Here is a 115,343-nt window from a genome sequence, read left to right as displayed (position 1 = left end):
AGACATTAAAACGGGTAGCTGATCGTGAACGTGCTCCTATGTATACTGTAGGTGACGTAACGGGTGATCACCGCTTTACATTTCAGTCGAAAACTAGGGGTGAAAAACCCATGGATTATGCGTTGGAAGACTTCTTCGGATCCTCTCCAAAAACCTATATGAAGGACAATACGGTAATCCGGAATTACACAGATTTGGAATACACCACGGATAGTATCCCTACCTACTTAAAGCAGGTTTTACAATTGGAAGCTGTTGCATCCAAAGATTGGTTGACCAATAAAGTGGACCGCTGCGTAGGTGGCCGTGTTGCAAAACAACAATGTGTCGGCCCGTTGCAACTGCCATTGAACAATGTCGGTGTAATGGCATTGGATTTCAAAGGGAAAGAAGGTATAGCGACGACAGTAGGACACTCACCGGTGGCAGCCATCGTAGATTCTGCGGCAGCAAGTAAAACGGCTATCGCAGAAGCTTTATCCAACTTAGTCTTCGCTCCGATCAAAAATGGTTTAGCCGGTGTATCGCTTTCTGCCAACTGGATGTGGGCTTGTAACAACGAGGGGGAAGACGCGCGCCTGTACAAAGCCGTTAAAGCCTGCTCGGATTTTGCCATTGAATTAGGGATCAATATTCCTACGGGAAAAGATTCACTTTCGATGAAGCAAAAATATCCTAGCGGCGAACATGTAATCGCTCCGGGAACATTAATCATCTCCGCTGCAGGTAACTGTATAGATATTAATAAGGTCGTAGAACCTGTCTTGAATAAAAATTCGGGTTCGATTTATTACATCAATTTATCAAAAGATAGTTTCAAGTTAGGTGGCTCGTCCTTTGCCCAAATCTTAAATAAGATCGGAAAAGAAGTACCAACTATTCAGGATGGCGCTTACTTCAAAACAGCGTTTAATACCATCCAGGATTTAATCAACCAAAACCTGATCGAAGCAGGTCATGATGTAGGTTCTGGTGGTCTGATTACCACGTTGCTTGAAATGACCTTTGCAGATGTGAATGTAGCAGCCAATTACGACTTATCGGGATTGAACGAAGTCGATACGGTAAAAGCCTTATTCAACGAGAATATCGCTGTTGTACTACAAGCGAAAGAAGATACTGCGTTCGAAAAAGTCTTAACAACGGTTAACATTGACTTTACAAAAATCGGTCAGGCTATCGAAGGTACTGAAATCACGTTAAAAAATAACACGGACAGCTTTACATTCAATGTTGTTGAAACACGTGACATTTGGTATAAAACATCCTTCCTCCTGGATCAAAAGCAATCTAAGAATGGTATGGCAGCGGAACGTTACAACAATTACAAAAATCAACCGCTGAAATATACATTCCCCAATCATTTTACCGGCATAAAACCTGTCATTGACGAGACAAAACCTCGCCCTAAAGCAGCTATTATACGGGAAAAAGGTTCAAATTCGGAACGTGAAATGGCAAACGCCATGTACTTGGCAGGATTTGATGTAAAGGATGTACATATGACAGATTTAATTTCCGGTCGTGAGACATTGGAAGACATCCAATTCATTGGTTCTGTAGGTGGTTTCTCCAATTCAGACGTTTTGGGTTCGGCCAAAGGTTGGGCGGGTGCTTTCCTATATAATAACAAAGCAAAAACGGCATTGGATAACTTCTTCAAACGCCCGGATACACTTTCCGTGGGGATCTGTAATGGTTGTCAATTATTCATGGAATTGGAATTGATTAATCCGGATCACGATGTACATGGAAAAATGCTTCACAATACATCTCAAAAGCACGAATCAAGCTTTTCTTCGGTTACTATTCAAGAAAACAACTCCGTGATGCTATCGACTTTAGCAGGTGCTACACTCGGCGTTTGGATTTCGCACGGTGAAGGAAAGTTCAACCTACCGAAAGAGGAATCGCAATACCATATCGTAGCGAAATACGCTTACGATCAGTATCCACACAATCCGAATGGTTCAGATTACAACACAGCGATGTTATGCGATGCCACAGGCCGTCACTTAGTAACAATGCCTCACATCGAACGTTCTACATTTCAATGGAACTGGGCAAACTATCCACAAGGCCGACAAGATGAAGTCACTCCTTGGTTAGAGGCATTCGTCAATGCCAGAAAATGGATTGAAAATCAAGGCAAGTAAGACGCTAGATTCATAAAACAAAAAATCCCGGGATTATCGTCCCGGGATTTTTTTTATGATTTAATAACGATTAATGCTTCACCGCCATTTCATCTACGTAGTCTTCATTTTCTTCGTAATCGGCAACTATAAGTTCTTCATAGTTCGTTTTTTCCTTCTTACCAAAGCGTCTTCCTAGACTGTCAAAAATAGAATATACGACAGGGACAACAACGAGTGTCAACAAAAGTGAGGACAACAGTCCACCGATAATAACAATAGCCAAACCTCTGTTCGTATCTGCGATACCACCTGTAGCCATAGCAATAGGAATCATTCCGAATACCATGGCAATGGTTGTCATTAAGATCGGACGAAGACGGGCATGGTTAGCTGCCACCAGAGCATCGTGTGTATTGTCACCTGCATCTTTTCGGTGGTTAGCAAAGTCTACCAGTAAAATCGCATTCTTCGCCACCAAACCAATCAACATGATGATACCCAATATGGTAAAGATGTTCAACGACTGGTTCGTCAAAGCCAATAATAATAAAGCACCGATAAAAGACAGCGGTATGGAAAACAATACAACAAACGGGGTTACAAAGTTATCATATAAAGATACCATAACCAAGTACACCAAAATAATGGACGCCAACAGGGCAATACCCAACGTACCAAATCCTTCAGATTGATTTTCCATATTACCTCCCCATACGTACGAAACACCGGGCTTACGTTCTAACTCCTTAAATTTCTCTTCCCATTCCTGCGCTACAGTACCAGCAGGACGACCAATCACTTGGCCCTGTACGGATACCGAAGGCGATTTGTCACGACGCTCCAATAAAGTAGGACCTGATCCATAACCTATCTCCGCAAATTGTTCCAATGAAATGGTGGCACCGTGATTGTTAACAAATTTAAGCGTCCTCACATCATCTATCCCTGTACGACCTTTATCGTCAAATTGAATGTTGATATCATACTCGTTATCTCCCGCGCGGAATTTATTATCTGTATTTCCCGAAAAAGCAGTCTGCATCGTCATACCTACGGTCGCCACATTCAGGCCTAAGGAAGTCATCTTCTCGCGGTCTACTTTCACATTAATTTCCGGGTTACCATCTTCCGAAGACAATTTCACCTGAGAAGAACCTGGTACATCTCTTAGTAGATCCGCTGCTTTGTTTGCAAATTCCAATGCATCCTCCGGCGACGCCCCGATAATGGTCAACTTTATCGGAGCTTCCTCCGCTCCCATCAAACCCATATTCACCGTTTTGACTTTCGCTCCGATCAATTCATTCTCTAATTCACGCTTTAATTTTGCAGAATACACTTTCGAATTTTCTATTCCAATGTATTCGTCCTTCATGATTACATGAATTTCGGATTTATACCGAGAACCTGCTATTCCCGAAAAACCGCCGTCGCTGGACTGTCCCACCGAGGTAATTAAACGTTTGATCTCCGGCTTAGCTGCAATAAAATGCTCTGCCCGCTGGGTTAGTAAGTTTGTCGTTTCTAACGAGGCATCTTTTTCTAACTCAAACTGCACGAGAAATTCGCCTTTATCATTCGCCGGAAAGAAGTCAGATCCAATATACCCCATTCCAACTAACATAATCGAACCAAAAAATAAAACAACCGCCAAAAGAAGGGTTAATACCTTATTCACTCTCTTGCGGAGAGACCATTTCAATACATTAGATACCCAATTGGTAAATTTCGTTAGTCCTCGTTCAAAGCCCACAATTATCCCACCAAAGAAAGACTTTGGATTAACGTGCTCTAACCTTCCAAACCGAGAATACAACCAGGGAACAACAGTAAAAGAAACCAATAACGACAACAGCGTTGAAATAATAACGGTCACACAGAATTGAGCCAAGATATTAGCTACCAAACCTGTTGACATGGCTATTGGTAAGAATACGACCACAATAACCAAGGTAATAGCAGAGACTGTAAAACCGATCTCTTTAGCGCCGTCATAAGCTGCACGCACCCTATTCTTACCCATTTCCATGTGTCTATGTATATTCTCAATAACCACAATGGCATCATCCACCAAAATACCTACTACTAGGGAAAGCCCTAGCAAAGACATCAAGTTGAGCGTATAGCCCATCAAAAACATTCCGATAAAAGTTGCAATCAATGACAACGGTATTGCTACCATCGTAAACGCTGCATTGCGTAAGCTATGGAGAAAGAAAAGCATGATAAAGCCTACAAGAACGATGGCCAGTACCAAATCCTTCATCACATGGTTAGCCGCATTCAAGGTGTATTCACTTGAATCATTTGCCACCAAAACTTTGATATTATTATCCTTGTAATCGTTTTCTACTTCTGAAATTGTATTTTTTACTGATTCAGAAACCGCCACGGCATTGGCATCGGATTGCTTAAACACCTGTAATAGTATCGTATTTTGGCGATCCAAACGCGCAATTTTTTCAATCTCTGCAATACCGTCTTGTATATCCGCCACATCACGTAAAAACACAGTTGCTCCTGTAGAAGTAGTTAGTGGTAAATTCCTTAATTCATCAATGGACTCCACTTTACCAGCCAGACGAATAGTCGTGCGCTTTTCGCGGGAAGACACACTTCCCGTCGGGAAATCCAAATTGGATGACGCGATTACCTGCTGTATCTGGGTAATGGATAATCCGTAGCCTTCTAACCGCTCAGGATCTACCTTTACCTGAATCTCCCGTTCTTCTCCCCCGATCATATCAACCTTAGCAACCCCATTTACACGGGCAAAAACAGGTTGTATTTTCGTATCCAATAGGTCGTATAGTTCTTTTTCACTCAAGTTAGACGTTACCGCTAAACTCATAATCGCTATATCATCTAACGAAAACTTGTTTAATGTTGGAGGGTCAACATCGTCTGGTAAATCATTCGAAATAGAGTTGATTTTACGTTGCGCATCCGTCAACAAGAAATTTACATCTGCCCCATCATTAAGAGTAACCATAACGATAGATACGTTCTCTAAAGAGGTCGATTCTATTTTCTTTACCATCTCCAAAGAGGAGACGGCATCTTCTATTTTTTTGGTAACAGTGTTCTCTATTTCTGTAGGTGAGGCTCCCGGATATACCGTCTGGATGGTAATCACGTTGATATCAAACTTGGGAATCAATTCATACCCCAACTGGCTGTAAGAGAATAAACCGCCAAGTGTCAAAATGATAAACATCACAATGATCAAACTCGGTCGTTTTATTGATATTTCTGCAATTTTCATCTGTATAGTTGTTTTTTAAAGCGATGAAGCCCTGCCTGCCGCAGGCAGGTGTCATGTATTCCGCTTTAGTTCCTTATTATTTACTTAATAACCGTAATAGGGGTTTGATCAAACAAATTAATTTGTCCGGATACGATCACCTGATCACCGTCATTAACTCCGCTTATTACCTCAATAAAATCACCAAAATTACGACCTGAAACCACTTGCTTAGCTATCGCCTTGTCTCCTTTGGCCACAAACACCTTATTATCACTCACGCTACCCACGAATGCTGTACGCGGTATAACAAGAACATCAACGGTGTCCTCATTACCAAAGCTTGCTGTTCCATACATTCCGGCACGTAAATCATTATTGGCATTATTCGCAATTTCAATTTCAACAGGAAAATTTAAGCTTCCATCGGACTTAGGGGCAATGAATGTAATCTTACCGGTAAATTTTTTATCTGCATATACACTAGCTGTCACATTCACCGTTTGCCCCACTTTTAATGTAGCAACATTCTTTTCGTCGACATTTACACGTAATTTCAGTGTACTTACATTAACGATATCGAATGCAGGAGCACCTACATTTAGATAAGTTCCCGGCTCAATTTTCCGAGAATTGACGATACCAGAAACAGAAGTCTTGATCGTGACATCCCCGGCGGTCAATTTTGCAGATTGAAGATTATTCTTTGCATTTTCGAATTGTAGCTTTACCTGATCCAATTGCTGTTTGGTCACACCACCTGTTGCATATGCACTTTCAAAACGTTGCACATCAGCTTGTGCATTGTTAAAGACAGCCTGCGCATTGGCTACCGATACATTTAATTTATCCCCTTCTACAATAGCCAGTGTTTGGCCTGCGCTGACGCGTGAACCCTCATCCACCAATACACGTACTACCCGACCTGCTGCTTCCGCAGACACAGTTACTTCCTGCTTAGGTATAAAAGTTCCATTGGCTAAATAAGCTAAATCTACCGACTGCCTACGCGCAGTATCAACACGTACCGCGACAGTAGCATTTGTAACAGCTGCTTCTTGCGTCTCCTGCTCATTTTTAGCTTTGTTTTTATTCAATATGTAAAAAATTCCTGCTAACACGGCAGCGATAATAATTACAGTAATAATTGCACGTTTCATATATTGTATTCAGTTAATTATTCGTTTACTAATGATTTTAAATTTCCTTTTGCTTTTATTAGCTGAATTTCAGCAACCTTGAAATTCAACAATGAGGTATTCAAATTACTTTGTGCATCAGCAAGTGCCTTTTCTGCATCAAGTAATTCTGTTAGGGTAGCTAAACCATTTCCATAGTTGTTTTGCGTATCGTTCAATACTTCTGTTGCTAAAGTGACATTCGAACGATTAGTATTGACAATCAATAACGAGTTTCTAATCTGTGATTTCGCGTTTTCGTTGGCTAATGATAATCCAAGCTTTGTATCCTCTAAAGTAACTTGTGCTTGTCGGATTTGTATATCAGCTTGTCTAATCTTTGCCTTTGTAGCTCCTCCTGTAAAAATTGGAACAGATAGATTCAAGCCTATACCAGAGGTCTTTGGCCACATAAAATCTCCCCCGATAGGAAATCCCTGTCCGAATCCATTCCAACCAAAATCAGCGCCTAATGAAAGTTTTGGATATAAATCTGCAACCTTAGCCGTTTTGTTCAATTCGTATAATTCAATTTGCTTTCTATTCAGGATAACTTCTGTTCTATTGTCGATATCCATATCTTCCAAAGCGATGGACGCGTTAATATCAAATGTTTCCTCGGGCAATTGGATATCGTTCTCTATCGGCATACCAATTGCAAACTTCAACGCATTTTCTTTTAATTGCTGCGCGTTCAAGATCTGTTGCTTTTGAGATTCTAAGTTATTAATTGCTACAACCAAACGATCCAAATCGATCTTTCTTTGCAAACCGGCTTGTACGAGGCCTTCTACCACATTTTTTGTCTTTGTGGTATTATCTAGGTTTGTTTGAATGGTCTCCAACTGCAACTGCGTTTGAAAAATATCATAATAAGAATTAGAAACTTTCTCTATAAGTTGTTCTTCCGTTAATTGCGCATTTATTTGATAAAATTCCCGTGTAGTTTTTGCGGCCTTTAAACCCGTAAAAATCGATTGGTTAAACAGTTGTTGATTTAAAGAAACCATTGCGGCTGAATTCCAGGGCTGTCCCATTTTAGCAGTAATAATCTCTCCACCTAAATCAATTGCCATTTCGGGAATTATTGCATTATATTTTAAAGATCCCGAAGCATTAATCTGTGGAAGGGCACTTCCTCTGACCTCATCAATTTGATATTGCGCATTTTCCAATTCCAAAGCCGATTTCTTTGCTTCGGCTTTATTCTTCAATGCATATTTTATGGCCTCCTGAAGCGTTAAGACTTCCTGCGCATACAAATAATTACCAGCAAAAATACTGGATAACATTACAGCGATTAATTTTATTCTTTTCATTATAACTGTTTACTAACTATTTTTCCTTCAAAAATAAACTCCGTAGCCCTTTTTTGGCTTTCTAAAATTTTATCTACTTTATTGACATTTGGAAGACCAGTGACGATATCAGCGATATTGTGCATAATCCCAAGTCCGCGGACAATTTCCACAAAACACAAACTGGCACAATCAATATCTGCAATTTTCACTTCCCCTGATTCTATTGCTTTCGCTAGCAACCGTTTGACATTCGAAACGTCTCGTTTATGAAATTCAATCAAGACATTCGTCAATTCCAGCCCCTTTATCCACTCTAAGTTTTCGCTGAGATGCAGTACGTAATACTTCCGAACATAACTCGAACGCAATTCCAACAAAGCAAACAATGTGTCCATCAAATTATGATCATATCCATCTATGATAGCGACTTCTCGTTGATTCGCTTCCTGCGCTATAGCATACAAAACATCTTTGATCAAAGCATTTTTGTCCGGATAGTAATAATATAAATTTGCCTTCGTAATCCGCAAATCCTCCGCAATTTCATTCATTGTAGTCTTATTAAAACCATAATGTGAAAAACGCTTTGTCGCAACCTCAACAATCTCCTCTTTACGATTATCCATTTATCAATCTCTCCTTTTTTATTCCTGACTTTTTACAGAAATTGTTCAAAAGTATGAAACGAATGATACATATAAAGAAAGATTAATTAAAAAAAACATTGCAATGACAATATGACTATTGAAATTCAGCGTATAATATAACGAACGATTACAGACTAACGCTTCACGGATAAGAGGTTTATTTTAAGACAATTCACTCAATAAGCTTTTGAAATTTCCGTCTATCTAATTTATAAAGCCGGGCAGCTCGATAGGAAACTCCAGTCTGAAATTCATCCAATTCCTTTAAATATCCTAGATTATTCATTTTCTTTCGAAAGTTACGCTTGTCTAAGGTTTCTCCTAGAAGTGCTTCATAGACTTGCTGAAGTTGTGTTAGCGTAAATTTTTCGGGCAACAATTCAAAGGGAGCTAAAGAATAGGATAAGCGTTTCTTTAATTTTTCTACACTCAATTGAATAATTTCCCGATGGTCAAAAGCTAAATCTGGCAAATTATTAATAGGGTACCATTTGGCTTGCTTCATATAAGATGTAACAGGCTTTACCTTATTTTTAACATTTTCATAGCGTACCAAAGCCACATAGGCAACTGTTAGAATCCTTCCCTCCGGATGTCTTTTTACACCGGCGAACGCCGCCAATTGCTCTAGATAAATATCTTTAAGTCCGGTATTTTCATAGGAAATACGTTTTACCGCATCCTCCATCTCCTCGTCTTTCTCAATAAAAAACCCAGGTAGTGCCCACCACCCTTTATACGGGTATTCATTCCTCTCCGTCAATAATATTTTTAATTGAGCTTCATGAAAAGTATATATTACGCAGTCAACTGTAAAATGTGATAACAAAACCTTAAAAATTAAGTATTAACAAATCGATAAGTAACTAGAACTATAGGCAATAATGCCTAAAAAATGTATAATAAACAAAAAAAATCACAGAAAAATTTAATAGTGTAAAAAATACACACTATATTCGTATAAGCTAAACTAAATTATAGTGAAAGAAATTAATAGAATAGGTGTTTTTACATCTGGAGGGGATGCGCCTGGAATGAACGCAGCAATCAGATCAGTTGTAAGAACAGCCTTATATGAAAACAAAAAAGTAACAGGCATTTATCACGGATACCAAGGGATGATAGATGGAGAGTTCATAGATATGACGAGCAGGTCTGTCAGCTCTATTATAAATAAAGGCGGAACCGTATTAAAGTCAGCACGTTGTTTGGATTTTAAAACCAAAGAAGGAAGAGCAAAAGCATATGGAAATATAAAAAGAGAAGGTATAGACGCCTTAGTCGCAATCGGAGGAGACGGAACATTTACCGGAGCACAGATATTATCACAGGAATACGATATTCCGGTAATGTGCATACCTGGAACAATCGATAATGATCTTTACGGCTCGGATTATACGCTGGGATATGATACCGCTAATAATACCGTGATTGATGCCATAGATAAAATCAGAGACACGGCTGCTTCACACAATAGGGTGTTTTTTGTAGAGGTAATGGGACGTGATTCAGGATGCATTGCGCTGCAGGCTGGAGTAGGCGGAGGTGCCGAAGCTATACTTTTGCCCGAAAAAGAAACTGCAATTGTTGAGTTGATAGACCTTTTAGAACATGCAGAAGAACGTAACAAAAGTTCCATGATCGTTATTATTGCTGAGGGTGATAAAAATGGAGGTGTATATAATGTTGCAAAGCATGTTAAAGAAAAATTTGAGCATTTTGATATAAAAGTTAGTATCTTAGGGCATCTTCAACGTGGTGGGGCGCCAAGTAGTTTTGACCGTGTGTTAGCTACACGAATGGGCTACACTGCTGTCAGAGAGCTATTAAAAGGCAATTCAGGCGCGACCGTTGGTATTAGAGGGATAGATATGATTACCACTCCACTGGATGAAGCTTTAAATAATCGGGAATTCAAATTGAATGAAGAATTATTAGAAATCGCGAAAGTGATGTCTTTTTAAGGTAAACATTATGATTTTAGTTATTTTCACAGGATCAAGATATGCAGATTGGAGACTAATAGATAAAGGAAGAGTACTCCATGGATTTCGAACAGCTGGAATCAACTCATACATCCAAGATGAAAATTTTGTAAATCAGCTTCTTAATAAGAATACACAATTGCTGTACAACGCTGAAAAAATTCGAAAAATCTTCTTTTTTGGTGCTGGCGCTTCTTCCAAAGACCGCCAAGATAAAACCGCAAAGATATTTGAAACATTTTTCACCCATGCGAAGGTAAAAGTAGACCATGATCTAGCAGCTTCTGCCCTATCTACCTTTGGCGATGAAAAAGGCATTATCGGAATAATTGGTAGCGGGTCTAATGCAGCTTTCTATACTGGAAAAAAAATTATAGAGAACAATTATGGACTTGGCTATATTTTGGCAGACGAAGGGTCAACAAACTGGTTAGCGCGCCAGGTACTAAAGGACTTTCTAACCGACTCCCTTCCAAATGGAATACGTGAAAGGCTATTAATAAAACATACCATGGATCGAAAAATTATATTGGAAAAAATGTATAACAGTCCAAACCCCAATATATTTTTAACATCTTTTGCTGATTTTATATTGGAAAACAAAAAGGATCCTTATATCGCGTCAATTGTAAAAAGGGGTTTGGAAATTTTTGTTAAAACATACCTCATCCCCCTTTCTGATCAGTATCCCGATCAAACCATTCATTTTACAGGATCAGTCGCGAATAACTATTCAGATTGGTTGCGGGAGATCGGAGCAGAATATCATTTAAACATAGGAACAATATTAAAAGATCCTATACAAAACTTAGTAAAATATTACATTAATAAAAACTGATAAAAATGAAAATTGGAATTAACGGATTTGGCCGTATTGGCCGTTTAGCGTTTAGAGCTGCAGTAAAACGTGCTGATATCGAAGTGGTAGGTATTAATGACTTAGTAGAGCCAGATTATATGGCTTATATGTTAAAATACGACTCGACACACGGCCAATTTGATGGTACCGTAGAAGTAAAAGATGGCAATCTTGTTGTCAACGGAAAAACAATCCGTGTAACAGCAGAAAAAGATCCAGCTAATTTGAAATGGAATGAGGTTGGTGCTGAAGTAATCATCGAATCTACTGGTTTCTTCCTGACGCAAGAATTGGCTCAAAAACACATCGATGCAGGTGCTAAAAAAGTTGTTATGTCTGCGCCAGCAAAAGATGATACGCCTACTTTTGTAATGGGTGTAAACCACAAAGAACTGAAAGCTGATCAAAATATTGTTTCAAATGCTTCTTGTACTACAAACTGTTTAGCGCCTATCGCTAAGGTATTAAATGATAAATTTGGTATCGTAGAAGGTTTAATGACAACTGTACACGCTGTAACAGCAACTCAAAAAACTGTGGATGGCCCATCTGTAAAAGATTGGAGAGGAGGTCGTGGAGCTTACCAAAATATCATCCCATCTTCTACAGGTGCTGCAAAAGCTGTAGGTTTGGTCCTTCCTGAATTGAAAGGCAAATTAACGGGTATGTCTTTACGTGTTCCTACTGCCGACGTTTCAGTTGTTGACTTAACAGTACGTTTAAATAAAGGTGCTTCTTACGAAGATATTAAAGCTGCGATGAAAGAAGCTTCAGAAGGTGACTTGAAAGGTATCTTAGGCTATACAGAAGATGAGGTAGTCTCCTCAGATTTCTTGGGAGATGCACGTACATCTATTTTCGATGCTAAAGCAGGTATTTCATTGAATGATAACTTCGTGAAAGTCGTTTCTTGGTATGACAACGAATGGGGTTATTCAAACAAAATCATTGACTTGGTGCAAGAGATCGGGAAATTATAATTCGATTTCTACAATCATAAAAAAATGGAGCTAACGTGTTGGCTCCATTTTTTTTAGTAGTTTATTTTTCTCGTCATGAGTACAGATCCCCTTCTGATAACGGATTTTTCATTTATTTTATGCCCTTTGAAAATGTAAAAATATGTGCCGTCAGAAAGATTGGATGCATCCCAATCATTTTGATAGCTTGAACTATTATACACGGATTTCCCAAACCGATCTATAATCTCTAATTCTATCCTGTCAAACAAGTAAGCACCAATAACAACAAATGTATCATTTTTATTATCCCCATTAGGCGTAATCGTATTCGGCAAAAAGAATCCTGTAGTTTCAACAATTATTTTGGCCGTATTGGACCAGTTCTCATTCTTATCCTGAATTTGATAGGTCCATTCGTCAAATCCGGTAAAATTCTCATTCGGCACGTAGATAATATCTCCGTTGCCTACCAATGTAATCGTTCCATATTTGGGATAAGATAAAATACTGACCGTTTCACTATTTAAAAAGCTTCCTTCAACATAATCATTGGTATAGGGTTTGATAGTCGTCCGATAATTATAGCCGATTTTCGTCTGATCATCCACTGCCACTGGAACAGTTTGTTGAATAAAGACTGTTACCATGGCTTCATTACTCCAGAGACCGCTTTTATCTTTGACCGAATAAGAAAATGTATCTTCCCCATACACAAGATTACTATGGGGAAGATACCGAATCACATCTCCTTCCACGGAAATATCACCGAAGCTAGGATATCCCGTTATACGTATCGAATGGATATCAATGGTACTAGATCCAATCTCATCATTATCCAACACGTTAATCCACGCATTACTCCCCTGGAAAAATACAATCGAATCTGCAATTGCTTTAGGTGGTTTAGCCACAGTCGTTATGGTAGGAAGATCGTCTTCTAACCCATTTCCCGAAACATCGGAAATTTCAAATCGATATTTTTCATCTACCCCAAATACCGTAGCTGTATTTTCCACATACCCCCGATCAATATCTGATTGCTTAACAATATACGTTCCTGTATACGTGGTATTTTCATTCTTTAATAAAGATGGATAAATTAATACATCAGTCTCTTGTAGATTCTGATCACGCAACCGTAGATCCATTACAGCCAGATAACCAGAATGAACAACTTCAAATTCATAAATAATCTGATCCCCTAAGGTAAATTGATTATGCTCGCCGGTTCCCTGATTGACAACAGATTTCCTTAATTGCAAAACAGGCTTGGTATCGATATCAATAACCGTATGTTCAATATTCTCAAAGGCTGTACCCGAAATATCAGTCACATCGAATTTTCTAGGATTTTTACCCTTTACCAAAGCAGAATTACTGACTTGTCGCTTTGTAACATCATCGCCTGTAATCTTATATCGAGCTGAAAACACAACTTCTTCTCCTTCATCTAGAAATGTCTTTGGTGGCACTAGACTGGTATTCCCCAGAAGTGGATCCTGCACAAAGATGTCCGTTACTGGCACCATTCCTGAATTACGTATAGTAAAGCTATACTCCAGCTCCTCATCTACTTCCTGAAAACCAGAATGATCTGAATCGATATGTTTTACTGTTTTCAAGAGCTGCAACTGCCCTCTTTCATGATAAGGTTCTAGCAAAAACACGTCAGTATTCCACATCATGTTATTACAATTACCCATACACTCTTCGAAAACAGTACCTGGGGATGTTGCATCTGTATTATTGGAAGTTGCATCTGGATCTGTAAAATCTCGTGGCCGGACCACCCCTGCCAAAGCATCTACAATACCATACGTTGCGTCAGGCACGTCATTCGCTTTTGCTTTTAGGATGAAAATCAAACTACACCCATTGGGCAGATTTATCGTTCCGTCTACACTATTTACTACCGTGTTTAAAGAATGTACTGTACCACAAGAACTCGAATGGCTGACAGTATTAATCGAGAAACCCTCCGGCAAACTAAAAGAAAACGTACTATTGCTTGCGTCTGAAGGGCCATCATTCAGCACGACAACAGTATACGTAATTATTTCGTCCAATTCGATCTCCGTTTTATCGGGTTCGATGGATACAATTTTGAGATCTGCAATTTCAACTGTTGTTGCTTTTACCACGCTTTCTTGTACCTGAACAGTATACGACCACGTGTCCATTCCTTTATTATTTCCAAAACTGGCTGCTCCATAGTCATTATTCACGTTGTTCACACTTTGATTCGTTATCGTTGAATGCTGATACGAACCCCATTTATGTCCGTTTTCATAACTACTTATTCCATCTAGATTTATAAGTGGATCAGACTGCTCAGAGGGTACTCCCGGAGAAATTGCGCTATCGTCCCAATACATAATGGCAGCGCCGTTTACACTGCCATCCGGATTAATTCGTTGTACAAAAATACCTTTAGGATTAATTTCCATATCAAAATATGGAAAGTGTATTTCGCCCTCTACTAAACCGATCAATATCTCAATAGGATAGTCTCTACCGGCGGGCAAAAGATTACCATGTCCGTCCTTTCCATCCCAGATATATTGATTATTCCCTACTGTTGCTTGCACCAATATATCTCGTTGTTCAAAAGTATATGACGGGTCTTTTGATTTGATGGTGATTTTATATCTGCCAGCATAATTTGTTTCAAAGCCGATTTTACTGCCTTTTAAATTAACATAGTTAGGAGTTCCTTCGCTACCTATCAAACTTATGTTTTTGATTTCGGCTACTTGAATGGGATTCAACAACCAAGTAGATCCACTTGGAATCATACCCGTGCTCATCCGCGGTAAATGAGAATCCGGCATAGTATATAGCATCTTATGCGTGATATACGTATTGTCTACATCTGCAAATAATGGATTATGGATGTACGCGTTATACCCATCATTGGAACTTTTATAACTTGGATTTCCGTCCAAGTCTAGAAACCCGGTATTATTTACAAAATATGAAAACTGGATACCGTGACTCCCATTTCCGTCCACCTTATACACATATCCATCCTTGGTCAACACATAATTCACACCATAAAAAGCGCCTTCTTCATTATTTAGAGATTCGTAATTCAAATATAAATTAAGTACATTGGTATATACCCTACCCGCAACCCATTCTGTATTTGTTGTATTTCTCACTGAAATATCCCAAGCTGCTACCAAGTACCCTGCATCAGGCTGATCCCAATTTCCGTCAGCTGGGTTTTGTGGAGGGTTCGATACATTTTGTGATGCAATTTCACCAATAGGTGGTATAAATTCTACCATCCAGATCCCTTCTTCATCTGCTGAAATCTCAAAAGGAGTGTATCCTATTCCCGGGCCGGCCAACTCCGCAGCTCTTTGACTATAAAAACCGGTAGCTCGAATACGTCCAATATCTGTATCATCTGTAATCGTGACATTACCAAAAGGAGAAGTAACCCGAATCCGCCCATTTCCTACATTTTGTGCACTTGAAGCTACCGCTAAAGTCTCCCCTATACGCACGTAAGCAAAATGTGTCCCCAAATTAGAAAACGAAGTATATCCGAAAGGCAAACAATTTAAAAAAGCCCTATTTCCTCGTACACCAGCCGGATACAGCTCTTTTGAACCGTCCGCTAGGATCGTGGTGCAGTTAACCATAAGCAGAACAAAAAATACTAATCTAGCTATAACATGCATAAATAAGTGTTAATAATCAGGGCAATAAACAAACTTAGACAAAGTTAATTATACATGCAAGTTTCCCAGGTTAAACATCCGTATTAAGTTTATCTTCACTAATCTGTTCTTAGCAAACAGGACCCAGTGAAGAGCAATAGGTTTGTAAATCCAAAGCATTTTTTCTAAGTTTGCAACCTAATTACTATTTGCAATGTCACATCAAGTACCAGAGGATGGCACTCAGCTTCCTTTAATGGAAGAGTTTTATACCATACAGGGTGAAGGATACCATACCGGAAAAGCTGCTTATTTTATCCGTTTGGGAGGCTGTGATGTAGGTTGTCATTGGTGTGATGTGAAGGAAAGCTGGAATGCGGAATTGCATCCCCTTACTTCCGCCGACCAAATAGTTGAAAATGCAAAACGGTACCCTTCCAAAACAGTGGTCATAACAGGTGGAGAACCATTAATATACAACCTGGATTACCTGACCAGAAAGCTAAAAGAAGCGGGAATAAAAACATTTATAGAGACTTCTGGAGCTTATCCTTTAAGTGGATTTTGGGATTGGATATGTCTTTCTCCCAAGAAATTTAAAGGTCCTCGCCCCGATGTATTAAATGCAGCGGGAGAACTGAAAATTATTGTTTTTAACAAAAGTGATTTCGAATGGGCAGAAGAGCATGCCAAATTTGTAGGCGACCAGTGCAGATTATATCTCCAGCCCGAGTGGTCTAAAGCTTCAGAAATGACTCCCCTGATCATTGATTACGTAAAAAATAACCCTAAATGGGAAATTTCATTACAAACCCACAAGTATCTGAATATTCCTTAGCTGGGTTTGTGAATACAACGCATTTTATCTAAGTTTATACCATAAGGCAGTTGGTATATGAAACTTTTATTTGCGGTCATTAGTTTTTATTTTCTCTTTGGCATCGAAGCCCATCTGATATACGCTCAACTTCCCTCCTCGAATAAAAAAGCACAACAGGCTTATGAAACCGCTAATAAAAATCTTCGTTTACAGCAGACAGATTTAGCTATTTCCCACTTGGAGAAAGCGGTAGAATTAGATCCTAACTTCGCAACTGCATATCAGCAACTAGCTGATATACATCGACAGACAGAGAATTACATACAAGCCATACCATATTATAAAAGTGTGTTGAAACTCGACCCTAACCTGACTCCCCTAACTAAATACGGATTAGGAGAATCTTTGCTTAACGAAGGGAAATATCATGAGGCCATTGCCTATTTACAAGATTATGCAAAAAATAATCTGTCTGAAAAAAGCAGGATGCAAATAGACAAATACATAGCCGATTGTCTTTTTGCAATCAATCATACTGATCGAGGTATAGTTCATTTACAAAAACTCCCCACAGCAATAAATACTTCAGATGATGAGTACTTTCCCAAATTGACAGCCGATAATAAGACGATTGTATTCACACGCAAAGTAAATAACCAAGAAAATTTCTTCGAAAGTGAACTCGGTTCAAACAATTGGTCAGAAGCGAGGAAACTGACCGGAAAGATTAATTCAGAAGCATTTAATGAGGGTGCACATTGCATCTCACCGGATGGAAAGTACCTATTTTTTACCGGCTGTAATAGACCTAATGGAATGGGAAGCTGTGACATCTATGTTTCCAAAAAAGAAAATGGAGAATGGGGTACACCTCATAATTTAGGTGCGCCAATTAACACAAAAGGCTGGGAGTCACAGCCTGCAATATCTGCCGACGGCAAAACTTTGTATTTTGTCAGCAATCGTACCGGAGGAATCGGAGGTTATGACATATGGAAAAGCACATTAAACGAATCTGGAAAATGGGGAAATCCAGAAAATCTGGGAAAAGAAATCAACACGCCTTTTGACGAGAGTGCTCCCTACATCCATGCGGATAATAAAACCTTATATTTTGCGTCAAATGGGTGGCCCGGTTTCGGAAGATTAGATTTGTTTCTAAGTCATGTAGATACAGCAGGCAACTGGTCGCACCCTGAAAACTTAGGCAAACCCATAAACAACCACTATAATCAAACTGCAATTCACGTCAGTATGAATGGCAAATTAGGTTATTTAGCTTCCCAGGACTCGAGCAGACAACTGGATATTTATGCCTTTCAACTATCACAATTAATCATGCCCGATCCTGTGGCCTATATCCAGGGGCAAGTTCTTGACGCAGAAGATAACCAGCCATTGGCGGCAAAGATCAGCGTGACAAATACAGACAATCAACAGGTAGTATATGAAGATATTGCCGATTATGTGGATGGAAAATTCATTGCCACGCTCCCCATAGGTTTTAATTATGCTGTTCATGTTCAACACCAAGGATACCTGTTTGATTCGAAACAATATGCACTGGATGACCTCAAGTTTACGAACGAAAAATTTGAAACAAATATCCTGCTCCAACCTATAAAAATCGGTGGTACAATAACGCTAAATAACATTTACTTTGATATCAATAAATACGAATTGTTATCTACTTCAAAAAGTGATCTAATGCTATTACTTGCTTTTCTAAAACTAAATCCAGACATTATAATAGAAGTCAGCGGACATACCGATAATACCGGCAAAAAAGAACTTAATCAAAAATTGTCCGAAAATCGAGCAATAGCGGTAGCGAATTATCTTTTTGCAAATGGCATTGCAAAAAACCGAATTACAACTCTAGGTTTAGGAGACCAGAAACCCATCGCTACCAATGAAACAAATGAAGGGAAACAACTAAATAGACGAACAGAAATTAAGATTTTAAAATAGGACGAGGGTTTAGAGTTTGATCATTTCACCCGATTTTACCGATTCATCACAGGCAAAAGCAATTTTCAAACTATTCAGGGCATCTTCCATGGATTTGGAAAGATCTAAATCTTCCTTAATGGCTTGTAGAAAGAAACGCTGTTCACGGTTGCACAATTCCTGGTGATCTGGCTCATCCAATAAATCTATCCATTCATCGGTTTTTAAAAACTCATTTTTCTCATTTATAGCAGCATGGTGGATGCATATCGATTCCGTTTGTGTATGAGCGGTTATTGAATCCGAATTACCTTGCTTGCTCGCATTATTGGCAACAATAGATACAGATCCCTTAGGCCCAAAGACATCTTTGATAAAAAAAGCGGTTTCACTAACCATTGGGCCCCAACCCGCTTCATACCAACCCACGCTTCCATCATCAAAACGAATCTGCAGCTGTCCGTAATTGTAATTATCTGTTGGAATATCATTCGTGAGTCGGGCGCCAATCGCCGAAACCTGTATAGGTTTGGCATCTGTCATCTGGCACATTACATCGATGTAATGTACACCACAATCTACTATCGGGCTCAAACTTTCCATCAAATTGCGATGTACATCCCACATGTAGCCATGACTCTGCTGATTGAGGTTCATACGGAATACCAAAGGTGTGCCTAATTTTCTTCCTTCGGTAATAAAGCGGATCCAAGAGGGATGATGTCGAAGAATATAACCTACTACCAGTTTCCTGTTCGCCCTATTTGCTGCATTAATAACGCGCTGCGCGCCTAACACAGTATGCGCCAGCGGCTTCTCAATAAACACATGTGCTCCTACCTCCAGCGATTGAATAGCATATCGTTCGTGCGTATCGGGGTAGGTAGATATACAAACCGCATCAGGTTTGGTAATACGTAAAGCGTCCTCAAAATCATCAAACAACGGATAGTTTGCATTTAGTTTTTTATTTAGTGCAATTTTGCTATTCCCCCGTGATACCAAACCAACTATTTCGAATTCTTCAAAATCATGGTAGGCTTTAGCATGTGATGCCCCCATATTACCACAGCCAACCACCAAAATTTGTATTTTATCCATATTTGTCACTTCTAGACCTAAAAATGCAACTTTATAAGGTATTTTACAAACAAACTCGTATAAAATTGCGGGAAACCGAGGACGAATGAATTTTATTATATAAATTCACACGGTTTTTAGAATAGATTATGCAAAACGATATTTCCGCCGCCGAGCCTTTAATTACGAATACCGCTGTGATCGTGGGTATATTGATGTCGATACTGGGATTAGTATTTTACACGTCAAGTTTATCGAACAAATATATCCGAGGCTTCTACAATATTATCCCTCCTCTATTGTTATGCTATTTTCTTCCGGGAATTTTGAATTCCTTTCATATTTTTGATGGTGAAAATTCCGCACTCACACGTATTGGAAGCCGCTACTTTTTACCGAGTTGCCTAATTTTATTTATCATCAATCTGGACTTAAAGGAAATGTGGACATTACGTAAGCGTGCAGGACTAATGTTCATAACAGGAACAGTCGGTATTGTAGTCGGTGGTCCACTGGCTGTATGGCTCACAGCACTTGTCGCACCTGAAGTAGTAGGAGGAGCTGGACCCCATGAGGTGTGGCGTGGATTAGGATCTTTAGCAGGGTCGTGGATTGGCGGAAGTGCTAATCAAGTTGCGTTACGGGAAATTCTCCAGCCCTCTCCAAAACTATTTTCCTCCATTATCGCAGTTGACGTTTTCGTCGCCTACATCTGGATGGCATTTTTACTATATGGTGCAAGTAAATCCAAACAGTTTGACAAATTTTTCAAGGCCGATTCAAAAGATGTCGATATGTTAATGATCAAAATGGATGAAAAATCAAAAGCAAATAACCGCATGCCGGAGACAAAAGACTTTGTCATTATGTTAGCTTTAGCATTCGGGGGAACTGGTTTAGCTACTCTTCTTGCGGAACCTATTGCGGAGTACATAACCGAATATTATCCTAATTTGGAGAAATTTTCGTTAACCAATAGTTTTTTCTGGCTGGTTCTTTTTGCAACTATTATTGGTATTTCGCTGTCATTTACTCCTGCTAAAAAATTGGAAAATGCCGGAGCATCTAAAATAGGCACGGTGTTATTATATATGCTAATCGTGACTATAGGCATGCAAATGGATATACTTGCTATTTTAGATAATCCCGGACTATTTATCGTGGGTGTTATCTGGATGTCGTTTCATGCCTTATTACTCTTAGTCGTTGGCAAAGTATTTAAGATTCCTTTCTTTTATTACGCTGTTGGAAGTATGGCAAATGTTGGCGGTGTCGCATCAGCAACGGTAACATCAGCGGCATTCCATCCGTCATTGATATCTGTCGGAGTTATTTTATCCGTATTTAGTTATGCTGTAGGCACATATGCAGGCTGGATTACCGCACTACTCATGCAGTGGGTATCTCCGATATAAAAATATAAAAACTCTCAGTTATGTTTCCCCTTTGCTATGAAATATTGTTCATCATGGTTTTATTCGTTAAATTTGGAAAAACGAATTTAAATGGAGAATAACACATATTATGAAGGGCAGGTGATTTGGGCTCAGATCGATGCAAACCGTCATTTGCGACACTCTGCTTATGCCGATTTTTGTGCGCAGGCCAGAAGCAATATGCTGAATAAAATGGGGTTATCATTAAATGAATTTGCAAAACGCAAAATAGGCCCCATTTTATTTCGGGAAGAATTGATTTATTTGCGTGAAGTAAAGTTAGACGAACATATTTCTGTAAAAATTGAGATGACAAAGTTTAACAAAAAAAATGCACGCTTCTCCTTCCGTCATGAAGTCTATAAGGAAGATGGCGTGAAAGCAGCAGTTGTGAATGTGGATGGCGCATGGTTAGATCTGGAACACCGTAAACTAGTGAATATACCCGAGGAATGGCATCATATGCTCGAAAAACTTCCTATGGCGGAAGACTATGTTGAAGTGATTTAAATAATCCTGTCAACTTTTGATTTGACAGGATTAAAAGAAACTAACGATATGAGATTAAAGATTATTCTACCGTTACATTAAAAACAAATGTCGCCTGTACGGTCTTACCCGACTCGTATTCATACACAAGAGCTTGGCTCACCTTAAACGTATCCCCTACTTTTGTTTGGTTAGGATACTGTCCCACTAAAAACATCATTGATGCAGGGTTAAATTCCGAATAAACTCGAGCATCAGATCCCCAGCCAATTACATTGCCATTTGCACCAAACCAATGACCTAGACCATTTGCTGTTGTATTTGGGTTTAAAGAACCATTACTTTCCACCGCATAAAACTTTATCGTACTGCCAATAGCATCACCAATAGCCGAAGGCTGTAACACAAACGCTGTGGCCAATGCAGTCCGATCTATAGAGATGTTCTTTCCACTATAAGCGGTAGCATCAAATGGTATATCCACATCAAAATTAAAGGTGATGTCCTGAGGTTGATCATCTTCATCAAAAGTCACGTAACCGGTAACATTTGTTCCGGAAACCTTGATTTCATAGGGCCACTGTTCATCATTACCTTCATTTTCATCCCATGCATGAACCGCGTAAGACGTAGGCGCCCCACTTACGATGAAAAATAGCTTTTGACATAGATCGGGAACGGTAAAAGATATATTGCGCTCTCTACTATCGTACATTGGGCTATAAACACGCTCTCCGGAACTTAACAAAGCGACCAGACCATAACGCCAACCTGCCCTAGACGGATCTAAAATAGCATTAAAACCACTTTCGTTAACCAATCCTTTAAAATCAATTGAAATAGATCCCCCTACTACAGGTACATCTAATGCGACAACATTATATCCCCCAGTACCCGGACAATGGTCATAATGAACACGGAGAGCTCCATCTGTTTGTACATCAAACTTATAGGTATGCTGTCCAATATATTCTTTTCCCCGGTTACGTAGTGCATCTAAATCCCAGGTAGCATATTTAGCAGCCATATCGTACATCTCATCGTTTAGCTGTTGGGCATTAATACCTGTCAACCGCATATAGGCTTGCAACGGATCCTCTGGAGAAGTTGCTTCTCTCCATATACGGCCTATTATATCCAGACCATGTTTGTCCGCCCAATAATAATGTACAAAATAATTGGCATATCGATACCATTCATGAAATTGATGACGATGATAGTTTTCTGTATACACAGGGAAATGATGCGTCTCAAATATTTCTGCAGGATAGCTTTGCATAGCTTGCCATTGGGCGGTTTGTTCCCAGAAAGCATTTCCTCCATTTCCTCCGAAGCCATACCTAAACCCGTGATTAGCTCCAAGGTCACAGCGGACCTGATATTGAAAGCTATGCCCTATTTCATGGGCGATGGTAGCCCCAACTGGCTTACAGGTGCTTGGGCTAACCCATAATGCACCAATCACGTCATCATAGCCACCACCGTAAGCCATCCAGTCGGTTGTATAGTGCAGAAAAATCATCATTTTGTATTGATCCAGGTTGGATTTATCAACACCTCGTTCTGCAAATTTTAAAGTCTCAACATTCAATTTGTAAAATTCCTCAGCCTTAGCTAGCAAATCATTTATATCTACACGATACGCCTCAGGTACCGAAGCAGCGTTTGGATCGTTCGTTCCATAGCCACTCCCCCAGTACACAACAAAATGCTTTGAATGCCGACTTCTTTTATTTGACCATGTACTTGAACTATTTTCAAAATCCATCCCCTCAAACTCTTTGGGTTTATAGATTTGTAAAGTATCATCCTCCTCCTCTACCAGCTCTGTATCATCTTCTTCTGTAGGCAATTCGCTCTTCTTCTCACAGGACAAGAAAAGCAATGTAAGAAACAGAACTGTAGTGATGTAATGAAACAATAAAACTCTTAAATATCTGTACCACATAGTTTAAACTATTTATAAAGGTTTACGTATAACATTTTTCAGATGATATGTCACATTATAAGTTCCTCCGAGATAATACTTCAATGTACTTACTGGATTGACATTTCTACCAATATCGGTTGCCGATCCAACAACTCGGTAATAGGTAATCCCATCTGCCCAAGTTCCCCCCGCTACATTGATCTGCTTCAAAACAGGATAATCAAGTCCTGTCAAAGGAAACTCGTAAGATATAGCGTCATCGGTAACCTCCTCCTCAAAATAAGGTGACCAATGGGCAAATGTCGGTCGATCACCACGTTTGATAATTTCACCAGCTTTAGGGTTAAATGTATTACCATTTTTATCTACCCAATGGAAAATGATCCTATTCTCACTAGTAGCTTCGCGCTTCACCTCAATTTCGAAATATTGAGTTGCATCGACAAAGTTATCTTCAACACCAAAATCTGATGTTGTCATAGCTTGATAATTGATGGAATGTGTTGTCGCCGGAATTAGTTGTATGTCCAAGGCATTATTAATTACCCTTGTTCCTCGACTATTCGTCACCTCTACATCTATGGTATATAATCCTGTCTCAATATTTGTAGTAGCTCTTGTCAGCCCGACACGCCCTCCTATTTCATTGACCATAATAGCAGGCATTTTATCAATGGCAATTTTTTCCATAAGACGTTCCAGGGTATTATCCTCACTGGTAATCTCTGCGATATAAGTAGGCACTTCATAATCAGCTAAGAATTCACTAGCTTCCCGACCTGTGTTCTTATCTCTAATAGAAAGTAGTTTTACCTTAACCGGAGCTGTGCTTCCATCCAAGACCAGCGCACCCGTATAGTTAACTTGCCCTTGGACAGCTTCCAGCGTACGTAAGTTATACGAAATATAGTCACTGATATATCCGTCTTCCACTTTAGCACACGCACTTAATACGAATGTCGTCAATATCAATCCCAATTTATTTATATAGTTTCTTTTCATGATTAACAATATTATGATATACTAAAACTCTGAACAAAATCACAACCCCTATTCTATAGTAACATTCAACCTGAAAGTAACCTGTGTCTCATCTCCATTATCATCTTTATACACCAGAGACTGGCGAATGACATATTTATTTCCTTGTACCGCTTGACCAGGATACTGTCCAATATTAAATACAAAAGCAGAGGCATTATACTCTGAGAACAATACAGCTGTAGCTCCCCAAGTGGTTATGTTTCCCTCAGCATCAAACCAATGCCCCGGATGGTTGGCCGTACTATTTGGATCTAGTGTACCATCACTATTGGCTCCATAGAAAACAATCTGACTTCCAAAAAATGTACTGACCTCATTGACCGTTAACCCAAATGCTGCAGCAAGTGCATCCCGGTCAATCTCAACGGATCCACCTGTATAACCTCCAGCATTATACGCGAATTCGATATCATAGTCAAATACAGTTCCCCAATCAGGTTCTACATATTCCTTAGGCTCATTAAAATCTGATATAAATAAATGGTTATTAGCCAATACATTGATTATAGTGCCAGTTGCTGTTTCAATGCCTTGAGTCTGACAGCGTATACGGAGATCTGCAAAATCTCCTTCGGGAGTGATAACGGTACCATCATCAGCAACCTGATCTATTTCGCCCCTGATCTTCACATAAAACAAGTAGTATATGGGCTGAAAAGACCATTGTCCTGCCGGTTGTAACTGTTTGTGGTAAACAAAACCAGATAAATTACCGGCATTAGCAATACTGGTATACGTTGTATTCGCTACCGACAGATCATAATGCCCCTCCGGGTATATATAAGCCTTTAAGGAGTCTATATGGATCGTTTCCAGCATCTGTTCGAGAGAGAACGTTGCATTTTCATCTATAGCTTTTAACTCATTCCATTTCGCCTGATAATACCTACGTATAGAATAGTTGGTTGGCGCAAAAAGTGTAGATGCATTATTAATTTCCTCTTTTAAACCAAAATGATCGATAATATGTACCAATGTATCGAATAATCCTTGAGGATGTTGTGCTAAATAATCATAGGTACTCACATCAACTTTTGCATTGTGCAGACCACCATCGACCAGATAGTCCTGTTTGTTACAGCTCATCAACCCTAAGAGCGTGATCCCTGCAATCCACAATGTTATAATGGTGAATAATTTGTTCATTTTCTTTCCTTTTAAATTCATAATTACATATTCACTGTACTCCAAAATGAGGTCTGTCTCAAGCGTCTATTGACATTCAGCAAGCTAGGGTCAAACGGCCAATAGTATTTTCCCGCATTAAATTGAGTGGCGGTCATTTTACTACCAAAAAGAAGCTTCCCTTTAAATCGGCCTAATCGAATTAGATCATAAAACCTATGCCCCTCGAGAAATAATTCACGTCCACGCTCTGCAATAATTTCTTCGAAAAGATCTCCATTTAGATCCCAGTCTCCTATACCAGCCTGATTACGAACCTCATTCAATACGCTTGTAGCAGCCACTTCTCTTCCCGTTGCCGCCAAGGCTTCAGCATACAATAATTTAATATCAGAATAACGAAATATAATAATGTTGTTTTTAAAAACAGCTATAGCATTCGCTGTTTCATCCGTATAGGTTACATTCGAATATTTTGTACACACTGCGGAAGTTTCACTGGCTTGAAGGTCAAAAGCATTAGTCAGCCTCAAGTCATCCGTCGGGTATAAACTTCCTATATGCGTTGGCGAGATAATTAGTCCTGGATTTCCTGTTCTACCTCTTAAATAAGGCTCTACTAGTGTATTCATACCAATTCCACTTACCGTTCCTTCGTTAGTTGCATTTTGTGATATTTCAAAAATCCCTTCATTAGATTGTCCAACAAAAATCGACTTATAACTTTCTCCTCTTCCGACATACGCCAACCCTCCGTAAGTCAATACAGAGTCAGCTGCTTCAGCACATAATGTGTAGTCCTGGTTCCATGCATGAATATGGGCTTCAAGGGCAAACAAAGCAGTCTTATTAGCGCGTATTGCCCGGGTGGATGAAGATCCACGATCCCAAGACAATAAAGATTTTGCGGACGCTATATCTTGTAAGCATTGATCCAATATTTCTTCTGCCTTAACAGCATCAATATCTTGAGCTTCATCTACCTGTATTGTTTCCGTTACCAAAGGAACTCCTCCCCATACCCTAGACATATAGAAGTACACAAAAGCTCTACAGAAATAAGCTTCACCGATAAGACGATTTCGCGCCTGTTCACTTGCAAAAGCTGAAGCAGACATATCCGGCACGTACTTCAATACCCTATTAGCCTGGTCAATTGCTCGATAAAAAATATCATAACGCCTTAATCGTAATAAAGGATTACCTGTATCCGAGCTAGGTACCGCAAAAGACCAATTCATGTCAATAACATGATTAAACATCCACGGTGCTCCACCTGATGTTGTAAACTCATCTGAAGGGAAATCACCATAGGCATAGAAGGTCATACCCCCCGAATAGTTAAACGCCTGTCGTATCAAGGCATAAATGGCCGCCACCCCAGAATTGGCATCATCATCCGTTTGCCAAAAATTCTCATCTGTAGGATAGCTCATTGGCTTGAGATCCAAAAAATCATTACAAGAACTTATCCCCAAAACTACCATGGAAACAAGTATTATATATATCTTCCTAATCATGACTTTAATGTTTAAAAGAGTAAATCAATACCCACTGTAAATTTCTTTGGTATGGGATAACCGTTACCTGTTGAATAACCATTGGGTTCCACAGCTTCAGGATCCGGTGTATCTGACCACGATTTGATGTAGAGGTTGTCCACCATTCCAAATACCCTCATTGTCCTGAATTTTAGCTTACTGGTCAAACTTTGTGGCAAAGAGTAACCAAACTGAATATTTTTAAGCCGAACAAAACTGGCATTTTCCACAAAATAGTTTTGAGCAATATGCCAATTATCAACAGTATTGGAAAATAGATTGGGATAACGAGCCTGATCGCCTGGACGTAACCAGAAGTCGGAAACGTTGAAGTCACCCGCGATAGCAGAGTTACTTCCCCATGTACTAAATAATGAGGCCGATCCTGCATCTTGTAGTCTATCGGAAAGATATCCGTTCCAAAGACTACGACCCTGAATAAATGTAATAAGCACCTGCAGGGTAAATCCCTTATATGAAAAGAAATTTGTAAAACCACCCGTGACTTTCGGATTTGGATCACCCATAGAAACTTTATCCTGATAATCGATAATATAATCGTCGTTTATATCTTGGGGTGCGGGATCTCCTGCTTTATAATATTGTCCCGTCAATCCATTTCGCAAGCGGTTTCCTGTCAAAGGATCAATGGGTACGTCTGCATCTGTAGCAAAGACACCATCTACTTTCCATACTTGGAACGGAAATAGAGGTTGACCTACATTCAACGTCCGTTCCATCCATGGGGGGCCTGTTCGAAACTCACGCCCCCCATTAGGAAGTTTGGTAACCATGTTCTTATTGAAAGCGATATTGAAATTGGTATTCCATTGAAACGCGGATTCTGGTCGCAGATTAAATGTATTAATTGTTAATTCTACTCCTGAGTTCCGTATATCGACAAAGTTATTAGTCAGTGCGGAGAAACCAGTGGTCAATGGTGCTTGTGACTCAAAAACCATCGCTTGGGAATTTCTGACATAATAATCTGCAGTTACATTAATACGATCTTTTATAAAATTAGCATCAAAACCAATATTAAACTGTGGTGTACGTTCCCATTTTATGCTGGACGCAGATGCCGCCCCCCCATAGTTTGGATAGGTAACACCCACTCCATTATAGGTATTAATAGCCACATTATCTCCATTGTCCAGTCTGGCTCCCTCATAATTTCCATTAAAACCTAAAGTCATATACTGCGCATAATAACTTCCAGGATCAAGACCGGTCAAACCATAACTAGAACGGAACTTCAGAAATGACACTACACTTTTCAAAGGCTCAAAAAAACGTTCTTCTGTTAGAATCCAACCAGCCGATATAGCCGGAAAAATACCCCATCTGTTGTCTCTGCTGTAGCGCGACGATGCATCCTGACGATAGCTTCCTGAAACAAGATACTTACCCTTATAATCATAACTCAGACGACCGAAGACCGATACCCGTGCCCTTTCTTGTAAATCACTCCATCCGTAAAGATCAGATCCGGAGGAGATTCCCGAAATGGACTTTACTACGGAACTGTTGTCACTATAACCAGATAGATAACGATTGTTGGTATTATTTTGTTCCATACCATACCCTAGAACTCCCGAAATATTATGAATTTCTTTTAACGTCTTATTATAATTAAAGAAGCTTTCCAACTCCCATCGCTGATTTTGATAAACCCAACTCCTTGCCCAATTCCTACGATTACTTGTGATCAAGGCTGGTTGAAAAAGATCACGTGTGTTATTATTAATGTTGTAAGAGAATTGTGTACGAAAAGATAGCTCTGGTACAAATACCTTTTTGAGGGTCACGGCCGTATTACCATTAATACTTGTTGTACGATCATTATCCATCAGATCGTCGTACCGTCCAGTATACACTCCTTCTTCGACATCGGTAATTTGCCAAAATGAAGATGGAAATCCCCAGGTCGTAAACGGATATTTACTTCCATACACCCCCTCCCCGGAACCGTGTTTGGCTCGCGTAATACCGGCGAATAGATTGGTTTCTATTTCCACATTATCCGTAGGTCTCACTTGTAAAAGCAAGCGGGGAGTAATATTATCATTTTCATACCCAATCATAACACCCTCTTCGTAATATCGCTGTGCAGAAAAACGATACGTAAAGCGATCAGACGAGGAGCCTACACTAGCATTAATGTTGTTGATCTGTGCCGATCTCAAGAACAGTCCCTGCCAATCTGTATTATTATTAAAGGCGGGATTTAGGCTATCAGTCAACATCATACTTATCTGGTTATTTGCAAACCATTGATCTTGTCCTCCAACATACAGCATATTCATTTTCAATCGACGCTCAGCAGCTCCTACCTGTATGGGTTTCATCGCTGGCATATCAGCGATCCCAGCATAGGCGGACACACGAACCTCTGGCTTACCTGTAGACGGTCTTTTTGTCTTGACAATAATAACACCATTAGCCGCACGGGCTCCATAGATGGCAGAAGCAGATGCATCTTTTAAGATATCAACAGACTCAATATCGTTCGGATTTATAGATTGTAGAGGGTTGGCTCCGTATGCTGAACCAAAATCATTCACATCATAAATAATATTATCAATTACATACAATGGAGCAGAGATCACATTATTAGCAAGCCCAAGGTTACTACTACCGCGGATATTCACAATATTGTTTGTGCCTGGTTCTCCAGACGTGCTCATCACCGCTAGACCTGCCACACGTCCCTGTAACATTGCGTCAAAAGTAGCATAAGGCGTATTTTCAAAGTCTTTCCCTTTTACTGTAGAAATAGCACCAGTGGTTTTCCGTCGCTGTATATTCTGATATCCGATAATAACAACTTCATCCATATCAGAAGAATTTTCATCTAGAATAACGCTAACCTCGTTACTGCTAGAAATTGCGATCTCCTTGGTTATATACCCTACAGAAGTAAAAACAAGACTTTTCCCAAGTCCCGAAATACTAATCGTAAAATGTCCCCCTTCTTTTGTCGAAGTGACACCGGTTCCTCCTTTCTCTTTTATGGTCACTCCTGATAAAGGATTTCCTTGTGAACTGCTGACCTTTCCCGTAATTACAACAGACTGAGCAATCAAGTCATGTTGACAGAATACTAAAAAAATCAAAAAAACGTTCAAGATTTTAAGTAGATACATTTTTTTCATGCGTTAATTATGTTTGTTAAAATTTAGGTTAATTGCATCTAGTTATATTGTTGCTCTTTTGAACTTCAATAAGCAGAATAAAAATCACATCTGACGTACAACAATGAATAAACTAATATCCAAAATGTATTTATAGCATACTATGTTTTCATTATATCAATAATTTAAAAGTTAAAAAAATCTATCTATATGATTCAACCTCAGACTAGAACTGTAGTCATGCTCCTCAGAAACAGATAAGTTTATCAATTAGTTATATAGCAAATGTAACATCAAAATGACATAGTTTATCACCCGATATTCGCCTATTAAAACCACTTTTTAACCTACTTCAGGCCTTAAAAAAAGTGTGATTAGCTCCAACCAGTACGGCAACAAAAAAGCCTACCGGATATACATCCAGCAGGCCCACATTTATTATGAACCAAAACACTATTTACACAACCTATAGCCGGTCAAAAACTACCTTTTGGCCACTAACACATCCAGATGAACAATAGTCCCGTTCAGGCTAAACTGATATCCCCATTGTTCGTCATTCACATCATCTCCATCCAACAAGTGAATACTATGCTGTTTTGGTGCACCGCTAACTACCAACCACAAGTGTTCTGTCTGATCGGGAACGGGAAAAACAAGATCACCTCGCGCGTCCTTTCCTGTCGCGCCATATACACGCTCGCCATTCTTCTTCATGGCTACAAACCCGTATCTCCACCCTGCATTTTCAACAGCGGTATGACGGTATCCCTCCTGACCGGCTATGCCGGTAAAATGAAGCTTTACGGATGTACCCTTTGGTGGAACGACAAGCTTAATTCCGTTATAACCATAGTTTTGCGGAGCCACTGCAGAATCAATTTGGTAGTACTTATCGGCAGTTACAATCAATTTCGTGGTGTGTTGGTTAGCATAAGGAGCAGCATATATTTGGACACGAGGCAGATCCCAGGTCATAAACCGGCGATACCCGTCAAATAACTCGTCATTGAAGGTATCCTGGTTCATGCCATGCAATCGTTGATATGTAAGCACCGCATCTTCACCTGCCCGGGCCTCACGCCATAGCCTGCCGTGAAAATCAGCCCCGTGTAACATGGACCAATATTCAAATACATAAGGCGAATGGTACATATTTGTTTCATGGAGAAAAGCATAATGCGTTTTATCCATAAAGCTTTTCAGATGGTAGTTTTCAAAGGTCATCCAACCCGGATAAACCTGCCACAACAGGTATTGGGCTCCCATTTCAAAAATAGCATGCCCTCTGCTCCCCGCTACGCTCGATGAATATGCCCAGGCACCATCACTTTTGGCCAAATATTGAAAACAATGTGCCATCTCATGTGCAACTGCTCCGTAAGGCGGATGCTGCAACCGTAATGAAGAAGCCCATAAGATACCTACGCTATCCGCTGCCCCTCCGCCAAAAGCCGTTCCCTCGTCTCCTCCGATCACAAAGAACAATAGTTTATACTTATCGGTCAACGACTTTCCACGTTGCACCATTTTTACCGTATCCCGGTAATGCGTATAAAATCGTTCACATTGTGCAAGGATAGCTATGGGGTCGAATCGCTTTGTACTATTTACATGATTTTTGGGATCGTCACCATATTCTTTAGCCCAAAATATAGCAATGTTTTCAGATTCAACTTTACGCGAATAACTGTATTCACTGTCTTCACTCCGGTAATCGTTCGCCTCGGGCACCCGCCATATCTTTGAAGGCAGATATAATTCCTTAACATGCTGCTGCGCGATTGCACCAAGCTGTACGAAAAACAAGACCAATACCCCTATTAACTTTATCAGACAAATTTGCTGATTTACATATTTACCCATTTTTACTCCCGCTAAATTCATATCGTGTATCTGCTATCTAACATAAACCCTTACCTCGCCGAACTCTCCAAACCCTTCCTGATTGTTTGTCGCGATCTGGTACAAGCCAACTTTAAGTGTACGCCCGTCCAGATCGTCCCTTACAAAAGGAGTGTTCGGTAGATCTGTCCACGTCTTACCGTCTCTGGAAGACCGCAGATAGAAATATTTCCCTGACCGCTGTATCTGAATGAACGAATCGAATGCCAGCCCTGTGCCGTTATTTCCTTCCCGATGAATGCGGGGACCAATGCTTCGCGCTAAATTGCCTAGGTTCCAACCGGTCAAAATTGTATTGTTTATGTAGGATGACGGGTTATCTACATCCTGAATCATAATGCCGGCTTCGCTGGATGAGCGGGTCTGGCTAGACAATCCTGCTACATCATTGAGCTTGACCTCTATCGTAAAATCACCTTTTAGTTCCTTGTAGATAAAAGGAGCTATGAGGTCAGTACTGCCCCACTTGGTATGTTTTGATACTATACGCCAGATTTGTTGATCCAGACTAATAGCTGTCTGCGTACTATCCAGGTATGAACTGACCTGATAACCATCCCAAAACGGGATTTCCCCATCAGACAGCGTAAATGTTTCTTTCACGTCCACAGGTGGTAAAAGAGCGGGTTTTACTACGGACACAGTAGCTGTCAGCATCTTGCTGACATTACCAAACTCGTCTTTGGCATGGACCTGAATAGATGGACCAATATCCTTTTTATCAAAAAGATAATACGACTGTTTCATCCAGCCGGAGCTGATCTCGCCGCAAGAGAACAAATACAACACCCCCTTCTTCTCTTCATCGACCTGCACAAAAACATCTTTACCATTGATATAATGTGGTGCAATAAGCAACGACGGCGTATAAACTGCCAAGCTACTCGTTGATTTTTCCTCCCAAATACGATAACGTGCCGTAGCTCGATCTGCTGAAAAACTTCCTTCATAAGCATTGAAAAAATGAAAAGATGCTTTAAAGTAGATCGACTGATCTTTTATCACAAGTAGCTTTTTCAAATCCTTTAAATTACCCAATTCGCCATTTACATAACATGTAGCCTTACCTTGATGACGAACAAGCAAGTAATGGTTCCATTTTTTCCCATCAAAAAGATCGAAGTCCAGCGTATAGTCCTCTTTACCTAATATATCTTGTAATAGAGGGTCTTGAAGTCTTTCTATTTTCAAAGCGGTGCGCTGATCAGCAACTTTCACCACAGCGTCATCGATAGGAATAACTGCCGCATTAAGTGATCCGTGATTTTGTAAATGAGTAACCGGCCCCAGATCCAAGTCATCCGTTTGTATCGATAAATACCCGGCCGTCTCGGACTCCGTCGCATAGCGATCTTTTATCACCTCTACGGGTACATTTTCATTATAAACCTTTAAGTCTGCCAAATAACCACTAAAGTTATTATCCAATAAATCTGACGCACCGACAATAAACGCGTCACCACCGCGGACATACAGCATACGGTTTTGTTCGCTTTGCATGACACCGTCCACATAAATGCGTTCTATATAGCCATCGAAGGCAATGACCACATAATGCCATTTATCTGCTACCGGAACGGTTTTGTAACCCAAATCCGGCCAAGAACCATGGACAACAGCACCTCTTTGCGGATCACTGCCTACACCAAATACCGCCTTGGTCATATCTTGGTTTCCTTTGGACCAAGCCAGCACCTGCTCAAATCGTTCCACAGTAGGATTGTTGACCCACATGGCTACCGTGTATGAACTGTTGCCTTCAAGGGACTGCGGTACACCAAAGGTAGAGCGAAATGCAACGGAACCGTCGAAGAAAAAAGCTTGCTTACCTTGGTACTGCTTAACCAGCACCTGTTGTTCGCTCTTCAGCACCTCACCGAGCAAACCCTTATTTTGAATCGTCGATAGTCGCTGTCCCTCCCGATAATCCGAAGCCTGCAAATGGATCAAATTACCTAAAACCTGCTTTGTTGACGGTATAGACTGTGGTGCTGACCAGATTGTCTCTTTCTTTAATCGATCATTGTAAACACTGATATTCCAGACACCACGAGGTAACCCGGGCAGTTGGGTATTCCATATTTTCAAACATACATAGCGTGCCTTTGCTTTACCGTGCTCCAGTACCGGACTAGCCCAACGATTGTTTACCGATTGATCAGCAAATGTTGTCCAATACTCACCATCTTCCGATGTTTCGAGCGTATACTGATAAGCATAGGTAGGGTATTCAAACTGAATTTCCACCGTCTGTACATCCTGAACAACGCCCAGATCGACACGCAACCAAGCGGGTTGCTGGTTTTCTTTTGCTCTCCATAGCGTTCCATTATTATCGTCAGCAGCAAAAGAAGGTCTGAAATCTTCGTTATAATAAGAAGAAGCTTCTACTGGTTTGCCAACGGCTTTATCTTCTGGATAAGAAGTCGTTTTCAACAGATCTTTTACACCTTGATGCGTTGGAACAACATTTTTAATCTCACCATCTGCTGTAAAAAATAATTCATCAATGGCGAGCTGCCGATGGAATCCTCCTCCCGAATGGGGATTATTGTGCCTATGATAGACAATAAAATAACGTCCATCAACTTCTAAAATACTATGATGCCCAGGTCCGTGAATCGTACCATCGGCATTGGTGACCAAAATAGGATTGTGATCCGGATATTCGAACGGCCCCATGGGGCCTACCTTGCTTCTGGCATACTGTACCCGATAAGAATGATCCTCACAATGACCGGATGAGTACATGAAATAATAAATTCCGTTGCGTTTGAATACGTAAGGAGCCTCAAAGAAATCTTTCGCTACGGTATTGGGTATTAATTCGATTTTTTCAAAGCTCTTCATATCTTTATTCAGCAATCCTACCGCACATCCGTGATCCGGATAGATACCCCAAGTCCCCCAGTACATATACATTTTGCCGTCGTCATCGGTAAATGTCTGTGCATCTAAGGTAATGACTCCCGGAATCATATAATTGGGAATAATAGACTGGTCGTTGGGCGCCAGCGGTTCCCATGGCCCTATCGGGCTATCGGAGACCGCTCCGAAAATTTCTACGGGCTGGCTATAATATAAATAATATCGTCCGTCATAGCCTTTGGTCATATCCGGAGCCCAATACCAGTGTGTATTCGGCCAGTTCATGGGTTGGATAGTCCAGTTTACAAAATCTTCAGATGTCCATACCTGCGATGGTCCTGCCCCCCAACCATTGCCATCGGTAGTAGCATAGATATAATAGGTATCGCCGATCTTCTTTATGGTTGGGTCAGCAAAGTAGCCTGGCAGGATAGGATTTAAGAGACCAGGTTGCTGGTATTCCTTTAATTGCTGTGCATGGGCCAAATTGACGCAGTTACACAGTAATAAGATTAAGGCTTTAAAAATCTGCTTCATAAAGAATCTACTTTTTATTTCAAGGTAACATCCAAATAAACCGAATGACGTCCGTAGGTGTCGTAAAAAGGTTTAAAATCAACACCATCAATGGTAAATTTTAATTGTTCAGGATCACCTTGAATCGACTTGCTGATATCTTTGGCATCTAAGGTAATTTTACGCCAATCTTTCCTTGCCTCCGGCTCTTGGGCAGCCAACAATATTGGCCCATAGAACAAACTGGCTACATTTTGCTGATCCATTACCGGGTCGAGATGAAATTGGAAAGGCATCTGCAATTCTATGACATCACCATTCTTCCAATTGCGGTTCAATTTCAAGTAACTTCCCGGTTCGGCTATTACTTTCTGATTCTTTCCATTAATTTTCACAAAGAATCCTTTAGTTGCCCAACTAGGCACGCGCACATGTACATCAAATTTTCCACGCCCTTTGATCGTTAGCTTCGTATGGTCTTGCTTCGGAAAACTTGTAGTCTGCTCTACGATCACATTACGCTCTGACCAATTCAGGGTAGACGGCACATACAGGTTGACATAGAGTGCTTTGTTATCTTTGCTTTTAAAGTAAATCGAATTTTGCAGCTTGGTACTACTCTCAATTGCTGTTCCATTGCAACAGGTAAAACCAGTCATATCCGGATTACCAAATTGTTTCATCGAACCGGGTCTTAAGGGTACATGATAGGTATTTGCAGGACTATCTTCGGCTACTGAAGCTAAAATATGATTATACAAACCCCGTTCATAATAATCCATATATTCGGCACGTTGATCGAAAAGAAATAGGTTACTGGTCAGTTTAAGCATATTGTAGGTGGCACAGGTTTCGTTTTGTCCGCCAGCGGAAAAACCATTTTCGTACAATGTAGCAGGCTCTGCTGTAAAAACTTCAGCATTGGCCGGATTGCGTGCCCCCGCAACTCCACCGATACTATACATATAATCATTGACGGCTTTGTGCCAGAAATTGTCGGCCACCTTATAGTATTCCGGCAGATTGGATACATCATACATTACTATACTACCTACAATCTGCGGGATATGTTGATTGGCATGCAAACCTCTAAAAGTATCAACATTTTTAGCCAATCCATTGGAATGCTGGGCATCACCAAAGAACATATCGATATTATCAAAAAGTTGGGCTGTCTTCAGGTAGTGATCTTTCTTGGTAATACGGTATAGATGAGCCATCGTTTCGTTCATACCTCCGAACTCGCCGGCAATGTACGTGTTCCATATTGCGATCAAGGTTTCCTTTGGTAGCTGACTCAAACGGGCATGAACCCAGTCACCCATCCCCACAGCTACTGCAAGTGCTTTTTCGTTACCACTTACCTCATAAATATCAATCAAGCCTGCCAGAATTTTATGCAACGTATAGTAAGGTGCCCACACCTGATTTTTCTGACCTCCGTACTTTGCTCCTTTTTCCAACATGATAAACTGATCCGGCGGATAAGCGCTGATATAGCCTACCCCCCAATTCCAGTAGTCTGTACGAATGCTATCTGCACTGAGATTCGAATCATAATCCGTTTTCCCCGGACCTATTGGCACAGCTGTGGGATCGGACACCGATTGCCCACCTGCAGAGATGGGTTTGCCGGACAATTGGGCCAATTCGTATAATGTATTAACCATATAGTCCATTTTCGCGGCAAAGTTGTCTTGAAGTATCTTATCGTATCCCGTACTAGCATACCCTTGCGCGATTGCCGTGAGATAATGTCCGGTAGCATGTCCGCGCAACTTGGTATCCTGGCTGTCCCACACACCTAAAGGCTTCGCGTCCGCTGGCTGAGACTGGCCAAAAACATCGCGGAACATGTACAAAAAAGAATTGGGATCGGTTTTCGCCAACGTGTTAATAAACTTATCCCGGTTTTCCATAAATTTGGTTTCTTGATCGCGGGAATCGGCATCCAACGAAACCTGACTTAAATGAAATTCCTGTAGTTTAACATTTGGTGCACTTGATTTACCAGACCTTTTTACTGTGACAATGGCTTTGGGTTGTAAGTCTGTACCTGCCACACGACCGGTTATGGTATAGTGACCTGCTGACAGCACAGTGCTATTGTCTGTGGGTGCCGGCCACAATACGCGTACTTTTGGTCCTTCCACCCCCTCTTTATAGGTTCCGTTTACGAAACTTGGCAATCTGGGCAACTCCCCTATTTCTGTCTCGACTTCCACATCAGACACCCCCACTAGGTAAGCATTGTACAACTGTGCCTGTGTGAGCGGAAAGCTGGGTAAATCTTCTTCTGTAGGCTTCACGTTAACCCTACGAAGGTTTCCACCTACTTGAGCATTGCTTAAAATACCGGAAATTTGATTCTGCGTCAATGGAATACGATATATGCGAAAATCACGCAGCAAAGCATCCAGATTGGGATCTCCTGCCAACAAGGACTTCCCGATATAAAGTTTATTTTGTTCTGTTGCGGAATGCCCGAACACTGCTGTCAATTCTTGAGGAATATCCTCGGCTTCGCCGACAGGTTTACCATCCACGTATATCCTGATCGCCTTGGCTGGGATATCGACTACAACAGTAAGGTAAACCCACTTATTAAGTTCGATAGCAGACGATACGGCTCCTTTTACATCATTTTTCTCAGCAATGATCGAGGCCTGATAACCCTTCTGACTGGTGGTTCCGACAGGAGCCGCAAAAAACCGGGTGTCTATATTTTTACCAAAATCAAAAAAATGCTGACCTGTCTTATCCGAACGCAGGTATATCCATCCAGATATACTGAGTGATTCCATATCTGTCAACGCATCTCCCGGTATGGTTACAAAATCATCATGAGCGCCCGAAAGTGACAATACTTTCCCAAACCGACTATCATCCACAAATTTAGCGGCTGTAGCATGTTTAGCATGGAGGTTATTCCGAGACCAGTCTTTGAGGTCTCCGTTCAACATATAGCGGGCGATCATTCCGGTTTCACCTATACCATCTAATATCTGATCCCCGCTTTGTGCCCGAACGTTGAGAGCACCACCAGTAAAAAACACAACAGACAGGATAATATTTATAAGTACTTTGCACATTTTCATATGTAAATATTTATTCATTTAATAATTTCATTTTATGGCATTCATGAGCGCTCCGAGGTTATTTCGTGAGCTCGCAAGCTCGGTTATTTTCATTCGTGTTTGTGTTTATTGATTCTTGCTTATTTTTAGTGGAACCAATGAACTTCCTATAGTTGGTTTCCAATCATGGACATTTCATATATTCTTATTCAAGAACTAAATTAGCGACATTTATCTTCGCATATAGCACGGATATTGCCTAATCTCAACTAATTATTGCTCTCTATATCGATGACAATACAACTCTTCCGGGCGATCAATCCAATTTTAAGGGACTGTAACTTACCTTTGCAGGGCTGCAATTCAATTTTACAGAGCTGTAACTTACCTTTGCAAGGCTGTTTACCTGAACGCCGAAATAGAGTTGTTAAGTTTAAAAATCGGCCTCAATATGTAATAAACAAACTTTTTTTTAGCCGACAACCCTTCTCCGTACGTCCAAAAAAGGGGTAAAATCCCGCCAAAAAATTTTTAAGACTTTACGAATTTTGGCGGAATTCCCCCCCCTTCACGTCATCGTCATTGTTGTATTTAAAAGAGTCCCTTCTTCCTTGACGTTCCAGGCACATGCTGGAGATGACCAAGGATATTAATTTTCATAAAATTATACGCCATCTCCCCTGTCCCCTCTTCACCCTAGTACTGATTCCAAGCAGGGGGTTCTACACCCAGCAAGTGTTTCACAAAGAAATCCCGACGTTTCTTTTCACCGTAGTCGCCCCCTGACGAATGTCCCATCCCAGGTACCATGATAAATTCGTGATCCTTTCCGTTTTTGATCAATTGATTAACCAATTGGTATGTTGACGAAGGATCTACGTTATCATCAAGTTCTCCTACGATCAACATCAACTTACCTTCAAGGCGGGAGGCATTTTCTACATTTGAACATTCTTCGTAGTGTTTACCAACAGTCCCCATCCATTGCTCATTCCACCAGATCTTATCCATACGATTGTCATGGCAACCACAAGATGAAACACCTACCTTATAGAATTCGGGGTGAAAAAGCAATGCTCCAGTAGAAGACTGTCCTCCTGCCGAAGTGCCATATATCCCAACACGATCGATGTCCATATAGGGATACGCTTGAGCTGCTGCTTTCATCCAGGCTATTCTATCGGGGAAACCTGCATCTTTCAGATTTTTCCAGGCCACATCATGAAAATCTTTTGAGCGGTTAGAGGTTCCCATTCCGTCGATCTGTACCACAACAAAACCAAGCTCTGCCAATTCGTACATACCTGAAGGGTTTGCATAAAAAGATTTTGGGACAAACGAACTGTGCGGGCCGGCATAGATATATTCGATAACCGGGTACTTCTTGTTGGAATCAAAATTCTTAGGACGGACGATGATACCCCAGATATCCGTTTTACCATCTCTACCAGTCGAAGCAAATACTTCTGGTGCTTTCCAACCTGTAGCCTCTAAATCGGTAATATCTGCTTGCTCCAGATCCATAATCGTACGGCCATCTGTCGTACGTAAAACTGCTTGAGGAGCTTGATCTACACGTGAAAATACATCTACAAAAAGTGTATGATTTTTATTGAACGTAGCTTGATGATTGGCAGTCTCGGGAGTCAACTCCTTCAGTCCCTTTCCATCAAACCCTATGGTATAATAACGGATCAAATAGGGATCTTCTCCTTTTTTCATACCACTGGCTTCAAAAATTACCTTTCGATTGTCTTCGTCGGCATGGATGACCTTACGTACGACCCAATTTCCTTTTGTGACCTGATTTTTCAAAGCACCGTTGCTGGCATCAAAAAGATACAGATGGTTCCAACCATCGCGTTCGGACGCCCAGATGATTTCCGATGTATTGTCCATATCCTTTCTATACTTTTTTCCGCTGTAGTCAATAAAACTGGGGCTCACTTCAGAAATTAGGGGTTTAGTCTGTCCATTGACGGCACTAAGCTCCAAAATATCGTAACGTTGGTGCCCACGTTGATTATATTCAAAGGTGATGGCAGAGTTATCCGGACGCCAGGCGATATTCGATAACGAAAATTGATCCGAAACCTGTGTCGGATCGATCCGAAAAATCTGTCCATCCTCCACATCAATAACGGCGGGATAGTACTGCGGCAGGGCATCTCCCGGTTTTACATAATCCCTTGTCTGTAGCTTAGGTTGCAATTGATCTGTTGGAGAAGACTCCAACAGTGTCAATTGTCTAATTTCCGCTTTACGGATTTTAGATACTACTATTTTTCTGGAATCACCCGACCATTGGATACGGGCTGTATAATATTCTCCCGGACTTCCGTCAAAGGTCAATTGCTTTTCACTCTTGGGATCCCCTGCCTTAGCAGTATACACGTTACTATTTTTAATGTACGCTGTATGGAGTTTGTCCGGCGATTCAACAGGATCTCCTTTGCTATCATCACCGCGCACACCCCAATATCCTCCTCTACGCTCAAAATTTTGACCGCTCGCCTCACCAATTTTGGTAAGCTTGTTTTCTATCGTGTTCCACTTCCACTTGCTGTTTCGTTCAATGAACTCCAATTCATTTGCACGCATCACTTTTAAACCGCGATCCGGAATGGTTTGGAGCGTTACCTCCTGAGCTAGGAGAGTAGACATTTGCTTAGCGATCTCTACCACATCGACCGCGGTCTTCTTCTTGGCAACGGCATCGATCAGATACAAAATATCCTTATGCTCTTTGGACGAGATGCGATACGAAAAGCTATTTCCATCTTCGGACCATACAATATGCTGTGGCACGTGATATACCTGATTGAACGTGCTACGAATTTCCTTTGCCCGCTTATAATCTTCTATGGTTCCTTGTGCCATGCCCGACAACTGGAAAAGCATCAATAGAACACCTGTAAATTTTAATTTCATCTATTTTCTTTTTAATGGCTGATGAGCGCTATGTTGTAATTGTTTGTTCTTATAATTTCTAAAGAAGACCTTATTCCTGCATATTTCTTCGTTTCACGAAATAATACAACGGAATCCCCATCAGGGTAATAATAATGCCGGGCCAGGTAAACTGTGGTTTGTAGATGACCAGTAAAACGATAAACAATACGGCCGTCAAAATATATAGAGCCGGTATAATCGGGTACCCGAAAGCTTTATACGGACGGGGCACATCTGGACGCTTTACCCGAAGAATAAATATACCAACGACACACAGTACATAGAATATAACCACAACACAAGTAATCATATCGAGCAAATCGCCATAACGCCCCGTTAAGCACCAAAGCGAGGCTATTATTCCCTGAAGCCACAATGCGTATCCTGGCACTGCATTCTTATTCAGGCTTGCTGTTTTCTTAAAAAACAACCCGTCTTGTGCCATCGAATAATAAATCCGAGCCCCGGCTAATATCAATCCATTATTACATCCAAAGGTGCTGACCATAATCATGATGGCTAAAATACTAATCCCGACCGGACCAAAAATTTCCTGTGCCGCTACCATAGCTACACGATCTTTGGGCGCACTTGCCATCTCCTGCATGCTCAGCACACCGGTATACATCAAGTTGGTCAACAAGTAAATCACCGTAACGATAATTGTTCCCAACGCCAGACTTAATCCAATATTTCGTTGTGGATTTTTGATCTCTCCGGCTACCGCGGAAGATGCATGCCACGAGTCACTGCTAAATAGCGCACCTACCAGAGCTGCCGACACAGCACCCATAGCGCCCAGAAAATAATAGTTATCCGTGCTACCATCTGCATTTAACCGGTGAAGATTCCATCTGTTTTCCACAGCCCAATTCTGCTCCCAGATCGCACCGTCAAAAGCGTAAAAACCAAATAGTACCAGTAGCACTAAACTCAAAATCTTGATTAACGTCAGCGTGGTCTGCAATGTTTTACCATTTTGAACACCTCGTGTATTGATAAAGGTCAATAACAGAATGACGGCAATGGCCAACACTTGTGCAGAAGAAATATGATAATCCCCAACGGTCAATAAAAATACGTCTTCATCCAATACGGGAAATAAATAAGCAGTAAATTTAGAAAACGCAACCCCTACCGCTGCAATAGTAGCTGTCTGGATAACAGCAAAGAAAGTCCATCCGAACGTAAAACTGACCAACGGGCCATAAGCTTCCTTAAGGTAAATATATTGACCTCCGGCTCTCGGGAACATAGCACTTAGTTCGCCATAGCTCAAAGCTGCTGCCAAGGTCATAAATCCACTAATAAGCCACACGATCATCAACCATCCGGCTGACCCCGTATTACGGGCGATATCAGAAGATACGATAAATATCCCGGATCCGATCATACTGCCTGCCACCAACATCGTAGCATCAAGCAAGCCCAGCGATTTTTTAAACTCTTGATTATTAATTTTATTCATAATTTAGAGGATCTGACTTAGTTAAAGTTGTAAAATTTCCATTTTGACTGATGATTTGGTTCCAATTTTTGATTGGTCAGGATCGCTCTCAGCATTTCCATCGGCATGTAATTTTCTTTAATCACACGGTCATGAAAATCTTCGTAGGTCATCTTCCCACTACCCACCAATTCGTCACTGATACTCAACAATTGTAAACCTCCAATCATATACGCCAATTGGTACAATGGATCATAAGAGCCTTCGAACGAACGCTTCACTTCACCGTGTGCATTTGCGGGCTCATGACCTACCTGATCGACCAAATAATCTATACACTGCTGGGGTGTCCATTCCCCGGAATGGAACTTGATACTGAATATAATCCGTGCACAACGGTGCATACGCCAGAATAGAACACCAATACGTTCTTCCGGTGTCTTTGCAAAGCCCATCCTGTATAACAACAACTCCCAGTACAGTGTCCATCCTTCGGTCCAAAACGGTGTGTTGAAATTTTGTTCGCGGTACGGCTTATAGCGTTGATTCATAAAATATTGCAAATGATGCCCAGGATTTAGTTCGTGCTGCACCGTTCCCAACGAAAAGTGAGGATTGTTGCCGCGCATACTCATCATCTTTTGATCGTAGGTCATTGTATTTGTCGGATACGAAATACTGATCTCTCGCCCGCCGGTAAAGAAAGGATTCACCAACTGTCGCTCCGGTGTCATCATGACCATGCCCCAAGTCTCATCTGCTAGAGATGGGATATTCATCAACTTATTGGTTTTGATAAAAGATTGTGCACGATCATAGAGTTCATTAATCAAGTCTGGTTGTCCTCCTTCGGGAACATAACTATTTTTCACTTTCTCCTGGGCAGCCTTCCAATCATCCCCAAACCCCATCTCACGAGAGGCCTTCAATAATTCGGAAACGCACCATTGCCATTCTTTATCGGCTATTTTCAACAGTTCATCTGTGTTGTACGCGATCATTTCATCACGCAGCATACTGTTCATAGCAGTCTTACCAATCGGTTGCCCTCCTATATTACTACCATCATCAAACACTTTCCAGTCGCCTTTCGCTTCAATAGCCGCTTTATATAGCACAAGATTATCTTGTAGGGTCTCATACGATTTGGGTACCCACCAAGTAAACATTGGATCGTAACCATTGTAAAAATCAAAGGAACTCGTTAATCGCTTTTGAAGTGATGCAACCAAATCAGCCAAATATTTAACATCATTTGGTTCCATCGCTGGCTTTCCTTCTAAACCTGCTATTTCACGTTTGATTAAAGCACTGGCCTGCTCAAATGAAGTGGCTACCTCTTTCCCTACTACGGCATGACCTCTTCGACGTGTCTGCTCGAGCTTCAGAATAATTTCGGCAAAGGGTAGATAAGACTCCAGTCTATTGTAGGTCGCTAAACTCCTTTTAAGCTCTTCTTGGTGCTTTTTTATTTTTCGATTCAACAAGATGAAGTCAACTTGTCCATTTGTATGGAGTTTTCCATAATCAAACTCTTCTAATTTGGAAATGTAGTCTTCGTCAACGGCTAAAAGCCGGTCTATCTGCTCCGGTGATGGTGCTGCATTTTCTCGAAAGTTCCACCCCTTGGGCATAGGACCATAAAAATAATTAACAGCTTTCAAATCGCTATCATACCTGATAATATAAGGCTCGATAGGCGTCGTGTGTTCGTATAAGTCCATGTTCTGTGCGTTGGAAATTGAAGTCACCAAACAAAGTGTTCCGATCCTAATAAATGTCTTTACTTTTTGATGTTTCCTGTTCTTCATAATTTGGTTTCCTTTTGCTTATTGAAAACGGTCGGGGCTGTATTGCGAGATATTGACCGATATTTTTTGTTCGTTTGCGATCTCTGCGACAGTATGTCCCACGATAGGACCTAAGCTCAATCCCATCATGCCAGTACCTCCAGCGATAATTAAGTTATCTAGTTTTTTTGTTGCTCCCAAATAAGGCAGTCCATCCGGAGAACAAGGTCTGTAGCCATACCATATATTTTTGACCTTGGGAATATCCATCTTGAAATCAGGGAGATAATCCGGAACAGCACGAACAATACCTTCCACACGGTTTATGTTCACTTTATTGTTGAATGGAGCTAATTCCATCGTACCTCCGAAGCGGATCTGTCCGTTCATCGGCGTGACCGCAACACGCGCTTCCAGCAATAACGCCGAGTGAATCAAACCTCTGCTGTCATCAACAGGTGTGTGCATGAACGAATAGCCCTTACCCGGCATCAATGAAACACGCAGCCCTGCTTTCTTTGCCAACTGCGGCAACCAAGAACCACCTGTCATGACAAATTTATCAGCAGCGAACTTCTTATCATTGGCGACAAGTGCTTTCACCTGATGATTCGCAACTTCTATCTCGGACACCGTATGTCGGGTATGAATCACCACGCCTTTGTTTTGTAGATACTGAATGAGATTGGCCATCAATTTTTGCGGATACAGGTGTCCGTCACATTTGTAATGAACGGCACCCAAAACATCCAGCTCGGCATTGGGTTCCAAAGCTTGGGTAGCCTGTTGATCCAACACATCCACATCCAGCCCTAGACCCCGCGCGGTATGCGCCAACTCGGCTTCCTCATGACCCAATTTCTCCGTTTTGAATAACATTAAAATACCTTTTTGAGTCAGTTCGAAATCAAAACCATCTAATGTGGCCCACTGGTTAAATAATTTACTACTTGCGAGATGCAAATCACGCAAGTTTGCAGCGGATCGATCTACATGAGCCTGATTGGAATGCTTTAAGAATTTCAATCCCCAAGAGATACTGGCCAACGTAGGCTTGACGTAAAATGGGCTTTTACTATCAAACATCCAGCGGATACCTTGTGTCACCACTCCTGGTGCTGCCAATGGTGTAAAGTGACTGGGAACAATCATGCCGGCATTGCCGTATGAACAGCTATTTCCTAAATCATTTTGCTCCAATACCTCTACTTGCCAGCCATCATTTACTAGGTAAAATGCCGAACTCAGTCCTGCGATACCTGCACCGATGATTATAATTTTTCCTTTATTCTGTATTGACACGTTATCTTCTATTTAAATTACATCACCTGAAACCCTAACCAATAGGGATCGTCATCGTCTATAATGATATGATTATACCCTGTAATCCTTGCCCAGCCTTCGACAGATGGAATGATAGCAGGTATACCATCTACCTCGCCTGCTGCAGATTCTACTCGGCCGATAAACTGTGACCCGATGTAGCTCTCGTGGATAAACTCCTCACCTTCTTTTAATTTTCCTTTTGCATACCATTGCGCCATACGTGCCGAGGTTCCTGTGCCACATGGTGAACGATCGAGTGCATTCTCGCCCACCAATACCGCATTTCTACCAGTAGAATCTGATTTCGTCGGCTTCCCGGTCCACTGAATATGGCTTAAACCATAGATATTTTCGTCCTCCGGATGCAAGAACTCATATTTATCATTCAGGAGTCCACGAATTATTTTACCATAATGAATCAGCTGGCTCGCTGAAAATGAACGGATATCTTCAAAGTTTTTTTGCGGATCGATAATGGCGTAAAAATTCCCCCCATAAGCGACATCGACAATCATTTCGCCAAGATCCGGACAGCTTACCGTCAACCCCTCTTGATATAAAAAGGATTTTACATTCGTCAATTTCACGGTTTTGACCTTCTTATCTTCTTGAACATAATCAATCAAAATCAATCCTGCAGGAGTTTCCAACCGAAGTTTACCAGGTACTTTTGGTATGACCAAGCCCTCTTCAATGGCAATGGTCGCCGTGCCTATGGTGCCATGACCACACATCGGAAGACATCCGCTTGTTTCGATATATAGTACACCGGTATCATTGTTGGGATCTGTAGCCGGGTAAAGAATACTACCGCTCATCATATCATGACCTCGAGGTTCGAACATCAACCCTTTTCGAATCCAGTCGTACTCGGCCATAAAATGCAGACGACGCTCCATCATGCTATTACCCTTCAATACCGGACCTCCTCCTGCCACCAACCTTACGGGGCATCCGCAAGTGTGCGAGTCAATACAAAAAAATGTTTTCTTCATTTATCAATTTGATGTACAAAATAGATTTAAATACGTGTCGTCGTAGAGACACCATCCACCATACGTGTTATTCCGAGTTTATTGTCATTTTTCAATTCTGCGGGCAAGAACTCATCCGGCCAGTTTTGGAATGCCAAAGGACGTACAAAACGTTTTACCGCATCAGGACCTACTGAAGTAAATCTCGGATCGGTACACGATGGAAAAGGGCCACCGTGTTGCATGGCATACACCACTTCAACACCGGTAGGCATACCGTTGAACAACAGACGTCCTGCTTTATCTTTGACAACATTGAAAATATCCTCATGGGCTCGAACATCTTCTTTTGTTGCGGCCAAGGTAATCGTCAATTGTCCTTTCAACTGTTGCGCGATTACCAATACTTCCTCATAGTCTTCTGCTTCTACCACTACGCCAAACGGCCCGAAAACCTCTTCACTCAACATCGGATTAGCGATAAAGCTTTTTGCCGAGGTCATGACAACTTTAGGTCGTCCTTGACCTTCGGTTGATTCCGTCGCTGATTCTGAAAGAACGGCAACTCCCCCTTGTGTACTTAATGCAGTTTTATTTTTCTCAAAAGCCGTGTAAATACCCGGGTTCAACATCGTTGCTGGTACAATACTGAAAATTTCTATTTCCAGTGCCTTTTTGAAACGATCCAGACCATCGCCTTTGACGCCGATAAAAACACCTGGATTCGTACAGAATTGCCCTACACCCATTGTCAACGAAGTGGCGTATTCCTTCGCCAAAGTTTCCGCTCTCTCATTTAAGACATTTGTAAACGCAAATACCGGATTAACACTTCCCATTTCTGCAAAGACCGGAATAGGCTCTTCACGTTGATTGGCAATATCAAATAAGGCCTTTCCTCCCCTGTATGAACCGGTAAAACCTACCGCCTTCACTGCCGGATGCGCGGTTAGGTAGGCCCCGACCATGATATCCGTACCCTCTACGTTATTACCCAGAAAATGAGCAAATACACCTTCGGGCCACCCAAAATCTTTCACAGTCGCTGTGATCGCGTCTGCCATAATAGTAGAGGTTTTAGGATGAGCAGGGTGTCCTTTAACGATGACCGAACATCCGGCACCTATTGCGCTGGCGGTATCGCCTCCTGCTGTCGAAAAAGCAAAAGGAAAATTACTGGCACCAAAAACCACAACGGGTCCAATACCTGTACTCAATTTACGTATATCACTTTTACCTTTTTCAGGATCGGCCAGATCAATACGGGCTTCGGTATAGATCCCAGAAGCTACCGCATTGGCATAAGATCGCCACTGTCCTATAGTACGCGCTTTTTCGCCCGTAAGACGAGGCAAAGGCAGTGCCGTTTCGCAATGTGCGGTATCCAATAGCTCTTGTCCCAATAATTCAATCTTGTCCGCCACAGCGTGCATAAAAGCGGCGCGTTCGGCGATGGTCGTCGATTTTAAAAATTGAAATGCTTCACTAGCTAAGTTGACCAATCCTTCTAAATATACTTTTGGTTGATTCATTATTATTTCGTGTTTATTTAAAACGAACTATAGGCGACAGGTATCCACCAATCGCCTACAGCACCGTAAATTATAGACCATCGAGATCTTAACTTAATTTCGGGCGAGTGGCGATACCATCAGCAATTATTTTGTTGATACGATCAGCCTCTTCACCGATCAAGGGTAGTCGCGGTGCACGCACGTGCGGTGTACTGATCCCTTCAGCGGTAGCTGCCAATTTGATATATTGAATTAATTTAGGATGAATATCTAATTCCAGTAATGGCATGAACCAACGGTAAATTTCGACTGCTTTATCAATGTCTCCCGATTTGGAATAATTATATAATGCGACGGTTTCATTTGGGAATGCATCTACTAAACCTGCCACTAAGCCATCAGCACCTAAGAACAATGTTTCTAAACAGATGGTATCTACACCACCTAAAACTTTATAACGATCTCCGAAGCGATTTTTCATACGGGTTACGTTTGCCAGGTCGCGAGTCGATTCTTTTACAGCCTGAATGGTAGGACATGATTCCATTTCTTCGAACATATCTAAAGACACCAATGTACCATAGTCGACCGGGTTATTGTAAATCAGAATAGGCAGATCCGTAGCCACAGCAACCGATTTAAAGTATTCCACAACCTCGCGATCGTCTGCCCTGTATCGCATAGGAGGCAGTAGCATCAAACCATCGGCACCGAGCTCTTTTGCTTTCAAGGCAAAACTAACCGCATTTCTAGTTGTATTCTCCGCAATATTCAAAATTACAGGAACCCTGCCGCCGACTAACTCTACTGCATAAGACAACAACTCAAACTTCTCTTCTGTTTCCAATACAGCTGCGTCTCCTAATGAACCTGCTATGATAATACCATGAATTCCGGCAGCTATCTGTGCTTCGGTATTTTTGGCAAACATGTCATAATCAATATCACCATTCGCTGTAAAAGGGGTCAAAACAGCAGGATAAATTCCATTCCAGTCTAGTTTTTTCATATTTATCGTCAATTGTATTTTATAATTTCAAATATAAATACAATCAAAACCACCTTCTAACCACCTTTTAATAAGTAACAACAGGATTTTAACCTATTGAGGAGTATGAACACCACAAAATCGCCACACCTATTGATATAGCAATGTAATATATTTGTTCACATATTCTTTAGGCGATTCGCCGATTACATTGCGAAACACCCGGTTAAAGTTAGTTATACTGTTGAAACCACATAAGTAAGCCACTGTAGATATGCAATCATACGTACCTGTCCCCAACAAACGACAAGCTTCCCGTACACGTATGTCATTTAAATAGGATACAAAGGTTTTACCTGTACTTTTTTTAAAGAATCTACAAAATGCCTGGGGTGTAAGATGTGCTTGTTCAGCAACTTCGCTTAGTGCGATATTGTCCTTAAAATGTTCATCGATATACCGGCATAGCTTATTGATACGAATAGTGGTAGTCGGTTCATTCTCTACGAAGGAAGCGCCAGAAAGTGGCTTCAATTGACTCGACACACTATTCAAAGCCTTTAGCAAATAGAAAAAATTTATTAACTGATCCATATGATCGGATTTTTTTAAAATCTCAATCCGTCTACGCACTTGGCTCAAATACGTATTTGGCACACGGAATCCCCTCTGATTGTTACTGATAAAATCTAACAACACCCCTAACTCCGGCAGATCAAGCATACCTGCTAGACGCCCCTTTACATTAAAGAAAACGGACACTGACCGAGCGAAACCACCAACTTGCTCATTTTTAAAAACGTGAGGCTGATTAGAGCCTAACAAAAAAATATCGTCTTTTTTAAAATTGTGCAAACTGTCCTCAACCAGCAACTGACCGGTACCCTCTACGATCCAGATCAATTGATATTCCTCATGTCTATGCATATGAGGGTAAAATCGCTCCAGAATGTCTTCCTGTACAAACAGCGTCCTATCTTTAGGAACGGGTACATTATAATGAATTGGCTTCATAGTGTCGTAAATTAGGTTTTACACAAACAGATTAAAATCTACGTCCAATATAATAATTAAATCGCGTCATACGCAAGACAAAATCAAAACATGCTAAAAAATGCACGTCTCTTGTTAAAATTGGGTAAATAAACTTTATGTAATAAAAGCATCTTTGTAAAATAACAACCAGTTGTTCTTTATTCTTTTTCGCGCTACGGAACAACGAATGGTCTGATTGGAAGTCTGTCCAATTAGGGAAAAGTATGTAAATTAAACTATAACTAATCCAAGAAAAATTGTAACAGTTATGAATAGACTAAACAAAATATCTATTATTTTACTCAGTGCCATCCTGTGTTGGAGTTCTCACGTTGCAGCTCAACAAAATGAGCATCCGGTATGGACTGCGACAAAGAAGCAACCTGCAACCTTAGGCATCGATAAAGGAAAAAAATCCTTTAATCTGAATAGCCTAAAAATTGAACTACTAAACAGTTCACAAACGTTGGCATCACTTAAGCCGCTTGACGGAGACGATACATTCGACTATACCGTTACCGAACTATTAGACAAAAGAGACCGAAATAAATTTTTCCATTTTGGAGACATCAATATACACATCAGGCCGACTTCATCCGAGAAATGGACACTCTACTCTTCTGCGGAAAATCGTAAAGATGTAACCGCGATTACCTCTAACGGAAATACACTTTACTCGGCAGATATCACGTCCACCATGAATGGAGCTCCTTTGCAAGTCTTACGCTCCTGGGAGAATGAGAATGGAGACTTAATCCTGAAATTTCAATTGGTAAACACCACCAATGAAGTTTACGAAATTGGTTCATTGGGTATCCCTTTACCCTTCAACAATAATATGGACTGGAAAAACCTGGAACAGGCACACGCGCAAAACGTCTTTTATGACCCTTACATCGGTAAGGATGCCGGATACTTGCAAGTCAACCACCTGCACGGCAAAGGATCCAGTTTACTCGTACTACCGGAAAAAAACAGTGGTTTTGAAGCCTATAATCCGCTCCTGACGGACCCTACTCCAAAGAGTATCACGTTTGAAGGGTTTCACGAATGGATGGTACACAGTAAGGCCTATGCAGAGACGGATTGGAAGGGTGTAGAACAATGGAATACACCAACCTCCACAATACTAAAGCCCGGAGAAACCAAAACTTATGCATTACGTTTTGTATTAGCGCCCGGTATCAAAGAAATTGAGAACACTTTACAGGCCCACAACAGACCCGTAGCTATTGGTGCTCCCGGATATTTAGTACCATTGGATGCTCCGGCAAAACTATTTTTAAAACACACACAGAAAATAGCAAAAATATCCGTTTATCCTGACGGAGCCCTCACCATCAACAAGGACAAAAGCACCAAAAACAAATGGTCTGCTTTTGAAGTAACAGGCAACAAATGGGGACGTGCTCGCCTTACGCTAACCTACAAGGATGGTAGTGAACAGACCATTCACTATAAAGTAATCCAACCGGAAAAAGATGTGGTCAATAGCCTCGGTAATTTTTTAACCACAGTGCAGTGGTTCGACGACAAAAACGATCCCTTTCTTCGCGCACCATCCGTAATCACCTACGATTATGAGACTAAACAACACCTTACCCAATCGCAGAACGCCTGGTTTTCAGGGTTGAGCGACGAAGCCGGAGCCGCCAGTTGGTTGGCCGCCATGATGAAACAAATCGTTCAACCCAACAGAAATGAAATAGACAAAATGAAGCGCTTTGTCCACGAGACCATGTATGGAAAAATCCAAAAGACAGAAGGTGATACGAAATATGGTGTTGTTAAAAGTCTATTCTATTACGAACCCGATTCTATGCCTAAGGGAACGTATAGTGATAGCATCAATTATAAAACCTGGGCAGCATGGCCTAAAAAAGAGGCCGATAATATGGGTCGTTCTTATAATTACCCTCATGTCGCAGCAGCACACTGGGTAATGTATAGACTAGCTAGAAACTACAATCAACTGGTACAGGAAGAAAGCTGGCAAACTTACTTGGACAGGGCATTCCGAACGACCATAGCTATGATAGAAAAAGCGCCATATTACGCACAGTTCGGACAAATGGAGGGAAGTATATTTCTCCTTATTTTACAAGATCTAAAAAGGGAAGGTTTGACAGATGCGGCATCACAGTTAGAGGCAGCAATGTTAAAACGTGCACAACACTGGAAGGCTTTGAAATATCCATTTGGTAGCGAAATGCCATGGGACTCGACAGGACAGGAAGAGGTATATATGTGGTCGAGATACTTTGGGATTGATGAAAAAGCGGAAGTGACCTTAAATGCGATACTTGCCTATGATCCGACGGTCCCACATTGGGGTTACAATGGCAGCGCGCGCCGTTATTGGGATTTCGTATACGGCGGTAAACTGTCACGTATAGAAAGACAGCTTCACCATTATGGTTCTGCTCTCAATGCGATCCCCGTCCTGACTGCCTACCGCGACACACCGACAGATTTTCATCTATTGCGCGTGGGGCACGCCGGCACATTGGGTGCTTTAGCCAATGTTACTGAAGAGGGATTTGCTCCGGGTGCCTTCCATTCCTTCCCTTCGACATTGGCCAATGATGGTATATCTGGCGACTATGGCTGCGGATTCTATGGTTATGCGGTAAATTCGGGTACCTATATCATCAAACATCCCGAGTTTGATTGGTTGGCTTTTAGCGGAAACCTCAAAAAGGTTAAAAATAAAATCGAGGTGGAAGTAAAAACAGCTTCCCGTGGGCGTATATTCCTAGCAGAAGAAAATCTGTACACTACTTTAGACGCGGGAGAAATCGCATATTTTTCTTATGACACCAAATCTAGAACGGTAGAGTTGACCCTGAGTGACCAACAAGCAAAAATTGCTCCTTACACACTGATCAATCTCAATGCGGAAAGTGGGTACACCATAGAAGGATTTGAAAAAGATCAACTGGGACGGTACAAAATTCCGAGCTCTACCTTAAAAGTAAAACTGAATAAAAAAATATAATCGATTATCATCAATTGGTTTAATGTGGAGTTGGTTTTCAACTTCGCATTTTTTTATTTAGCTTCAATCAGAAAATAAAATATAAAAAAATGTTTCCGTCACAAACTTATACCGAACGTCGAAATATACTGAGCAGCTCGATAGCCAATGGCATGGTCCTATTCTTGGGAAATATCGACAATCCAATCAATTTTGAGCACAACACCTATCCATTCAGACAAGACAGTACTTTTTTGTACTACATCGGCATTCAGACGCCGCGATTGGCTGCTATAATTGACATCGATGAGCGCAAGACCATCTTATTTGGCAATGAAATGACTATCGACGACGTTGTATGGATGGGCAGACTGGCTACCCTGCGCGAAAAGGCCGAGTTATCCGATATTACCGAAATTCAGCCTTTTGAAAAACTGTATGATTACATCCGAAAATCAAACCGCAGCATACATTATTTACCCCCTTATCAATCGCATAACAAAATATTGCTACAAGACCTCTTTGGTATTTCTATACAACAATTGGCTCCATCTACCGTATTGCTACGTGCAATTGCAAAACAAAGAAATATCAAGCAGGATTTTGAACTTCAAGAGATTGAAAAAGCAGTAAATGTAGCTGTGGACATGCACAGAATGGCGATAGAAATCACAAAGCCAGGCTTCAAAGAGTATGAGATCACAAATGCTATCCAATATTATGCACAAAATCACGAAACTATTTTCTCCTATCCACCGATCGTAACCAAACGTGGTGCAATATTGCACAATCATTATCAGCAAAACACCTTACAAATCGGGGATATGGTACTCAACGATTCGGGTGTTGAAACCTCACTTGGCTATTGTTCAGATTTAACACGGACTTACCCTGTCGATCAGCGATTTACACCCCTTCAGGAGGACATTTACGCTATCGTATTAAATGCGTTAAAAAAAGGAGAAAGTTTACTCCAACCCGGTAAAAAGTTTATAGACATCTATTACGAGACCTGTGAAGAATTGGTGGGCGGGCTGATACAACTCGGATTTATGAAAGGAAATCCAAAAGAAGCTGTTGCCAACAATGCACATACGTTATTCTTCCAGTGTGGCTTAGGTCATATGATGGGACTGGATGTGCACGACATGGAAGACTTAGGCGAGCAATATGTAGGGTATACAGACGACGAACCAAAGAATACAACGTTATTTGGATTAAAATCACTGCGCCTAGGCAAAGCACTTGAACCAGGCAATGTACTTACGGTAGAACCCGGTATCTATATCATACCCGAACTCATTGATCAATGTAAAGCCAATAAAATGTTTACAGATTTTGTGAACTATGACAAATTAATGCGGCACCAAAATTTCGGAGGGATACGGATTGAAGACAACTACGTAGTCACTCCTACTGGATACCGCAGAATAGGTAACTACCTGGAACGAGAAGTACAAGAAATTTACACCCTTAGACAAAAATCCCTTTAAGAAAATGATAAAAGTCCCCTTACTTACACTTATAATATATCTTTTCATCTTTCCCTTTTCAACAATAGCACAGTTGCAATGGACCGAAGATGGAAACGGCATATATCAATTCTCTGAAAACAATGGCATTCAGGTATATGATGTCCGTTCAAACACGATAACAGATACTTTTTTGCCTGCTGCATTATTAATTCCCCAAGGCGCTACCAAACCTTTGGCTGTACAGAGTTTTCAGATTTCGTCCAATGGAAAAAAACTGTTGCTATTCACCAACACACAACGTGTGTGGCGAGAGAATACGCGAGGCGATTATTGGGTATTCGACAGAGATGACAACAAATTAACCCAATTAGGAAAAGGACTTCCTAGGGCTTCTCTGATGTTTGCTAAATTTTCTCCCGACGGCACAAAGGTAGCCTATGTTTCCAAAAACAACATCTACATAGAAGATATGTTCTCATGGCAATACGAACAGGTCACGGATGATGGCACCGATCGTCTTATCAATGGTACCTTTGACTGGGCTTACGAAGAGGAATTTGGTACAAAGGATGGTTTTCGCTGGTCTCCCGATGGGCACAAAATTGCATATTGGAAACAAGACGCCCGCAATACGCGTAATTTTTTGATGATCAACAATACAGACAGCCTTTATTCGTACACCATTCCCGTAGAGTATCCGAAAGTGGGTCTTGATCCTTCGGGAACTACTATATGGCTTTACGATATAAAACAGAAACACGCGGTAAAAGCACAGGTCAATGGAGATGAAGTTCAACATTATATTCCGCGAATGGAATGGGTATTAGATTCCGAATCGATTATTCTCCAACAATTAAATCGAAAACAAAATAGCAGCAAGATTATCCTTGCAGACGCGAGGACGGGCAAAAGCCGTACGATCCATACCGAAGAAGATTCAACTTGGATTGATATCAAGGCGAGATGGAACAATGGAGATCCCAGCGGATGGGATTGGATTGATGATGGAAAAGCTTTTATATGGGTTTCTGAGAAAGGAGGATATAGGCAACTATACAAAATAAATCTGCAGGGCAAAGAAACACTCCTCAGCAAAGATGCATTCGATATTATTCAAATAGATCTTTTAGATCTTAAAAATAGAACAATTTACTTTTCAGCATCGCCAAATCAGGCTACGCAGAAGTACTTATATCGGATGGATCTAAATGGCGGAAAAGCCATCCGGATTACGCCAACATCCTTTACCGGAACAACGAGTTACGAAATTTCTCCAAATGGAAAAATTGCGCAATTTCAAATCAGCGGCACCGCTTATATGGCGTCAGGCGCTGTGGTTTCCTTACCTGAACACAACGAAATCGTACCTTCGCAAAGATCTTTCTCTGCAGACTCTTCGGTACCAAAAGCTGAATTTTTCAGTGTAACCACATGTGACGGCATAGAACTGGACGGATGGGTAATGAAACCGAAGAATTTTGATCCAACAAAAAAATACCCTATTGTATTCTTTGTATACGGTGAGCCAGCCATGCAGACCGTCACCGACAATTTCTATACCGGCAAGAATCGCCTATATAATGGAAGTATGGCTGACGATGGTTACCTATATGTATCGTTGGAAAATAGAGGTACACCTGCTCCCAAAGGACGCGAATGGCGTAAGTCTATTTACAGAAAGGTCGGCATCATCAATATCCGAGATCAGGCTATGGGTGCCAAGGAAGTATTCAAATGGGACTATGTAGACACCACCCGTGTTGCTGTATGGGGATGGAGCGGAGGAGGAGCATCTACGCTTAATCTCTTGGGTCAGTATCCTGAAATTTATCAAACAGGTATATCCATTGCTCCAGTCACCAACCAACTACTTTATGACAATATCTATCAAGAGCGTTATATGGGGTTACCTCAAGAGAATAAAGCGGATTTCATAAACGGGTCTGCCCTTACCTATGCAAAAAATATCCAAGGAAATCTATTATTGATCCACGGTACAGGAGATGATAACGTACATTACCAAAACGCAGAAGTATATATTAATGAGCTCATCAAATACAACATCCCGTTCCAAATGATGGCCTATCCTAATCGGAGCCATTCCATTAGTGAAGGAGAAGGTACCAGCGCGCACTTAAGTAACCTATTTACGACTTTCTTAAAACAACACTGCCCTCCAGGCGCTAGATAAAAAACCATGAAAAGATTATTATATCTTACCCTATCACTATGGATCTGCTACCTAGCTCCTGGTCAAGCGCAGTTTATGAAAGCCAAAGAAATCTTCAGCCGGGCCGATTCCCTTCGTGGTGAATTAACACCACTACGTACCTGCTATGATATTCAATATTACCACTTAGATGTAGAGGTCGATATCGACAATAAATTCATTTCGGGTTCGAATTTATTCCGGTTTCGGGCAGTAGATGATTTTACTAAACTTCAGTTTGATTTGTTCGACAACTTGTCCGTTGATAAAGTAGAATACGCGGGGAAAGTACTCCCTTTTAGCAGAGCATTCAATGCTGTATTTATAGAATTTCCAAGTACCATAGAAAAAGGTAAAGTAGACTCCTTTACCGTTTACTATTCCGGAAATCCCATTCAAGCCACGAGGGCACCCTGGGATGGTGGCTTTGACTGGAAAAAAGACAGCAACGGCAAACCTTTCGTTGCTACGGCTTGCCAAGGCTTGGGAGCGAGCGTATGGTGGCCCAACAAGGATCATCAATCGGATGAAGTAGATAGCATGTTGATCTCGGTATCGGTGCCAAAAGATCTTATCAATGTTTCAAATGGACGGTTGGTTGGCGTTGAAAACAGCTCCGATGGTTACAAAACGTACCACTGGAAAGTAATCAACCCCATCAACAATTATAATGTTGCATTAAACATTGGCGATTATATACATTTCAGCGAAGTCTACACAGGTGAAAAGGGAAGTTTGGATGTAGATTATTACATATTACGAGAAAATAATCAACAGGAAAAGGTAAGTCATTTGAAAAAGAATGTACGGGAAACCTTAAAAGCATTTGAACATTGGTTCGGCTCTTATCCCTTTTACGAAGATGGATATAAGATTGTCGAAACAGCCCATTTGGGAATGGAGCATCAGAGTGCGATAGCGTATGGCAACAAATATCAAAATGGATATCTGGGACGCGACGGTTCAAATACGGGCTGGGGTAAAAAATGGGATTTTATTGTCGTACATGAATCAGGACATGAATGGTTTGGCAATAATATTACGGCGGCCGATTTAGCGGATATGTGGATTCACGAAAGTTTCACAAATTATTCTGAAGCACTATTTATTGATTATTTCTATGGAAAAGAAGCTAGTCAAGCCTATGTTCATGGGAATAGACCTGGAATACTAAATGATAAACCACTTCAGGGACCATACAAGGTTAACAAGGAAGGCTCTGGAGATATGTATATCAAAGGAGGTGTATTGCATAATATGGTTCGTACGATCATCGATAATGACGATAAATGGAGAAGTATCCTGAGAGGTTTAAATGAAAAATTTTACCATAGCCAAGTCGATTATCACGATATAGTAACCTATATCTCCAAAGAAGCGGGTATTGATTTTTCTAGTATATTCGAGCAGTATGTTAAAAACACAAGTATCCCTACGTTAGAGATTACTTTTGACAATTCTGGTCAACCATTTGGAAGATGGGTCAGCGAGGTTGAAGGATTTAATATGTCGATTCACATCGGGACAAAAGGGAATAAAAAACAGCTTATAAACCTTACGAATTCGTTTAAACGTGTAACCATTCCAGGACTGACAAAAGAAAATTTAGAAATAGACACCTATAATTATTATATCGGCGTTTTAGTGCAATAAATGACCAATAAAAGCGTTTTCCAATATAGTCTGCAACCCCCAACATAATTACATAAATTATGTTGCTTTTTTGTGGAGATACGTTATCATAAACGATTTTTTTTCATTAGGTTTGCATTTAATTATAATATAGAACAATTCTTACCAAATGGGATTATTTAATTGGTTTACGCAAGAAGTTGCAATCGACTTAGGGACAGCGAATACCTTGATTATTCATAATGATAAAGTAGTAGTGGATGAACCATCTATCGTTGCTTTTGACCGCACGACCAACAAAGTGATTGCGATCGGAAGACAAGCCATGCAAATGGAGGGTAAAACACACGACAATATAAAAACCGTAAGACCATTGCGCGATGGTGTGATTGCTGATTTTACGGCGGCAGAACATCTAATCCGGGGCATGGTAAAATTAGTAAATGGTGGTAAATCTTGGTTTTTCCCATCCCTCCGTATGGTGGTATGTATTCCTTCTGGGATTACGGAAGTAGAAAAACGTGCCGTACGTGATTCAGCCGAAATTGCCGGCGCAAAAGAGGTCTACCTCATTCATGAACCCATGGCTGCTGCTGTCGGCATAGGTATCGATGTAGAAGAACCCGTTGGTAACATGATTATTGATATAGGTGGCGGAACAACAGAGATAGCCGTTATCGCGTTATCCGGAATTGTTTGTGATCAATCTATTCGCGTAGCCGGAGACAATTTTGATTCAGATATCGTTCAATATATTCGTCGTCAGCATAATATCATGATTGGTGATCGCACAGCAGAGAAAATCAAAATCGAAGTAGGGGCTGCTCTTCCGGAATTACAAGATCCACCTGAAGATTTTGCTGTTCAGGGTCGTGACTTGATGACCGGTATTCCGAAACAAATAACAGTATCATATACGGAAATTGCGCACTGTTTGGACAAATCCATTTCTAAAATTGAAGAAGCAATTTTGAAAGCTTTAGAAATAACCCCGCCGGAACTCTCAGCCGACATCTACCAAACCGGTATCTATCTGACTGGAGGAGGTGCTTTGCTACGAGGACTAGACAAGCGTATACAAGCCAAAACTAAATTACCTGTCCATGTTGCCGAAGATCCTCTACGCGCCGTAGTACGAGGTACTGGTATTGCTTTAAAAAACATCGGACGATTCAAATTTTTAATGCAATAATATATGAAAGAGACTTGCATGCGTTACAGCTCCCAACAAGACGGTTAAAAAAATAATTCATGCAAGCTTTCTCGCCATTTAATGGCAGTTTATTCGGATGATATATATATCGGCGCGATATAGAAAAGCATTACTTCTTCTATATCGCGTACTTATTAAATAACGCAATGAAGTAGTAAAGAAACATGAAAAACCTATGGCTCTTCCTAGTTAGATATAATGCCTTTTTTTGGTTCATATTGTTTTTTGTGCTTTCCATTCTCTTAATAGTTCGAAATAACAATTTTCAACGCACTTCTTTCGTGAACTCGTCTAGTGTCGTAGTGGGATCTTTTTATGAAAAAGTGAATTCATGGAAAAGTTACCTCGCATTATCTTCTACCAACGAACAATTAGCTTTAGAAAACGCCAAGTTACGCCAACGGTTAGAGAATTATATCGGTAAAGACACGCTAGATGGTGTTAAATTAGTTGATTCTATAGATATCGACAGATATGAATTTATCGTCGCCTCCGTCGTGAATAACAGTATTCATCAGAAAAGTAATTTTTTGACCTTGAACAAAGGCAGTAAGGACGGCGTCGAACTCGGGATGGGTGTCATCACCTCTAACGGAGTTGTCGGATCTGTGTTAAATGTATCGGCCCATTTTAGCACCGTAAAATCTCTACTGCATCCAGATACAAAAATATCGGTCACCTTAGATAGTACCGCAGACGCTTTCGGATCTTTAGTTTGGGGTAATAATACAAACTCACGCTATGCAATGATTCGAGACATCCCGAATCACATCAAAGTTTACACAGGTCAAGCCGTGTTCACCTCTGGTTATTCTACATTGTTTCCCAAAGGCATCAAAGTAGGTCATATTATTGAATCTGGCATTACATCTGGCGAGAGCTTTAAAGACATACGCATTTTACTGACCACCAATTTTTCTAACTTAAGTCATGTGTATATTGTAAAAGACAGGTTAGCTATGGAAAAAATAGGACTCGAAGCCACAAATAAAGACAATGGGTAGAATTATAATCAACAATATAATACGTTTTGTAGTTTTGATAGTGCTTCAAGTCGCATTATTTAAGAACATAGGTTACTATAATTTAGCTACTCCTTTCCCTTATATTTTATTTCTATTCCTCCTTCCTATCGGTATACCCAACCTCCTTCTGTATAGCGTTGCTTTCCTCACAGGGCTTACTGTAGATGCATTTTATGACACTATCGGTATCCATGCTGCGGCTTGCGTGGCATTTGTGTGGTTTAGGATATTTTTCCATAAGATTACCCTAGAGGCGGATCTCCGGAACTCGTTCGAAACACCTACCTGGAGCGAGATGGGATTCAAATGGTACAGTACCTATATCTTATTTGGAACTTTAGCACATCATCTTGTATTGTATTTGGTCGAAGTATTCTCTTTCCAAAATATACTTTATACCTTAGCTAGTGTTGGACTAAGCAGTGTATTTACCATCACAGTAATTTTTATAATCGGAGTACTTACATACAAGCGCAAATCGCGTTTGGGAAATTAATGATTTATGAATAGTTTTTTTGAGCGAAAATTTGTCATACAAGGAATATTTATTGCAATAGCACTAGTTATTGTCGCTCGATTGTTTTATTTACAAATCATTGATGACTCCTTTCTGTTATCCGCAAACAATAACGTTTTGCGTAAAGTTATCGTTTACCCAGCACGTGGCATTATTTTAGATAGAAATAGTAAAGTCATCGTTCAAAACGAGCCAGTATATGATCTTTTAGTAACTCCGAGAGAAGTAAAAGATATTGATACTGCATTATTATGCCAACTCATCAATATCGATATGGAGGGATTTAAAAACCGTATGGCAAAAGCCCGTGCGCACTCTCCCTATCGCGCATCACAGTTCGAGAAACTAATTTCTTCCGAAACCTATGCACGTCTGCAAGAACATTTGCACAAGTTTAGAGGTTTTTATGTCCAGAATAGAACGGTAAGAAGCTATCCCGATAGCATCGCCGCTCAATTTTTAGGGTACATACAAGAAGTAAATGACAGGGATATCGAACGATCTAATGGTTTTTATAAACCTGGCGATTACATCGGCGCAAGTGGTGTTGAACGCTCCTATGAAGAACTATTAAGAGGAAAGCGAGGGTTAAAAAATCTGATGGTTGATGCGCTGAATAGACCAAAGGGTGTATTTATGGAAGGTAAATACGACACATTAGCGGTTTCCGGAGACGGGCTTGTATCGTCCTTGGATATCGAACTGCAAATATTGGCCGAACAACTTATGAAAAATAAGCTCGGGTCTGTTGTAGCTATCGAACCTTCTACCGGAGAGATCTTAACATTCGTCAGTAGCCCTTCTTATGACCCGAATCTCATGGTGGGGAAAGATCGTGGGAACAACTACATGGATATGCTCAACGATCCCACCAAGCCCATGTTTATTCGACCTATCCAAGCATCTTACCCACCAGGTTCTGTTTTTAAAGTCGTGGCAGCCCTTACAGCCCAGCAAGCCGGTGTAATCGATCAGCATACCATATTTAATTGCCCCGGTGGATATCGGTATGGAAGAAATGCGATAATGAGGTGTACGCATGTAGATGGCCCTACTAATCTCGTCAAATCCATACAGATGTCGTGTAACACGTATTACGGCTATGTATACGCCAAAATGATAGATTCTAGAGGTCTCTCTGGACCTAAAGCGTATGATTTATGGCGTGAAGCACTTTTGAAATTTGGTTTAGGACATAGACTCGGTATAGATCTCCCTGGTGAAAAAGGAGGTTCCGTCCCTGAATCAAGCTTCTATACCAAAGGATATGGCAATGAAAAATGGAGATCCAGCTACAACATTTCCCTGTCTATTGGACAAGGAGAATTGGGTATTACCCCGTTACAGATGGCTAATGTTATGGCGATCGTCGCCAACAGGGGTTTTTATTATAGACCTCACCTGATCAAGGGTATTGGTGAGAAAAAAATCGTCAAGGAGGAGTTTACAGAAAAAATATCCGCGGGTGTAGATGCCAAATACTACGAGCCAGTAATTGAAGGCATGAGTCGTGCTGTCAATATGGGAGGAACAGCCGCCAGTGTACGCATTCCCGGAATTGAGATGTGTGGAAAGACTGGAACAGTTCAGAATCCGCATGGCCAAAACCACGCTGTATTTTTTGCATTTGCTCCTCGAGAAAATCCGAAGATAGCAATCGCCGTATTTGTAGAAAATGCAGGATATGGCGGTACTTGGGCGGGACCAATTGCCAGTATGCTTGTCGAAAAGTATTTAAATGACACGATCACCTTACCGAAGTACATCCAAGATCGCATATACAATGCAAACTTGTTGCCTAAGGTCGAGAAAAAAGCATCAGCGATAAAAAAGAATCCGACAACCATTAAAAAAGACACAGTTAAAACGCCAAGACAAATCGCACAGACCGCCGATAAAAAAGAACTTTTAGTTCACCATAGCCAGGTTAGAAGAACGCATGAATAAACTACAGAACAATAGCTTTCTTGGTCGGATAGATTGGATTACAATAGGTCTATGGTTTCTATTATGTCTGATTGGATGGTTTAATATTCATGCTGCAGTATTTGATCCTGAGCATCCCGGTCTCTTCAATTTGGATACAAATTATGGGAAACAATCTATTTTCATTTTTACGGCAGTCATTATTGGATTTTGTATTCTTATTATCGACTCCCGATTCTTTATTTCCACAACGCCTATACTCTACATTGCTGTTATTCTATTGTTGGTTGCTGTATTAGTCATCGGTCGAAATGTGGGTGGTAACCAAGCTTGGATCCCCATTGGAAGCTTCAGATTACAACCCTCCGAATTTGGCAAATTAGTTACATGTCTATTATTAGCTTACTATCTTAATACGCAATCTAATAAAACCCCAAATAAAAAAACATTACTCATCGGGACTTGTATCGTTCTCTTTCCCGTCGGATTGGTCATGCTACAACCCGACACAGGTTCTGCCCTAGCTTTTTTCTCTTTAGTTTTTGTCTTTTATAGAGAGGGTTTCCTGAGTAACCTATTCTTGATTTTGGGAGCACTTGCTATTTTACTTTTTGTATTGGCTCTATTGATAAATCAGTGGATACTAATTGGAGTTATTGTTGTGCTGTCATTGTTTTTCATCTTATTGTTTCGTAAACGTCGAAAGAACATTATCAACATAGGCTTGTTATTCGTGGCTTCCTCTATTTATATCCTAGGAGTAGATTTTGCTTACGAACAAATATTACAACCGCACCAAAGAAATCGTATTGATATTATTTTAGGAAAAATGCATGATCCAAGGGGGCAAGGCTACAATTTAAATCAATCCAAAATAGCCATCGGATCAGGACAACTTTTTGGAAAAGGCTATCTCCAAGGCACGCAAACGAAATATAACTTTGTGCCTGAACAAAGCACCGATTTTATTTTTTGTACGGTAGGCGAAGAATGGGGGTTTGCAGGGTCGGTATTCCTTATTTGTATTTATCTTACTCTCTTGCTGCGAATCGTCAATATTGCGGAACGACAGCGCACCACCTTTGCACGTATATATGCCTATGGTGTAGCTTCCATACTGTTCTTCCATTTTTTTATAAATATAGGGATGACAATAGGCATTGTACCCGTAATCGGTATTCCACTTCCATTTATAAGCTATGGTGGATCATCCTTGTGGAGTTTCACAATATTATTATTTATTCTGCTTCGCTTTGATTCGACCCGTAAAGGACTGGGGCAAATCTAAATTCTATCCAAGACCCAACGAATAGCGTTATCGATAATTTCTTGCGGGTTTTCACAAAACTGCTCATTAACCCGACTCGCTAAAATTGCATTTATCGAAATGGCATGGTGTCCAAACATGTTAGCCAATGCATAGATACCTGCAGTCTCCATCTCCAAATTAGTAATTCGCCTTCCCTCCATAGCAAAGACATTTGCTGTCTTTATCAAATCGGGATATACATTATGAGAACGAACATTACGACCTTGAGGGCCATAAAATCCTGGAGCCGTCATGGTTATGCCACGGGGTAAATCCTTTGCAAATTTTTCAATTAGCCTTTCACTTGCCTTTCCCACATACGGGCTAAAGCTCAATCTTGGAAATTGTAACGCAATTTCCTTCTTTATCCGGAGTTCAACATCTGTATATGGCTTGATATAATATTGCATTAATGCATCAAAGCCGATTGCATATTCACTGGCAAGAATAGTCCCTATCGCAATATTGCCCTGAATAGAACCTGATGTGCCAATGCGAATAATATCTAAAGATGTCAGTTTGGCTTTCAATACCTTGGTTGTAAAATCGATGTTAACCAATGCATCAATCTCATTAATAACAATATCAATATTATCGGTTCCAATTCCTGTAGAGATCACGGAAATACGCTTCCCCCGCAATGTTCCCGTATGCGTTATAAACTCCCGTTTACCCTTTTTCACATCTAGCGTATCAAAGTACTGAGACACAATAGATACTCGATCAGGATCTCCGACAAAAATTATAGTCTCTGCTAAGTCTTCCGGCTTTAGATTTAAATGGTAAATACTCCCATCCCCATTTAATATCAATTCTGAATCAGCTATCATATCGTATATAAATAAGAGGCTTTAACATCTCTCAAATTTTCCATTTTCTTAATCACAATATTTACCTGTAATTTACGGATTTCTATCTTTATAACACAATTATTATCAAAACGCTGATCCACAATCGTAACCTGTTCCTCTTTTAAAATACGCATTACTTCATTCATCTGTAAATATTCGAATGCCACCCGATAAACATCATTAACAGTCTTCTCCACAATCTCAGCATTGGTCATCGCGTCTAAAGTAGCTGTTTTATATGCGTTTATAAGTCCGGGCACACCCAGCAGCGTACCACCGAAATAACGCACTACTACAACCAGAACATTCGTAATATCTTTAGAAAGCAACACATTTAGTATCGGTCGCCCCGCGGTACCTGAAGGTTCACCATCATCATTTAGTCGAAATACATTTCGATCGGGTGTAAGCCGATAAGCCCAGCAGTGGTGGTGCGCTTTCGGATGCATGGCTTTAAGTTTAGCTATGATATCTTTTAATTTGGATTCGTCTTTAAAAGGAGAAGCATACGCAATAAATTTACTGCCCTTGTCTCTAAATATACCTTCCACTCCTGTCTCAATAGTATAATACGTGTCTTCAAATAAACTCACAGATATGCAATTAATAAAACTGATATGATAGCTAAAAATAATCCGATTTGATTGATTTTGCTTAATTTTTCTTTAAAAATTACAATCCCCACAATACCACCTAATACAATGACACCAATGTTCATAGCAGTAAATACGATGGAAGGATTATCCGGCAACGCACGGTGTGCCTTCATATAAAGATATATATTCCCAAAATTGAATACACCCAACAATAATCCCCAGCTAATGGCATTTTTATCCAGGTTTCTCTTCAGAATTGCTATTTGGTAACCTAAGATTGCGAAAGCGACCAACATAGAAAGTACAAATACGATAAACATTGATGTGAGGTAGGGTACCTCAGCATACTGCGCTATCTGTTTAAATAAGACATCTATAATTCCCATACCTATAAACACAACTAAGGGATAAATCCACACGTCCCTACGCGATTCTTTTGCCTGTTTATTCCAACTGATTGAACATATAATTGCTACTATCCCTACTCCGATTCCAATCATTTTAGCCCATAGCACTTCTTCTCCAAATACGACAAAAGAAGCTATCAATGGAATAAACAAGGAAAGTCGTTGTGCTATATCAGTCTTGACAATACCACTGGTTCGGATAGCTAACGCAATAAAAATAAAAAGGGTGGGCAACAATATTGCCAAGGAGATATAGATCATAAAAGGCCACTGCTGTGCATTACTATTCGACAAATCTGGTTTTAGGAGAAAGTAGGTCATTAAAACAGCAACAGGATAATTCCATAGCACCAATTGCTGCGTATCCACTTGCTTGGATCGGGCTACTTTAATTACAATAGAAACAGTTACGCTAAAGAGTACACTTAAGAATACGAATATCATTTACAAAATTATTAGGCATCAATAGTACAAAAATTCTACAAATTAAGACGGTTTATTATTTCATATCTCTTTCTTTTTTTGCCAACATATACATTAATCTCATATTGATTCATCCAAATTTTCAAAAATAAAACGTATATACATTTAAAATATCATAAAAAAAATCAATAATTTTTTACACTTTTTTTAATAAAAATATCACTTAAAATACTCAATAAAATTGTTAAAAATATATAAAAAAACAACATAATAAAAAATTTAATTATCTATTTTTAAGATATTTAACAATAAAAACAACAAAAAAAAACACTAAAACAATATAAATTTAACGCCATTTTTATCAATAAAAACAACAGATAATAACCAATTATTTAAGAAATAATTTTAAAAAAACTTGCATAATAATTTTATTGATATTACCTTTGGATCAACAAATCAGAGACATGCATAACGCTACAACATATACTTTTTTTTATTCCTTTTATTATCCTAAATAAGAGCAGGGACGAATATAGCATTGTAGCAGCACAACATATAGATAGTCCCGAAATGAAACGGGACTTTTCGTTTTTAAAGAACAACATAGAAAAATGAGTATAAAAATTGCAATCCAAGGCGTAAAAGCATCTTTTCATGAAGAGGCCGCATTCAAATATTTCGGAAAAGATATCGAAACGATTGAGTGTGAATCCTTCAAGAAAACCTGTGAGATGCTTAAACACGGAAAAGCAGATTATGTAGTAATGGCTATTGAAAATTCAATCGCTGGGAGTATTCTTCCAAACTATAACTTATTAAGAGATTATAGATTTCATATCATTGGAGAGGTACACTTAAATATCCAGCAAAATTTGTTAGCCTTACCCGGTGTAAAACTCAGCGATATCAGAACCGTTGAATCTCACCCTATCGCTATCCGTCAATGCGATGAATTCTTAAGTGACCACCCGGATTGGGCGATCCGTGAGGGAATGGACACAGCAGGCTGTGCAAAGCGGATCAAAGAAGAGAAGTTGACCACAACTGCCGCTATTGCAAGTGAATTCGCGGCTAAAATTTACGGGTTGAATATTCTAGAAAAACGCATAGAGACACACAAGAAAAATGCCACCCGATTCCTCGTATTATCCAACGAAGTCGTGGAACAAAAGAATGCAAACAAAGCATCTTTATCATTCCAGACGGGAAACTCTGTAGGCTCATTAGCTAGTGTATTACAGTGTTTTGCAGAGCAGCATGTAAATTTAAGCAAGATTCAATCCATGCCGGTTGTTGGTCGTCGAAATGAGTACGATTTCTACGTTGATGTAGAATGGAAAAAACAAGCTGATTATGATGCTGCTATCCGCAAGGTGCTTAAACACACGGTCAATTTCAGCATTATGGGCGAATACATTAAAAATGAAAAAGTATAAGTAACTCATCATATCGTAAATAAAAAAATTCCAAATAAAATAAAATGAAACATTCATTAGACATCCTTCCTTTAAAATCATGGATCGATACTGGCGATAAGCCTTTAATCATTGCAGGACCTTGTAGTGCAGAAACTGAAGAACAATTGGTTTCGACTGCACACTTGTTAGCAAATACAGGCAAAGTAAATGTACTACGTGCAGGTATCTGGAAACCGCGTACGCGTCCCGGAGAATTTGAAGGTATCGGAAGTATAGGTTTAGAGTGGTTAAAAAGGGCAAAAGAAGAGACAGGTTTGTTAACAGCTACAGAAGTAGCTACTGCAAAACACGTGGAAGAAGCTTTAGCAGCTGGTGTTGACATTCTGTGGATCGGTGCTCGTTCTACGGCTAATCCATTCACTGTCCAAGAAATTGCAGATGCATTACAAGGTGTTGACGTTCCTGTATTAATTAAAAACCCAGTGAATCCCGATTTATCATTGTGGGTAGGTGCCTTAGAACGTGTAAACCGTGCTGGTATCAGAAAGATTGGAGCTATCCACAGAGGGTTCTCTTCTTATGAAAAAACGGCCTTCCGTAATGAACCGATGTGGGATTTAGCAATTCAATTGAAAACCATTGCACCCGATCTCCCTATCATTAATGACCCAAGTCATATCTGTGGTAACCGTGAGCTAATTCCTTATATCACGCAAAAAGCTTTAGACATGGATATGCAGGGATTAATCATCGAGTCACATATTGACCCATCAGTAGCATGGACGGATGCTAAACAACAAGTTACTCCTGCTGCGTTAGCGGATCTGTTAGATCATGTTTCTGTACGTCGTGCAGAATCCAACAACCCTGCTTTTGAAGATAAATTGGCTGAATTGCGTCAACAAATAGATAAATTAGATGACCAAATCATCAAACAGATCGGTGACCGTATGAAAATTGCAGAGAAAATTGGCGAATTCAAAAGAGATAATAATGTAACGATCCTTCAAGTAAATCGTTGGGATGAAATCGTTCAGAAACGTGTTCAATTGGCTAAAGCATTAAGCATAAGTGAAGATTTTGCCGTAAAATACTTGGAATTGCTTCATAACGAGTCTATTCGTAAGCAAAACGAAATCATGAACACTAATTCACCAGCAGAGGCATAATGAATGAGATAAGCATTAAGCTTTCACATCCAACAAAACAAGTAAGTGGCACGGTTCAACTCACTGGTTCTAAATCAGAGAGCAACCGTGCTCTTATTATACAGGCTTTGAGTGAAAGCAAAGTAAAAGTTGAAAATCTCTCTGAAGCCGCTGATACAGCTATTTTAGGTAGGGCATTAATGCAAGCTCATGGAGATAGCTCAAAACAAAAAATTATTGACATCGGACCGGCAGGTACGGCCATGCGCTTTTTAACCTCATACCTCAATCTACTTGAAGGGAATTTTATTCTTACAGGCACAGAGCGTATGCAGCAACGTCCAATTGGCATCTTGGTAGATGCGTTGAAAAGTATCGGAGCAGATATACATTATACGAGCAAATCAGGCTTCCCTCCTCTTCATATTGAAGGAAGAATGTTTCAGGGCAAAGACAAAGTAACTATCAAAGGTAATGTAAGCAGTCAATATATTTCTTCTCTTCTTTTGATCGCGTCCGCGTTAAAAAAGGGATTAATCATCGACATTGAAGGAGAGCTAACGTCTAGGCCCTATGTAACCATGACATTGGATATGTTAAAAGAAGCCGGCATCTCGCACGAATGGACAGGTAATACAATTCATATTGCCCCCCAAAAGCATCAAGAATCCGTGCTGTATGTAGAACCTGACTGGAGTGCAGCTTCGTATTGGTATGCCATAGTAGCACTTTCGGAAAATGGTGAAATTTTTCTTCCCGGCCTGAAGCGAAATAGTTTACAGGGGGATATTGCCATTGCCGAAATCATGAACCATTTCGGCGTCGACACAACATTCACAACTAAAGGTATACACCTTAAGAAAGTAAGTGTTGATTCAAACAAATCACTATTCGACTTTAAAGAATGCCCTGATTTAGCCCAAACGGTTGTTGTAGTAGCTGCTGCACTGAAAAGAAACGTGTCTTTTACGGGGCTCGAAACATTAAAAATTAAAGAAACGGATCGCATTGCAGCACTTCAAAATGAAATTTCAAAATTTGGAGCGAGGCTAACAGCAGAAAACGAAATGTATTATCTGACTACAGAAAATGTGAAGGATCCAGGAGCCGTATCATTCTCGACCTATGAAGATCACCGCATGGCCATGGCATTTGCTCCCCTTGCGTTAGTCTTTAATCAAATTACCATATTAGAACCTCAGGTTGTAGAAAAATCGTACCCCATATATTGGAAGCACCTTGCGGGGCAAGGTTTTCAGATTACGGAGTAGCAAATCGATAATAGTTTGTTAATAAATCGGCAATAGTTTATTAATAATTATTGCCGATTTGATATATTTACGCAATATTTAAATTATGGCAGGAAATTCATTTGGCAACATCTTTAAAATTACAACTTTTGGCGAATCCCACGGAGCAGCTATTGGGGTTATTTTAGATGGCTGCCCTCCAAATATTGAGATTGATGAAGAATTCATTCAGTCAGAACTTGACAAGAGAAAACCGGGTCAATCCAAAATAACTACACAACGAAAAGAAAGCGATACAGCTCAATTTCTATCTGGCGTTTTCGAAGGAAAATCGACCGGTACGCCCATAGCTATTGTTATTCCCAACGAAGATCAGCGTTCAAAAGATTACTCGCATATCATGGATAAGTATCGTCCGTCGCATGCTGACTACACCTACCAAATGAAATACGGTATTCGCGATTATCGCGGTGGTGGCCGTTCTTCGGCACGCGAAACCGCTGCGCGGGTAGCTGCTGGGGCCATTGCAAAATTGTTTTTAAAACAATACGGGATTGAAATCTTCGCTCATGTCTCTGGTGTAGGAACGATCGAAGCACCTAATCTCGACACCACAGATTTGAAAACATTGCTCGAATTACGCGAAAGCAATATCGCTCGCTGTGCCGATCCAGCTACCGCAAATGAAATGATAGATTTTATAGACGGAGTGCGCAAAGATGGTGATACAGTTGGTGGACGGATTTCGACCATCATTCGCCATGTACCTGTAGGATTGGGTGAGCCTGTATTCGACAAATTGCATGCCGACCTAGCCAAGGCAATGATGGGGATCAATGCAGTACATGGATTTGAATATGGATCAGGATTCGAAGGATCTCAGCTTAAAGGCTCTGAACATAATGATATTTTTGCTTTCGAGAACGATAAAATTATTACACATACCAACTATTCCGGAGGTATACAAGGGGGCATCTCAAATGGCATGGACATTACCTTTAAAGTGGCATTTAAACCCGTAGCGACCATTATGCGCGATCAACCGACGTTAAATCTCTCTCAAGAAGAAACTACAATTTCTGGAAAAGGGAGACATGACCCCTGCGTCGTTCCACGTGCCGTTATCATCGTTGAAGCAATGGCGGCCTTGGTTATCGCGGATCATTTACTAAAGCAAAGAACATACAAGAATGTCTAACAATAAAAATTATATACTAGCATGCGATATCGGAGGTACACATATTACCTCCGCTATTGTAGTTGAGGATACATGGGAAATCTTATCTAATACAATCAAACGTATTTCTTTTAATTCGCAAGAAAATGCTAAATCGATTTTTCAATATTGGGCGGATAACATACAAAATTGTCTTAATGAGTTTAACCAAGAAATAAAACAGATAGGCATCGCCATGCCCGGCCCCTTTGATTATGAAAATGGGATCGCGTTGATGAAGGGACAAAATAAGTACGATAGCATTTATAAACTGAATACGACAGAAGGCATCTTAAGTGGCTTAAAGGATAAGCATATTGAAATTCGCTATATCAATGATGCGGCGGCCTTTCTCCAAGGAGAAGTATTTGCATCAAAGCGAAATAATGAAGACCGGATTTTGGGGATTACATTAGGCACTGGATTAGGAAGTGCTGTATGGTCTAATAATGCAAAAGCTTTCGATGCAGACCTTTGGCGCAGCACTTATAAAAATACAATATTTGAAGAGTATTTAGTTACGCGTTGGTTTGTAAATCGTTTTTTAGCACTGTCGGGATCTAAAGAAAAAGGATTTAAGGAAATCGCTCAAAATCATAATAATACTGAAGAATTCGAACAGCTACTTGCGGAATACAGAACGCATTTAAAAGATTTTCTTCATTTTTTCAGTGGAGAGCATGTAAGTAAAAAATTTATTATTGGGGGTAATATTGCCAAAGCATGGGAATTAATTGATAAGGACAATTATTTCGGAGAATTCGAAATAAGCATTGGGCAATATGAAGAAAAAGCAGCAATTATAGGGGCAGCTTCGTTGTTCCAATAATATAAATTCTATTTCTTAGTATATTTTAGGATATTGCTGAGGATTCACTTCAGTCATGATTTGGTAGGCTATCTCTACCACATCATCCACTGAAGGCTTTGTAAAGTAATCACCATCCGAACCATAAGGGGGTCTGTGCGCTTTGGCGGTCAGTGTACGCGGCTGGCTATCCAAATGAAAGTATCCTTCTTGTGTTTCCAATATTTGCTGTAAAATAAATGCAGATGCGCCACCAGGTACGTCCTCGTCAACTATCAAAAGACGATTTGTTTTTTGGAGGGATTGAGCGCAAATTTGCGTCCGATCAAAAGGTTGTAGGCACTGAATATCTATTATTTCAATAGAAATACCAATTTTTTCTAATTCTAAAGTTGCTTCCTGTACAATGCGTAAAGTCGAACCGTATGAAACGACTGTAATGTCTGATCCGCTACGGACTACTTCCGCTATACCTAACTGAACGGTGAATTCACCGACATTGCACGGCATTTTTTCCTTTAAACGATATCCATTTAAGCATTCGATTACTAACGCCGGATCATCAGATTTTAAAAGTGTATTATACATTCCTGCGGCTTGGGTCATATTTCGAGGCACACAGATATGTAGACCACGCAAACCTCCTAATAAAAGCGACATAGGGGATCCTGAATGCCATATTCCTTCTAGACGATGACCACGAGTACGAATAATAAGAGGTGCTTTTTGCTGACCTTTCGAACGATAACTTAAAGACGCTAAATCGTCACTCAACACTGGCATCGCATAGATCAAATAATCCAAATACTGTATTTCCGCAATAGGTTTGAGGCCCCGAAGAGCCAAACCAAGTCCTTTTCCAATAATAGCTGATTCGCGAATTCCTGTATCAAAAATGCGTAGATCACCAAATTTCTCTTGCAAACCGGCAAAACCTTGGTTTACATCTCCTATTTTCCCTACGTCTTCTCCAAATGCGATCAAACGATCATCCTTTAAAAAATTCGCTTCAAAACAAGCATTCAATACTTCGCGTCCATCTACGATTTTTGCATCCTCCTCATATTCCGGGGATGATCCAGAGATGTTAAATGCCGAATTTTGATTTTCTATAAATAGATTGTCATTATACCGTTGTCGATTTAGTTCCTGTTGTTTTTTATACCACCTAATCAGTTCATCCTTTTCAGGAGAACTTTTAAAACGCAATTCACGTAAAACAAGGCGCACAGTAGAATAAATCTCTTTCAGAGAAGCTTCTGTTATCGATTGCAGAGTTTTAAGTGGCAACTCCACAATTTCATTATCCATTTTCAATAATAAAGCGATGGCTTCTTCGAAATCACCTTGAATGGTTTTGCGATAATCCGTCCACGCTTTCCTTTGCTCTTCACGAACAAATTTTTTCGCTTCTAATTCTATCACTTCTAATTCTTCAGGCGATGCAATGCCAGCTTCCACTAGCCAGTCGCGCATCTTCACGTTGCAATCGTATTCTTTTTCCCAATCCAATCTTTCATGAGATTTATAACGCTCATGCGAGCCCGAGGAAGAATGGCCTAAGGGTTGTGTAAGTTCAGTGACATGTACAAAACATGGTATATGCTGCTCTCGGGCTATTTTCGCAGCTTTCTCATATGTTTCGCAAAGCCCGGGATAATCCCAGCCCCTTACTTTAAAAATTTCAAAACCTTCGCCTTTATGATCGCGTTGAAAACCTCTTAATGCCTCTGATATATCTGCCTTGGTTGTCTGGATTTCGTTAGGGACAGATATTCCATACCCATCATCCCAAACGGAAATGACAACAGGAATCTGTTTTACACCGGCAGCATTCATCGTTTCCCAGAATACACCTTCGGAAGTAGACGCGTTACCTACTGTACAAAAAACGACTTCATTACCTTGATTAGAAAAATAGTCTAAATAAGAAAGGTCAACATTTGTTCTATACAATTTGGAGGCTAGTCCCAATCCCATTATACGGGACATCTGACCACCAGTTGTCGAGATATCAGATACCGTATTTTTTTGCAGTGTCTGGTTTACCCAGTTGCCTTGTTTATCCACCAAGCTTTTGGAAAAATGGGCAACCATTTGTCGTCCTCCTGATGAAATATCAGCTTCTAAGTTTGGATTAGCATAGAGTTGGGAAAAGAAATGATAAATTGAACTGATTCCAGAAGCAAAAGCAAATGTCTGGTCACGGTAATATCCCGAGCGCCAGTCACCATTTTGGAATACTTTAGCCAAAGCTATCTGCGCCAGTTCTTTTCCATCGCCAAAGATTCCGAATTTTGCCTTACCTGTAAGTACTTCCTTTCGTCCTAACAAGCTAACATATCTGCTCTGTACGGCTAATTTATAATCATCTAAAATAATATAGCGAAAATCATCAAAGCTTAATTTTGACGATGACAAATCAACTGGCACATTCAAATTCGTTCCTGACATTTTTTTTTGGTTTCCTACAAAAATACTAAAATTCCTTTTTACAATATAGTTAATAATTTATTAATATCCTTAAATAATACATCTTTATTATGTACTTTTAAGGCCTATTACATCGTATTTATGAGCGCTAATATAATATCAACAACAGAAAAAAATAGCTCCACTCGCTTAGGAGATTTAGAAAAAACCGTAATTCTCAATACATTAATGTCCGTTCCTTTTCCCAAAAGAGATGAAAAATGGCGTGACGATTTTTTATATAGTTTACCCGAGGCTAATCTAAAATTAGGAACCCCAGAAGTTGTCGTAGCGAGTGATGGGTTCCCATATATTCAATTGGAGACCGTTAATCCGAACGAGAATTTCCAAGCATATGTTATTGGCAAACAATTACCCACGCTACTTTCGCAAGGTTTTGGGGTAGTAATTAATCCGCAACATGATCGATTAGATTGGATTCTTTCATATGGCGATATCGTCAATTACGAACTAAACGATTCATTCTATACTGATCATAGTATTTTTTCAAATAATAAAGAGAATTTAGCGATAGGTAAAGACGAAAAAATATTAATAGGACAGCCTGCAGACAGCATTTTGCCCAAATACTTACGCACACAGTTAAAAGAGTATCTACAGCATATGGGAGTTAAGACACCTAAGATCATGCTTATCGCCCGCAATTATGAAGATGAAAATTTTGTATCCCAAGATCTGGTATTTAATATCACACCTATTCAGTTTAGAAGCGAAAAAGCATATCATCAGATCATGTCTGCTATCGCGTGGTTTTTACCAAAACATTATTCTTTTATGGGTGTAGACGAAATGTCCATCGCCAATGGTTTTCAAGCATTATAAATACAAAATGAAAATTAAAACAAAAATACTATGCATCCTTGGATTGGGGCTTTTGGCAAGTTCCTTTACACTATTAAGTCAAAAGCAGGACGAGGAATGGAACCCCCTGTTTAATGGAAAGGATCTAAGCGGATGGACGGCAAAAATTTACCCATACGAGGTGGGTGAAAATTATGCCAATACATTCAGAGTAGAGGGTGATGTTATTCAAGTGAATTACGATGGATACGGAAAATCCTTTGATAATCGATTTGGGCATCTTTATTACAATATCCCTTACTCTCACTATCATTTAAAATTGGAATACCGATTTATCGGGGATCTATATCACGGAGCACCGAGCTACACCCTACGCAATAGCGGTGTAATGTTTCATTCTCAGGATCCAAAAACAATGCCTGCCAACCAAGATTGGCCAATATCTGTAGAAATGCAATTTCTTGGCGGATTGAGTGATGGAAAAATACGTACTACAGGAAATATGTGCTCTCCCGGCACGCATATCTATTACAAAGATGAGCTGCTAGAAACACACTGTATAAACTCAACCTCAAAAACTTACGATGGCGATCAATGGGTAAAAGCTGAACTTATTGTCTTGGGAGATTCAATTATTCACCATATTATCGAGGGGGATACCGTATTGAGCTATTCAAAGCCACATATAGGAGGTCAGGTAGTTAATAATTTTGACCCTCGGATCAAGATAGATGGTACGGCACTAAAAAGAGGGTTTATTGCGCTGCAAAGTGAGGGACAGCCTGTTGAATTTAGAAAACTTTTATTAAAAGATCTTTCTAAAAAAACCAAAAACTAAAAAAAATGTTTTTATTTAACGTAAGAGTTTACGGAATACTTATTAACGAGAGACAGCAAGTCCTCATCAGTGATGAGCGCACGCAGAATGTCTCTTTTACTAAATTTCCAGGTGGTGGTCTTGAATTTGGAGAGGGTCTTATAGATGCGTTGAAAAGAGAGTACCTAGAAGAATGTAATGTTCATATCGAAGTACTCAAACATATTTATACTACTGATTTTTTTGAAAAATCGAGTTTCAATGAAAGTCAGATTATTTCTATTTATTATCAGGTAAAATCTTTGGAACCAATTGGGATTGAAATCAAAGAAAAAGCATTTGATTTCGATGCAGATGGTATAATAGATAAAATTGAATCTTTTAGATTTATAGATATTAATGCCTTAGATCTAGCAGATCTGACATTTAAAACAGATAAAGTAGCCTGGGAAAAATTTATTCAAATGAGTAAGTAGATTATTTCTGAGCGTATATATTCTCAATGGTTATCAAGAATTTTCATCGCTTTTTAATAGCTGTTGGTGTGGTTTAAAACGAGATAAAGGTTTTTCACTTATTATTTGGTAATTCGAAAAATGCTTTATAATTTTACGTTGTTGTCTAATAAACAGATGATTAATCATTTAAACTAGGACAACATTTTTCGGATTTGGAAAACACCTAGTTCTATAGGGTTTTTATTAATAGTTAGTGTGATTTTAAGGCGATATTCCCCGTATCGCCTTATTTTTTACTTAAGGAAATAGGCTAAAATCACAATAATAACACCAAAAGCCACAATAAGCCATTTAAACTTACCACCATTATTCCCTTCATCGCTCCTATATCTATAATCTCTTTTATATTTGTTCATGTCCATATCTTGTCCTTTTTGTAGATGTTATATTTTAATTATTATTTCTATTCATGATGATAGGGTTCCCCTTTCATAATGGAAAACCCCCTATATATTTGTTCTATAAAAAATAGCCTCACCATTTGATGTGAAAAAGTCAACTTTGAAAGTGAAAGACTGTAATTAGCCCGCTGCTTTACCAAATCCGAAAATCCATAAGGACCACCGATAAGAAATACCAGGTGCTGTACACTTGACACCATTTTTTGTTCCAAAAAGCCGGACAATTCAACCGATCGTAGCTCTTTTCCGAACTCATCCAACAATACAACAAAGTCCTGCGATGTAATGTTTCTAAAAAAAAGTTCAGCTTCTTTTTCCTTCTGTTGTGCTTCGGACAAATTCTTGACATTCTTAATGTCGGGCATAATGACCATTTGAAAAGAGACGTAATGTTTTAGTCTTTTCAAATACTTATCTATACCTTCTTGAATATACTTATCATCTGTCTTCCCTATACACAGTAATGTAATTTTCATTCGTATAAGTTGTTTTTAAAGGGTGATGAAACTATGTTTAAGAACACCTGAGCGGATCCTGTGCTAGGCAATGAGATGCATCAAAATCGTCCCGCTTAGTTTACTCCCTTTTATTTGAAAAACCATGATTTCATATTTCAAATTTGATAAAAATATATTGATTTAAGGAATAGGATTTCTAGAAATACGAGAAAACATACTTTATTATTTTCCTGATATATATATCTTAGTATCTTAAAAAAATAAAAAAGGCATGAAAAATTTCAATTCATTTGTATGTTCTTTGCTCTTAGCTTCAACTTTACCAGCTTTAGCTCAGGAAGATACTACTAAAGTCTGGACCGTAAAAGGTGAAAATACCTTTTTAATCAATCAAAGTTCCTTTTCCAACTGGGCAGCTGGCGGGGTCAATTCCTTTGCAGGTAATTTAACATTGAACTACGATTTCAATTATAAAAAAGATAAATGGATATGGGATAACAAAGTTTTGGCAGCATATGGCCAGACGTTCCAAAAAGAAACAGATTGGCGTAAAAATGATGACCGTTTTGTATTAAACAGTTTATTGGGATATGAGGCTACTGAGAAATGGTTGTATACATTTTTCTTAAATTTTAATACACAATTTGCAAAAGGATACACCTATGAAAACGGTGGTAACCGTTCACTTATTTCATCGGGTCTATCACCGGCATATTTAAGTTTTGGGCCAGGTATTGCTTACAAAGAATCTGAAAATTTTAAAATAAATGTTTCACCGGCCGCTACACGTTTCGTTTTTGTGACAAGTCCTGAGGTAGATGAAACGACTTTTGGACTAGATCCGGGGAAAAAATCAAGATTAGAATTCGGTGCTTCATTAGATGCCTATTATAAAAAGGATATCATGGAAAATATAACATTTGAAAACATCCTAAAACTATATTCTAATTATTTAGAAGACCCTCAAAATGTAGACATAGATTACACCGCAAATTTATTTATGAAAGTAAATAGATTTATTACAGTAAATGCAGGAGTTCAATTAATATATGATGACAATACAAAGATTCCAACCATAGAGAATGGCACTGAGATTGGAAGGGGAGCTAAATTACAGGTAAAACAAATCCTTGGAGCTGGAATAACCTATAAATTTTAATCTGACAAAATTCTGTGCTTCTGTAAACAAAAAACTCTCCACACGAGTGGAGAGTTTAAGCTATATTCTTAAAATGATACTACTTTTTAGCAACGATAGTCACTTTAAAGTTGATCTCTTTAGAAATCAAATCATCTTCTTTACCGGAATAATTTACACCCCAATCTTCACGAGCAATATTGAAATCCGAAGTAGTTTTTACAGTAGTTTCCGTAACTTCATCAACTTTTGCATCGAACGTAATGTTTTTAGAAATACCTTTAATTGTTAGATTACCAGAAATAACAGCATCGCTAGCAGTAGCTCCAACTTTTGCATCAGTAATTACAAACGCAGCCTCAGGATATTCAGCGACAGCGAAGAAATCATCCGCTTTCAAGTGACCATCCAATTTTTCTTTGTATTCACCATCTAAGTCAGTGCTATTGATAGAAGTCATATCTAACACAAAACTTCCACCTGTGATAGCTCCGTTATCAACATTAATTGAGCCAGATTTTACATTTACGGTACCAGTATGCGCACCGGTAACTTTTGTTCCTGTCCATACCACTGTAGATTCACCAGCATCTACAGTGTATGCCTCACCTACTACTTGATCAACAGCTTCAACCGAATCTGTTGTTTCCGCTTTTTTACCTTCTGGATTGCCGGCACATGATGCTAAAACCATAGCTGCTGCTGCCGAGAATAAAACGATTTTTTTCATTTCAATATTTGGATTATATGTTTAAACTTTTATTTACACAAAAATAAAATTCTTACCACACTTATCTTTATCAAATTAATTTATTAACATTTAAAAGACATTTCTCGTTAATGCCCCGAAGGTTGTGCGTCCACCCTTCTGATATCCGCACCCAGTGCCTTTAGACGTTCTTCAATATCCTGATAACCTCTTTCAATCTGTTCTATATTAAAAATCGTTGATTTTCCCTGAGCTGATAGCGCAGCGATCAACAAAGAAACGCCGGCACGGATATCAGGCGACGACATGGAAATCCCCCTTAGCTTCGTTTGTTTATTCAAACCAATCACTGTTGCTCTGTGCGGATCACAAAGAATAATCTGTGCGCCCATATCGATCAATTTGTCTACAAAAAACAATCTACTTTCAAACATCTTCTGATGAATAAGTACATTTCCTTTTGCTTGAATGGCGGTTACCAATACTATACTTAATAGGTCGGGCGTAAATCCCGGCCAAGGTGCATCTGAAATAGTCAGGATAGATCCATCTATAAACGTATCAATTTCATAGGAATCTTGAGCAGGAATAAAAATATCGTCTCCCCGCAGCTCCATTTTGATACCTAATCTTGAAAATACAGAAGGAATCACGCCTAACTCGTTATAACAAACATTTTTGATTGTAATTTCCGAACCAGTCATTGCGGCCAATCCGATAAATGATCCGATCTCAATCATATCGGGTAGCATTCTATGCTCTGTGCCCCCCAGTTTATCTACGCCGTCTATATTCAACAAGTTAGAACCAATACCCGTTATCTTTGCGCCCATTCTATTGAGCATCTTACAGAGCTGTTGTAAGTAAGGTTCACAAGCAGCATTGTAAATTGTAGTCGTCCCTTTAGCCAGTACCGCAGCCATTACAATATTTGCCGTCCCTGTTACCGAGGCTTCATCCAATAAAAGATATGCACCTTTCAACGCAGTAGCATCTACATTGAAAAAGTGATTCTCAGCATCATAGATAAACTTTGCGCCTAACTTCTCAAATCCCAAAAAATGGGTATCCAAACGACGACGACCTATTTTATCTCCTCCCGGTTTGGGAATAGCTGCTTTTCCAAATCTAGCCAACAAAGGCCCAACGATCATAATTGATCCACGTAATCCCCCCCCTTTTTGTTTAAAGTCGTCAGAAGCAAAATAATCAATATTGATATCTTTTGCTTCAAACTCGTACGTATCCTTATTTAATCTGTTAACAATTACTCCCAGAGAACCTAAAAGTTCGATAAGCTTGTTAACATCCTTTATGTCCGGAATATTACTTATGATAATCTTTTCCTCTGTCAGCAATACAGCCGACAATATTTGTAATGCTTCATTTTTGGCTCCCTGAGGAACAATCTCACCCTTTAAAGGTTTACCGCCAATAATCTCAAAAGCGTTCATAATCTTATTTAGTAGTATTGAAAATATTCTTTTAAAACAGAACCTTCATGGTCGTGACACCAGCGACCATGAAGATTGTTGATGAATTTTTGGAGCCGGGTGACCGTTAAAAGGTAGCTGCGAAATAAACCGCATTCATTAAAATCTTTATAAACAAAAGACATCAATAACACAGATCCTTCCAGAAAAAACAAGTAACTAAATATACCCCCAGTTACTTACTTCAAAAAAACTTCGTATTACTTACTTTTTATAAGTATTACTCTGATAGGGCTTTCTGTTGTTGTTGCTGGTACCGCTCATTTTTCGTCTACCACTGTTGTTATTATTGCTGCTACTTTGTCTTTTATTATTCTGATTACTTTTCTGGTTACTCGATGCAGCAACCTGTGTTTTCCCCCTATTACCCGGAGGAGGCGTACGGAAATCCAATTTAGTAAGAACCGTATCCTGAGGAAGGGTTAACGCTCCTTTTGACAACTCTTTTAGATCTTCAATGATCTGTAAGTCATTTACTGAATCCTTATTCCAAGTGATGTATGCCATCTTCATAAAGTTGGCTACACTCATAGTCATGCGCTGTTTTACCTCCTCATTAGTCACGCCTTTCGCCTTCTCAATCATTTGTTCAACAATATGACCGTAATGTTTGAATCGTATTCTATTTTGTGGGTATGGAATAGGTTGAGGTTTCACATTCATATCCTCTTTTGTAGGGATAGGATAAGGAGAATCCACATCTATTTTAAAATCAGAGATGATGTGAAGATGATCCCAAAGTTTATGTTTGAAATCCGAGACATCTCTCAAGTGCGGGTTCAGTACCCCCATCATATCTATAACGACTTGCGCTAATCTATTGCGCTCTTCTTTTTCGGGTATTGAACAAATATGGTCCACCATATTTTGTACATTCCTTCCATATTCCGCCAAAATCAAATTTGGCCGGGTACTGTTATAATCAAAATCCATATAGAACGGTTAAACGCTATAATAACGCTATTTATATTATTTTATTTTAAAGTCCTGCTATTGGACTATTCTTAGTTTTGCAAATTTAAGCAACAATTGTTTCTGTCCCAACTCTTTGAAAGAAATAGTTGCTTTCATATCCGGTTTATTTCCTTCCAGATTCACTACTTCTCCAAATCCAAACCGTTCATGTTCTACCTCCATGCCCACCTGAAGAATACTTGTATCAGATGGGACAAATCCAGCGGTAGGCACGTGTGCCTTAGGCAAGATTGAAGTCGTTTTCACAATCTTGGGTTTCGGTTTTGAAAAAGTATCCTTTTGCTGCCAGGTGATTCGTTCAGATTGGAAACCGTCGTCCTCTTTGGAAGATATGCGCGGTTTAAAATCGAGCTCTAGACATGCAGGGTTCAACTCGTCCAAGAATCTACTCGGCTCGCAATTATTTAACGTACCCCATCTATACCGCGACGTCGCGTACGACAAATGTAACCTTTTTTCTGCCCGCGTCACGGCGACATAAAACAACCTTCGTTCCTCCTCTAATTCCGTTCTCGAATTAAGAGATAGCTGAGAAGGAAAAAGATTCTCTTCCAATCCAACAATGAACACATTCGAAAATTCCAAACCTTTGGACGAGTGAATAGTCATTAAAGACACCGTATCGGCATTAGGGTTTTTATCGTTATCGTCATTTGTCAATAATGCGACATCCTGAAGAAATACATCTAAACCTTTTTCTTCAATATCTTCTCTTTCAGAAAACTCTTTAATACCATTTAACAACTCTTGAATGTTTTCGTATCGGTTCAGCCCTTCGACAGATTTATCTTCGTACAGATCTTTCAATATCCCAGAATGCTGAGCGATGTGCATGGCGGTATCAAAAGCATTATGGTTATTTCCAACAGCCTGAAAACTCTGGATCATCAGCGCAAAATTCGAAACGGAGGTAAAACTTCTTCCATCAAGAAACATCTGCGCATTTGCCACTACATCCCAGATACGGTATTGATGCTGGTCTGCTGCGACGATTAACTTTTCAACAGTAGTATCCCCTATTCCCCTTCGGGGATAATTGATGACCCGTTTTAACGCTTCTTCATCATTGGGATTATACGTTAATCGAAAATAAGCTATTAAATCCTTAATTTCTTTACGCTGGTAGAATGATGTCCCTCCATAAATTTTATACGGAATATTTAGTTTACGTAGCGCCTCTTCCATTGCTCTAGATTGTGCATTGGTACGGTATAGAATAGCAAAATCTTTATAATCAAGACTCTTGATAGACTTATCCTGAATAATTGCTTCGGCTACAATTTTCCCTTCTTCGTTATCTGAGAATGCACGAGCTACTTTTATTTTATCCCCTTCCTCATTATCAGAGAATACGTTTTTCTCCAGCTGGTTTTTATTATTTGCAATAATACTGTTTGCGGCATTTACGATCATCTTAGTTGACCGATAGTTCTGTTCCAGTTTATATACCTTCACATCCGGATAATCCTTTTGGAAATTCAAGATATTCTGAATATTTGCCCCACGAAAAGCATAAATACTTTGTGCATCGTCTCCCACTACACAAATATTTTCATTTACTGCAGCTAATCGTTTTACAATCAGATATTGCGAAAAATTAGTATCCTGATACTCATCCACCATTAAATACTTAAACTGGTGCTGGTATTTATGCAGTACTTCGGGAAATTTGTTTAATAGCACATTTGTTTTGAACAGAAGATCATCAAAATCCATGGCTCCTGCACGGTAACAACGTTGCGCATAAGTCATATAAATCTCTCCAAGCTGCCCTCTTCCATTTTCACGATCTTCAGCCAGAATAGCTTCGTTTTTATTATACTCCTGAGGAGATATCAAATTATTCTTGGCGGAAGAAATCCGTCCATATACATGATTAACATTGTAGAGCTTATCGTCCAAGTTCATCTCTTTGAGAATCGCCCGTAATAAGCTTTTAGTATCATCAGTGTCATAAATAGTAAAATTCTTCGGATAGCCAATGTGTTCCGCTTCCACACGTAAGATCCGCGCGAAGATAGAGTGAAATGTACCCATCCAAATATTTTTCGCTTCCAAACCCACCACTTTCATGATACGCTCTCGCATCTCTTTCGCAGCCTTATTGGTAAAGGTCAAAACTAATATATTGAAAGGGTCAACACCTTTGTTGATTAAATGTGCTACGCGATATGTGATGACACGTGTTTTCCCCGAACCTGCTCCCGCCACAATCATTACTGGCCCTTCCGTCTGTTCTACGGCCGCACGTTGTGAGGGGTTTAATCCTGCTAAATAATCCAAAATATCGTGAATTTTTTATCCGTTAGAAAATATAGTGTAAAGTTAATAAAAATCATTTTATATACGAGCAGACTCTTATATAATAAAACAAAAAACGTAACTTCAATAATTGCAACAATTATCATGAAAAAACTATTAATCTTCGTTATTTTGCTAACAGCGCACTTTTCTAACGCACAATCACAGAAAAGTAATATTCCGAAAGACTTCACATACCTGCACGACGTAATATCGAATATCGAATATGATATACGGTATTACAGCAGCCACAATTTTATTGGAAGACCTATAGACGGATACGAACGTCCGACAGCTATTTTATCCATCAGAGCTGCCCAAGCTTTAGCAAAGGTCCAGCAAGAGCTCAATGCCCGTGATTTAGGTTTGAAGATATTCGATGCTTACCGGCCGCAGCGTGCCGTCAATCACTTCATTAGATGGGCAAAAATAGTACATGACACAACAGCAAAACGTGAATTTTACCCTACGGTAGATAAGAAAGATCTTTTTAACAAAGGTTATATCGCTACCCGATCAGGGCATAGCAGAGGGAGTACAGTAGACCTCACTATTATAGATTTAAAAACTAAAAAAGAATTCGATATGGGAAGTCCATTTGATTTCTTTGGAGAGCAATCTCACCACAATTCTGTGCAGATCGACGACGAACAGAAGAAAAACAGGAAACTACTCAAATCCGTGATGGAAAAACATGGTTTCAGATCGTATTCAGAAGAATGGTGGCATTACACCTTAAACAATGAACCTTATAAAAACACGTATTTTGACTTTCCAGTACAGTAGGCTCAAAAAAAAGTACTGTTTTAAGAGTAGGCTACATTGATTTATTTCATACTATCATTAAAATGGTGCGTCATCCGGCATATCATTCATCCGGGACGGCATGGTGATACCACCGCCGCCAAAATTTTCAAACGACGCCGAAGGAAGCATAGCAGAAGGTGCACCAAAAGGACTATCTCCGCTACCTGTAGCAAAAGAATCCGTTCCCATACCCGCAAAGTCATCTTCCAGATCCACAAACTTCACATATTTACCTATAAATCGTAACGGAACAATACCGGTTTCACCATTACGGTGTTTCGCAATAATTACCTCTCCCACACCGGCTGTCGATCTTCCCTCTTCATCCTCGGTAAGTCCGTAATATTCCGGACGGTATAAGAAAAGTACCATATCCGCATCCTGTTCAATAGATCCCGACTCCCGTAAATCTGAAAGCATTGGGCGTTTGCTATTACCCGGTCGAGATTCAACGGCACGACTTAATTGCGACAATGCCAATACCGGAATATTCAATTCTTTAGCAACAGATTTCAGCGCACGGGATATACTACCAATTTCTTGCTCGCGATTTCCCCCACCTTTTCCTTCGGCTTTACCATGCATTAATTGGAGGTAATCGACAATTACCATCTGGATATCGTGCTGTGCTTTCAAACGTCTACATTTAGCCCGGAATTCAAATACATTCAGCGCTGGTGTATCATCTATAATTAATGGTGCCTCGGTTAATCTTCCTATCCGGGAATGCAGCTGTTGCCACTCATGATCTGCTAAATTTCCTTTTTTCAGCTTTTCCTGTTCTATTTCTGTTTCTCCGGCTATCAGACGATTTACAAGCTGAACAGAAGACATCTCCAGTGAAAATACCGCTACAGGCTTATTGTGATCTACGGCTGCATTACGTGCCACGGATAATACAAAGGCAGTTTTACCCATTGCAGGACGAGCCGCAATGATGACCAAATCCGAAGGTTGCCATCCCGAGGTCATGCGATCTAGAGCAGTTAAACCCGAAGGAACTCCCGTCAATCCATCTGTTCGATCCCGTAATAACTCCAAATTGGAAATTGCTTCCCGCATGATATCATCCATTTTCCGGGAATCCCTACGCAAGTTGTTTTGAGCAATATCAAATAGACTCTTCTCCGCGTGATCAAGTAGATCGAAGATATCACTGGTTTCATCATATGATGCATTGATAATTTCGGTCGAAACCTTTATTAACTCACGCTGAATATATTTTTGGGAAATGATACGGGCATGATATTCAATATTAGCTGCAGAAACTACACGATCTGTAAGCTGCGTAATATAATATGCCCCACCTACCATTTCCAAAGCTCCCATTTTACGCAACTCCACCGTTACGGTCAACAAGTCTATGGGAGATGTTTTTTGAAATAAGCTAAAGATCGCTTCAAATATCTTCTGATGTGACTCTTTATAAAAAGAATCCGGTTTTAAAATATCAATTACCTCACTCAATGCATTCTTCTCCAACATCAATGCACCCAATACAGCCTCTTCCAAATCCACTGCCTGCGGCGGAAGTTTACCTAAACCACTTATCAAGTTATTCAGGTTAGTACGTTTCTTGTTAAAGTTGGTACGACCGGTGTTAGATGATTGTGCAGAAAATTCTTGATCCATACTATTATTTTTAAAGCCTTACTGCTGTTTTGAGTTCCGAATTTTACGGGATAACAAATGTAGCAAAAATACACCTACGTTTATTTCTAAGTTCTACACATTATAAAAAAGTTGCATCAACAATTATATAATTTTCGTTTGGAAATTGCATTCCATTATCCACACAAAATGTTCAAAACGTGTTAATTATTTTTTAGACAATCTAATTATCAAAAAGTTATGTCGATGTTAATAACTTTACGCAATGTTAACAACTGTAAAAACCATTCGGGCTCAACCTTTTAATAAGCTATATCGTATTAACTTTTCATAATCAATACATTAAGTTAATATTTATTAAAAACGATCTTTCGATTTTCTTTTTAACTACATTTTAATATACTATTTTTAATCTCTAAATAATCTTGATTCAACGGTCAGATCGAGCTTACCATGTTTAAATTCATATTCTTTTATGTGATAAGAATAAATCTTAAACATGGACGGTTCCCCAACCTCAAAGACAGAGGAGAACCGAGCTTGCGAGCTCACCGTAGGTAAACCGATAAACCTCGAAGCACTCACTCATGCTTTAAAACAAATATTGATGAACTTAAGCGAAACGTTCTTGAATGCTGAAATAGACACTTTATAAAAAATGATTTGTAATTATATTCACCTCGATTATAATTGCATATGAAAGCAAATTACGAACAATATTTTTTCTATTAGGTATTCGTGAATGCAAAGCATTTTATCTAAGTTTGTGTTATGTCAAATGATGCTTCTACACTAAAACCTTACAAGTCTAAGGACGGCGGAAAGAAAGAACAGGTAGCTGATATGTTTAATAATATATCAAAAACCTATGACCTTCTTAATCGCGTCATGACGATGGGTATCGATACCATATGGCGCAAAAAGGCTATCCGCTCTTTAAAGGATATTCAGCCGCAGCTTATGCTCGATGTCGCGACCGGAACTGGCGACTTTGCAATCGAATCCATTCGTATCCTTAACCCCAAAAAGATAATAGGTGTAGATATTTCCCAGGGGATGTTGGAAGTTGCTCAAGAAAAAATCAAAAAAAAGGGACTACAGACCCAATTTGAAGTCCAATTGGGTGATTCTGAAAAACTTCAATTTGAAGACAATACATTTGATGCGGTCACCGTAGCTTTTGGTGTTCGTAATTTTGAAAACCTAGAACAAGGACTTGCAGACATCTATCGGGTTTTAAAACCTGGAGGTAAAGCTGTAGTATTGGAACTTTCAAATCCAACGGCATTTCCGGTAAAACAACTTTATCACTTTTATTTTCATAAGCTAACCCCCGCTTTGGGTAAATTGATTTCCAAAGATGCGAGTGCATATTCTTACCTTCCTGAATCGGTTGCTAAGTTTCCTGATGGAGAACAATTTGCAAAAATAACCGGTAAAGTGGGATTTAAGAAAACGAAAGTCAGACCGCAAACCTTTGGACTTTGCACCATATACGAAGCGACTAAATGAAGAAGCTGCCCCTCCTTATCCTATTTATATTTGCCGTAACTTTTAGTTATGGCCAGCGCGGTTTTTCACTTCCTTTTAGTTCGGTTTACGATGAAGATGCCCCTATTCTGTTAGGATTACAATATAATTATGTAAACCAAAATTATATATTGGGACTTAAAAAAGGGTGGCAAGAACAGACTATTGATTACTCCGGAGATAATATCAATGATTTAGGCGAATTACAAGGTATAAGATCCAAAACAGGAACAGGATTCTCTGTGAGTATTCCAGTAGACTTTCGTGCCAATGAAAATCTGTACTTCACGTTTAGTCCCTCTTTTCTATTTATTAATCATCTAGGCATTGAATATACCAGCGTGGATGAAACTAAAGAGCCCTTGCTTCGGAAAACAAGGCATATCCAAACTTCCACTTCGGGATCCAACTTCAACGCTTTTGAATTTCCTTTTAACATCAAATTCAGATCCGACGAAAAGATCCTTAAAAACAAATTCAACAGGTATAGGGGCTATGTAACGGGAGGTGCTCGCTATTCTAGATGGATAGGTATCAACGGAGAATATAATGCTTTACTTAAAGAATCTTCAGATATCGCCCAATCTATTATCCTGAAACCAGGATATCTCTCTTGGGAATTTGGTATCGGTGCCGATATCTTCTTTCCTTATTTTAAGATGTCGCCTGAGATTAAATTTAATCAAAGTTTTAAATCAGTGTTAGACCATCAACATCCACTAGCAACAGGCAATCAATTTATGGATCCTTTAGAGAAAGGTCTGATACGTAATATTTATTTGAGTGTCATTTTCCAATAAACATTCGGTTATTATGAGAACGGTATTGATTACAGGCGCAAGTTCAGGAATTGGAGCAGCTTGTGCAGAAACATTAGCAGCAGAGAATTACAGATTACTATTATGCGCACGAAGAGAAGATCGACTTGAAGCGTTAAAGTTAAATATCCTGCGCAAATATCCAACCTGTGAAATACACATTATAGTATTAGATGTGCGCCATTACGATGACACGGCATCTGCCATAGAAAATCTTCCCGAAACGTGGAAAAATATAGACGTGCTTATCAATAATGCGGGATTGAGTCAGGGATTAGATCCTATTCAGGATGGTGACATTGGTGATTGGGACCGAATGATCGATACCAATGTAAAGGGCCTACTCTACATAACCAAATCCGTAAGCCCTCTTCTAAAGAAAAGTAAGACGCCACATATTATCAATATCGGATCGATAGCAGGCAAAGAAGTATATCCAAATGGTAATGTATATTGTGCTACTAAACATGCCGTAGATGCGCTTAATAAAGCCATGCGGATTGATCTACTTCCTTTTGGTATAAAAGTTACAGCAGTTAACCCCGGAATGGTAGAAACAGAATTTTCGGAAGTACGTTTTAAAGGTGATATAGATAAAGCCAAGAGGGTATACACGGGTCTTATACCATTAAATGGATTTGATATTGCGGAGATTATCAGCTTTGTTTTATCAAGACCTGCACATGTCAATATCAATGACTTGTTGGTTATGCCTACGGCGCAAGCAAGCGGAACAATAATCAACCGAAACAGCTAATTTGGAGAGCAAGGATTAAGGATCAAAGAATAAAAAACAAAGATTAACAAGGAGCAAAGATAAAAGATAAAATACTATGTCATTAGAACAAAAAATCAATCAAGATATCAAGGCGGCAATGATCGCTAAAGACAATGCCAGATTACGGGGGCTACGTGCCGTAAAAGCTGCAATTTTATTAGCCAAAACTGAAAAAGGCGGTAGTGAAGAAGTTTCCGAGGAAACAGAGATCAAAGTATTACAAAAATTGGTTAAGCAGCGCAAAGAGTCAGCAGAGATCTATAAAGCCCAGGGACGCGAAGACCTATTGCAGATCGAAGTGGAAGAACAGGAAGTTATCGAAGAATACCTTCCAAAACAACTGGATAGAAGTGAAATTGAACATATCATTAAAGAAATCATTTCATCCACCGGTGCTTCAGGGATCAAAGATATGGGAAAGGTAATGGGTACTGCGAATCAAAAATTAGCTGGCCAGGCTGACGGAAAAACAATCTCTGAAGTAGTAAAATCGTTATTGGCGTAATGAATATCATTTGGAAGATAAAAACGTTTGAAAATTTGTCTCCATACGAATTATATCAAATCCTGAAATTGCGGATCAATGTTTTCATGCTCGAGCAGGAATGCCTATATCCAGAATGCGACAATAAAGATTTGAAAGCGGAACACCTTTTTGGTTTCCATGAAAATAGCATCATAGCCTATGCAAGGTTACTTCCTCCGGGTATCTCTTACAAAGAGTCCTCCATTGGAAGAGTAGTAACTGCTTCTGATTATAGAAAATTTGGAATTGGAAGAGAATTAATGGAGAAGGCCATTGAACGAATTTTGATCGAGTTTCCTAGCAATGGAATACGTATCAGTGCGCAGGCACATCTTCAAATCTTTTATGAAAGTGTAGGTTTTCAAAAAGAAACCGAACCTTATTTAGAGGATAATATTCCTCATATTGAAATGGCTTTAAAAGTAAACAAGTATCGGGACTAAGATTAGCCCTCTACTTGTTTATTCCGACTTCCATAAACCTTATCTCTTTCATACGTCACGATATGTCGCTCCTTCTTCGCCGTATAGATATCTTCTAGCGTAATCATTATACCTGTTTCTTCCACTTCTCCGAATTCATCATTCATGGCAGTACCAAAGGTCAGCATAGATGGCGACAGGTTCATGTAGGTATTGATCAAGGGTGGAATATTTTCACCAAGTTCCCTTACTTTTGTATTTAAAATTTTATACCCTTCCTTATAAGATAAGCCTTCGAAAATTCCTGCATGTTTTGAAATATCGGTCTTATACCCCAAGTTGAGATTTTCATATGGTTTTACTAGCCCTTCCTTATCAGGAAAGTAAGATTCCATAAAATAAATCAATAAATCTCTAGCTTCTGCATTAAAATGGGGATACATAGTAACTTTCCCAAACAGATATTTCACATCCGGCGTAATTTCTACCAGTGCCCCCAGTCCATCCCAAAGATTATCAAGCGAAAAAAGCCCTTTTCTATTATCAATTGCGGGTTGGTATTTCGGTTGTACCCAGGATCTACCGAGTTCAATCGTAAACGGGAGATATTCTTTCTTGAATCTTTCCGAGAAATCAAAATAATGCGCAGTTGACAAATGGATCTCTCCCTGCTCATCTATGGCATGATCACATTTGATCACCCGATAACCGGCTATGATTTCTTCATCATCTGGATTCCATGCTATTAATTGATCATAATTATGTGCTGAGGTATCGTTTTCATCAATATCCAAAGGGAGCCCAGTTCCTCCGCCCGCACCTCTAAATGTAACCTCTCGCAAACGTCCTATTTCGCGCATAATATTAGGCGCACTATGGTAATTCACGAGGTACACTTCATTGTTACCATTATTGGTATATCTTAAAAAAGCTTCTTTCGTTAATTCCGCTTTTATCAGGTCTCTATCTACTGGAGGTATAATTTCTTGCATACACTATTTGTTGTCCTTCGCCATTTCATAAACCAACTGCTTCACTTCTGCAGCCCACTGCCTCTCATTTTTAGCCGTATCAAAATACGTATACGGTATCATTTTACCAATTTTTATGGTTACCCGTTGCCCTCTTTGTGAAAACATTTCATCTGGTAAATATAACATCTCCATATTAAATTTTATCCCTAATTTTTGTCTCCATCGGGAAAAATTATAAAAGAAATTGGAGTTCTTTCCTTCGATAAAAACAGGAACTATATTCTTTTTATATTTTTTAGCTTTTGAAATAAAGCTTTTTTTCCATTCTAAATCAACAATTTCGCCGTCAATTTTACGGGATACCAATCCTGCCGGAAACACCAATAAAGCCTGATCAGCCGCGTATGCCTCGTCTATAGCAGATATCGCATTTTTGTTTTGTCCTCCTACTTTATTTACCCCTATAAAAAGAGGTTCTAAGTTACGAATGTTGAGTAAAATATCGTTCACCAAAAATTTCACATCCCTACGATAACGTCCGATGGCATGCATAAATGCGATTCCATCCAATCCACCTAGGGGATGATTAGAAGCAAAAATAACACTTTCATCAATAGGAATGTTATCTTCCCCTTCCAAAACTACTTCAACACCTAATTCATTTATCAATGCATCCACGAAATCCAACCCATACAAATCTTTATATGTAGTCATGATATAATTTATTTCATCTTCGTGAATCGTACGCTTTAAATAACTAATTAATGGTTTAGGTATCCATTTGGCCAGTCTCGGACTTTTTTTATGTATTACTTCTTTTACTTGTATAAACTTATCTTGCTCAGTCGCCATGTGTTATGGTTGAATTCAAAATCTTCACGTGTCCCGTACCGTAAAAGTACATAAAATAATATTAAGTATATAAGAAAAATAACGAACTAATTCGGAATAATCAGTATGTTTGATAGGGATAACTGTCCTGAGAATACACATATTTAGAATAACGATTAAACGTTTTTCTTTTTTTATTGTTTAACATATAAAAGATAACAATGTTTATTGGCCAATACATATCATCTGATTTTCATGAAGTTCTACCAAAAGACTCGGTCGATTTTGTGTTGAATAACATGAATGAATTTCAAGTCAAATATTTACCCGTTGTCAGTAATGGTCGATATCATGGACTTATATCTGAGGATTTACTTTTAGAACAAATAGATGGAAATCTTCCAATAGAAGTACTATCCACCAAATTAAAGCCGATTTATTTATTCGATTATCAACATATCTACGACGCGTTGCAACTTATTGCGTCTTACGACTATTGTATCATTCCAGTTCTGAATAAAAATCATGAGTATATCGGCATATTAACAAAACAGAATTTATTGGTAGCGTTGAACGAAACCTTAGGATACCAGGAAGGCGCCATAATAGTTTTAGAATTGGGTATACGCGATAATGCCCTTTCCCACGTCGCTCGTCTTATAGAAGCCGAAAACACGCTAATCCTAAGCACTGCAGTGCGACCAGTTGCCGAATCTTCTAAATTAGAGCTCACGATCAAAGTTAATAAAACGAATATCGCAGCTATTGTTTCTTCTTTATGGCGTAATGATTACGTGGTAAAGGCCACTTTTAGAGATGGTGGAGACCAGTCTGATATACAAGATCGGTACGACCTTTTGATGAATTATTTAGATTTATAATAAATGAGCAGTATTGCTATAGCCGTATACGGAAGAGTTTTTAATGCATCCGTAAATACATTCGTAGAAGAGCTTTTCACTTTCCTCGCCGAAAAAGAGATAGATATATACCTATACCACGATTTCTATACCTTCCTCAAAGCACATATTTCTTGTCCAGATGGTCTAAAAACGTTTACATCGTATGCAGATCTGCCTACGCACATCAACTTTATGCTTAGTTTAGGTGGAGACGGGACGATGCTTTCCGCGGTATCTATCATTAAAGACACTGGGATTCCGATCGCCGGTATTAACTTTGGTCGGTTGGGATTTCTGGCAAATATCCAAAAAACTGAAATCAAGGAAGCTTTGCAGAAAATATTAAATGGGGAATATACTATCCAATCCCGAGCATTGTTAACCGTTGAAGCAGACGGGCTCGATCTATTTGGTGGCGAAAATTTTGCACTTAACGATATAACCGTATTTCGCTTTGATACCTCGTCCATGATTACCATCAACACGTCTATCAATGGCGAACTCCTTAACTCCTATTGGGCAGACGGATTGATTATTGCGACCCCTACTGGATCTACAGCCTATTCACTGAGCTGTGGTGGTCCAATTATTATGCCCGGAAGCGGAAATTTTGTCATTACCCCTATTTCTCCACACAATTTAAATGTGAGGCCCATCGTCGTTTCAGCAGATATGGAACTACACTTGGAAATTGAAAGCAGAACGGAAAATTTCATTTTAAGTTGCGATTCCAGAAGTGAAACATTATCTATTTCCACTCAATTAACCATAAAAAAGGCACCTTTTGGTATTAACTTAATACGGTTAGAAAAAGACGCTTATTTCCGTACATTGCGCGAAAAGCTTCTTTGGGGGATAGATGTACGTAATTATTAGACAATCAATCGCCATCACCGTACTATTTAACAAAATTTAAAGATAAAGTATTCTATTAAAAACTTTATCTTTACATCCAAAATCAATAAGATTGGTCTACTTCCGATATATCATTATTCTATTTATACTCTGTGCACAAGTAAAATCCCATGCGCAGCAGTACGAATTTGGTATTACAGGATTTGGGACCGGCTATATGGGCGATATTAATCCTGACAATCCTTTTTATTACCAAAATATTGGCGGTGGTCTTTCTGTGAAATACAATCTGAATCCCACGTGGGGGATCAAGGCAGGGTTTAACTACATTGCACTTCATGGGAATGATCTGGATTCCAAATTTGGTGCGCAACAAGATCGGGCATTACAGTTTAATAATAACCTCAAAGAACTTTCGGTAACTGCAGAATTTAATTTTTTTAGATTCATAGCAGGTAGAGCCATCAATCGTTACACACCGTATCTTCTCGCCGGTGTATCTGTTGCATTGCATGACCCCTATATAAATTTAGATGGTACAACGATTAAGTTAAGAGAGTTGCAGTTAGAGTATGATGCAGAACATAATCCTGACAAATATTCTAAAATTGCCCTTTCCGTACCTTTCGGACTGGGATTTAAACACAATATCAGAGGCCCTTGGAGTATTGGCGCTGAAATAATTTACCGCACCACCTTTAATGACAACATTGATAATGTGAGTAAAAATTATGCGACCTCGCGCCCACGAACATCTGCCGTATCTCCTGAAACCTGGGATTTTCTAGCCGATCCGAGTGGTCAGCTCGAAGAGCATCGAGGCAAAGCAAGAGGAAATGGCAAGAATTACGATGGCTTTATGACTGCCGGATTTACATTAACGTACACATTAATAAGTGCGAAATGTTATTGGTGGCAATAGGTTTATAGATTTGTGAAGAAGAACATCATGACAATCAAGGATCAACTGGACAAGAATAATATACCCCGACATATTGCTATTATAATGGATGGCAATGGACGTTGGGCCAAAGGTCTAGGCAAACTACGTGTATTTGGGCATCAAAACGGTGTGAGTGCCGTAAGAGAAACTTTAGAAGGAGCTATTGAAATAGGCGTACAATATTTAACACTTTATGCATTTTCCTCAGAAAACTGGAATCGTCCGAAGATGGAAGTCAAAGCGCTAATGGAATTGCTGGTAAATTCCTTAAGTAAAGAATTGAAGACTTTTCAGAAAAACGGCATTCGACTAAATACCATTGGACACATTACAGATTTACCCCTTAACTGTCAAGAGAAGCTGAAAGAAACCATAGAAGCGACGAAATCCAATACCACTTGTACGCTCACACTTGCATTGAGCTACGGCTCCCGCAAAGAAATAGTAGATGCTGTTAAAGCAATGGCCAACAAAGTGAGAGATGGTCGTCTAAGTGTAGAAGATATTAGTGAAGATCTATTTCAGCAACACCTTTATACGGCAGACCTACCAGATCCCGATCTCATGATCAGAACCAGTGGAGAATACCGGATTAGTAATTATCTTCTCTGGCAGATGGCCTACACCGAGCTTTGGTTTACGTCCAAGATGTGGCCCGAATTTACAAGAAATGATTTATTCCAAGCCATAGTTGATTTTCAACAAAGGGAACGTCGATTTGGAAAAACAAGTGAACAGTTATAATGAAACCTAAATGAACCACCCTTGAAGAAGGAAATTAATTAAAATAGCTCATGAAAGCTTCATTCCCATTTAACAACGATTTATTATAATGAAAATATTACCTTTGTAGCGGAAACGCTAAAAATTAACTAAATAGACGTATTTTTCTTTTAACAAAAATTAACAACAGTTTGATGTACTTTAGCATCCATAATAACAAGTAATGAAGCAACTATATATACTGATAACAGCATTTTTTTTATTGAGCTGGACATCGACATTTTCGCAAATCGGCAAGAATCCAATTAATCTTTCAGATCCCAATGAAATAAACTATCTCCAACCAAAAGACTACGTAATAGGTGGTATTACAGTGTCTGGAGCCCAATATTTGGATGCAGAAGTATTGATTACGATTTCGAAGCTTGTGGTTGGTCAGTATATAGAAGTTCCCGGAGAAGCTACCGCAAATGTTATTAAAAACTTAATGGCGCAAAATCTATTCGATGACGTGCAGCTATGGGCATCACGAATAGAAGGAGAAGATATCTTTTTTGACATCCGTGTGCAAGAAAGACCGCGCTTAACCCGCATTGACATCAATGGGTTAAGCAAATCACAAACAGAAGAAATCCGCAAAAGATTAAATGAAGGTGCTGGTAAGATTGTCAATGAAAACCTATTGCAATCCACACGATCCACAATACAACGTTTCCTACGCGAAAAATCGTTCTTGTATCCTGATATCAAGATTGAAACCTTTAAGGATACCGCACAAGCTAATAACGAAATTGTCGTTGTTGATGTAGAAAAGAATAAAAAAATCAAAGTCCGCAAAGTTAACTTCGCTGGCAATGAGATTTTCTCCAACAACCAAATGTCAAAATTCTTAAAAGGAGTAAAACCTCGTAAATGGTACAGAATTTTTGGTCCTGGTAAATTCAAAGAAGATAAATATAACGAAGCAAAAGAGACCTTGGTCGCCAAGTTACAAGATAGAGGTTACCGTGATGCTCAGATCCTATCGGATAGTATCTACCGCTATGATGAAAATGAAATCGCTATCGATATAGAAGTCTATGAAGGACCTAAATACTATGTCGGCAGTATTGATTGGACGGGTAATACACGCTACAAGGATTCGGTATTGAATATCATATTGGGTATCGAAAGAGGCGATGTCTACAGCGAAGAAAAAATGATCACCAAATTGATGGGTCCTACCCGCAATAGTGATGATATCAGTGCACTTTATCAAAATGACGGATATTTGACGTTTAGTATCAATCCGGTTATCAAGCGCATCAACCAAGATACTGTCGATCTGGAAATCCAGGTCAGTGAGGGCAAGCAATATACGATCAACAATGTTATTGTAAAGGGTAACGATGTAACGAACGACCGCGTAGTATTACGTTCCATTTACACAAAACCAGGTCAAAAATATTCACGGGAGCTCATCATGAGAAGTGTCCGTGAGATCTCTCAACTCGGCATGTTCGATGAGCAAAAGATCACACCAGATATCCCTTCCTCTACGATGAATCACGAAGAAGGAACCACCGATGTCGTATTTAATGTCACCGAAAAACCTTCCGATCAAGTGGAGTTATCAGGTGGTTATGGTGCAGGTCAAATCATCGGTACATTAGGTCTAACCTTCAATAACTTTTCGACCAGCAACTTATTCAAAAAAGATGCTTGGAAACCTCTTCCACGTGGAGACGGGCAAAAACTAAGTGTTCGGGGCCAAACATCAGGTAAGCGGTATCAATCTTACAGCTTCTCCTTCACTGAACCATGGTTGGGCGGGAAAAAGCCCATTTATTTTGGACTGAGTGCCTACACGTCCAACTCTTCATACGGAGGTTTTAACATGTTTACCGGAGAGCAAATGGTACGAGATTCTGAATTGAACCGTATTTGGATGACAGGGGTTACCGCTTCGTTAGGTAAACGTCTACAATGGCCGGATAATTATTTCCAAATCAACAGTTCATTATCATTTCAACGGTATAAACTACAGAATTACGGAAACTATTTCCTATTCTCTGATGGTACCGCCTACAATGTTAACTTTACCCAAGAAATCAGTCGTAACTCGGTAGATGCACCTATCTACCCCACTTCGGGATCACACATCAAGTTCTCCGTACAATTAACCCCTCCATACTCGCTATTTAATGATATCAACTATGAGACTGCTGCGGATAATGTTAAATATAAATGGACAGAATACCACAAGTGGAAGTTTGATTCCCAATGGTACACCAAGGTTGTCGGTAAATTGGTCGTAAAAACACAGGCACAATTTGGTTATTTAGGAAGCTACTCGGATGAGACCCCTACTTCTACATTTGAGCGATTCAAGTTAGGTGGTGATGGAATGCAGGGATTTGACTTTCTACAAGGTTCTGAAATTTTGGCCATGCGCGGCTATGCCAATGGTACCGTTATTCCAGAATCTACAGGAAATGGATTTCAACAGATTGCGATCAATTCAGGTAGTCCGATATATGCTAAATATCAACTCGAATTACGTCACCCTGTAATGTTGAATGAACAAGCCACCGTTTTTGTGTTAGCCTTTGCAGAAGCGGGTAATACCTGGAATAAATTCTCTGAGGTAAATCCGTTCAAAGTAAGACGTGCTGCAGGTGTTGGCGCACGTATATTTTTACCTATATTTGGTATGCTTGGTATCGATTACGGTCACGCATTTGACCCTATCCCAGGTATGAGTTCCAGCAACTGGAAACAAAATTTCACATTTAGTATCATGCAAAACATGGGAGGTTTTTAATTAAACTTTTTATTCCTATAATTGTCTTACAAAATAAAGAAAGAGAAAGAAATGAAAAAGATATTTGTTGTATTAGCCTTTTTAACGCTCAGTGTTACCGCGTCGTATGCCCAGCGTTTAGCTTATGTAGATTCAGAATATATTTTAAGACATATCCCTGAGTATGCATCTGCACAGAAACATCTAGACGATCTATCTGTACAATGGCAGGAAGAAGTAGATAAACAATATGGCGAAATAGAACGTCTATATAAGGCCTATCAAAATGATCAGGTGCTGTTAAATGATGATATGCGCAAACGTCGTGAGGATGAGATCGTGAATAAAGAAAAGGCTGTAAAGGATTTCCAGAGACAAAAATTCGGATATGAAGGCGAATTGTACGAACAACGCGTGCGCCTAGTAAAACCTATCCAAGATCGCGTCGCTAAGGCTATTCAGGATGTTGCCAATGCGCAGGGGTTAGATCTTATTTTAGATAAAGGATCTGAAGTGACTTTCCTGTTTGCAAATCCAAAACTGGATAAAAGCAATGATATTATTACAAAATTAGGTTTTAAACCTGATGCCCAGCTTGCGCAATAGTTATAATTAGTATAATTGCAGAAGATATAATTAACAGAATACAATAAAACAAAAAAGAACAGACGATTCGTATCGAATAGACTAAAATGGAAAGAATGAAAAATTTATTAAAAGGAGCAGCATTAGTAGCGGGATTATTCATTTCAACTCAGGTTGTAAATGCACAGCAAAAAATTGGGCATATAAATTCAGGAGAAATTCTCCAATCTACAGCCGATTTTAAAACAGCGGCAGATCAGCTAAAAACCTTGACAGAAACCAAGGAAAAAGAATTTCAAAGTATGGTGGAAGAATACACCAAAAAACAAACGGAATACAACGAGAAATTGCTGAATAGAAGCGAAGCCAACAAAGCGACTGTAGATGCAGAATTGCAAACTTTAGCTGAAGGAATGCGTCAAATGGAAGGTCGTATCCAGGAGATCCAAAGAGCATCGCAAGAGGAATTAGGTAAAAAAGAACAAGAGTTATTCGCTCCTATTCAACAAAAAGTAATGACAGCAATCAATGCGGTTGCACAAGAAAAAGGATATGCCTATGTATTGGATCTTGCTGCAGGAAGTGTTATTTATTTCCAAGGCGGTGAAGACGTTTCAGCTGACGTAAAAGCCAAATTAGGAGTGAAATAAGATATTGGAATTTTCAATGAAAAAAGGAGGCTAAGTAAGTTAGCCTCCTTTTTTGTTTCAAACGTTTTCCATATCCTTATATTATTCCAAAAATGGATAGATACCTACCGCTACGGTACAATAGGAGGTGTGGGCGTGCCCATTGGCGTTGTTCCTGAGTCGATGAGCCCAGTGGTATCTGTCATCGGATCTGTATTCAATGTATCCATCTCCGTGTTGTCATCATAACGTGTGTCTGGAATATCATTTCCATCACTATCCGCTCGATTACCACATGCTACTGCAGATGAAATTGCAATCACACCTAAAAATAAATTAATTGACTTTTTCATAGTATATTATTTTATTGTTGTAAATAAACACGTTCTATAGCATAACTACATCAGAATCATATCGTTTCACCAAAGTTGCTTTTAAGTATTTTCCGAAAAGACACAGGTATTTATCCTGATCGATATTTTAGCTTATCCATAGCATTTATATTCAGGTACTTTTATTTCAATTTTACCGTGTTTATTCCTCAACAAATTTTTCCAGCTGTTTGTTCTACCTTAAACAACTAAAACGTTCATATGAAAAATATAATTCCGGAACAAATAGCAGGTAAAAAGCTGGATTGCTTTGAAACCGTTGAATTTTCAGATATAACAGAAGCAGACAATTTTTATGTAATTGCAAAAGGTCGTCTATTGGATATCAACAACTGGAACGATGTTAGCGGCATTCCTTCTGTATCCTTCTGTTTGGTTGATCGCTACAATCAAAAACTTAACAGATCTGCCCAAATCGGCGATCATGTACGTATCGATATCCCAGGACCGGGATTACCCAGTAGCGACGGATATGACTGGGTTCGTGTAGAAAACATTACAGCCGAAGAAACGGATATTTTCCGTCAGACCGTATTGTCCCTTCGTCCATCACCAGATCCTACCAATGCGAATCCCGATACCGCACACTTCTTCAAAAATCTGGCTACCTCTACGATTATAGTCGAACAAAAGCGCAATAGTGTATCTGCACATTACGCCGGGCGTAATGAAATAGTCAACACCGAAAACACGGCGCTTACAGACAATCTGCGTAATTTCTTAATTGGACTAGGGGCGAAAATAGGTGCGTCGTTTCCCCAATGGAAAGCATTGATTGCCGGTATTGTTAAAATTGAAGATAAGAAGAATTAGTAGGTTAGAAAGAAACTATAAAGCCAGCGTGTTTTAAAACACGCTGGCTTTAAATTATACTATCTGTATAAATGTATCTACTAAGCCGCCCCTTGGGTATTCGCTTCTTCTGTGGCAATCATCGTTAGGAGCTCGTCCGTTTCCTTTTCTTCGGCCAAAGTGGCCGCAAGCAGTTCTTGCGCCTCTGTATGTCCCATTAATTTAGCATAGGTCACCAAGCATCCATAACTGGCTATTTCATAATGTTCTACCTTTTGTGCCGCTGAAATCAGTGCAGCATCCAATACTTCGGGGCTATCCTGAAAGTCCTCTGCAATCTCATCAGCCTCTTCTAATAGACCTTCCATTGCTTTACATTTCTTCCCGCGAGCAGCCATTCCCAAACTAGAAAACACGGTTTTCAAACGCTCGATCTGCCCTTCTGTCTGTTGATAATGCGTTTCAAAGGCCTCCTTCAATTTTTGATTAGCAGCTGCGCTAGCCAATTTCTTTAACCCTTTTAGAAGTTGTCTTTCTGCACCTAATATATCTTTCAGTTCTTCGGTGAACAATTCGTGAAGGTGTGCATTGGGCATATCGCCCTGATTGTTTTTTGTTCCCATAATAATTATCATTTTTATTTATCTCTTGCATCTATAACGACGCTCACTAGAATTAGTTTGCTACATTTCTTCCATACAGCGTGTCCTTATTCATTTCACGTATTTTGAACGCGAATGGCGTAGAAATACCTCACTGTTATTAAACTTAACAGAGACGGGCGAGCGATTGGATATCTAGAAAGCCAAAATATAAATAGCATTTGAGGTACATTGCGAAAACCCTTCCGATGGTTTCCATGATTCAGAGCTAGTCGACGATGAGCCTCTCCAAAGCGACAGCGCCCGTGCCGAAGGTGCAAAAGACATATATGGTTCCGGTCAATCTGGCGACGAGCTCAGTTCACCGCACGACGCTGACGAGTAAGACAAAGAAATTACCAACCTAGAGGATAACGAGTACGTTGATTCTATTGTTTTTTTAAGATAAAACAAAGAGCTACGCTTAGTGTACACAACAGGATACGTATACATCTAACTTCATAATGACCGTATACGAATGTAGACGCCGTGCGTATACATAAGAACATATTGACAGGAAAGTTATTGACCCACAAGCGTATAACACAGTTGATCAATGTTTATTAAATTACTTCTATTTTTGGCACAATAATAGCGCTAGCCATCATGCATACAAACAATTCATTTACAATATACCTAATACAATGCAAGAAGGAACAGTAAAATTCTTTAACGTTACCAAAGGTTTCGGTTTTATTACACCATCAAATGGTGGTCAAGATGTTTTCGTACATTCATCTGGTTTAATTCACGACATTCGTGAAAATGACCGAGTGACATTCGACGTAGAAAATGGCAAAAAAGGTCCTAGCGCGATTAACGTCCGCTTAGTATAACTGGAGAAAGAAGATATACTCTATCTTAAAAAAGTAGCAGATGACATTGCCGGTTATCTGCTATTTTTTGTTCAATCGAGCCACAATAATCACCTTCCAGGTATCGGAGTGATTCCCTAAGCAGGACGCAACTTTGCTATAATTTAGTAGCTAGAAACCGGTTCCATGCGTTCTCCTCACAATGGCGTTTGTTAGAACAGGCACCTTTTTTAGCAGTGATACAAAGATATCCGTTTGCCATACCTTGCCAAATTGCGCTTGTACGATACGTCCGGTGCGCAGCCGTGTGGCGAACTGCTTTCGCCATTGATCTGTATAGGCGCTTAGCATCGCATCGAGCGAGATCTGTTGTTGTAAATACCTATCCACCAAAACGGTAAGCAATTTTCCACTATGCATGGCCATACTCATGCCGTTGCCGCAGAGCGGCGTGATCATACCACAAGCGTCTCCGATAAGCGGTGTACCAGCAAAGACGGGTTCTTTAGTATCAAACGAGACCTGCGAAATGGAAAGCGGCTGGCTATAACAGAACTCACTCTGTTCGAACAGCTGTCTGAGGCACCTATTCTGATACAGGAACTTCTGCTCCATTTCGCTAATACCCCCACTCTGTTGTAAGTTGGCCGCAGTCGTCAGGTAGCACATGCAAAATTGCTCATCTTCAATTTTCGAAATACCGCAATAGCCGTCTCTGAAATTGTGTAATGCTATCGTATCGTCCGGAAGATCGGCTTTGATGTGGTACTTTATCCCGATATAATTGTTTAGGCTATTTGGCTTTCGGGCAATAAAGCTACGCTTCCAATTTACGTCGATATTACTGCGTTTGCCAAAAGAACCGATCGCTAGCCGTACGCGAACTTCCCCGTCAGGAGCTTCGATTAGGAAGTGATCTGAAAGCCGGTGCATACCGGTTACCTTGCAATTATCACGGACGTCTACCCCTATCTCTCGTGCCCTAGTCGCGAGTATGCTGTCAATTTTATAACGGCTTATTCCGAAACCGCCCAGATCAAGATCCGCTTTCAGCATAGTACCGTTTAACGAACTTACCTGTAGTTTTTTTATGATCGGTAGCTGCATGCTGGCCAGGTCTATGTCGCAGTCGAGCAGATAATCCCAGCTTTCGAGGCTGATATATTCGCCACACACCCGGTGAAAAGGGAAGACATTTTTTTCGAAGAGCACGACAGTATACCCCTTTTTTCGAAGTTGGATAGCCATTGTCAAGCCCGCTAAGCCAGCACCTACAATGCCAATATCGTAATCAAGCCCATCCATTCCTGTATACCATTAAATGTCGAAATGCCCAACGCCAACGAACGGCCGTCGTACGTAACCCCGCCCTTTCCGCAAACGTTCCCCATTCATCCTTCGTAAATCCACGCATTACAGAAACCGCGGCATCATTCTTAACCATATACGATTTGGAAAATAAACTTGTCAGCAATTTGATACTGTAATACGCCAGCGGATGACGGTGCAGATCGTTGATAAAGAATCCTATTCGGCTGTTTACCCGCATCCAGCGTAGCATATCCACCAGTTCCTCTTCGTCGAAATGGTGGCAAAAAAGGGAATTAAAAAAAATATCCGGCTTTCGGTCCAGCACATCCGCACGGTAGTCGCTGCATATAAATTGAATGCCCAGTGCGCCGTATTGGGCTGTTGCATACGTAATGGCATGCGGATTCATATCGACCCCCGTCAACACCGCTTCAATACCATGCTTGCGGCACCAATTATGGATTACCACCAGATTATCTCCACCCCCACATCCGATTTCGCAGATGCTCACCTTTTTCTTATTGCGGATCAGCGTCTTCAATCCAGCTAGGGTTGTACGATGTCCGCCCAACCAAGCATTAATTGTATCCAACTCCCGCATCGTTTGCTTAACATGCTCAAACGGGACCGACGGATCATCTAATAGTTCCTTTTCGTTGCTTCGTTTTGAAAAATCAGGCATGAGACAGGTGAAAAGTTTCTAAGGTTAAACCCGGACCAAATGCCATTCCGACCATATTTTTTTGTGCGGTCGTATACGCTGGATTTTTTATCATTTTTTCCAGCACAAATAGTATCGTCGGGCTGCTCATATTACCATAGTTGCGGAGTATTTCGTAGCTGTCAGCCAGTTGCTCCTTTGAGATATCGGTCCCCCGCTCAATAGCTTCCAGTATTTTCTTTCCGCCCGGGTGTACGCACCACAGGTCCACGTCGTTCTTAGCCATCCCATATCTATTTAATGCGCGATCTATTACTGCACCGCAGGTACGTTCCAGCATCGGCGGTATCTGGCTTGTCAATGTCATGAGGAAACCCTCTGCCGAAATCCGCCAAGCCATCTCATCTATGCCGTCGAAGTTAATTTCGCTGTAAAAATCCGCTATGCGCCAGCCCTTATGCGAGGTATTCGCCCCCTCCACCAACACCGCCGCTGCGCCATCGCTAAAAATGATGGTACTTGTCACGTTATCGATCGCCTGATCGGTCTGAAAATGCAGGGTGCAAAGCTCCACACATACCAGCACCACTTTCGCATCTGGCTCCTTTTCGGCAATATAATGCGCATGTTTCAGACCATGTATCGCTGCATAGCAGCCCATGAAGTTGACGGATGTACGGCCAATATCGCGACGCAGACCGAGTTGCCGTATCAAGTCTATATCCAAACCTGGCGCCTTCATTCCGGTACAGCTCACGGTTATCAGGTGCGTAATGCAATTTTTATCCATGCCTTCGGGCAAGCACTTGTCGACGACTTCGACTGCCAGTTTGATGGCTTCCTCATCGTATATTGCCAGCCGGTCTTCAAGCTTCTTTGACACCGTCATGCCTTCGCTATCAACCAGTATTTTCTTATCGCCCCGTTCAGGACAAAAATCCGGAACGACGGAATAGCGGGTATCGATACCACTGGATCGGTACATAAACCGGAGTTTACGTTCGTCTTCTTGCGTGTTTGTATGCATTTGTTTTACGACCTCGAATATTTGCATCTGTTCCTGCCTGTATCGGGGTACCGCTGTGGCGATCGAAGCTATTGTACTCATACGTATACAACAACTAAACAAGGGGGATGTTTTGTATTGCAATAGTACAATGTCGATTATGCATCCAAAAACATTTCTGCTAATCACGTGTTGTAGTTGTATTAGGCAAAACTAAAATATAACACTATGCAATACAACGAGAAAGCAATTGGAATGCTAAACGATCTGATCGAATTGAACAACGATCGTACCGCAGGTTTCGAAAAAGCATTAGCGGATATCAATGATGAAAATGTCGATTTGAAAGCTCTTTTTCAGGACTATGCGATGCAAAGTCGAAAATACAGCCAAGAGCTGACAGCTTTAGTAGCGACCTATGGTGGCGATGTGGAAACTGGGAACACAGTAGCCGGTACACTACACCGCGCATGGATCGATGTTAAGGCTCTTTTTGGCGGATCAGATCGTGCAAGTATTCTTTCCGAGGCAGAGCGAGGTGAAGATGCCATTAAAGCAGCCTACGAAACGGCTATGCGTGATGGCGAGATTCCTGCCGATGCTATGCCACTCTTAGTAGAGCAGGCTGAGGGAATTCAAGCTGCGCACGACAATGTTAAAATGTTGCGCGACGTCGCTAAGGCATCGTCATAAATAGCAAAAGGAATTATTCCAAAGTAGTTAGAAATGGGGCGGTTTACACGGCCCCATTTCTTTTTCTACCTGCTCTCCGTTTTCTTCCGCGACATAGTTGGTAGTAATGCCCTGGGCTGGCCAAAATAAGCCAAGCATTATACATTGACTGCAAAATGGTCGGTTTTTGTTATATCATTAACGCTGGCGGATATCACTTTCACGGTAGAGGAAACATCATCCAGCACTAAGAAAGTATGCTTGAAGCCTAAGGAAACCTCCCTGACGGTCAAGGATATTACCAGAAGGCCTAATGATATATCCTCCAGCGTAGATGATATTGCTTTAGTCGCTAATGATATTTCCTTGACAGCTCAGGATGTTTCCCCGACTGCTAATGATATATCATTGAACGCGGATGTAATATCATTAAGCCCTAATGATGTATCCTCGATGCCCAAGGATATTTCCTTGAGTGCTGAGGATACTTCCTGAGCTATAGATGATGTTACGTTTAGGCTTAATGATATTGCCTTTACCGTTAGGGATACTTCAAAAAACCTCATGGAGCCAAATTTCCACCTGAAAAACATGCGCTTCTATCCACACGCGTACGCGATTTTCGGGGTGTAGAAAATGGATCGTTTCCCCCAATCGGGTCAGCTGACCGCGCTTATGATTATCTTTTTGGGCGCCGGGATCGGCAATTGCATTTTTACTCTTGATACTCAACGCACCACTCGACAGGCGCTCGATCCAAAGCTCAGCAGGACATGAGGGATCCGTAAGCAGACCATGCTTAGAAATGCCCTCCGCAAGATTGACTAATAGACCAGGCGGTATCATGGTCGTCGCTGGTACACCTTCATCGATATTTATGAGGAGTTCAGCCACTTCACCAAACCGCAGTTTATAAATTTTCAGGATCTTGTCAAGCGGTTCGCGTTCCTGTTCAAGGCTGATGTACGTGTCCTCGTTATAGATTAGGTAAAAACGTATGATATCGCCCAGGAGCAGAATCGCACTTCTGGCTAATGCGGGATCATTGCGCGAAAGATACATAATCACTGTCAGTGTGTTGAATAAGGTATGGGTCGGCAAACGGTATTGCCCAAGCTTATACAGCAGTATATTAGCCTCAGCCGTACGTTTATCGAAGTCTTCTTTTTCCGTTTCACGTTCCAGTTTGAGGATAATATTACGCCGATTTGCAAAAAACTGGCCGCCCAATAATATTGGCCCGATCAATCCTGCCGACCTTACCAAAAAAGAAGACGTGTTCAAGGCTGTAGAGGGATCATATACAACTTATGTTGCCATCGGATTCGCCTATAAAACAAGTGCATGGAAAGAAAATTGGATACCATTTATTCAAAACGTAGTTGACGTCTGTATCAAGCATAATTCCAAGCTTGTATTTTTTGACAATGTGTATGCCATTGGCGGCAATAATGTAAACCACATCACAGAGAACTCTCCAATAAGCCCAGCAAGCAAGAAGGGTGAAGTCAGAGCAGAAGTTGATCGGATTGTTTTAAAGAATATGGAGCGCAATAATCTGCAGGTTATTATAGCAAGATCACCGGATTTTTTTGGTGGTACCGCAAGGCAGTCTAGTGTTATGATGAATCTTGTTTATGACAATCTCATAAAAGATAAAAAATCACAATGGTTTTGTAATGCCAAACTTGTTCACAGTATGGGCTATGTTCCTGAACTTGCCAAAGGGACAGCGATGCTTGGAAATACTCCGGAGGCTTACAATCAAATTTGGAACTTACCAACAGATCCTAAGCGAATAACTGGTGAAGAATGGATTAATCTTTTTGCAAAGGAATTGGGTAAAGATAACAAATTCACGGTATTGCCTAATTGGATGGTTAGAGGATTCGGGTTAATTGTACCTGTTATGAAAGAATTGGCCGAGATGAATTATCAATACGACAGAGATTATTACTTTGATAGTTCGAAGTTTAATGATTACTTCAAGTTCACTCCAATAACACATGCAGTTGCTGTAAAACAAGCAGCATTACAAATGAGTGGCACTAACGAAAAACAACGACCCGCTAACATATGTTTTGCAAAATGGCAGGTCAAGTGCTTCTAATTTCGCTAAGCGCCAAACCGTTTTATACAATTTGAAGCAGTTTATACCTAAGAGATATCATGTTCAAGGAACATAACAAAAACTCAGTAAAACGGGAGGCAGCTCGCTGCGTCCCCTTTTTAAGTTCCTCCTATCCCACCCGCTGGATTTGCATGATCTACAATAGAGATGCCCGTGAATTCGCTGATTTTTCGTTTCAAGCTTCCTTCTCCATAGCCGGTCCAGGTCGCTTTGATCTTGCCGTCGGGTGCAATCAATACATAATGTGGAATCCCGTTTATACCATATTTAGCGTATATACCACGGTTTTCTTTTCCGTCACTGAGATTTAGCCAGGTCATGCCGAACACCTTGGATGCTTCTTCCCACATCTTCCTATTATCGCTGCTTAGGCTTACTATGGTAAGACTATCACTATACTTCTCGTGCAATTCTTTCATTTCAGGAACGGATGCATGGCAGGGACCGCAACCATAGCTCCAAAAATCCAGTAGGATATACCGACCTTTAAAATCCGCTAGGTGATAAACACGATCGGTAAGATCGTGGAGAGCTGCATCATATAGCGGGTCTCCTATTTGCGGAGCTTGGGGAGGGTATAATGCCAGCGCTATCTCTTCGCCATAACGGCTCTCCTTCATTTCAGTATTAAGTCGGCCATATAGTTCCTCGACGGCGGGTCTAAATTCTTCGCGTTTATCCCATTTTATGGCCTGTGCAATACCTTTCAGGACACCTAACCTAACTTCTGTCATCTTGCCTTCTTTTTGCAATAGTGCCAGGTTGGATTTATCTATTTCATAATTATATAAGGAAGCGAGCCTATCGAGGGAATCCATCTGCGTTTTGAGTACTTTACGCTCTTCTTTGCTAACATTGTCGTCATAATATGTATTGATTAGCGTAGACCGTTGCGCGACAAGCTTTTGGTACTCTTCCCATGATTCCTTATTCGCTTTGATAAAATAGGACCACTCAGCTTGCTGAGGTATCGAACTTTCTACATCCCAAGAGTAGATTAATTTATCTTTACCTTCTATGGTAATGTGATTTCCGGCCTTGCTCCAAAGCCTCAGACTCATGGAGGGAAAACCTTCTCCCGTCCCCATCAAAGAGTACTCTCCCAGATCTTGGGTGTCGGGCGAGTAACTGATACTAAAACGACCATTGACTATACTGTCCTTGGCGACGGAAATGCCAACATTCCCTTCCGTCTTCATGAGTGTTATCATTGTGCCCTCTTCTACGCCTTTTAGCCTTCCTTCAATAATAATTGGGCTCTGTGCGAATAAACTATCGAGCAGCAGAAAGGCGCAGATAAAAGCGAAATAATATTTCATAACTGATTGTATTTTAGATTTAAAAGATCCTCAACGAGGATCGATACGTAAATATAATAGTTTTTGAGAGAAATCGAGGTAAAGTAAAATGCGTTGTAATATTTTTCTTTATTTTCCATAATTATATTTTTTTAACAGCTATCATCATATGTGGACTAAACGATAGAAGATAAGGGTCATTTTCAGTAACTTGAATAAGTTCTATCAATGTCTCTCGCCTTTTGCAAATCTGCATATTGGCAAAAAAATCTTTATCCAACCATGCCATACCTTCAACTGCATAGGTGTTTAGATAGGCTAATTCTTGATTTATAAATTCATCCCTTAACTGTTCGGGTTTGTGATAAAATGCTTCCGCTAAAAGCCAAGGGAAATCATCAGGTGGGTTGTGCATCCCGGTTGCCAATTCTGTTTTGCACATTTCAAAAAATGGCGGTTTGTGAATTAATCCACTTAGAAGACCGACCAGAGTTGATGCGGTATAATTAATAGCAAAACCCAGTATAATTCCACCATTCTTCAAAACCCGTTTAGCTTCACAAATGGTCGACTCTCTATCTTCTTTGCGCTGAAGATGATAAAGAGGGCCATGCAGTATTATCAGGTCTGCATAATTATTTGCAAACTCCAGTTTCCGAGACTCTCCTATATGCACAGAAAATTTATTCTTTAGTTTTTTTGATCGGCTTTGGGCTATTTTTATATGTTTTAAAACGGGCTCAACCAAATGAACCTTATGCCCTTTTTTAGCAAGCCATTCCGAATACTTACCCGTACCACCACCAATATCTATTATTTTTGAAGGCGAAGAGAAAATGTATTTTTCTATGAGGGATTTAATTCTTTCGAATTCAAATATGCCCATTCCTTTGTCAAGTCGGGTTTCTTCGGATGCTTTATTATAAAATATCTCAATATCTCTACTAATTAGCTGTCTATTACTCATCACGGTCTTTGTGTATTGCCATCATCACTTCGAAATACGCAGAACATTACAAAATGTTAGGGCAATCGATTCGATATGCAATTCTTTGTTTAAAATTTAATAAAATAAGTGGATACGGTTATCTGTGCATTAAAAATCAAAAGATTCCCATGCATTAAATACTCTTTCGAGTTCGTCTTTTAAGCAAGACGCAGATAATATGTTAGATATAGTAGAACAGACTACAAAAATAGAAAATTTGGTTTAATTTTTTAAAACTTATCACTTTTAATTGTATATATTGTCTTAACTTGACGAGTGATATCCTATGAACGATGGCAAAATAACCCAAAAGTACGTTGACCTATTAACGGAAAATATCAAGGATACGAATGGCTATGTTTTGCAAAATAAACTAACCCGATTTTGCCCCCCTGACATAGGGCTGTCATACGGCCATTATACTTTTGCAATGTCAATAATGACAAATAGTTTAAGAATAAATAAAATGCAAAAGCCACCATTCGACCCTTTGGCGTCGGGGAAAAACACAAATTCGGTATGGAGAAAAAAGAAATAGAAATATTTTATCCAAAAAGCCTCACCGCTTGGAGAAAATGGTTAGAAAAAAATCATGTTTCAAAACAGGCTGTTTGGCTTGTTTTTTATAATAAGAAATCAGCGTTAAAATCAATCACTTGGAGTGAAGCTGTAAATATTGCTTTGTGCTTCGGTTGGATAGACAGTAAGAAAGTAAAAATAGACGAAGAAAAGGCACATCAGTTTTTCAGCAAACGAAAACCGATAAGCACTTGGTCGAAAATCAATAAAGAAAAAGTAAGAAAACTGATAGAACAAGGCTTGATGACTGAAGCAGGATTAAGAAGCATTGAAACTGCAAAACAAAATGGCTCTTGGACAATCCTGGATGAAGTTGAAGAGTTAATTATTCCAGCAGACTTGGATGCCGCATTTGCTGACAAACCTAATGCAAAAGACTTCTTTTTGAGTTTAAGCAAGTCGGTAAGAAAGATAATTTTGACCTGGCTTGTGTTTGCCAAAACAACAGCAACAAGACAAAAACGCATTACTGAAATAATAGAGAGTGCTGAACAAAATCTTAGACCGAAACATTTGCGATAGAAAAATAGAAAAGGCACATACTTACCGATACAATGCGAATTATACTCTCGTCGTAGATTCAGGCTTACTTCTTTACTATCTTTTCAAGGTCGCTCCAAGCACCTCCATTATAGACATTTTTGAATCCACGTTATTTCAATAGATTTTCGGCTTTTACACTTCTCAATCCGTGAGAACAGGTGGTTTTGTTGTCTATATTTTTTAAGAATTTATAATCCACGTAGAATGTGCCAAACGGAATAAAGCAGGATGCTAATATCATACCGATAGTTTTCACTTTCCATTTTTGTTCAATGCCGGCACTGCAAGCGTTTAGCAAGAATAATAAAAAAAGTGCTCCGTGAATAGGTCCCATCATTTTGGTTAATGATTCATCATCGAGCAAATACTTCATCGGTACAGCAACAAATACCAAGACGACGAGCGAAATGCCTTCTAGAAAGCCCATAATCCTAAGCCTTCCCGTCCTTGTTTTTAAAAGTTTTAAAATCATTAGTATAGATTTTGAATGTTGTATATAAATTACCTCATATAGGGTCTGCTACTGAATGGTGAAAATGGCCAAGGAATGGCTATGAAGATGATGACTAATGCGATAGTGAACCAGATCATCATTGTTTTGAATTTTGCTTTATCCGTTTCTTTCCTTTTGGCGACAGCAGAACCGATTGTTATCAGTACAATGGAGATCAACATCAACGAACTATGGATCAGTCCAAAAAACAACATATTGAAATCCTGCGCTGCTGTTTTGAAATTGGCAAGAAAGTATTTAACCAGCGGACTTTGAAAATAGAGAATCATTCCAATCATCAACTGGATGTGCGCAATGGTAGCAGTCCAATGCCGTATCGCATTGTCCAGCTTTGAAAATGCTGATGTTGAAAAGTAACCTTTATAAGCCCGATAAAGAGCTAACAGCAGACTTGCTAATACAAGCCAACGCATAAAGCTGTGATAAAATGTGAGTGTTTGATACATTGCCTTTAATTAATTGAACCAAAAAGATACTACCCCCTATCTAATTCAACAAAGGTAAATAAATAACATACTAATTAGTATGTTTTAAGATGAAAAATTTATTTTAATGTATTAAGATACATTTTAAATTCCTCTAAATAGGGCAAGTAGACTTCTTTGCTATTCGCTAGCTTCCCGAAATTGCGAATACCCCAATACCCGGACAGCACAAAGAGGCTTGTTTGTTTTGTATTGACATCTTTACGGATGTAACCTGTTTTTTTCCCTTCTTCAAGAACCGCAGTTATAGCCTTCAGCCATTCCTGTGTTATTTCGTTCAACGCTTTGCTAAAATCTTCATTCCAGGGAGTCATTTCCTGCGTAAAGTTAGCAGCAGGGCAACCGTATTCTACTTTCAAAAAATCGTTTTCAATGAGAAGATGATACATCAAATTGTAAATGGCGTCCAACGGATTTTTTGTATTTTGTAAGGGTTCAATAAAACTTTTGGCTAGTGTAGGTTTCATCAACTCGTTGATAATAGCTAACCCCATTTCATCTTTGTTTTTGAAATGATAATAAAACGCGCCTTTGGTAACCTGGGTGGTTGCCAATATATCGTCAATGCTAGCGTTCTGATATCCTTTGGCATAAATCAACTCAAAGGATTTTTCCAGCATGTTGAGACGTGTAGCTTCAGCTTTCTTCATTTATTATTTTTACTTTTTCGTAGTGAGATGGCATCATTTCGATCGTATATTAAATACCATCCAGTATTTTTTAGCAAAATAGGAAAAAAAGCTGTAATATTTCTTTCTGTCATATTTTGCAATTACTGGTACTACTCTTGTCCCAATACCTCGATCTGAAAGCCTTCTTTTTCGTAGAGCTTGCTTCAGCATGAGCTCCTGTACACAGGTAAGGGCCCGGCAGAATACTGCCGAGCCCTTACCTGACGTGATTTGTATCGTTATTTTCTTCATCACTAGTCCTTATTCATTCTAACAATACGTGGATAAAATTTACCGTGGATGTCGATCAACTCATGTTGTGCGGTGATAACTTGTTCAATATCCTTATACGCTAATGGGTTTTCTTCGACCGACCCGCCGATTAAGGTCACACCTGCATTGACAAGCAGCTTCTTCATTGCTGATGAGGTCATGCTTTCCTTAGCTTTTTGTCTGCTCATAGCCCGCCCTGCACCATGCGACGCCGAATATAATGCTTGGTCGTTTCCTTTGCCCGAAATCAAATAGGCTGGCGCTGTCATACTGCCCGGTATGATGCCGAGCTCTCCGCTATGCGCGGGGGTAGCACCTTTCCGATGTATGATCACCTCTTGGCCATCGGCCAGCTTGTCTTTCCAAGCATAATTATGATGGTTTTCTACGACGCAGATAGCCTTTAGTCCCAGTGCATTTAACAGGTT

91 protein-coding genes (1 of these 91 running past the window's edge) are annotated in these 115,343 nt (G+C 39.9%); 44 read left to right on the top strand and 47 right to left on the bottom strand.

Annotated features, from left to right (window positions below):
• Window positions 1-2,156, top strand: partial view of a phosphoribosylformylglycinamidine synthase gene (gene purL, locus FAZ15_RS00460; protein WP_136899058.1) — the 3' portion only. The gene continues 1,519 nt to the left of window position 1, outside the view; 2,156 of the gene's 3,675 nt are visible here — the last part of the coding sequence; its start codon lies beyond the left edge, outside the window; the stop codon is at window positions 2,154-2,156.
• Between the two features lie 70 nt (window positions 2,157-2,226).
• Here purL and FAZ15_RS00455 read toward each other — a convergent pair whose 3' ends face one another.
• The 5 genes from FAZ15_RS00455 to FAZ15_RS00435 all read right to left on the bottom strand — a co-directional run bounded on the left by FAZ15_RS00455 (window position 2,227) and on the right by FAZ15_RS00435 (window position 9,337).
• Entirely contained in the window at window positions 2,227-5,403 is a 3,177-nt protein-coding gene (locus FAZ15_RS00455) for an efflux RND transporter permease subunit (RefSeq protein WP_136899056.1), read from the bottom strand.
• An 80-nt stretch (window positions 5,404-5,483) separates the two neighbouring features.
• A complete protein-coding gene (locus FAZ15_RS00450) occupies window positions 5,484-6,542 on the bottom strand; it encodes an efflux RND transporter periplasmic adaptor subunit (RefSeq protein ID WP_136899054.1) in 1,059 nt (352 codons plus the stop codon).
• A gap of 17 nt (window positions 6,543-6,559) precedes the next feature.
• Complete coding sequence (locus tag FAZ15_RS00445; RefSeq protein WP_136899052.1) at window positions 6,560-7,879, bottom strand: TolC family protein; 1,320 nt, start codon at window positions 7,877-7,879, stop codon at window positions 6,560-6,562.
• Entirely contained in the window at window positions 7,879-8,487 is a 609-nt protein-coding gene (locus tag FAZ15_RS00440) for a TetR/AcrR family transcriptional regulator (protein WP_136899050.1), read from the bottom strand. The genes FAZ15_RS00445 and FAZ15_RS00440 overlap by 1 nt, the downstream gene beginning before the upstream one ends.
• 193 nt (window positions 8,488-8,680) lie before the next feature.
• Window positions 8,681-9,337 carry an NUDIX hydrolase gene (locus FAZ15_RS00435; protein WP_136899049.1) on the bottom strand — a complete coding sequence of 219 codons (657 nt, stop codon included), beginning with the start codon at window positions 9,335-9,337 and terminating at the stop codon, window positions 8,681-8,683.
• A 151-nt stretch (window positions 9,338-9,488) separates the two neighbouring features.
• On the opposite strand from FAZ15_RS00435, the gene pfkA reads away from it, so the two are divergent.
• The 3 genes from pfkA to gap are packed head-to-tail and all read left to right on the top strand — an operon-like array spanning window position 9,489 to window position 12,332.
• On the top strand, window positions 9,489-10,472 hold the full coding sequence (gene pfkA / locus FAZ15_RS00430; protein ID WP_136899047.1) for a 6-phosphofructokinase: 984 nt from the start codon (window positions 9,489-9,491) through the stop codon (window positions 10,470-10,472).
• Between the two features lie 10 nt (window positions 10,473-10,482).
• The gene (locus FAZ15_RS00425; protein WP_136899045.1) at window positions 10,483-11,331 is read left to right on the top strand and encodes a hypothetical protein; all 849 of its coding nucleotides are present in this window, start codon (window positions 10,483-10,485) and stop codon (window positions 11,329-11,331) included.
• 5 nt (window positions 11,332-11,336) lie between these two features.
• A complete protein-coding gene (gap, locus tag FAZ15_RS00420; protein WP_136899043.1) occupies window positions 11,337-12,332 on the top strand; it encodes a type I glyceraldehyde-3-phosphate dehydrogenase in 996 nt (331 codons plus the stop codon).
• 53 nt (window positions 12,333-12,385) lie between these two features.
• Here the strand turns inward: gap and FAZ15_RS00415 are convergent, their stop codons facing one another.
• Window positions 12,386-15,964, bottom strand: coding sequence for a DUF7507 domain-containing protein (locus tag FAZ15_RS00415; RefSeq protein WP_162304836.1), 3,579 nt, complete (start codon window positions 15,962-15,964; stop codon window positions 12,386-12,388).
• A gap of 232 nt (window positions 15,965-16,196) precedes the next feature.
• Between FAZ15_RS00415 and FAZ15_RS00410 the strand changes: the two genes are divergently transcribed.
• Both FAZ15_RS00410 and FAZ15_RS00405 read left to right on the top strand, forming a co-directional pair.
• Window positions 16,197-16,820: a 7-carboxy-7-deazaguanine synthase QueE gene (locus FAZ15_RS00410; protein ID WP_136899038.1), complete on the top strand. Its 624-nt coding sequence runs from the start codon at window positions 16,197-16,199 to the stop codon at window positions 16,818-16,820.
• A 57-nt stretch (window positions 16,821-16,877) separates the two neighbouring features.
• The gene (locus FAZ15_RS00405; RefSeq protein ID WP_136899036.1) at window positions 16,878-18,773 is read left to right on the top strand and encodes an OmpA family protein; all 1,896 of its coding nucleotides are present in this window, start codon (window positions 16,878-16,880) and stop codon (window positions 18,771-18,773) included.
• A 9-nt stretch (window positions 18,774-18,782) separates the two neighbouring features.
• Here FAZ15_RS00405 and FAZ15_RS00400 read toward each other — a convergent pair whose 3' ends face one another.
• Entirely contained in the window at window positions 18,783-19,853 is a 1,071-nt protein-coding gene (locus FAZ15_RS00400; protein WP_136899034.1) for a Gfo/Idh/MocA family protein, read from the bottom strand.
• A 128-nt stretch (window positions 19,854-19,981) separates the two neighbouring features.
• Here FAZ15_RS00400 and FAZ15_RS00395 point away from each other — a divergent pair, with 128 nt between their 5' ends.
• Together FAZ15_RS00395 and FAZ15_RS00390 are read left to right on the top strand one after the other, a co-directional pair.
• Window positions 19,982-21,247, top strand: a complete 1,266-nt coding sequence (locus FAZ15_RS00395; protein ID WP_136899033.1) for a DUF819 family protein — start codon at window positions 19,982-19,984, stop codon at window positions 21,245-21,247.
• A 90-nt stretch (window positions 21,248-21,337) separates the two neighbouring features.
• A complete protein-coding gene (locus FAZ15_RS00390; RefSeq protein ID WP_136899031.1) occupies window positions 21,338-21,778 on the top strand; it encodes an acyl-CoA thioesterase in 441 nt (146 codons plus the stop codon).
• Window positions 21,779-21,839: 61 nt separating this feature from the next.
• Here the strand turns inward: FAZ15_RS00390 and FAZ15_RS00385 are convergent, their stop codons facing one another.
• The 16 genes from FAZ15_RS00385 to FAZ15_RS00310 form a co-directional block, all read right to left on the bottom strand.
• Window positions 21,840-23,705 carry a DUF4859 domain-containing protein gene (locus FAZ15_RS00385; RefSeq protein ID WP_136899029.1) on the bottom strand — a complete coding sequence of 622 codons (1,866 nt, stop codon included), beginning with the start codon at window positions 23,703-23,705 and terminating at the stop codon, window positions 21,840-21,842.
• A 12-nt stretch (window positions 23,706-23,717) separates the two neighbouring features.
• Window positions 23,718-24,689: a DUF5007 domain-containing protein gene (locus tag FAZ15_RS00380; RefSeq protein WP_136899027.1), complete on the bottom strand. Its 972-nt coding sequence runs from the start codon at window positions 24,687-24,689 to the stop codon at window positions 23,718-23,720.
• A 48-nt stretch (window positions 24,690-24,737) separates the two neighbouring features.
• Window positions 24,738-25,877, bottom strand: a complete 1,140-nt coding sequence (locus FAZ15_RS00375; RefSeq protein WP_162304835.1) for a DUF4859 domain-containing protein — start codon at window positions 25,875-25,877, stop codon at window positions 24,738-24,740.
• A 23-nt stretch (window positions 25,878-25,900) separates the two neighbouring features.
• Window positions 25,901-27,376: a RagB/SusD family nutrient uptake outer membrane protein gene (locus FAZ15_RS00370; RefSeq protein ID WP_136899023.1), complete on the bottom strand. Its 1,476-nt coding sequence runs from the start codon at window positions 27,374-27,376 to the stop codon at window positions 25,901-25,903.
• A gap of 11 nt (window positions 27,377-27,387) precedes the next feature.
• A complete protein-coding gene (locus FAZ15_RS00365; RefSeq protein ID WP_238387102.1) occupies window positions 27,388-30,513 on the bottom strand; it encodes a SusC/RagA family TonB-linked outer membrane protein in 3,126 nt (1,041 codons plus the stop codon).
• A 501-nt stretch (window positions 30,514-31,014) separates the two neighbouring features.
• Window positions 31,015-32,397: a DUF6055 domain-containing protein gene (locus FAZ15_RS00360; RefSeq protein ID WP_238387101.1), complete on the bottom strand. Its 1,383-nt coding sequence runs from the start codon at window positions 32,395-32,397 to the stop codon at window positions 31,015-31,017.
• Window positions 32,398-32,430: 33 nt separating this feature from the next.
• Window positions 32,431-35,841, bottom strand: a complete 3,411-nt coding sequence (locus tag FAZ15_RS00355; RefSeq protein ID WP_136899017.1) for a family 43 glycosylhydrolase — start codon at window positions 35,839-35,841, stop codon at window positions 32,431-32,433.
• 14 nt (window positions 35,842-35,855) lie between these two features.
• Window positions 35,856-38,918, bottom strand: coding sequence for a beta-L-arabinofuranosidase domain-containing protein (locus FAZ15_RS00350; protein WP_136899015.1), 3,063 nt, complete (start codon window positions 38,916-38,918; stop codon window positions 35,856-35,858).
• 675 nt (window positions 38,919-39,593) lie between these two features.
• The gene (locus FAZ15_RS00345) at window positions 39,594-41,828 is read right to left on the bottom strand and encodes a S9 family peptidase (RefSeq protein WP_136899013.1); all 2,235 of its coding nucleotides are present in this window, start codon (window positions 41,826-41,828) and stop codon (window positions 39,594-39,596) included.
• Between the two features lie 70 nt (window positions 41,829-41,898).
• Window positions 41,899-43,317 carry an APC family permease gene (locus FAZ15_RS00340; protein ID WP_136899011.1) on the bottom strand — a complete coding sequence of 473 codons (1,419 nt, stop codon included), beginning with the start codon at window positions 43,315-43,317 and terminating at the stop codon, window positions 41,899-41,901.
• A gap of 17 nt (window positions 43,318-43,334) precedes the next feature.
• The gene (locus tag FAZ15_RS00335; RefSeq protein ID WP_202912276.1) at window positions 43,335-45,107 is read right to left on the bottom strand and encodes a DUF885 family protein; all 1,773 of its coding nucleotides are present in this window, start codon (window positions 45,105-45,107) and stop codon (window positions 43,335-43,337) included.
• An 18-nt stretch (window positions 45,108-45,125) separates the two neighbouring features.
• Window positions 45,126-46,388: an NAD(P)/FAD-dependent oxidoreductase gene (locus FAZ15_RS00330; protein WP_136899009.1), complete on the bottom strand. Its 1,263-nt coding sequence runs from the start codon at window positions 46,386-46,388 to the stop codon at window positions 45,126-45,128.
• 17 nt (window positions 46,389-46,405) lie between these two features.
• Complete coding sequence (locus FAZ15_RS00325) at window positions 46,406-47,407, bottom strand: 4-hydroxyproline epimerase (RefSeq protein WP_136899007.1); 1,002 nt, start codon at window positions 47,405-47,407, stop codon at window positions 46,406-46,408.
• Between the two features lie 26 nt (window positions 47,408-47,433).
• A complete protein-coding gene (locus tag FAZ15_RS00320) occupies window positions 47,434-48,918 on the bottom strand; it encodes an aldehyde dehydrogenase (NADP(+)) (RefSeq protein ID WP_136899005.1) in 1,485 nt (494 codons plus the stop codon).
• Between the two features lie 88 nt (window positions 48,919-49,006).
• Entirely contained in the window at window positions 49,007-49,909 is a 903-nt protein-coding gene (locus tag FAZ15_RS00315; RefSeq protein WP_136899003.1) for a dihydrodipicolinate synthase family protein, read from the bottom strand.
• A 129-nt stretch (window positions 49,910-50,038) separates the two neighbouring features.
• Window positions 50,039-50,902, bottom strand: a complete 864-nt coding sequence (locus FAZ15_RS00310; RefSeq protein WP_136899001.1) for an AraC family transcriptional regulator — start codon at window positions 50,900-50,902, stop codon at window positions 50,039-50,041.
• Between the two features lie 289 nt (window positions 50,903-51,191).
• On the opposite strand from FAZ15_RS00310, the gene FAZ15_RS00305 reads away from it, so the two are divergent.
• The 9 genes from FAZ15_RS00305 to rodA all read left to right on the top strand — a co-directional run bounded on the left by FAZ15_RS00305 (window position 51,192) and on the right by rodA (window position 65,185).
• Window positions 51,192-53,921: a DUF5695 domain-containing protein gene (locus tag FAZ15_RS00305; RefSeq protein WP_136898999.1), complete on the top strand. Its 2,730-nt coding sequence runs from the start codon at window positions 51,192-51,194 to the stop codon at window positions 53,919-53,921.
• A gap of 89 nt (window positions 53,922-54,010) precedes the next feature.
• Window positions 54,011-55,393, top strand: coding sequence for an aminopeptidase P family protein (locus tag FAZ15_RS00300; protein WP_136898997.1), 1,383 nt, complete (start codon window positions 54,011-54,013; stop codon window positions 55,391-55,393).
• A gap of 4 nt (window positions 55,394-55,397) precedes the next feature.
• Window positions 55,398-57,566: a S9 family peptidase gene (locus FAZ15_RS00295; protein ID WP_136898995.1), complete on the top strand. Its 2,169-nt coding sequence runs from the start codon at window positions 55,398-55,400 to the stop codon at window positions 57,564-57,566.
• Window positions 57,567-57,572: 6 nt separating this feature from the next.
• Complete coding sequence (locus FAZ15_RS00290; protein WP_136898993.1) at window positions 57,573-59,237, top strand: M1 family metallopeptidase; 1,665 nt, start codon at window positions 57,573-57,575, stop codon at window positions 59,235-59,237.
• 148 nt (window positions 59,238-59,385) lie between these two features.
• Window positions 59,386-60,408 (top strand): rod shape-determining protein, encoded by a 1,023-nt coding sequence (locus FAZ15_RS00285; RefSeq protein ID WP_136822179.1) that lies wholly within the window; start codon window positions 59,386-59,388, stop codon window positions 60,406-60,408.
• Window positions 60,409-60,593: 185 nt separating this feature from the next.
• Window positions 60,594-61,433: a rod shape-determining protein MreC gene (mreC, locus tag FAZ15_RS00280; RefSeq protein WP_136898991.1), complete on the top strand. Its 840-nt coding sequence runs from the start codon at window positions 60,594-60,596 to the stop codon at window positions 61,431-61,433.
• The gene (locus FAZ15_RS00275) at window positions 61,426-61,950 is read left to right on the top strand and encodes a rod shape-determining protein MreD (RefSeq protein ID WP_136898989.1); all 525 of its coding nucleotides are present in this window, start codon (window positions 61,426-61,428) and stop codon (window positions 61,948-61,950) included. The genes mreC and FAZ15_RS00275 overlap by 8 nt, the downstream gene beginning before the upstream one ends.
• A gap of 6 nt (window positions 61,951-61,956) precedes the next feature.
• On the top strand, window positions 61,957-63,918 hold the full coding sequence (gene mrdA, locus FAZ15_RS00270) for a penicillin-binding protein 2 (protein WP_136898987.1): 1,962 nt from the start codon (window positions 61,957-61,959) through the stop codon (window positions 63,916-63,918).
• Complete coding sequence (gene rodA, locus FAZ15_RS00265; RefSeq protein WP_136898985.1) at window positions 63,911-65,185, top strand: rod shape-determining protein RodA; 1,275 nt, start codon at window positions 63,911-63,913, stop codon at window positions 65,183-65,185. Before mrdA ends, rodA begins: the two co-directional genes overlap by 8 nt.
• Here rodA and FAZ15_RS00260 read toward each other — a convergent pair.
• The 3 genes from FAZ15_RS00260 to FAZ15_RS00250 are packed head-to-tail and all read right to left on the bottom strand — an operon-like array spanning window position 65,182 to window position 67,504.
• On the bottom strand, window positions 65,182-66,036 hold the full coding sequence (locus FAZ15_RS00260; RefSeq protein WP_136898983.1) for a nucleoside phosphorylase: 855 nt from the start codon (window positions 66,034-66,036) through the stop codon (window positions 65,182-65,184). The genes rodA and FAZ15_RS00260 overlap by 4 nt on opposite strands.
• Window positions 66,033-66,650, bottom strand: a complete 618-nt coding sequence (locus FAZ15_RS00255; protein ID WP_136898982.1) for an IMPACT family protein — start codon at window positions 66,648-66,650, stop codon at window positions 66,033-66,035. Before FAZ15_RS00255 ends, FAZ15_RS00260 begins: the two co-directional genes overlap by 4 nt.
• Window positions 66,647-67,504, bottom strand: coding sequence for a DMT family transporter (locus FAZ15_RS00250; protein ID WP_136898980.1), 858 nt, complete (start codon window positions 67,502-67,504; stop codon window positions 66,647-66,649). Before FAZ15_RS00250 ends, FAZ15_RS00255 begins: the two co-directional genes overlap by 4 nt.
• Before the next feature lie 590 nt (window positions 67,505-68,094).
• Here FAZ15_RS00250 and FAZ15_RS00245 point away from each other — a divergent pair.
• From FAZ15_RS00245 to FAZ15_RS00225, 5 genes are all read left to right on the top strand, one after another.
• Complete coding sequence (locus FAZ15_RS00245; protein WP_136898978.1) at window positions 68,095-68,919, top strand: prephenate dehydratase; 825 nt, start codon at window positions 68,095-68,097, stop codon at window positions 68,917-68,919.
• A 44-nt stretch (window positions 68,920-68,963) separates the two neighbouring features.
• Window positions 68,964-70,070 carry a chorismate mutase gene (locus FAZ15_RS00240; protein ID WP_136898976.1) on the top strand — a complete coding sequence of 369 codons (1,107 nt, stop codon included), beginning with the start codon at window positions 68,964-68,966 and terminating at the stop codon, window positions 70,068-70,070.
• Window positions 70,070-71,320, top strand: coding sequence for a 3-phosphoshikimate 1-carboxyvinyltransferase (gene aroA / locus FAZ15_RS00235; RefSeq protein ID WP_136898974.1), 1,251 nt, complete (start codon window positions 70,070-70,072; stop codon window positions 71,318-71,320). The genes FAZ15_RS00240 and aroA overlap by 1 nt, the downstream gene beginning before the upstream one ends.
• Before the next feature lie 85 nt (window positions 71,321-71,405).
• Window positions 71,406-72,497 carry a chorismate synthase gene (aroC, locus tag FAZ15_RS00230; RefSeq protein WP_136898972.1) on the top strand — a complete coding sequence of 364 codons (1,092 nt, stop codon included), beginning with the start codon at window positions 71,406-71,408 and terminating at the stop codon, window positions 72,495-72,497.
• The gene (locus FAZ15_RS00225; RefSeq protein WP_136898970.1) at window positions 72,490-73,344 is read left to right on the top strand and encodes an ROK family protein; all 855 of its coding nucleotides are present in this window, start codon (window positions 72,490-72,492) and stop codon (window positions 73,342-73,344) included. Before aroC ends, FAZ15_RS00225 begins: the two co-directional genes overlap by 8 nt.
• A gap of 15 nt (window positions 73,345-73,359) precedes the next feature.
• On the opposite strand, the gene FAZ15_RS00220 is transcribed toward FAZ15_RS00225, so the two are convergent.
• Window positions 73,360-75,777, bottom strand: a complete 2,418-nt coding sequence (locus tag FAZ15_RS00220) for an alpha-ketoacid dehydrogenase subunit alpha/beta (RefSeq protein WP_136898968.1) — start codon at window positions 75,775-75,777, stop codon at window positions 73,360-73,362.
• Window positions 75,778-75,897: 120 nt separating this feature from the next.
• Here FAZ15_RS00220 and FAZ15_RS00215 point away from each other — a divergent pair, with 120 nt between their 5' ends.
• Genes FAZ15_RS00215 through FAZ15_RS00205 form a run of 3 tightly spaced genes read left to right on the top strand, consistent with a single transcriptional unit; the run spans window position 75,898 to window position 77,910 of the window.
• Window positions 75,898-76,638, top strand: coding sequence for a hypothetical protein (locus FAZ15_RS00215; protein WP_136898966.1), 741 nt, complete (start codon window positions 75,898-75,900; stop codon window positions 76,636-76,638).
• Between the two features lie 7 nt (window positions 76,639-76,645).
• The gene (locus FAZ15_RS00210; RefSeq protein WP_136898964.1) at window positions 76,646-77,455 is read left to right on the top strand and encodes a 3-keto-disaccharide hydrolase; all 810 of its coding nucleotides are present in this window, start codon (window positions 76,646-76,648) and stop codon (window positions 77,453-77,455) included.
• 5 nt (window positions 77,456-77,460) lie between these two features.
• On the top strand, window positions 77,461-77,910 hold the full coding sequence (locus tag FAZ15_RS00205) for an NUDIX domain-containing protein (protein ID WP_136898962.1): 450 nt from the start codon (window positions 77,461-77,463) through the stop codon (window positions 77,908-77,910).
• Between the two features lie 445 nt (window positions 77,911-78,355).
• Here the strand turns inward: FAZ15_RS00205 and rlmH are convergent, their stop codons facing one another.
• Window positions 78,356-78,829, bottom strand: coding sequence for a 23S rRNA (pseudouridine(1915)-N(3))-methyltransferase RlmH (gene rlmH / locus FAZ15_RS00200; RefSeq protein WP_136898960.1), 474 nt, complete (start codon window positions 78,827-78,829; stop codon window positions 78,356-78,358).
• A gap of 253 nt (window positions 78,830-79,082) precedes the next feature.
• Here rlmH and FAZ15_RS00195 point away from each other — a divergent pair, with 253 nt between their 5' ends.
• Window positions 79,083-79,970, top strand: coding sequence for a DUF3078 domain-containing protein (locus FAZ15_RS00195; protein WP_136898958.1), 888 nt, complete (start codon window positions 79,083-79,085; stop codon window positions 79,968-79,970).
• Window positions 79,971-80,049: 79 nt separating this feature from the next.
• Here FAZ15_RS00195 and FAZ15_RS00190 read toward each other — a convergent pair whose 3' ends face one another.
• From FAZ15_RS00190 to FAZ15_RS00175, 4 genes are all read right to left on the bottom strand, one after another.
• Complete coding sequence (locus FAZ15_RS00190; protein WP_136898956.1) at window positions 80,050-80,679, bottom strand: YceI family protein; 630 nt, start codon at window positions 80,677-80,679, stop codon at window positions 80,050-80,052.
• A gap of 107 nt (window positions 80,680-80,786) precedes the next feature.
• Window positions 80,787-82,112, bottom strand: a complete 1,326-nt coding sequence (gene murA / locus FAZ15_RS00185) for a UDP-N-acetylglucosamine 1-carboxyvinyltransferase (RefSeq protein WP_136898954.1) — start codon at window positions 82,110-82,112, stop codon at window positions 80,787-80,789.
• Window positions 82,113-82,355: 243 nt separating this feature from the next.
• Window positions 82,356-83,084: a DUF4290 domain-containing protein gene (locus FAZ15_RS00180; protein ID WP_136898952.1), complete on the bottom strand. Its 729-nt coding sequence runs from the start codon at window positions 83,082-83,084 to the stop codon at window positions 82,356-82,358.
• A gap of 57 nt (window positions 83,085-83,141) precedes the next feature.
• Window positions 83,142-85,409, bottom strand: coding sequence for an ATP-dependent helicase (locus FAZ15_RS00175; RefSeq protein ID WP_136898950.1), 2,268 nt, complete (start codon window positions 85,407-85,409; stop codon window positions 83,142-83,144).
• Between the two features lie 123 nt (window positions 85,410-85,532).
• On the opposite strand from FAZ15_RS00175, the gene FAZ15_RS00170 reads away from it, so the two are divergent.
• On the top strand, window positions 85,533-86,213 hold the full coding sequence (locus FAZ15_RS00170; RefSeq protein WP_136898948.1) for a M15 family metallopeptidase: 681 nt from the start codon (window positions 85,533-85,535) through the stop codon (window positions 86,211-86,213).
• Window positions 86,214-86,270: 57 nt separating this feature from the next.
• Here the strand turns inward: FAZ15_RS00170 and dnaB are convergent, their stop codons facing one another.
• Window positions 86,271-87,866 carry a replicative DNA helicase gene (dnaB, locus tag FAZ15_RS00165; protein WP_136898946.1) on the bottom strand — a complete coding sequence of 532 codons (1,596 nt, stop codon included), beginning with the start codon at window positions 87,864-87,866 and terminating at the stop codon, window positions 86,271-86,273.
• Window positions 87,867-88,616: 750 nt separating this feature from the next.
• On the opposite strand from dnaB, the gene ubiE reads away from it, so the two are divergent.
• The 5 genes from ubiE (at window position 88,617) to FAZ15_RS00140 (ending at window position 91,940) form a co-directional block, all read left to right on the top strand.
• On the top strand, window positions 88,617-89,357 hold the full coding sequence (gene ubiE, locus FAZ15_RS00160) for a bifunctional demethylmenaquinone methyltransferase/2-methoxy-6-polyprenyl-1,4-benzoquinol methylase UbiE (RefSeq protein ID WP_136898944.1): 741 nt from the start codon (window positions 88,617-88,619) through the stop codon (window positions 89,355-89,357).
• A complete protein-coding gene (locus FAZ15_RS00155) occupies window positions 89,354-90,175 on the top strand; it encodes a PorT (protein ID WP_136898942.1) in 822 nt (273 codons plus the stop codon). The genes ubiE and FAZ15_RS00155 overlap by 4 nt, the downstream gene beginning before the upstream one ends.
• Window positions 90,176-90,185: 10 nt before the next feature.
• Window positions 90,186-90,950 carry an SDR family NAD(P)-dependent oxidoreductase gene (locus FAZ15_RS00150; protein WP_394343803.1) on the top strand — a complete coding sequence of 255 codons (765 nt, stop codon included), beginning with the start codon at window positions 90,186-90,188 and terminating at the stop codon, window positions 90,948-90,950.
• Between the two features lie 76 nt (window positions 90,951-91,026).
• Window positions 91,027-91,476 carry a GatB/YqeY domain-containing protein gene (locus FAZ15_RS00145; RefSeq protein WP_136898938.1) on the top strand — a complete coding sequence of 150 codons (450 nt, stop codon included), beginning with the start codon at window positions 91,027-91,029 and terminating at the stop codon, window positions 91,474-91,476.
• Complete coding sequence (locus FAZ15_RS00140) at window positions 91,476-91,940, top strand: GNAT family N-acetyltransferase (protein WP_136898936.1); 465 nt, start codon at window positions 91,476-91,478, stop codon at window positions 91,938-91,940. The genes FAZ15_RS00145 and FAZ15_RS00140 overlap by 1 nt, the downstream gene beginning before the upstream one ends.
• Before the next feature lie 2 nt (window positions 91,941-91,942).
• Here the strand turns inward: FAZ15_RS00140 and FAZ15_RS00135 are convergent, their stop codons facing one another.
• Together FAZ15_RS00135 and FAZ15_RS00130 are read right to left on the bottom strand one after the other, a co-directional pair.
• The gene (locus tag FAZ15_RS00135) at window positions 91,943-92,911 is read right to left on the bottom strand and encodes a GNAT family N-acetyltransferase (RefSeq protein WP_136898934.1); all 969 of its coding nucleotides are present in this window, start codon (window positions 92,909-92,911) and stop codon (window positions 91,943-91,945) included.
• Between the two features lie 3 nt (window positions 92,912-92,914).
• Window positions 92,915-93,745 carry a 1-acyl-sn-glycerol-3-phosphate acyltransferase gene (locus tag FAZ15_RS00130; protein WP_136898932.1) on the bottom strand — a complete coding sequence of 277 codons (831 nt, stop codon included), beginning with the start codon at window positions 93,743-93,745 and terminating at the stop codon, window positions 92,915-92,917.
• A 200-nt stretch (window positions 93,746-93,945) separates the two neighbouring features.
• Here FAZ15_RS00130 and FAZ15_RS00125 point away from each other — a divergent pair, with 200 nt between their 5' ends.
• From FAZ15_RS00125 to FAZ15_RS00095, 7 genes are all read left to right on the top strand, one after another.
• Window positions 93,946-94,605: a CBS domain-containing protein gene (locus FAZ15_RS00125; protein WP_136898930.1), complete on the top strand. Its 660-nt coding sequence runs from the start codon at window positions 93,946-93,948 to the stop codon at window positions 94,603-94,605.
• A gap of 3 nt (window positions 94,606-94,608) precedes the next feature.
• The gene (locus FAZ15_RS00120; RefSeq protein WP_317130480.1) at window positions 94,609-95,502 is read left to right on the top strand and encodes an NAD kinase; all 894 of its coding nucleotides are present in this window, start codon (window positions 94,609-94,611) and stop codon (window positions 95,500-95,502) included.
• Window positions 95,503-95,593: 91 nt separating this feature from the next.
• The gene (gene porG, locus FAZ15_RS00115; RefSeq protein ID WP_162304834.1) at window positions 95,594-96,403 is read left to right on the top strand and encodes a type IX secretion system protein PorG; all 810 of its coding nucleotides are present in this window, start codon (window positions 95,594-95,596) and stop codon (window positions 96,401-96,403) included.
• Between the two features lie 27 nt (window positions 96,404-96,430).
• Entirely contained in the window at window positions 96,431-97,168 is a 738-nt protein-coding gene (locus FAZ15_RS00110; protein WP_136900070.1) for an isoprenyl transferase, read from the top strand.
• 202 nt (window positions 97,169-97,370) lie between these two features.
• Window positions 97,371-99,950, top strand: coding sequence for an outer membrane protein assembly factor BamA (gene bamA, locus FAZ15_RS00105; protein WP_136898926.1), 2,580 nt, complete (start codon window positions 97,371-97,373; stop codon window positions 99,948-99,950).
• A gap of 51 nt (window positions 99,951-100,001) precedes the next feature.
• A complete protein-coding gene (locus FAZ15_RS00100; protein ID WP_136898925.1) occupies window positions 100,002-100,535 on the top strand; it encodes an OmpH family outer membrane protein in 534 nt (177 codons plus the stop codon).
• Between the two features lie 95 nt (window positions 100,536-100,630).
• Complete coding sequence (locus FAZ15_RS00095) at window positions 100,631-101,164, top strand: OmpH family outer membrane protein (protein WP_136898923.1); 534 nt, start codon at window positions 100,631-100,633, stop codon at window positions 101,162-101,164.
• Between the two features lie 110 nt (window positions 101,165-101,274).
• Here the strand turns inward: FAZ15_RS00095 and FAZ15_RS00090 are convergent, their stop codons facing one another.
• On the bottom strand, window positions 101,275-101,496 hold the full coding sequence (locus FAZ15_RS00090; RefSeq protein WP_136898921.1) for a hypothetical protein: 222 nt from the start codon (window positions 101,494-101,496) through the stop codon (window positions 101,275-101,277).
• 240 nt (window positions 101,497-101,736) lie between these two features.
• Here FAZ15_RS00090 and FAZ15_RS00085 point away from each other — a divergent pair, with 240 nt between their 5' ends.
• A complete protein-coding gene (locus FAZ15_RS00085; protein WP_136898919.1) occupies window positions 101,737-102,348 on the top strand; it encodes a hypothetical protein in 612 nt (203 codons plus the stop codon).
• An 80-nt stretch (window positions 102,349-102,428) separates the two neighbouring features.
• On the opposite strand, the gene FAZ15_RS00080 is transcribed toward FAZ15_RS00085, so the two are convergent.
• Window positions 102,429-102,950, bottom strand: a complete 522-nt coding sequence (locus FAZ15_RS00080; protein ID WP_202912275.1) for a YciE/YciF ferroxidase family protein — start codon at window positions 102,948-102,950, stop codon at window positions 102,429-102,431.
• Window positions 102,951-103,612: 662 nt separating this feature from the next.
• Here FAZ15_RS00080 and FAZ15_RS00075 point away from each other — a divergent pair.
• Window positions 103,613-103,804 carry a cold-shock protein gene (locus tag FAZ15_RS00075; RefSeq protein WP_136898917.1) on the top strand — a complete coding sequence of 64 codons (192 nt, stop codon included), beginning with the start codon at window positions 103,613-103,615 and terminating at the stop codon, window positions 103,802-103,804.
• A 150-nt stretch (window positions 103,805-103,954) separates the two neighbouring features.
• Here the strand turns inward: FAZ15_RS00075 and FAZ15_RS00070 are convergent, their stop codons facing one another.
• From FAZ15_RS00070 to FAZ15_RS00060, 3 genes are read right to left on the bottom strand one after another with little or no spacing between them, the layout of a single operon-like run.
• Window positions 103,955-105,088 carry an NAD(P)/FAD-dependent oxidoreductase gene (locus tag FAZ15_RS00070; protein WP_136898915.1) on the bottom strand — a complete coding sequence of 378 codons (1,134 nt, stop codon included), beginning with the start codon at window positions 105,086-105,088 and terminating at the stop codon, window positions 103,955-103,957.
• The gene (locus FAZ15_RS00065) at window positions 105,075-105,776 is read right to left on the bottom strand and encodes a methyltransferase domain-containing protein (RefSeq protein ID WP_136898913.1); all 702 of its coding nucleotides are present in this window, start codon (window positions 105,774-105,776) and stop codon (window positions 105,075-105,077) included. The genes FAZ15_RS00070 and FAZ15_RS00065 overlap by 14 nt, the downstream gene beginning before the upstream one ends.
• The gene (locus FAZ15_RS00060; protein ID WP_136898911.1) at window positions 105,769-106,863 is read right to left on the bottom strand and encodes a type III polyketide synthase; all 1,095 of its coding nucleotides are present in this window, start codon (window positions 106,861-106,863) and stop codon (window positions 105,769-105,771) included. Before FAZ15_RS00060 ends, FAZ15_RS00065 begins: the two co-directional genes overlap by 8 nt.
• A gap of 126 nt (window positions 106,864-106,989) precedes the next feature.
• Here FAZ15_RS00060 and FAZ15_RS00055 point away from each other — a divergent pair, with 126 nt between their 5' ends.
• Window positions 106,990-107,454 (top strand): ferritin-like domain-containing protein, encoded by a 465-nt coding sequence (locus FAZ15_RS00055; protein WP_136898909.1) that lies wholly within the window; start codon window positions 106,990-106,992, stop codon window positions 107,452-107,454.
• A 531-nt stretch (window positions 107,455-107,985) separates the two neighbouring features.
• Here FAZ15_RS00055 and FAZ15_RS00050 read toward each other — a convergent pair.
• On the bottom strand, window positions 107,986-108,717 hold the full coding sequence (locus FAZ15_RS00050; RefSeq protein WP_202912274.1) for a sensor histidine kinase: 732 nt from the start codon (window positions 108,715-108,717) through the stop codon (window positions 107,986-107,988).
• Between FAZ15_RS00050 and FAZ15_RS00045 the strand changes: the two genes are divergently transcribed.
• Window positions 108,710-109,543 carry a Rossmann-fold NAD(P)-binding domain-containing protein gene (locus tag FAZ15_RS00045; RefSeq protein ID WP_202912273.1) on the top strand — a complete coding sequence of 278 codons (834 nt, stop codon included), beginning with the start codon at window positions 108,710-108,712 and terminating at the stop codon, window positions 109,541-109,543. The genes FAZ15_RS00050 and FAZ15_RS00045 overlap by 8 nt on opposite strands.
• A 119-nt stretch (window positions 109,544-109,662) precedes the next feature.
• On the opposite strand, the gene FAZ15_RS00040 is transcribed toward FAZ15_RS00045, so the two are convergent.
• Window positions 109,663-110,883, bottom strand: coding sequence for a TlpA family protein disulfide reductase (locus FAZ15_RS00040; RefSeq protein ID WP_136898905.1), 1,221 nt, complete (start codon window positions 110,881-110,883; stop codon window positions 109,663-109,665).
• Window positions 110,884-111,004: 121 nt separating this feature from the next.
• Window positions 111,005-111,829 (bottom strand): class I SAM-dependent methyltransferase, encoded by an 825-nt coding sequence (locus FAZ15_RS00035; protein WP_136898903.1) that lies wholly within the window; start codon window positions 111,827-111,829, stop codon window positions 111,005-111,007.
• Window positions 111,830-112,369: 540 nt separating this feature from the next.
• Between FAZ15_RS00035 and FAZ15_RS00030 the strand changes: the two genes are divergently transcribed.
• Window positions 112,370-112,951, top strand: a complete 582-nt coding sequence (locus tag FAZ15_RS00030; RefSeq protein WP_136898901.1) for a YdeI/OmpD-associated family protein — start codon at window positions 112,370-112,372, stop codon at window positions 112,949-112,951.
• Between the two features lie 130 nt (window positions 112,952-113,081).
• Here FAZ15_RS00030 and FAZ15_RS00020 read toward each other — a convergent pair whose 3' ends face one another.
• The 4 genes from FAZ15_RS00020 to FAZ15_RS00005 all read right to left on the bottom strand — a co-directional run.
• A complete protein-coding gene (locus FAZ15_RS00020; protein WP_202912272.1) occupies window positions 113,082-113,444 on the bottom strand; it encodes a DUF3817 domain-containing protein in 363 nt (120 codons plus the stop codon).
• Window positions 113,445-113,473: 29 nt separating this feature from the next.
• Window positions 113,474-113,932 carry a hypothetical protein gene (locus FAZ15_RS00015; protein ID WP_136898899.1) on the bottom strand — a complete coding sequence of 153 codons (459 nt, stop codon included), beginning with the start codon at window positions 113,930-113,932 and terminating at the stop codon, window positions 113,474-113,476.
• A 98-nt stretch (window positions 113,933-114,030) separates the two neighbouring features.
• Window positions 114,031-114,621, bottom strand: coding sequence for a TetR/AcrR family transcriptional regulator (locus FAZ15_RS00010; RefSeq protein WP_136898897.1), 591 nt, complete (start codon window positions 114,619-114,621; stop codon window positions 114,031-114,033).
• A 275-nt stretch (window positions 114,622-114,896) separates the two neighbouring features.
• Window positions 114,897-115,343, bottom strand: a 447-nt coding sequence (locus FAZ15_RS00005; RefSeq protein ID WP_136898895.1) for an RtcB family protein, incomplete at its 5' end; no start/stop codon positions are given.

Source organism: Sphingobacterium olei, assembly GCF_005048855.1.
Taxonomy (GTDB): Bacteria; Bacteroidota; Bacteroidia; order Sphingobacteriales; family Sphingobacteriaceae; genus Sphingobacterium; species Sphingobacterium olei.
Note: the sequence above shows the minus strand (reverse complement) of the source record. Positions and strands in the feature narration are given on the sequence as shown.

Bases quoted from the DNA above. Each gene is read 5' to 3' on its own strand.
- FAZ15_RS00455 (WP_136899056.1), bottom strand. From the start codon at position 5,403: ATGAAAATTGCAGAAATATCAATAAAACGACCGAGTTTGATCATTGTG.
- FAZ15_RS00450 (WP_136899054.1), bottom strand. From the start codon at position 6,542: ATGAAACGTGCAATTATTACTGTAATTATTATCGCTGCCGTGTTAGCA.
- FAZ15_RS00445 (WP_136899052.1), bottom strand. From the start codon at position 7,879: ATGAAAAGAATAAAATTAATCGCTGTAATGTTATCCAGTATTTTTGCT.
- FAZ15_RS00440 (WP_136899050.1), bottom strand. From the start codon at position 8,487: ATGGATAATCGTAAAGAGGAGATTGTTGAGGTTGCGACAAAGCGTTTT.
- FAZ15_RS00425 (WP_136899045.1), top strand. From the start codon at position 10,483: ATGATTTTAGTTATTTTCACAGGATCAAGATATGCAGATTGGAGACTA.
- gap (WP_136899043.1), top strand. From the start codon at position 11,337: ATGAAAATTGGAATTAACGGATTTGGCCGTATTGGCCGTTTAGCGTTT.
- FAZ15_RS00415 (WP_162304836.1), bottom strand. From the start codon at position 15,964: ATGGTTAACTGCACCACGATCCTAGCGGACGGTTCAAAAGAGCTGTAT.
- FAZ15_RS00410 (WP_136899038.1), top strand. From the start codon at position 16,197: ATGTCACATCAAGTACCAGAGGATGGCACTCAGCTTCCTTTAATGGAA.
- FAZ15_RS00405 (WP_136899036.1), top strand. From the start codon at position 16,878: ATGAAACTTTTATTTGCGGTCATTAGTTTTTATTTTCTCTTTGGCATC.
- FAZ15_RS00400 (WP_136899034.1), bottom strand. From the start codon at position 19,853: ATGGATAAAATACAAATTTTGGTGGTTGGCTGTGGTAATATGGGGGCA.
- FAZ15_RS00395 (WP_136899033.1), top strand. From the start codon at position 19,982: ATGCAAAACGATATTTCCGCCGCCGAGCCTTTAATTACGAATACCGCT.
- FAZ15_RS00390 (WP_136899031.1), top strand. From the start codon at position 21,338: ATGGAGAATAACACATATTATGAAGGGCAGGTGATTTGGGCTCAGATC.
- FAZ15_RS00385 (WP_136899029.1), bottom strand. From the start codon at position 23,705: ATGTGGTACAGATATTTAAGAGTTTTATTGTTTCATTACATCACTACA.
- FAZ15_RS00380 (WP_136899027.1), bottom strand. From the start codon at position 24,689: ATGAAAAGAAACTATATAAATAAATTGGGATTGATATTGACGACATTC.
- FAZ15_RS00375 (WP_162304835.1), bottom strand. From the start codon at position 25,877: ATGAACAAATTATTCACCATTATAACATTGTGGATTGCAGGGATCACG.
- FAZ15_RS00370 (WP_136899023.1), bottom strand. From the start codon at position 27,376: ATGATTAGGAAGATATATATAATACTTGTTTCCATGGTAGTTTTGGGG.
- FAZ15_RS00360 (WP_238387101.1), bottom strand. From the start codon at position 32,397: ATGGGTAAATATGTAAATCAGCAAATTTGTCTGATAAAGTTAATAGGG.
- FAZ15_RS00355 (WP_136899017.1), bottom strand. From the start codon at position 35,841: ATGAAGCAGATTTTTAAAGCCTTAATCTTATTACTGTGTAACTGCGTC.
- FAZ15_RS00350 (WP_136899015.1), bottom strand. From the start codon at position 38,918: ATGAAAATGTGCAAAGTACTTATAAATATTATCCTGTCTGTTGTGTTT.
- FAZ15_RS00345 (WP_136899013.1), bottom strand. From the start codon at position 41,828: ATGAAATTAAAATTTACAGGTGTTCTATTGATGCTTTTCCAGTTGTCG.
- FAZ15_RS00340 (WP_136899011.1), bottom strand. From the start codon at position 43,317: ATGAATAAAATTAATAATCAAGAGTTTAAAAAATCGCTGGGCTTGCTT.
- FAZ15_RS00335 (WP_202912276.1), bottom strand. From the start codon at position 45,107: ATGAAGAACAGGAAACATCAAAAAGTAAAGACATTTATTAGGATCGGA.
- FAZ15_RS00325 (WP_136899007.1), bottom strand. From the start codon at position 47,407: ATGAAGAAAACATTTTTTTGTATTGACTCGCACACTTGCGGATGCCCC.
- FAZ15_RS00320 (WP_136899005.1), bottom strand. From the start codon at position 48,918: ATGAATCAACCAAAAGTATATTTAGAAGGATTGGTCAACTTAGCTAGT.
- FAZ15_RS00315 (WP_136899003.1), bottom strand. From the start codon at position 49,909: ATGAAAAAACTAGACTGGAATGGAATTTATCCTGCTGTTTTGACCCCT.
- FAZ15_RS00310 (WP_136899001.1), bottom strand. From the start codon at position 50,902: ATGAAGCCAATTCATTATAATGTACCCGTTCCTAAAGATAGGACGCTG.
- FAZ15_RS00305 (WP_136898999.1), top strand. From the start codon at position 51,192: ATGAATAGACTAAACAAAATATCTATTATTTTACTCAGTGCCATCCTG.
- FAZ15_RS00300 (WP_136898997.1), top strand. From the start codon at position 54,011: ATGTTTCCGTCACAAACTTATACCGAACGTCGAAATATACTGAGCAGC.
- FAZ15_RS00295 (WP_136898995.1), top strand. From the start codon at position 55,398: ATGATAAAAGTCCCCTTACTTACACTTATAATATATCTTTTCATCTTT.
- FAZ15_RS00290 (WP_136898993.1), top strand. From the start codon at position 57,573: ATGAAAAGATTATTATATCTTACCCTATCACTATGGATCTGCTACCTA.
- FAZ15_RS00285 (WP_136822179.1), top strand. From the start codon at position 59,386: ATGGGATTATTTAATTGGTTTACGCAAGAAGTTGCAATCGACTTAGGG.
- mreC (WP_136898991.1), top strand. From the start codon at position 60,594: ATGAAAAACCTATGGCTCTTCCTAGTTAGATATAATGCCTTTTTTTGG.
- FAZ15_RS00275 (WP_136898989.1), top strand. From the start codon at position 61,426: ATGGGTAGAATTATAATCAACAATATAATACGTTTTGTAGTTTTGATA.
- mrdA (WP_136898987.1), top strand. From the start codon at position 61,957: ATGAATAGTTTTTTTGAGCGAAAATTTGTCATACAAGGAATATTTATT.
- rodA (WP_136898985.1), top strand. From the start codon at position 63,911: ATGAATAAACTACAGAACAATAGCTTTCTTGGTCGGATAGATTGGATT.
- FAZ15_RS00260 (WP_136898983.1), bottom strand. From the start codon at position 66,036: ATGATAGCTGATTCAGAATTGATATTAAATGGGGATGGGAGTATTTAC.
- FAZ15_RS00250 (WP_136898980.1), bottom strand. From the start codon at position 67,504: ATGATATTCGTATTCTTAAGTGTACTCTTTAGCGTAACTGTTTCTATT.
- FAZ15_RS00245 (WP_136898978.1), top strand. From the start codon at position 68,095: ATGAGTATAAAAATTGCAATCCAAGGCGTAAAAGCATCTTTTCATGAA.
- FAZ15_RS00240 (WP_136898976.1), top strand. From the start codon at position 68,964: ATGAAACATTCATTAGACATCCTTCCTTTAAAATCATGGATCGATACT.
- aroA (WP_136898974.1), top strand. From the start codon at position 70,070: ATGAATGAGATAAGCATTAAGCTTTCACATCCAACAAAACAAGTAAGT.
- aroC (WP_136898972.1), top strand. From the start codon at position 71,406: ATGGCAGGAAATTCATTTGGCAACATCTTTAAAATTACAACTTTTGGC.
- FAZ15_RS00225 (WP_136898970.1), top strand. From the start codon at position 72,490: ATGTCTAACAATAAAAATTATATACTAGCATGCGATATCGGAGGTACA.
- FAZ15_RS00220 (WP_136898968.1), bottom strand. From the start codon at position 75,777: ATGTCAGGAACGAATTTGAATGTGCCAGTTGATTTGTCATCGTCAAAA.
- FAZ15_RS00215 (WP_136898966.1), top strand. From the start codon at position 75,898: ATGAGCGCTAATATAATATCAACAACAGAAAAAAATAGCTCCACTCGC.
- FAZ15_RS00210 (WP_136898964.1), top strand. From the start codon at position 76,646: ATGAAAATTAAAACAAAAATACTATGCATCCTTGGATTGGGGCTTTTG.
- FAZ15_RS00205 (WP_136898962.1), top strand. From the start codon at position 77,461: ATGTTTTTATTTAACGTAAGAGTTTACGGAATACTTATTAACGAGAGA.
- rlmH (WP_136898960.1), bottom strand. From the start codon at position 78,829: ATGAAAATTACATTACTGTGTATAGGGAAGACAGATGATAAGTATATT.
- FAZ15_RS00195 (WP_136898958.1), top strand. From the start codon at position 79,083: ATGAAAAATTTCAATTCATTTGTATGTTCTTTGCTCTTAGCTTCAACT.
- FAZ15_RS00190 (WP_136898956.1), bottom strand. From the start codon at position 80,679: ATGAAAAAAATCGTTTTATTCTCGGCAGCAGCAGCTATGGTTTTAGCA.
- murA (WP_136898954.1), bottom strand. From the start codon at position 82,112: ATGAACGCTTTTGAGATTATTGGCGGTAAACCTTTAAAGGGTGAGATT.
- FAZ15_RS00180 (WP_136898952.1), bottom strand. From the start codon at position 83,084: ATGGATTTTGATTATAACAGTACCCGGCCAAATTTGATTTTGGCGGAA.
- FAZ15_RS00170 (WP_136898948.1), top strand. From the start codon at position 85,533: ATGAAAAAACTATTAATCTTCGTTATTTTGCTAACAGCGCACTTTTCT.
- dnaB (WP_136898946.1), bottom strand. From the start codon at position 87,866: ATGGATCAAGAATTTTCTGCACAATCATCTAACACCGGTCGTACCAAC.
- ubiE (WP_136898944.1), top strand. From the start codon at position 88,617: ATGTCAAATGATGCTTCTACACTAAAACCTTACAAGTCTAAGGACGGC.
- FAZ15_RS00155 (WP_136898942.1), top strand. From the start codon at position 89,354: ATGAAGAAGCTGCCCCTCCTTATCCTATTTATATTTGCCGTAACTTTT.
- FAZ15_RS00145 (WP_136898938.1), top strand. From the start codon at position 91,027: ATGTCATTAGAACAAAAAATCAATCAAGATATCAAGGCGGCAATGATC.
- FAZ15_RS00140 (WP_136898936.1), top strand. From the start codon at position 91,476: ATGAATATCATTTGGAAGATAAAAACGTTTGAAAATTTGTCTCCATAC.
- FAZ15_RS00135 (WP_136898934.1), bottom strand. From the start codon at position 92,911: ATGCAAGAAATTATACCTCCAGTAGATAGAGACCTGATAAAAGCGGAA.
- FAZ15_RS00130 (WP_136898932.1), bottom strand. From the start codon at position 93,745: ATGGCGACTGAGCAAGATAAGTTTATACAAGTAAAAGAAGTAATACAT.
- FAZ15_RS00125 (WP_136898930.1), top strand. From the start codon at position 93,946: ATGTTTATTGGCCAATACATATCATCTGATTTTCATGAAGTTCTACCA.
- FAZ15_RS00120 (WP_317130480.1), top strand. From the start codon at position 94,609: ATGAGCAGTATTGCTATAGCCGTATACGGAAGAGTTTTTAATGCATCC.
- FAZ15_RS00110 (WP_136900070.1), top strand. From the start codon at position 96,431: ATGACAATCAAGGATCAACTGGACAAGAATAATATACCCCGACATATT.
- bamA (WP_136898926.1), top strand. From the start codon at position 97,371: ATGAAGCAACTATATATACTGATAACAGCATTTTTTTTATTGAGCTGG.
- FAZ15_RS00100 (WP_136898925.1), top strand. From the start codon at position 100,002: ATGAAAAAGATATTTGTTGTATTAGCCTTTTTAACGCTCAGTGTTACC.
- FAZ15_RS00095 (WP_136898923.1), top strand. From the start codon at position 100,631: ATGAAAAATTTATTAAAAGGAGCAGCATTAGTAGCGGGATTATTCATT.
- FAZ15_RS00090 (WP_136898921.1), bottom strand. From the start codon at position 101,496: ATGAAAAAGTCAATTAATTTATTTTTAGGTGTGATTGCAATTTCATCT.
- FAZ15_RS00085 (WP_136898919.1), top strand. From the start codon at position 101,737: ATGAAAAATATAATTCCGGAACAAATAGCAGGTAAAAAGCTGGATTGC.
- FAZ15_RS00080 (WP_202912275.1), bottom strand. From the start codon at position 102,950: ATGGGAACAAAAAACAATCAGGGCGATATGCCCAATGCACACCTTCAC.
- FAZ15_RS00075 (WP_136898917.1), top strand. From the start codon at position 103,613: ATGCAAGAAGGAACAGTAAAATTCTTTAACGTTACCAAAGGTTTCGGT.
- FAZ15_RS00070 (WP_136898915.1), bottom strand. From the start codon at position 105,088: ATGGATGGGCTTGATTACGATATTGGCATTGTAGGTGCTGGCTTAGCG.
- FAZ15_RS00065 (WP_136898913.1), bottom strand. From the start codon at position 105,776: ATGCCTGATTTTTCAAAACGAAGCAACGAAAAGGAACTATTAGATGAT.
- FAZ15_RS00060 (WP_136898911.1), bottom strand. From the start codon at position 106,863: ATGAGTACAATAGCTTCGATCGCCACAGCGGTACCCCGATACAGGCAG.
- FAZ15_RS00055 (WP_136898909.1), top strand. From the start codon at position 106,990: ATGCAATACAACGAGAAAGCAATTGGAATGCTAAACGATCTGATCGAA.
- FAZ15_RS00040 (WP_136898905.1), bottom strand. From the start codon at position 110,883: ATGAAATATTATTTCGCTTTTATCTGCGCCTTTCTGCTGCTCGATAGT.
- FAZ15_RS00035 (WP_136898903.1), bottom strand. From the start codon at position 111,829: ATGAGTAATAGACAGCTAATTAGTAGAGATATTGAGATATTTTATAAT.
- FAZ15_RS00030 (WP_136898901.1), top strand. From the start codon at position 112,370: ATGGAGAAAAAAGAAATAGAAATATTTTATCCAAAAAGCCTCACCGCT.
- FAZ15_RS00020 (WP_202912272.1), bottom strand. From the start codon at position 113,444: ATGATTTTAAAACTTTTAAAAACAAGGACGGGAAGGCTTAGGATTATG.
- FAZ15_RS00015 (WP_136898899.1), bottom strand. From the start codon at position 113,932: ATGTATCAAACACTCACATTTTATCACAGCTTTATGCGTTGGCTTGTA.
- FAZ15_RS00010 (WP_136898897.1), bottom strand. From the start codon at position 114,621: ATGAAGAAAGCTGAAGCTACACGTCTCAACATGCTGGAAAAATCCTTT.